At 65.8% G+C, this 115,343-nt stretch carries 96 protein-coding genes, 1 tRNA gene, 1 pseudogene and 1 riboswitch; of the genes and pseudogenes, 36 read left to right on the forward strand and 62 right to left on the reverse strand.

All coding sequences use genetic code 11. The features are described from left to right. From BUE39_RS17685 to BUE39_RS17710, 6 genes are all read left to right on the forward strand, one after another. A partial coding sequence (locus BUE39_RS17685; protein WP_073430024.1) for a hypothetical protein occupies positions 1–376 on the forward strand: 376 nt, incomplete at its 5' end. Next, positions 373–618, forward strand: a complete 246-nt coding sequence (locus tag BUE39_RS17690) for a hypothetical protein (protein ID WP_073430025.1) — start codon at positions 373–375, stop codon at positions 616–618. The genes BUE39_RS17685 and BUE39_RS17690, both read left to right, overlap by 4 nt. Beyond that, a complete protein-coding gene (locus BUE39_RS17695) occupies positions 608–922 on the forward strand; it encodes a hypothetical protein (RefSeq protein ID WP_073430026.1) in 315 nt (104 codons plus the stop codon). Before BUE39_RS17690 ends, BUE39_RS17695 begins: the two co-directional genes overlap by 11 nt. Beyond that, entirely contained in the window at positions 915–2,198 is a 1,284-nt protein-coding gene (locus BUE39_RS17700) for a ParB/RepB/Spo0J family partition protein (RefSeq protein ID WP_073430027.1), read from the forward strand. Before BUE39_RS17695 ends, BUE39_RS17700 begins: the two co-directional genes overlap by 8 nt. Further along, positions 2,195–2,647 (forward strand): hypothetical protein, encoded by a 453-nt coding sequence (locus tag BUE39_RS17705; RefSeq protein WP_084561431.1) that lies wholly within the window; start codon positions 2,195–2,197, stop codon positions 2,645–2,647. The genes BUE39_RS17700 and BUE39_RS17705 overlap by 4 nt, the downstream gene beginning before the upstream one ends. Before the next feature lie 24 nt (positions 2,648–2,671). Next, a complete protein-coding gene (locus tag BUE39_RS17710; RefSeq protein WP_073430028.1) occupies positions 2,672–2,938 on the forward strand; it encodes a pyocin activator PrtN family protein in 267 nt (88 codons plus the stop codon). On the opposite strand, the gene BUE39_RS17715 is transcribed toward BUE39_RS17710, so the two are convergent. Together BUE39_RS17715 and BUE39_RS17720 are read right to left on the reverse strand one after the other, a co-directional pair. Further along, the gene (locus tag BUE39_RS17715) at positions 2,917–4,011 is read right to left on the reverse strand and encodes a site-specific integrase (protein ID WP_073430029.1); all 1,095 of its coding nucleotides are present in this window, start codon (positions 4,009–4,011) and stop codon (positions 2,917–2,919) included. The genes BUE39_RS17710 and BUE39_RS17715 overlap by 22 nt on opposite strands. 164 nt (positions 4,012–4,175) lie before the next feature. Beyond that, the gene (locus BUE39_RS17720; protein ID WP_073430030.1) at positions 4,176–4,643 is read right to left on the reverse strand and encodes an Lrp/AsnC family transcriptional regulator; all 468 of its coding nucleotides are present in this window, start codon (positions 4,641–4,643) and stop codon (positions 4,176–4,178) included. A 137-nt stretch (positions 4,644–4,780) separates the two neighbouring features. On the opposite strand from BUE39_RS17720, the gene BUE39_RS17725 reads away from it, so the two are divergent. After that, positions 4,781–5,461 carry a cysteine dioxygenase family protein gene (locus BUE39_RS17725; RefSeq protein ID WP_073430107.1) on the forward strand — a complete coding sequence of 227 codons (681 nt, stop codon included), beginning with the start codon at positions 4,781–4,783 and terminating at the stop codon, positions 5,459–5,461. 51 nt (positions 5,462–5,512) lie between these two features. Here the strand turns inward: BUE39_RS17725 and BUE39_RS17730 are convergent, their stop codons facing one another. From BUE39_RS17730 to BUE39_RS17745, 4 genes are all read right to left on the reverse strand, one after another. Further along, on the reverse strand, positions 5,513–8,131 hold the full coding sequence (locus tag BUE39_RS17730; protein WP_073430031.1) for a mechanosensitive ion channel family protein: 2,619 nt from the start codon (positions 8,129–8,131) through the stop codon (positions 5,513–5,515). Positions 8,132–8,301: 170 nt separating this feature from the next. After that, complete coding sequence (locus BUE39_RS17735; protein WP_073430032.1) at positions 8,302–8,949, reverse strand: NAD(P)-dependent oxidoreductase; 648 nt, start codon at positions 8,947–8,949, stop codon at positions 8,302–8,304. A gap of 140 nt (positions 8,950–9,089) precedes the next feature. Beyond that, complete coding sequence (locus BUE39_RS17740; protein ID WP_073430033.1) at positions 9,090–9,545, reverse strand: Rrf2 family transcriptional regulator; 456 nt, start codon at positions 9,543–9,545, stop codon at positions 9,090–9,092. A 103-nt stretch (positions 9,546–9,648) separates the two neighbouring features. Continuing rightward, a complete protein-coding gene (locus tag BUE39_RS17745; RefSeq protein WP_073430108.1) occupies positions 9,649–10,125 on the reverse strand; it encodes a hypothetical protein in 477 nt (158 codons plus the stop codon). Between the two features lie 263 nt (positions 10,126–10,388). On the opposite strand from BUE39_RS17745, the gene BUE39_RS17750 reads away from it, so the two are divergent. Beyond that, positions 10,389–10,970, forward strand: coding sequence for a DJ-1/PfpI family protein (locus BUE39_RS17750; protein ID WP_073430034.1), 582 nt, complete (start codon positions 10,389–10,391; stop codon positions 10,968–10,970). 202 nt (positions 10,971–11,172) lie between these two features. After that, complete coding sequence (locus tag BUE39_RS17755) at positions 11,173–11,499, forward strand: hypothetical protein (RefSeq protein ID WP_073430035.1); 327 nt, start codon at positions 11,173–11,175, stop codon at positions 11,497–11,499. On the opposite strand, the gene BUE39_RS17760 is transcribed toward BUE39_RS17755, so the two are convergent. Beyond that, positions 11,500–13,257, reverse strand: coding sequence for a sensor histidine kinase (locus BUE39_RS17760; RefSeq protein WP_073430036.1), 1,758 nt, complete (start codon positions 13,255–13,257; stop codon positions 11,500–11,502). It lies immediately after the preceding gene. A gap of 407 nt (positions 13,258–13,664) precedes the next feature. Between BUE39_RS17760 and BUE39_RS17765 the strand changes: the two genes are divergently transcribed. Next, the gene (locus BUE39_RS17765; RefSeq protein WP_073430037.1) at positions 13,665–14,867 is read left to right on the forward strand and encodes an ammonium transporter; all 1,203 of its coding nucleotides are present in this window, start codon (positions 13,665–13,667) and stop codon (positions 14,865–14,867) included. 83 nt (positions 14,868–14,950) lie between these two features. Here the strand turns inward: BUE39_RS17765 and BUE39_RS17770 are convergent, their stop codons facing one another. Then, the gene (locus tag BUE39_RS17770; protein ID WP_073430038.1) at positions 14,951–15,298 is read right to left on the reverse strand and encodes a DUF190 domain-containing protein; all 348 of its coding nucleotides are present in this window, start codon (positions 15,296–15,298) and stop codon (positions 14,951–14,953) included. 167 nt (positions 15,299–15,465) lie between these two features. Beyond that, positions 15,466–15,527, forward strand: a riboswitch (Fluoride riboswitch). A gap of 78 nt (positions 15,528–15,605) precedes the next feature. On the opposite strand from BUE39_RS17770, the gene crcB reads away from it, so the two are divergent. Further along, complete coding sequence (gene crcB, locus BUE39_RS17775; protein WP_073430039.1) at positions 15,606–15,986, forward strand: fluoride efflux transporter CrcB; 381 nt, start codon at positions 15,606–15,608, stop codon at positions 15,984–15,986. Positions 15,987–16,006: 20 nt separating this feature from the next. Here crcB and BUE39_RS17780 read toward each other — a convergent pair whose 3' ends face one another. Genes BUE39_RS17780 through BUE39_RS17790 form a run of 3 tightly spaced genes read right to left on the reverse strand, consistent with a single transcriptional unit; the run spans position 16,007 to position 20,884 of the window. Next, positions 16,007–18,016 carry a protein-L-isoaspartate(D-aspartate) O-methyltransferase gene (locus BUE39_RS17780; protein ID WP_073430040.1) on the reverse strand — a complete coding sequence of 670 codons (2,010 nt, stop codon included), beginning with the start codon at positions 18,014–18,016 and terminating at the stop codon, positions 16,007–16,009. Positions 18,017–18,047: 31 nt separating this feature from the next. Continuing rightward, the gene (locus BUE39_RS17785; protein ID WP_073430041.1) at positions 18,048–19,358 is read right to left on the reverse strand and encodes an NAD(P)/FAD-dependent oxidoreductase; all 1,311 of its coding nucleotides are present in this window, start codon (positions 19,356–19,358) and stop codon (positions 18,048–18,050) included. A gap of 38 nt (positions 19,359–19,396) precedes the next feature. Next, a complete protein-coding gene (locus tag BUE39_RS17790; RefSeq protein WP_073430109.1) occupies positions 19,397–20,884 on the reverse strand; it encodes a homospermidine synthase in 1,488 nt (495 codons plus the stop codon). A gap of 292 nt (positions 20,885–21,176) precedes the next feature. Between BUE39_RS17790 and BUE39_RS17795 the strand changes: the two genes are divergently transcribed. The 4 genes from BUE39_RS17795 to BUE39_RS17810 all read left to right on the forward strand — a co-directional run bounded on the left by BUE39_RS17795 (position 21,177) and on the right by BUE39_RS17810 (position 24,261). Beyond that, positions 21,177–22,751, forward strand: coding sequence for a sensor domain-containing diguanylate cyclase (locus BUE39_RS17795; RefSeq protein ID WP_073430042.1), 1,575 nt, complete (start codon positions 21,177–21,179; stop codon positions 22,749–22,751). Positions 22,752–22,927: 176 nt separating this feature from the next. Further along, a complete protein-coding gene (locus BUE39_RS17800; protein ID WP_073430043.1) occupies positions 22,928–23,470 on the forward strand; it encodes a DUF488 domain-containing protein in 543 nt (180 codons plus the stop codon). 184 nt (positions 23,471–23,654) lie between these two features. After that, a tRNA-Lys gene (locus tag BUE39_RS17805) sits at positions 23,655–23,730 on the forward strand. Positions 23,731–23,943: 213 nt separating this feature from the next. Further along, positions 23,944–24,261 (forward strand): hypothetical protein, encoded by a 318-nt coding sequence (locus BUE39_RS17810; protein ID WP_073430110.1) that lies wholly within the window; start codon positions 23,944–23,946, stop codon positions 24,259–24,261. A gap of 16 nt (positions 24,262–24,277) precedes the next feature. Here the strand turns inward: BUE39_RS17810 and tssJ are convergent, their stop codons facing one another. Further along, positions 24,278–24,730, reverse strand: coding sequence for a type VI secretion system lipoprotein TssJ (gene tssJ, locus BUE39_RS17815; protein WP_374710293.1), 453 nt, complete (start codon positions 24,728–24,730; stop codon positions 24,278–24,280). Positions 24,731–25,224: 494 nt separating this feature from the next. On the opposite strand from tssJ, the gene BUE39_RS17820 reads away from it, so the two are divergent. The 4 genes from BUE39_RS17820 (at position 25,225) to BUE39_RS17835 (ending at position 34,317) form a co-directional block, all read left to right on the forward strand. After that, positions 25,225–26,061 carry an IclR family transcriptional regulator gene (locus BUE39_RS17820; RefSeq protein WP_073430045.1) on the forward strand — a complete coding sequence of 279 codons (837 nt, stop codon included), beginning with the start codon at positions 25,225–25,227 and terminating at the stop codon, positions 26,059–26,061. 379 nt (positions 26,062–26,440) lie between these two features. Further along, positions 26,441–27,841 carry an MdtA/MuxA family multidrug efflux RND transporter periplasmic adaptor subunit gene (locus BUE39_RS17825; protein ID WP_073430046.1) on the forward strand — a complete coding sequence of 467 codons (1,401 nt, stop codon included), beginning with the start codon at positions 26,441–26,443 and terminating at the stop codon, positions 27,839–27,841. Positions 27,842–27,864: 23 nt separating this feature from the next. Further along, positions 27,865–30,987, forward strand: coding sequence for an MdtB/MuxB family multidrug efflux RND transporter permease subunit (locus BUE39_RS17830; RefSeq protein ID WP_073430047.1), 3,123 nt, complete (start codon positions 27,865–27,867; stop codon positions 30,985–30,987). 3 nt (positions 30,988–30,990) lie between these two features. Next, positions 30,991–34,317: an efflux RND transporter permease subunit gene (locus tag BUE39_RS17835; RefSeq protein ID WP_073430048.1), complete on the forward strand. Its 3,327-nt coding sequence runs from the start codon at positions 30,991–30,993 to the stop codon at positions 34,315–34,317. A 25-nt stretch (positions 34,318–34,342) separates the two neighbouring features. On the opposite strand, the gene BUE39_RS17840 is transcribed toward BUE39_RS17835, so the two are convergent. Together BUE39_RS17840 and BUE39_RS17845 are read right to left on the reverse strand one after the other, a co-directional pair. After that, positions 34,343–34,903, reverse strand: a complete 561-nt coding sequence (locus BUE39_RS17840; protein ID WP_073430049.1) for a peroxiredoxin — start codon at positions 34,901–34,903, stop codon at positions 34,343–34,345. Positions 34,904–35,046: 143 nt separating this feature from the next. Beyond that, entirely contained in the window at positions 35,047–36,462 is a 1,416-nt protein-coding gene (locus BUE39_RS17845) for an EAL and HDOD domain-containing protein (RefSeq protein WP_073430050.1), read from the reverse strand. A 300-nt stretch (positions 36,463–36,762) separates the two neighbouring features. Here BUE39_RS17845 and BUE39_RS17850 point away from each other — a divergent pair, with 300 nt between their 5' ends. Beyond that, on the forward strand, positions 36,763–38,577 hold the full coding sequence (locus BUE39_RS17850) for a putative bifunctional diguanylate cyclase/phosphodiesterase (RefSeq protein ID WP_073430051.1): 1,815 nt from the start codon (positions 36,763–36,765) through the stop codon (positions 38,575–38,577). 91 nt (positions 38,578–38,668) lie between these two features. After that, positions 38,669–40,126: an HDOD domain-containing protein gene (locus BUE39_RS17855; protein ID WP_073430052.1), complete on the forward strand. Its 1,458-nt coding sequence runs from the start codon at positions 38,669–38,671 to the stop codon at positions 40,124–40,126. 124 nt (positions 40,127–40,250) lie between these two features. Here BUE39_RS17855 and BUE39_RS17860 read toward each other — a convergent pair whose 3' ends face one another. The 25 genes from BUE39_RS17860 to BUE39_RS17980 all read right to left on the reverse strand — a co-directional run bounded on the left by BUE39_RS17860 (position 40,251) and on the right by BUE39_RS17980 (position 69,986). Continuing rightward, positions 40,251–41,624, reverse strand: a complete 1,374-nt coding sequence (locus BUE39_RS17860; RefSeq protein ID WP_073430053.1) for an EAL and HDOD domain-containing protein — start codon at positions 41,622–41,624, stop codon at positions 40,251–40,253. A 397-nt stretch (positions 41,625–42,021) separates the two neighbouring features. After that, positions 42,022–42,822 (reverse strand): ABC transporter substrate-binding protein, encoded by an 801-nt coding sequence (locus BUE39_RS17865; protein WP_073430054.1) that lies wholly within the window; start codon positions 42,820–42,822, stop codon positions 42,022–42,024. A gap of 270 nt (positions 42,823–43,092) precedes the next feature. Continuing rightward, the gene (gene astE / locus BUE39_RS17870; protein WP_235004891.1) at positions 43,093–44,145 is read right to left on the reverse strand and encodes a succinylglutamate desuccinylase; all 1,053 of its coding nucleotides are present in this window, start codon (positions 44,143–44,145) and stop codon (positions 43,093–43,095) included. After that, positions 44,129–45,469, reverse strand: a complete 1,341-nt coding sequence (gene astB / locus BUE39_RS17875) for an N-succinylarginine dihydrolase (RefSeq protein ID WP_073430056.1) — start codon at positions 45,467–45,469, stop codon at positions 44,129–44,131. Before astB ends, astE begins: the two co-directional genes overlap by 17 nt. A gap of 9 nt (positions 45,470–45,478) precedes the next feature. Further along, on the reverse strand, positions 45,479–46,942 hold the full coding sequence (gene astD / locus BUE39_RS17880; RefSeq protein WP_073430111.1) for a succinylglutamate-semialdehyde dehydrogenase: 1,464 nt from the start codon (positions 46,940–46,942) through the stop codon (positions 45,479–45,481). Positions 46,943–46,944: 2 nt separating this feature from the next. Continuing rightward, positions 46,945–47,982: an arginine N-succinyltransferase gene (astA, locus tag BUE39_RS17885; RefSeq protein ID WP_073430057.1), complete on the reverse strand. Its 1,038-nt coding sequence runs from the start codon at positions 47,980–47,982 to the stop codon at positions 46,945–46,947. Further along, complete coding sequence (gene aruF / locus BUE39_RS17890; RefSeq protein ID WP_073430112.1) at positions 47,979–49,034, reverse strand: arginine/ornithine succinyltransferase subunit alpha; 1,056 nt, start codon at positions 49,032–49,034, stop codon at positions 47,979–47,981. Before aruF ends, astA begins: the two co-directional genes overlap by 4 nt. A 37-nt stretch (positions 49,035–49,071) precedes the next feature. Then, complete coding sequence (locus tag BUE39_RS17895; protein ID WP_073430058.1) at positions 49,072–50,307, reverse strand: aspartate aminotransferase family protein; 1,236 nt, start codon at positions 50,305–50,307, stop codon at positions 49,072–49,074. A gap of 212 nt (positions 50,308–50,519) precedes the next feature. Continuing rightward, positions 50,520–51,560: a GlxA family transcriptional regulator gene (locus BUE39_RS17900; protein ID WP_073430059.1), complete on the reverse strand. Its 1,041-nt coding sequence runs from the start codon at positions 51,558–51,560 to the stop codon at positions 50,520–50,522. Positions 51,561–51,592: 32 nt separating this feature from the next. Beyond that, on the reverse strand, positions 51,593–52,384 hold the full coding sequence (locus BUE39_RS17905) for an ABC transporter ATP-binding protein (RefSeq protein WP_073430113.1): 792 nt from the start codon (positions 52,382–52,384) through the stop codon (positions 51,593–51,595). Between the two features lie 79 nt (positions 52,385–52,463). Further along, a complete protein-coding gene (locus tag BUE39_RS17910) occupies positions 52,464–53,177 on the reverse strand; it encodes an ABC transporter permease (protein WP_073430060.1) in 714 nt (237 codons plus the stop codon). A 6-nt stretch (positions 53,178–53,183) separates the two neighbouring features. Beyond that, positions 53,184–53,873 (reverse strand): ABC transporter permease, encoded by a 690-nt coding sequence (locus BUE39_RS17915; protein WP_073430114.1) that lies wholly within the window; start codon positions 53,871–53,873, stop codon positions 53,184–53,186. A gap of 436 nt (positions 53,874–54,309) precedes the next feature. Continuing rightward, a complete protein-coding gene (locus tag BUE39_RS17920; protein WP_073430061.1) occupies positions 54,310–55,263 on the reverse strand; it encodes a patatin-like phospholipase family protein in 954 nt (317 codons plus the stop codon). A gap of 36 nt (positions 55,264–55,299) precedes the next feature. After that, positions 55,300–55,851 carry an outer membrane protein assembly factor BamE domain-containing protein gene (bamE, locus tag BUE39_RS17925; RefSeq protein WP_073430062.1) on the reverse strand — a complete coding sequence of 184 codons (552 nt, stop codon included), beginning with the start codon at positions 55,849–55,851 and terminating at the stop codon, positions 55,300–55,302. A 529-nt stretch (positions 55,852–56,380) separates the two neighbouring features. Continuing rightward, complete coding sequence (locus BUE39_RS17930; RefSeq protein WP_073430063.1) at positions 56,381–57,571, reverse strand: acyl-CoA dehydrogenase family protein; 1,191 nt, start codon at positions 57,569–57,571, stop codon at positions 56,381–56,383. 121 nt (positions 57,572–57,692) lie between these two features. Then, positions 57,693–58,586: an ABC transporter substrate-binding protein gene (locus BUE39_RS17935; protein WP_073430115.1), complete on the reverse strand. Its 894-nt coding sequence runs from the start codon at positions 58,584–58,586 to the stop codon at positions 57,693–57,695. Positions 58,587–58,971: 385 nt separating this feature from the next. Continuing rightward, the gene (locus BUE39_RS17940) at positions 58,972–60,579 is read right to left on the reverse strand and encodes a rhodanese-related sulfurtransferase (protein ID WP_073430064.1); all 1,608 of its coding nucleotides are present in this window, start codon (positions 60,577–60,579) and stop codon (positions 58,972–58,974) included. Next, a complete protein-coding gene (locus tag BUE39_RS17945; protein ID WP_073430065.1) occupies positions 60,576–61,184 on the reverse strand; it encodes a cysteine dioxygenase family protein in 609 nt (202 codons plus the stop codon). The genes BUE39_RS17940 and BUE39_RS17945 overlap by 4 nt, the downstream gene beginning before the upstream one ends. A gap of 46 nt (positions 61,185–61,230) precedes the next feature. Then, positions 61,231–62,304: an ABC transporter substrate-binding protein gene (locus tag BUE39_RS17950; RefSeq protein WP_073430066.1), complete on the reverse strand. Its 1,074-nt coding sequence runs from the start codon at positions 62,302–62,304 to the stop codon at positions 61,231–61,233. Positions 62,305–62,317: 13 nt separating this feature from the next. Then, on the reverse strand, positions 62,318–63,145 hold the full coding sequence (locus BUE39_RS17955; RefSeq protein WP_073430067.1) for a class II aldolase/adducin family protein: 828 nt from the start codon (positions 63,143–63,145) through the stop codon (positions 62,318–62,320). A gap of 11 nt (positions 63,146–63,156) precedes the next feature. Next, positions 63,157–64,236: an LLM class flavin-dependent oxidoreductase gene (locus tag BUE39_RS17960; RefSeq protein ID WP_073430068.1), complete on the reverse strand. Its 1,080-nt coding sequence runs from the start codon at positions 64,234–64,236 to the stop codon at positions 63,157–63,159. A 440-nt stretch (positions 64,237–64,676) separates the two neighbouring features. After that, on the reverse strand, positions 64,677–66,164 hold the full coding sequence (locus BUE39_RS17965; protein WP_073430069.1) for a tetratricopeptide repeat protein: 1,488 nt from the start codon (positions 66,162–66,164) through the stop codon (positions 64,677–64,679). A gap of 54 nt (positions 66,165–66,218) precedes the next feature. Continuing rightward, positions 66,219–67,319, reverse strand: a complete 1,101-nt coding sequence (gene aroC / locus BUE39_RS17970; RefSeq protein ID WP_073430070.1) for a chorismate synthase — start codon at positions 67,317–67,319, stop codon at positions 66,219–66,221. A gap of 124 nt (positions 67,320–67,443) precedes the next feature. Continuing rightward, a complete protein-coding gene (locus BUE39_RS17975) occupies positions 67,444–69,381 on the reverse strand; it encodes an MFS transporter (protein WP_073430071.1) in 1,938 nt (645 codons plus the stop codon). A 143-nt stretch (positions 69,382–69,524) separates the two neighbouring features. Continuing rightward, positions 69,525–69,986, reverse strand: coding sequence for a CBS domain-containing protein (locus tag BUE39_RS17980; protein ID WP_073430072.1), 462 nt, complete (start codon positions 69,984–69,986; stop codon positions 69,525–69,527). Between the two features lie 239 nt (positions 69,987–70,225). Here BUE39_RS17980 and BUE39_RS17985 point away from each other — a divergent pair, with 239 nt between their 5' ends. The 3 genes from BUE39_RS17985 (at position 70,226) to BUE39_RS17995 (ending at position 73,018) form a co-directional block, all read left to right on the forward strand. After that, on the forward strand, positions 70,226–71,656 hold the full coding sequence (locus tag BUE39_RS17985) for an O-acetylhomoserine aminocarboxypropyltransferase (protein ID WP_073430073.1): 1,431 nt from the start codon (positions 70,226–70,228) through the stop codon (positions 71,654–71,656). Further along, positions 71,653–72,486: an alpha/beta fold hydrolase gene (locus BUE39_RS17990; RefSeq protein ID WP_073430074.1), complete on the forward strand. Its 834-nt coding sequence runs from the start codon at positions 71,653–71,655 to the stop codon at positions 72,484–72,486. The genes BUE39_RS17985 and BUE39_RS17990 overlap by 4 nt, the downstream gene beginning before the upstream one ends. Positions 72,487–72,697: 211 nt before the next feature. Further along, complete coding sequence (locus BUE39_RS17995) at positions 72,698–73,018, forward strand: Mpo1-like protein (RefSeq protein WP_073430075.1); 321 nt, start codon at positions 72,698–72,700, stop codon at positions 73,016–73,018. 34 nt (positions 73,019–73,052) lie between these two features. Here BUE39_RS17995 and BUE39_RS18000 read toward each other — a convergent pair whose 3' ends face one another. After that, positions 73,053–74,366, reverse strand: coding sequence for a YihY family inner membrane protein (locus BUE39_RS18000; RefSeq protein ID WP_176035803.1), 1,314 nt, complete (start codon positions 74,364–74,366; stop codon positions 73,053–73,055). Between the two features lie 119 nt (positions 74,367–74,485). Here BUE39_RS18000 and wrbA point away from each other — a divergent pair, with 119 nt between their 5' ends. The 5 genes and pseudogenes from wrbA (at position 74,486) to BUE39_RS18025 (ending at position 79,164) form a co-directional block, all read left to right on the forward strand. Next, positions 74,486–75,088 (forward strand): NAD(P)H:quinone oxidoreductase, encoded by a 603-nt coding sequence (gene wrbA / locus BUE39_RS18005; RefSeq protein WP_073430076.1) that lies wholly within the window; start codon positions 74,486–74,488, stop codon positions 75,086–75,088. Between the two features lie 230 nt (positions 75,089–75,318). Then, positions 75,319–75,762 (forward strand): annotated as a pseudogene (locus BUE39_RS18010) (DUF2069 domain-containing protein); the annotation flags it as partial. A 307-nt stretch (positions 75,763–76,069) separates the two neighbouring features. Next, positions 76,070–77,488: an FAD-binding oxidoreductase gene (locus BUE39_RS18015; protein ID WP_073430077.1), complete on the forward strand. Its 1,419-nt coding sequence runs from the start codon at positions 76,070–76,072 to the stop codon at positions 77,486–77,488. Between the two features lie 74 nt (positions 77,489–77,562). Next, positions 77,563–78,369 (forward strand): metallophosphoesterase, encoded by an 807-nt coding sequence (locus tag BUE39_RS18020; RefSeq protein WP_073430078.1) that lies wholly within the window; start codon positions 77,563–77,565, stop codon positions 78,367–78,369. A 72-nt stretch (positions 78,370–78,441) separates the two neighbouring features. Further along, positions 78,442–79,164 carry an SOS response-associated peptidase gene (locus BUE39_RS18025; protein WP_073430079.1) on the forward strand — a complete coding sequence of 241 codons (723 nt, stop codon included), beginning with the start codon at positions 78,442–78,444 and terminating at the stop codon, positions 79,162–79,164. A gap of 74 nt (positions 79,165–79,238) precedes the next feature. Here BUE39_RS18025 and BUE39_RS35175 read toward each other — a convergent pair whose 3' ends face one another. After that, positions 79,239–79,397 (reverse strand): hypothetical protein, encoded by a 159-nt coding sequence (locus BUE39_RS35175; RefSeq protein WP_167363289.1) that lies wholly within the window; start codon positions 79,395–79,397, stop codon positions 79,239–79,241. A gap of 186 nt (positions 79,398–79,583) precedes the next feature. Next, positions 79,584–80,522 (reverse strand): LysR family transcriptional regulator, encoded by a 939-nt coding sequence (locus BUE39_RS18035; protein WP_073430081.1) that lies wholly within the window; start codon positions 80,520–80,522, stop codon positions 79,584–79,586. Positions 80,523–80,677: 155 nt separating this feature from the next. On the opposite strand from BUE39_RS18035, the gene BUE39_RS18040 reads away from it, so the two are divergent. The 4 genes from BUE39_RS18040 to BUE39_RS18055 are packed head-to-tail and all read left to right on the forward strand — an operon-like array spanning position 80,678 to position 85,748. Next, positions 80,678–82,462 (forward strand): efflux transporter outer membrane subunit, encoded by a 1,785-nt coding sequence (locus BUE39_RS18040; RefSeq protein ID WP_073430082.1) that lies wholly within the window; start codon positions 80,678–80,680, stop codon positions 82,460–82,462. Between the two features lie 8 nt (positions 82,463–82,470). After that, positions 82,471–84,684, forward strand: a complete 2,214-nt coding sequence (locus BUE39_RS18045; protein ID WP_073430083.1) for an FUSC family protein — start codon at positions 82,471–82,473, stop codon at positions 84,682–84,684. Then, positions 84,674–84,874 (forward strand): DUF1656 domain-containing protein, encoded by a 201-nt coding sequence (locus tag BUE39_RS18050; RefSeq protein WP_073430084.1) that lies wholly within the window; start codon positions 84,674–84,676, stop codon positions 84,872–84,874. Before BUE39_RS18045 ends, BUE39_RS18050 begins: the two co-directional genes overlap by 11 nt. A 13-nt stretch (positions 84,875–84,887) precedes the next feature. Then, positions 84,888–85,748: an efflux RND transporter periplasmic adaptor subunit gene (locus BUE39_RS18055; protein ID WP_073430085.1), complete on the forward strand. Its 861-nt coding sequence runs from the start codon at positions 84,888–84,890 to the stop codon at positions 85,746–85,748. Positions 85,749–85,789: 41 nt separating this feature from the next. Here the strand turns inward: BUE39_RS18055 and BUE39_RS18060 are convergent, their stop codons facing one another. Beyond that, positions 85,790–86,683 (reverse strand): LysR family transcriptional regulator ArgP, encoded by an 894-nt coding sequence (locus BUE39_RS18060; protein ID WP_073430086.1) that lies wholly within the window; start codon positions 86,681–86,683, stop codon positions 85,790–85,792. A gap of 97 nt (positions 86,684–86,780) precedes the next feature. Between BUE39_RS18060 and BUE39_RS18065 the strand changes: the two genes are divergently transcribed. Next, positions 86,781–87,407 carry a LysE/ArgO family amino acid transporter gene (locus BUE39_RS18065; protein ID WP_073430087.1) on the forward strand — a complete coding sequence of 209 codons (627 nt, stop codon included), beginning with the start codon at positions 86,781–86,783 and terminating at the stop codon, positions 87,405–87,407. Positions 87,408–87,446: 39 nt separating this feature from the next. On the opposite strand, the gene BUE39_RS18070 is transcribed toward BUE39_RS18065, so the two are convergent. From BUE39_RS18070 to wecB, 5 genes are all read right to left on the reverse strand, one after another. Further along, positions 87,447–88,361, reverse strand: a complete 915-nt coding sequence (locus BUE39_RS18070; protein WP_073430117.1) for an alpha-amylase family protein — start codon at positions 88,359–88,361, stop codon at positions 87,447–87,449. A 111-nt stretch (positions 88,362–88,472) separates the two neighbouring features. Then, a complete protein-coding gene (locus tag BUE39_RS33785) occupies positions 88,473–91,154 on the reverse strand; it encodes an NfrA family protein (protein ID WP_084561432.1) in 2,682 nt (893 codons plus the stop codon). 290 nt (positions 91,155–91,444) lie between these two features. Beyond that, complete coding sequence (locus tag BUE39_RS18085) at positions 91,445–93,637, reverse strand: glycosyl transferase family protein (RefSeq protein WP_073430088.1); 2,193 nt, start codon at positions 93,635–93,637, stop codon at positions 91,445–91,447. Continuing rightward, positions 93,634–95,817, reverse strand: a complete 2,184-nt coding sequence (locus BUE39_RS18090; protein WP_073430119.1) for a cellulose biosynthesis cyclic di-GMP-binding regulatory protein BcsB — start codon at positions 95,815–95,817, stop codon at positions 93,634–93,636. The genes BUE39_RS18085 and BUE39_RS18090 overlap by 4 nt, the downstream gene beginning before the upstream one ends. Before the next feature lie 365 nt (positions 95,818–96,182). Continuing rightward, on the reverse strand, positions 96,183–97,379 hold the full coding sequence (gene wecB / locus BUE39_RS18095) for a non-hydrolyzing UDP-N-acetylglucosamine 2-epimerase (protein ID WP_073430089.1): 1,197 nt from the start codon (positions 97,377–97,379) through the stop codon (positions 96,183–96,185). 270 nt (positions 97,380–97,649) lie between these two features. Here wecB and BUE39_RS18100 point away from each other — a divergent pair, with 270 nt between their 5' ends. Continuing rightward, complete coding sequence (locus BUE39_RS18100) at positions 97,650–97,811, forward strand: DUF1328 domain-containing protein (RefSeq protein WP_073430090.1); 162 nt, start codon at positions 97,650–97,652, stop codon at positions 97,809–97,811. Positions 97,812–98,063: 252 nt separating this feature from the next. Here the strand turns inward: BUE39_RS18100 and rfbC are convergent, their stop codons facing one another. Both rfbC and BUE39_RS18110 read right to left on the reverse strand, forming a co-directional pair. After that, on the reverse strand, positions 98,064–98,615 hold the full coding sequence (rfbC, locus tag BUE39_RS18105) for a dTDP-4-dehydrorhamnose 3,5-epimerase (protein ID WP_073430091.1): 552 nt from the start codon (positions 98,613–98,615) through the stop codon (positions 98,064–98,066). A gap of 129 nt (positions 98,616–98,744) precedes the next feature. After that, positions 98,745–99,731, reverse strand: coding sequence for a GlxA family transcriptional regulator (locus BUE39_RS18110; RefSeq protein WP_073430092.1), 987 nt, complete (start codon positions 99,729–99,731; stop codon positions 98,745–98,747). Between the two features lie 296 nt (positions 99,732–100,027). Between BUE39_RS18110 and BUE39_RS34255 the strand changes: the two genes are divergently transcribed. After that, complete coding sequence (locus tag BUE39_RS34255) at positions 100,028–100,327, forward strand: hypothetical protein (protein ID WP_143031945.1); 300 nt, start codon at positions 100,028–100,030, stop codon at positions 100,325–100,327. Between the two features lie 60 nt (positions 100,328–100,387). Here the strand turns inward: BUE39_RS34255 and BUE39_RS18115 are convergent, their stop codons facing one another. The 12 genes from BUE39_RS18115 to BUE39_RS18170 all read right to left on the reverse strand — a co-directional run bounded on the left by BUE39_RS18115 (position 100,388) and on the right by BUE39_RS18170 (position 115,260). Next, the gene (locus tag BUE39_RS18115; protein WP_073430093.1) at positions 100,388–103,594 is read right to left on the reverse strand and encodes a multidrug efflux RND transporter permease subunit; all 3,207 of its coding nucleotides are present in this window, start codon (positions 103,592–103,594) and stop codon (positions 100,388–100,390) included. Continuing rightward, positions 103,595–104,158 (reverse strand): GNAT family N-acetyltransferase, encoded by a 564-nt coding sequence (locus BUE39_RS18120; protein ID WP_073430094.1) that lies wholly within the window; start codon positions 104,156–104,158, stop codon positions 103,595–103,597. Positions 104,159–104,162: 4 nt separating this feature from the next. Next, a complete protein-coding gene (locus BUE39_RS18125; protein WP_073430095.1) occupies positions 104,163–104,753 on the reverse strand; it encodes a GNAT family N-acetyltransferase in 591 nt (196 codons plus the stop codon). 4 nt (positions 104,754–104,757) lie between these two features. Further along, the gene (locus BUE39_RS18130) at positions 104,758–106,119 is read right to left on the reverse strand and encodes a TldD/PmbA family protein (RefSeq protein ID WP_073430096.1); all 1,362 of its coding nucleotides are present in this window, start codon (positions 106,117–106,119) and stop codon (positions 104,758–104,760) included. Further along, positions 106,119–107,555 (reverse strand): TldD/PmbA family protein, encoded by a 1,437-nt coding sequence (locus BUE39_RS18135; RefSeq protein WP_073430097.1) that lies wholly within the window; start codon positions 107,553–107,555, stop codon positions 106,119–106,121. Before BUE39_RS18135 ends, BUE39_RS18130 begins: the two co-directional genes overlap by 1 nt. After that, complete coding sequence (locus BUE39_RS18140; RefSeq protein WP_073430098.1) at positions 107,548–109,209, reverse strand: ABC transporter ATP-binding protein; 1,662 nt, start codon at positions 109,207–109,209, stop codon at positions 107,548–107,550. Before BUE39_RS18140 ends, BUE39_RS18135 begins: the two co-directional genes overlap by 8 nt. Next, a complete protein-coding gene (locus BUE39_RS18145) occupies positions 109,206–110,321 on the reverse strand; it encodes an ABC transporter permease (protein WP_073430099.1) in 1,116 nt (371 codons plus the stop codon). Before BUE39_RS18145 ends, BUE39_RS18140 begins: the two co-directional genes overlap by 4 nt. Beyond that, entirely contained in the window at positions 110,275–111,327 is a 1,053-nt protein-coding gene (locus BUE39_RS18150; RefSeq protein ID WP_073430100.1) for a microcin C ABC transporter permease YejB, read from the reverse strand. Before BUE39_RS18150 ends, BUE39_RS18145 begins: the two co-directional genes overlap by 47 nt. Positions 111,328–111,343: 16 nt before the next feature. Then, a complete protein-coding gene (locus BUE39_RS18155; RefSeq protein WP_073430101.1) occupies positions 111,344–113,263 on the reverse strand; it encodes an extracellular solute-binding protein in 1,920 nt (639 codons plus the stop codon). 182 nt (positions 113,264–113,445) lie between these two features. Next, on the reverse strand, positions 113,446–114,120 hold the full coding sequence (locus tag BUE39_RS18160) for an energy transducer TonB (protein WP_235004893.1): 675 nt from the start codon (positions 114,118–114,120) through the stop codon (positions 113,446–113,448). 86 nt (positions 114,121–114,206) lie between these two features. Beyond that, positions 114,207–114,626: an ExbD/TolR family protein gene (locus BUE39_RS18165; protein ID WP_073430103.1), complete on the reverse strand. Its 420-nt coding sequence runs from the start codon at positions 114,624–114,626 to the stop codon at positions 114,207–114,209. Between the two features lie 22 nt (positions 114,627–114,648). Then, positions 114,649–115,260, reverse strand: a complete 612-nt coding sequence (locus tag BUE39_RS18170; RefSeq protein ID WP_073430104.1) for a MotA/TolQ/ExbB proton channel family protein — start codon at positions 115,258–115,260, stop codon at positions 114,649–114,651. Between the last annotated feature and the right edge of the window lie 83 nt (positions 115,261–115,343).

Below are 115,343 nucleotides of genomic sequence, written 5' to 3' on the forward strand. Positions count from 1 at the left end.
ACATGCCCGCCGTCTTGCTGAACTGAAGCGTGCCGAGAAACACATACGCGCAATCGAGCGCGATCTCACGCTGCTCGACGAAGCAAAGATCGGCTACGACGTCAGCGAGTATTCGATGCGCCTCCAGGATGTCAGCGATCCGACCGCAGGGGATCATCGCGCAAAGTGGGCACTGCATATCAGCGCCGGCGTGTTCTCGTCGAGTGGAGAGAGGTTGATAGCCGGTTTTATCGGCCTCGGATGGATCGTCGAATCAGGTAGAACCACTGCAAACTTCGGCTCTGTAGTGCTCCGTAGGCCGAAGACGCAAACGCGCATTCATTTGCACGGCGGCCCCGAATATGTTGGCAGCATCCTGCCAAAGGGGGGCGCGTGATCTTCGCCCTCCTCGTCGCCGCTACCACGTGCTGCACGGCGTGGTTTCTCACTGGCCCCGCACATCAACGCCATGTCGGCTGTCTGTTCGGTCTGGCCGACGCCATCCTCTGGCTCCTTGCCGGTGTATCCGCCGCCAAGCTCGCCATCGTCGGAATCGCCGCGTTCTGCGCGCTCTGCTTCGTCCGCCCATTCCTGCGCAGCTATCGCTACGCGCGAATCCGGAGACACTATGTCAAGTAATCTCTCCCCGATCTGCAAGGCGCTGATCGCGTTTTTCGCCGGCCAGCGTGACCCGCTCACGATCGACGACATTGAAGCGGCGTTGCCGCACGCCGACCGGCAGGCGCTCCGCCTGGAGCTGCACCTGCTGGTGTGCGCCACTGTTGTGCGGCAGGCCATCCGGCGGTCGGACGAACGCCTCGTGTACTGGCTCGCAGGCATTGCGATCGCTCCTTTCGACGGCACGCTGTTTCACTACGCGCCGGACGCGACCTTTGCCGACGTCGGCGGTATCCCGCCGAGGCGGGAGGTCAGCAATGGCTAACGCGCGCTCGTTACTGGAAGCCGAACCGATTGTCACCGGCAACACAAAGGCTGCGGTCAAGGCCGCCGGCGGTGGATCGTCGGATCTCTGGACGGTACCGCCCGATCAGATTCACTACGATCCGCGCGACAACGTTCGCCCGCTGGATCAGGACCGCGTGCGGCACCTCGCGGAACTGATGAAGGCGAATGGCTACGACCGCAAGAAACCGCTCGGATGTTTCGTGCGCAAGGTCGACGGTCAGGACAGGATCTTCGTGTATGAAGGCCAGCACCGATACCATGCCGCCCTGCTCGCCATCAAGGAAGGCGGGTTCGCGAAGGACAAGGAGATCGACCGGCTGCCGGTCGTGATCGATGAAGCGAAGTCGGTGAATCGCGTCAACCTGATTTACGCCGGCATCACGAACAACGACGGCGAGAAGCTGACGCCGCTGCAGCTTGCGGAAAAAGTCGTGGAACTGCTGGAGTTCGGCGAGCCCAACGCCACGATCGGCAAGCGGCTCAACATCACCGACCAGACTATCCGTGATGTCCTGCTGCTTGCGAACGCACCACTGACCCTGCAGGAACTGGTTCGCAACAAGATCGTTTCGTCGACACTGGCGATTGAAGAAATCCGGGCGCACGGCGGCGAGAAAGCCCTTGAGCGCCTTCGTACGGCGGCGGAGCAGGCGAAGGCCGGCGGCAAGGCCAGGGTGACCAGGAAGGCGCTAGCGAAGCGGGCCAGCAGCAGCATCGTCGCACCGCAGGCAAAGCAACTTTTGCAGGCGTTGCAGTCGGTGTTGCACGACCCTGTTTTCGGCAAGCTGTCGCCCGGCACGATCGCAAGCGTACATGCCGCGCTCACGCCGTACGCAGATCTGCTCGACGCCGTTCCCGCCCGCCGTCACAGGCATCCTGTGCACGTGCCGAACGAGAACGGCGTGTTCGTGAAGTGCGAGACGATCCGCGCGCCCATGACAAAGCGCACAGGGCTCTCGCCTGCGGAGATCCACCTTGCGCAGCCCGAGGAAGGCAGGTGGATTTACTCGACCACGTTACGCGTAGGCAATGGCACGACATCGGGCCTGCCTTCGATGCGAGATTTCACGTCGGCATACCCGACCCGCATGCAGGCCATCAGAGCCGCCGTTAGCGACTTCACGCGTGCGCTCGACCGGGCAGACAGGACGAAGGCGAGAGAGGCACCGGCGGTGCGCGCCTGGCTCGACAGGCTTTCAACGATGCCCGATCCCGACTGGACCGAGGACATGGTGACGGAGGTGGCTAAATGACGGCTCGTCCGGCCATTTCTACCCCACGTCCGCTGCCGCGAAAGCGGGAAGCGGCAGACAGACGCCCACGGCTTTCCCTCGCTGGTGCCGTCCCGGCGCAGGCATCGAACGACGACGTCAACAGCAGCGGGCTCACGCCCGCCAAGGCCATCCAGATAGACGAAGCGCCGCTTGCGCGGCGAAAGACTATCCAGAAGAAGGAAGGCGAGTCGGATACCCGACTCGCAACGATCGCGCGAATCGAAGCCCTGCGCCTCGAGATCCGAAAGCTGGTCGAAGTCATCGCGCTTGGCGCGGACATCGAACTGCTCGACCTCATGCGCGACGAGGTAGGCAGCTATAGCCGGCACAAAGCTGCGCAAGAGGCACGCACGTGGGCGGAACAAGCGCGTCTGTCCATTGAAACCGGGTTGATGCAGCTCGACCGAGCGATCAACCCGATGTCGTAGTAACGACCCGACATAGAGTGTCAAATGAATACTGTTTTTCTTTTGATGGCGCAGTTCGGCGCACGTGCGGTCATTCCGATTGACGAAGTCTGCCGCTCGTACTTCCCGCACCTTGAAGTGGACAAGTTGCTTCGAAAGATCACTTACGGAGAAATCAAGCTACCTCTCGTTCGGATCGAATCATCGCAAAAGAGCGCAAAGGGCGTCTACGTGCAGGACCTAGCCAACTACATCGACGAGCGCCGCGCGGCAGCAAAGAAGGAATGCGATCAGCTCGCCGGCATCGCGTAATCCTGCGATGGCGCGATCACGTCCAGCCACTTCCAGTTTTCGTACTTGTCGCCCACCTTGCGCACGTGCGTGTAACGCTTCAACGTATTCCAGCTGCGGTGGCCACTGACTGCGGCCACCCGCTGGATCGTCCATCCCATTTCCGACAACCTGCTCGCGCCCTCGTGCCGTAGATCATTCAGATGCAGGTCGTCAATCCCCAATAGCTGCACTGCATTCGTGAATGCGGTGCTCGCCGTAAGAGCGCGATACGGAAAGATACGATCGTCCACTCGCGGCTGCGCCTTGACGATCCGTAATGCTTCTGGCGTCAGATCCACCCAAGTGTCGTTTCCCACTTTTGTGTTTGGGTGTTTCAGGTCGCGGACCATAACGCGACATCCGTCCTCATCCAGGTCGCCCCAACGAAGCCGGCAGATTTCACTGATTCTTCGCAGCGAAAAAATCGTGAAGGCTGCCAGCGCCTGCATCGGAATACTGTCGGGCGTTCCGTCCCGCACCTTACCGAACTCGGCCATTAAGCGATCCATCTCATCTAGCGTTGGGCGACGTTCACGATGCTTTGATCGGCCAACAAGCCCCATTCTCGTCAGCGCGACGCGCGCGTCGGCGACCACCGAGGCATCGACCGGATAACCCCAGGCCGGCCGGGCCAAGGTGATCACGCTGGACAGGTGCGCGAGATAGTGGCCACGCGTCGATGGCGCGACCTCAACCGTTCGCATGTAGGCAACGATGTCGGCACTTTCGAGCTGCGCCGCCTTCACCTCGCCCAAGGTTGAGCCGGATATCTGGTTCAGGATCATTCTCTTGGTACGGTCTAACGGCTTGCCCAGTTCCGCGATGTATCGCTTGATCATTTCCTTGACTGGTGGATTCTCCTGCAGCGCGGCCTTCAAACCGTCGGCGTGTGACAGCGCGGCCTCGCGCTGCTTAATCCAGATCTGCGCCGCCTGCCGACGTTCAAACGTCTTGGTTTCCTGGTGCAAAACCTTGCCGCCCTTACGCACGCGAACTTGTGCCTTATATGAGGTGCTACCGTCCTTGTTCTCTCTTGGTGTAATTGTGCCCATCTGTGCTCACTTGCCTGTAGTGTGGTGCCACGCGAAAATGGCACCCATTTTGGAGCCTTGGCACCACAAAAACAAGAGGAAACGCGAGACCACCCGAGCAAACAAGAGGTATATCGATCGGCGTCAAAGCCACACCAGCAAAGGATCTCGCCGTCTACCAAGGGTTACACAGTGAAACGCACCGGCAGCGCCGTCGAATACTTGATCTGTTCCATCGCAAAACTTGAACTCACGTCGTACAGCGGCACGGCGGCGATTAGAAGCTTGTAGACGCGATCGTAGTCGTCGATGTCGGACACCACCACGCGCAGCAGGTAATCGGTTTCGCCGCTCATCCGGTACACCTCCACTACCTCCGGAATATCCTGAACCGCACGCGTGAAGCTCTGCGCCCACGCCTCGGTATGCTGGTTGGTGCGCACCGCGACGAACACGGTCGTGCCCACGCCCAGCTTGCGGGCATCGCAAAGCGCCACCTGCGCGCGAATCACGCCCGCCTCTTTCAAACGCTGCAGCCGTTTCCAGCAAGGCGTTTGCGACAGATTCACCCGCTGCGCCAACTCGGCGATCGGCATGGTTGCGTCCTGCTGCAGCAGTTCGAGCAGTTTCCGATCGATGATGTCCATTCCCATTCTGGCGCCTCTGTAGGAAATTATTCTACTTTTAATACTTCGAGGGGAATTATATGGAAACTCTTTCTCCGGGGAAATCGGTATAAATGTCGCTATTCGAAATAACCGACAAGCGGCAGCGCAGCCGCGCAACGATCATGAGCCAAAACCTTTCTTCGACGCCCCGCGATCGTTTCCAGGCCCACGGCGGACAATCGGCTGAAGCGGCCCGAACCGCCTCGGACGTTCAAGCCCGAATTCGAGCCGCCGCGCCGTTGCACGACCACGGCAGCGCGCCTCTCAAACAGTTATGCGACGCGCTCGACGCGATTTTCGAAGCCTGTTCGACATGTCCCGAGCCGTCGGATTCGGCGTTGTTCGCGCGCGGTATGCGTGTCACCCTCGCTGAAGCCGCGGCCACCCCCGACTTGCTGACGCCGGCACAACGCGAAGGCGCGGCGGAGAATTACCGTCGTCATCTGCTCGCCGCCGATCCGCATGGCCGCTATGCAATTGCCGCACTCGTGTGGCTGCCGCAACAGGCGAGCCCCGTGCACGCGCATCACACGTGGTGCGGCTACGCTGTGCTCGATGGCAGCTTGAACGAAACGATCTTCGAATGGAATGGCGCGCGGCAATGCGCGAGCGCCGCGCGGACGCAAGCGCGCAATCGCGGCGCGGTGTCGTTCGCACGCGGCGGACGCGGCGCCATTCATCGGCTGGGCAATGGCACTCTTGCGCCCGCCGTCTCATTGCATGTCTACGGCGTGGCGGGCGCGCGAATCGCCACGCATGTCAACGACATCGTGCGCGTGGCCGAGGCGCCGGCGCGCGTTTGAAAGCTCACGCCTTGCGTGCGCCGCGCAGGCAGCGGCGCACCACCAGCGCAATCAACTCTTGCCGCCCGCTTCTCCCGCGGTCGGAATCTGCGGTGGAATCGGCGCGGTCTGTCCGGTCGGCGGCGGCGCCGGACGCGGTTCGTGCGACACATCGCGCGCCACCGCGACCGCCGCATGCGCGGCCCGCACCGACGACGCCGTTTGAGCCTGCGCATGGGCATGGCCGTGCGCACCGGACCCAGGCAACGCGTCGTCCCCGAAAGGCTGACCTTCGCTATCCTTCGACGACGTGAACAAGCGCATCTGCGGCAGCGGAATCTCAATCCCGGCTTCGTCCATCTTGCGCTTGAGCCGCAGATTGAACGCGCGCGCCACGCTCCATTGCTGCAGCGGCCGGGTCTTGATCTGCCCTTTTACGACCATCCAGTTCGGATCGAAACGGTCCAGCCCCCACACCTCGATCGGCCCGAGCATCTCGCGCCGGTAACGGAAGTCCGCCATCAGATCGGCGCCGACTTCGCGGATCAGCTGCGTGATCTGATCGACGTCCGCGGAGAACGACACCCGCACTTCGAACACTGCGTAAGCAAAATCGCGCGACAGGTTCTTGACGATCTTGATCTGCGAGAACGGAATCGCGTGAATCGCGCCCTGGCCGTCGCGCAGGCGCACGGTGCGGATCGACAGGTGCTCGACGGTGCCCGCATGGCCGCCGTCCACGTCGATCCAGTCGCCCACGGAGATCGTGTCCTCGATGATGATGAACAGGCCCGTGATCAGGTCGGTCACGAGCGACTGCGCGCCGAAACCGATCGCGAGGCCGATCACGCCGGCGCCCGCCAGCAGCGGCGTCACGTTGATGCCGAGGTTCGCCGCGGTCACGATCCCGGCGATGGTCATGATCGAGACGAGCAGCACATTGCGCACGAGCGGCAACATCGTGCGCGCGCGCATGCTCGGCGCGCGCGACTTGTTGCGCGGACCGCCCGGATTGAGCGCCTCGGTGATCGCCGTGTCGACCAGGATCCAGAGCAGCCACGCAATGAACACGGTCGCGATGATCGCCGTCACCGCATGGGCGATACCGCGCGCCGCGACGTTTTCCTCGACCACGGCCGCGAGCGACACGCCCCACAAACGCGCCGCCAGTTCGAAGAAAAACAGCCAGATGAAGAGCGTGAGCAGCGTGCCGCAAAAGCGCAGCAGGCGCGTCAGATACGGCGAGCGGCGGCGGGCGCGCGCGCTGCGCGGACGCGTCATGCGCAGCACGATGGCCGACAGGAAGAACGCCAGCACCAGCAGCAGCGCCGTCACCACCGAAATCTGCAGCACGTTCTCACTGGTGCCCGAGCCGCCGAGCGTGGCGATCACCGAGGCGGTGGCGAGCACCAGCACGGGCACGTGCCACAGCGCGGCGAGGACCTCGAAGGCGTCGGTCGCCGCCTTGTGATCGTTGCGCTGCTCGTACGGCCGATTTCGAATCAGATGCGCGACCGGCCGGCGAAACGCGAGCGCGAAGTAGCCGGTGAGCACGGCGGCCGTCATGTTGGCCGCGGTCGAGATCAGCGCCGCGAGATTCGTTCCGAGTTGATGCGCGACGTCGTAATTGACGGCCGCATCGCCGAGCGCGCCGCATATGCCGATCACGAACAGCACACGCCGCGCATGATCGATCAGAAGACGCACCGCGATGCGCCGATGCCCCGAGCCGAACAGCGAAAACATGATCAAACAGATCGCCGAGAACACCGCCCCCGCCACGATCGCGTAGGCGACCACCATGCCGAGCGTTCGTCCGAGCGCATCGGGCATCGCGCGCACGAACAGCAGCGCCGCGACAAACGCGATGATCCACGGTCCGACGCGGCGCAGCGCGAAGATCAGCAACTCGCGCGTGGTGGGATTCGGATTCAGCCCCATGACGATGCCGAAGCGCCGGTACAGCCGGTGTTGTCCATAGATCAGCGCGCCGGCGCACGCGCCCCAGCCGGCGAGCATCGCGATCATCGAAAACAGCACGCGGCCGAAGCTCTCGCGCCCCTGGCCCGAGATGATCGTGAAGAGTTCGTTGCCGGCCGCGTTGAGGCGGCCGCCCCAATAGCGCACCGGCGTGCGGCCCTGATGCATGTCGGATTCGAACGACGCGATGCCCGACGCGATCGCGCCCAGCAGGCCGGCACTGGCCTGCGTCTGCGCCGGCACCGGTGGGCCGACGTTCTGCGAGACGTCGCGTAGCTTCTTGAGCTGGGCGACGAGCGCGGTGCGCTGCCGGTCGTTGTCGAGCGTGGCGATCACGCTGTCGAGCGAGCGCGCCAGTTCCGCCTGGCTCGCGGGCGACGGCGCGGACGCCGCCTGCGCCGCGGATGCGCCCGAAGCGGCGGACGCGGGCGTCGCGGTAGCGCTGTTGATCAGGCTCTGCAAGGCAGGGATGACCGGCGTGCTGCTGCCGGCGGCCTCGGCGTTGGCGGGCGTGCAGCCGGCGTAGAGGATCAGCGCGAGGAATACCCCGGCCACCCATGCGCCGAGCCACGCCGCGACGCGCGTGGGCGAGCTGGGGTGGACGTCGCCCCCGGCATGAGGAGAAGGAAGATGAAAGGTGGCGCGAGTCGCCGGTTGCCCGCCGTTGAACGGCGCAGCCTCGGACTCACGCCGCGAAGAGCGTGACTGCATGGCGATCCGTGAAAAAACGGGAGACGCCAGTGTAGCCGCACTTTTATCGGGCGCGACCGAACATGCGTAACGGAATGTTAGGGCGCTTGCGCTCGGCAGCGGGTGTGGGGATCGCCCTACCCACCGCGCCGCGGGCGCCTGCCTGCCAGGCTAGGCCGCGCCATTCAGGCTCAATAGGCGACTGTCGCGATCTGACGCACGAAGCGGCCCTGCTCCAGTTCGTCGACGAAGGCGATTGCGTAGTCTTCCGCCGAAATGCGGCTATTGCCTTCGGCGTCGGCCAGCAGCGCGCCCGTGCCGGTGCGGAATTGCCCGGTGCGCTCGCCCGGCGCGATCAGCGCGGCCGGCGCAAAGAAAGTCCAGTCGAGATCGGCGACGCCACGGTAGTAGTCAAATGCGTCGCGGTGCGCGAGCGCGACCGGCTTGTAAGCGACAGGGAAACCCTCGGTATCCACCAGTTGCTTGCCCGGCGCGACTTCGAGCGAACCCGCGCCGCCCACCACCACGAGGCGCTTCACGCCCGCCGCGCGCACGCCTTCGACCAGCGCGCGAGTCGCCGTGGCGAGCGCCGCCTCGTCACCTTGCGGCGGCGCGTAGGCGCTGGCGACGACGTCGTGCCCGCGCACCGCCGCACCGACACTCGCGGCGTCGAGCAGATCGGCTTGCGCCGCCTTCAGGTTCGCCACGTCGGCCGGCACCCGCGCCGGGTTGCGCGCCAGCGCCGTCACCTCGTGCCCGCGACGGGCCGCTTCCGCGGCGATCCGCGAACCGATCGTGCCGGTGGTGCCAAACAACGCGATCTTCAACTGTTTGCTCATTTCGATGCTCCTTCGATTAGCTTATATGTAACTATATTGATTACATATAAGACGGAAAAAAGAGGGGTGGGTACCCCTTGATTATCAGGCGCGCGCGCTGACTGACAAACACGCGCATTCCCGGACTGCTTGCTCACGCCTTATCGATGCGAACGCCGCTTGCGCTCCCTGACCCGCTCCGCGCGCACGACATCCGCCGTGGCATCGGCCAGCGTGCGGGCGCCGAGCGATGCTTCCATGGCCTGCTGCGCTTCGTCGATGATGCCGCTCAGCACGCCTTGGATATTACGGCCGACCATGCACGCGGGATTCGGCTCTTCCCGATGCAGCCCGAATAAACGTGGATCTTCCACCGCACGGTATATCTCGAGCAGGCTGATATTCCCGGGCGCCCGGGCGAGCAGCGCGCCGCCGCCCGCGCCAAGCTGGGAGGTGGTGAGGCCCGCCTCCGCCAGCATGCTCAGCAAACGCCGGATCAGTGCGGGATTGGTGTTCACGCTGCCCGCAATTATCTCCGACGAAAGCGGCACGCCCTGCTGCAACGACAGCAGCGCAAGCACGTGCACCGCAAATGCGAACCGGCTACTCGTATTCACAACACCCCTGCCCGGCGACCACAATATGTAATTATAGTAATTACATTTGACCGGGCCGTCAAACGTTCGCGCGCGCCGGGGGTCGAACGGACGGTCACGACGGTCACTTGTCCATCTGCTTTTGCGCGTCGCCGGAATCGCCCGCAGCGGACGAAGACGCCGCAGCGTTCGTCGATGAAGCGGTGCTCTGCGCGGACCACTGCTGCAGCTTGCGGCCCGCGGTCTCCAGGCTCTGCCCGGTCAGCGCGGCGGCCTTGCCGAGTTGCGCATTGGCCGCGCTCGCGGCGCCTTGCAGATTGGCCTGCGCGCCCGAAGCAAGCGCCTTGGGGTCGATAGTGACCGACGGCGCGGAGGCCGAATCGAGATTCTGCTGCGCGGCGGATTTGGTCGCGTCGACCTGCTGGCCGATGTAGCTAGCCGCCTGATCGAGCTTCTGACCGGCCGCTTGCGCGGCGTCGTTGAGTTTGCCGGCGACCTGCCCGGCGGACGCATCGTTTTTCTGGCAGGCCGTGAGGCCGCCGAACACGGCGAGAACCAGAACGACACGGTGCAACAAAGGCGAACGGATGGATGAAATCATGTTTGAGTGTGAGCCGCGCCAAGCGGCTTCCGCATGCGAAAACGCGCCAATGATACGCCGTCGCGTGGCGCTTTCGCCCAGCATCGGCCGATCGTCCGGATCGCGCCGCGAACGCGGGCGCATCTGCTGGCATTCCGCACCGTTCGAACCCGCTCATCGCGTGCGGCGTCGCGGTTCTGTCAAACGCGTTGGGGTAGACTGGCTTCGCTTGAATGAGCGTGACGAGCGCTTGGTGTGTTCCGTTGATCAACTGGAGGCATACGATGGCAGCAAAGAAGATTCTGTTCCTGACCGGCGACTTCGCCGAGGATTATGAAACGATGGTGCCGTTCCAGGCACTGCAGGCAGTCGGCCACGTGGTCGACGCGGTCTGCCCGAACAAGAAGGCGGGCGACCGGATCAAGACGGCGATCCATGATTTCGAGGGCGACCAGACTTATACGGAGAAGCCTGGTCATCAGTTCACGCTCAACGCGACCTTCGACGATGCCGATCCCCGCCAGTACGACGCGCTGGCAATCGCGGGCGGCCGGGCGCCGGAATATCTGCGGCTCGATCCCAAGGTAATCGAAATCGTGCGGCAGTTCGCCGAAGCGGGCAAACCGATCGCCGCGATCTGCCACGCCGCGCAACTGCTGGCCGCCGCCGACGTGATCCGCGGCAAACGAATTTCCGCCTACCCGGCGTGCGCGCCCGAAGTGAAACTGGCGGGCGGCGACTATGCCGACATTCCCGTCGACGCGGCGATCACCGACGCCAACTTCGTCACCGCGCCCGCATGGCCCGCGCATCCCGAGTGGCTGCGCCAGTTCCTCGTGCTGCTCGGCACCCGGATCGAACTCTGATCGAAGTCCAGTCGAAGTCCGATCGAGCCGGATGCCCCCCATCCGGCTTTGATCCGGCCATATTCCGGCTCCGGGCCAAGGCGAGCGCCATGCCCTCATGGCCTTGCGCATTCACCTAAACCGCGCACATTTTGAGAGTAATCCGATAGTTCGCAGCGAAACGGCTTTCTATAGTCAACGGTTGACTTTGGAGTGCCTTTCGATGGAACTGACTGACTGGATCGTCGTGCTCGTCGTCACGTTGATGGCGATCGCTTTTTTCTGCGGGCGCACGCCCGCCAACTGGTCGCGTGAAAACCGCGCGCGGCGTCTGGCCGGCGCGCGCATGCTGGTGCTAGCCGCATGCTCGCTGTGGGCGGCGCTGCTGCTCGCCGCACGTGGCCTGTTCGCGCTGGACGGCGTGCTCGGCTTGCATCCCGCGCCGCTCGAGGCATTGACCGGCGTCATGATCCTGATCGTCTGCGCCTGCTACTGGTTGATTCGCGGCAGCAAGCTGCTCAAACCGCGGCGGCTCTTTAACGCCTGCTGATCACCGGACACCGACGCCGGGTTCGGCATTGGGGGCATTCAGCGCCGCGCCGCCACCAGAACCTTGGCTGTCACGCTCATCCGAGCCCATGCGCGCCTCGCGCACATCACGCATCGCATCAACGCCGCCCGCCTCCAGCGGAACCCGCGGATCGGCAACCGCCTGCGCATTGCGCGGCCGGGCTTCGGGTAGCGACACATAGAACGTCGTGCCCTCCCCCTCTTTCGACTCCACCCAGACACGCCCGCCGTGCCGCTCCACCACGCGCCGCACGAGCGCGAGGCCGATGCCCTCGCCCGCCACCACATTGCCGTGCAGCCGCTGAAACGCATTGAATAGCCGGGGCAATGCGACCACCGGAATCCCCAGCCCGTTATCCCGCACGTAAAAGATCCGCAGCGAATGCACGCCGAGCGGCGGCGGCGTGGTCCCGATTTCGATCCTGCCCTCGCGGGCGGGATCCAGATAATTGACCGCATTGCCGATCAGATTCGCGAACACCTGCTCGAGCGCGGTGGCGTCGCCCCACACCGCCGGCAACTCGTCGACGCTGATCTGCGCGCCGCGCGCCCGGATCGAGCCTTGCATCGCATCGATCACGCGCCGCACGATATCGTGCACCTCGACCTTCTGCTGGCGGTACTCAACGCGGCCGACACGCGACAGCCGCAACAGCGCGTCGATGATATGCGATGCCCGCAGCACGGCCGTTTGCAGATAATGCAACGCCTCGCCGATGTCCTCGTCGACCACCCGTTCGATGCGCTCGCGCGTCCCGGCGCCAAGCGACGACTCGCGCACCGCGACGCGCAATTCGTCGCACGCGCGGATCAATTCCTTCGAAAAGCCCTGCAGATTCACGAGCGGCGCACGCAGATCGTGCGACACGCTGTAAATGAACATCTCGTTCTCCTGGGTCTGCTGCCGCAGGCTCTCGTTGATGCGCGCCAGTTCGGCGGCGCGGCGCGCGAGGTCGGCGTGGAAACGCGCCTGGATGCGCTCCGCCTCGAGCAGGCGCCGGCTGGTTTCATGCAAGGTCAGGTCGAGCCGGGCGATTTCATCGCTGCCTGCTGCGATCGGCGCCAGCGGCTCGTTGCCCGCGAGGCGCCCGGCGTTGTCGGAGAGAACGGCGAGCCGGCCGCGCACGCCGCGCGTGAACAGCCAGACGGCCAGCGCGACGAACAGCAGCGAGCCGAACACGGCGGCGCCCACCAGCATCTGCTGCCGTTCGCGCGCGGCATCGGCGGCGTTCAGGCGCTGCATGTCGAGGCGCCGTTCCTCGCTCTGGAATGCCACCACCTGCTGACGGAAGCGATCGAGCACATCGGATTGAGCGAGGTCGCGAAAGCGCTCCAGCACGTCGGGCCGCCGCCGCGAATGCAGCATGTCCTGCATGCGGTCGGACCACTGGCGATAGGCTTGCACCGATTGACGCAACTGAACCACGCGCGCGACTTGCCGGGGATTGTCCGCGACCAGTTCGGCAAGCTGGTCGATGCGGCGGTCGACGTCCATCCACAGTGCAAGCGGCGTCGCGAAACGGCTGTCGTTTTCCAGCACCGCACCGCGCAGCGCGACGGATTCGCCGAGCACCGGCTCGAGAATCGCGGTGGTCTGCCGCAGCACTTCCTGGCTATGGAGAGCCCAGCGCTCCGCTTGCGCCGAATCGGATTGCGCCTTGACCAGTCCGGACAGCAGCGCCAGTTCGAAAAGCGCCGGAATCGCGATCAGCAGCAGGCCTTTGGTGGTGAGTCTCATGCGTGCGCATCGGAAGTCGGGGGCCGGCAGATCATGCGCGGGGAGCGCACATTATGTCGACGTTTCCAGCGGAAAATAAAGGGGCGCGCCATTTATTGGGCGCAATCGGCCATGGCAACCTGCGCGCACATGTGTTGCGCATCGGGCGGCGGGTATTCGGCAGGCGAGCACTCGAAAATATCGGATGACGCACAATTTCGGAACATGACGCCCAAAATAGAACATGAATGCACCTGTATTGTGCTTAAAGTCGCACAAATCAAAGCCGTTCGTTCCGAGGTCCCGAAGTCGCGCAAGCGCTAGCCACCAATTCCGGTGCGCACCGCACCGAATAGACGCTTCACGCACAACATTGGCCCATTTCTTGCGTTCGTTGCCCGCTTTTTTGGCATACGCAGGAAACACCGATGGAAAGTCTTAAAACCGGCACCGACACCCTCTTTCTCTTATTGGGTGCGGCAATGGTGCTGGCCATGCATGCCGGGTTCGCGTTTCTGGAACTCGGTACCGTGCGCAAGAAAAATCAGGTCAACGCGCTGGTCAAGATTCTGGTGGATTTCTCCGTCTCGACAATCGCCTATTTCTTCATCGGCTACACGATCGCATACGGCACGCAGTTCTTCGGCAACGCTCAAACGCTGGCCGCGCATAACGGCTACGAGCTGGTGCGCTTCTTCTTCCTGCTGACCTTTGCCGCGGCGATTCCGGCGATCGTGTCGGGCGGCATCGCGGAGCGTTCCAAATTCAATCCGCAACTCTTCGCCACCTTCGTGCTGGTCGGCTTCATCTACCCGCTCTTCGAAGGGATCGTCTGGAACAACCGCTTCGGCATTCAGAACTGGCTGACCGGCGTGTTCGGCGTGCCGTTCCACGACTTCGCCGGCTCGGTGGTCGTCCACGCGTTCGGCGGCTGGGTCGCGCTGCCGGCCGTGCTGCTGCTGGGCGCGCGTCATGGCCGCTACCATCGCGACGGCGGCATTGCCGCGCATCCGCCGTCGAATATTCCGTTTCTCGCGCTGGGCGCCTGGGTGCTGGCGGTGGGCTGGTTCGGCTTCAACGTGATGAGCGCGCAGACCATCGACAAAATCAGCGGCCTCGTCGCCGTCAATTCGCTGATGGCGATGGTCGGCGGCACGCTGACGGCCTGGCTCGCGGGCCGCAACGATCCCGGCTTCACGTACAACGGCCCGCTCGCCGGGCTGGTCGCCGTGTGCGCCGGCTCCGATCTGATGCATCCGCTCGGCGCGCTGCTGACGGGCGGCATCGCGGGCGTGCTGTTCGTCTTTATGTTCACCTGTGTGCAGAATCGCTGGCGCATCGACGATGTGCTCGGCGTCTGGCCGTTGCACGGCTTGTGCGGCGCGTGGGGCGGCATTGCGGCGGGCATCTTCGGCTTGCCTGCGCTGGGCGGCATCGGCGGGGTGTCGTTCGGGGCGCAACTGGTGGGGACGTTGGGCGGCATCGCGGTGGCGGCGCTCGGCGGCACGCTCGTGTACGGCGCGATTCGCCTGACGGTGGGCCTGCGGCTCGACCAGGAGGACGAATACAACGGCGCGGACCTGTCGATCCACAGAATTTCGGCGACGCCGGAGCGCGAGAGCGTCGGCTGACGCGTTCGCCGCGCGGCAGCCTTCGACGGTTCAGTGGCGAGCAAGGCCCGAGGATGCGCCGGCGCTTGCCGCGCGAGCCGCTCCTAGCGGGACGATGAATCCACCGCGTCCGCGTTGCCGCCGACGATGCCGAATTCGATCGGACAACGCGTATAAAACACCGGCACGCTGCCTTGCCGCACGGCGGCGAGCAGCGTTTCGGCTTCCCCTTCGGTGACGGCGAAAATCACCTGCACCGGCTGATCCGCCAATTCGAAGAAACGCGCCGCGTGACGCGCGCCGGCGTGACCAATGCCTTCGGCGGCCGCCACGACGGTCGCGCCGCGAATGCCGGCCTGTTTGGCAACCGACAATAGCCATTCCACGACCGGCTCATGATCATGACGCCGGTTCTGCTCGGTATAAAACGTCAGCTGGTAGCCTTTCTTCATATCGGCCGTCCTTGTTGAAGCCTGGCGGGCCCGCACTCGACGTCGGCAGGCGCTGACTTCATTCTAGGTCACGCCCACGTGATGCCCGCAACGCTATCCAACGACCCGCGCGACTACCCCGCGCCGCCGCCCCGACCTGTCCCCACATGCGCTAGCCAGTGTTAGACTTGCGCGCTGGAAATGGCATTCTCCCTTAACCGCCGTGGCGGCTGATGATGCCTGCTTCGCCCGGGTGACCGCGGACGCGGCAGCGCGTCTCCCGCTCAGCCCGGTTTGTCGACCTTCCGGTTTTGCCAGGCCTCTTCCCATGTATTGGTCCATTCTCGCGGTCGCCGTCGGCGGCGCGCTCGGCTCGCTGTTCCGCTGGTTTCTCGGCATCCGCCTGAACGGCTTGTTCGTCAGCTTGCCGCTCGGCACGTTCGCCGCCAATGTGATCGCCGGCTACATCATCGGCGTGGCGGTCGCGGGCTTCGCGCGGGCGCCGCACATCGCGCCGGAATGGCGGCTCTTCGTCATCACCGGGATGATGGGCGGACTCTCGACCTTCTCCACTTTTTCAGCCGAAGTCGTGCAGCGCCTGCAGGATGGCCGGCTCGGCTGGGCCGCGGGCGAGATCGTGATTCACGTGGGCGCGTCGCTCGTCATGACCGTGCTTGGTATCGCCACGGTCTCGTTGCTGTCGCGCTGAGAACGCCGCGGCGTGCCCCGTCACACGCCGAATGGGAACGTATCGGGCGTGCCTTCGCGCATCGGCGTCGGAAGCGGTTCAACGGCGCTGGTGCGATCGACCCAGACATAAGCGTCGAACTGATCGGCGAGCGACGCTTGCGCATAGTGGCTATAACGCTCGGTGTCCGGCCGATAGATCACGCCGATGAAACGTTCCAGCAGCGGTTCGCTCAAGCGCGCCCGCAACGCGTCGTGCACACCGGGGCGCAGGTCCAGCAGAAAGCGCGGCTGCCCCGCGCGGTGCATCCAGTATTCATAGCTGTCATCCAGCGCCGGACGCACTTCCTTCACCTCCATCGGACCATCCCAGTCGCTTGCGGCGGCGACGGTGCCCGCGTGCGTGCCGAAGCCGATCAGCGCCGCCTCGTCGCCGAAGTACTCGCGGCATAACTGCCCGACGTTGATCTCTCGCGAGATGCGCCCCATCTCGGTCGCGCTGGCGTCGCCGATATGCGAGTTGTGCGCCCACACCACCGCGCGCGCGTGCGGGCCGCGCGCGTCGAGCGTATGGCGCAGCGTCTCGAACATATGCGTGTCGCGCAGGTTCCAACTGTGCGCGCCGCCGTAATACATGGCGCGGTAGTAGCGCTCGGCCGACGCGACGAGGCGCGCGTTCTGCGACGCGTCGAAGAAAGTCTCGCCGTCATGCTCCGCGTAGTCGAGCCGGTTTCTCAGCAGGTCCTGCAATTGAGCGACGACGTGTTGCTCGCATTGCGCATAGCCGCCCTCGAGCGCCGCGCGTCCGTACACGGCCGGGTCCTTCTGCCACGGACCGAAGCACCCATAGCGCTCGCGAGCAATGCGGGCCGCGGCGGGATCGACGGAGTCGAGATAGCGCAGCACCGCGTCGATCGACTCGGAGAGGCTATAGATATCGAGCCCATAAAGACGCGCCTGACGCTCCTGCGGCAGAGTGGCGTTATGGCCGCGCAGCCAGTCGGTGAACGCCTTCACGTCGGTGTTGCGCCACATCCACGTCGGGAAACGCCGGAACGGCGCTTCCCGACCGCTGGCGGGCGGCCGATTCCGCACGTGCCGGTCGAGCGCCGCCGCGTCGGGCCAATCGGCTTCCAGCGCGACGATCGAGAAGCCATGCTCCTCGATCAGCCGCCGCGTGATGGCCGCGCGCAAACGATAGAACTCGGCAGTGCCGTGGCTCGCCTCCCCGAGCAGGACCACGCGCCGCGCGGCGAAGCGGTCGGTGAAATACTCCAGTATCGCGGACTCGAAGTCCGTGAACGGCTCGGCGGCGGCGCGGATCGCCGCGGCCAGATCATCCGGCGCACGAGCGTGTTGCGTCGGACTGTCGGCGACGGCCGGCGGATCGAGCATCACGTCTTCGGCCGGCCAGCCGTCGTCGCCGATGAGCGGCACGAACATCACCGCGCCGAGCGTCCGTTCGTCGTAGTCGTGTTCCGTGCGGCGCACGACTTTCACGAGCCGCTGATGGTATCGCTCGTGACCCACGGGCATGATGAGCCGTCCGCCGAGCGCGAGTTGCTCGCGCCACGCCCGCGGCACGTGCGGACCGCCGGCGGACGCGAAGATCGCGTCATACGGCGCGCCTTCCGGCAAACCGTGCGTGCCGTCTCCGGTATGCACCGTGACGTTGTCGATGCCGAGGCGCGCGAGCGTTTCGCGCGCGGACTGCGCGAGCGCCGCGTGGCGCTCCACCGTGTCGACATGCGCGGCGATGGCGGCGGCGATGGCGGCGGCGTAACCCGATCCGGTGCCGATCTCCAGAACCCGGTCACCGGGGCGCAACTGCGCCGCCTCGATCATGCGCGCGACGATGTAGGGCTGCGAGATGGTCTGCTGCTCGGCGATCGGCAACGGTGTGTCGTCGTAAGCGAATTCGCGCAGATGCGCGGGCACGAACTCTTCTCGCGGCACGCGCCGCATCGCGGCCAGCACGTTCGGGTCGCCGATGGAGCGCCCGGCGATCTGACGCTCGACCATCAACTCGCGTGCCTCGGGCAAGTTGGTCATGGCTGCTCCTTGACGCTACGCCTCCCGCATTTCATAACAGGTCGCGAAGCTTGTAGTACCACATGCCGAGGACAAGGCCGGGTGCGCGCAGCATCGCGCCGCCCGGAAACCGACGATGGCGGATGCGGTTGAACACCTCGAACCGCGAGGTTTCTCCCGCGATGCTGTCGGCCATCAGTTTGCCGGCCATGCCCGCGAACACCAGGCCATGACCCGAGAAGCCTTGCACGTAGTAGATGTTGTTGCCGAGCCGCCCGAGGTCGGGCGCGCGGTTCATGGTGATGTCGACGAACCCGCCCCACGCGAATTCCACGCCGAGATCTCCTGTTTGCGGAAACACGTCGGTCATGCGCACGCGCATGCGCTCGACGAGATTGCGCGGCGCCTTGGCGCTATACGTTTCGCCCGCGCCGAACAGCAACCGATGGTCGGCGCTGAGCCTGAAGTAATCCAGGACGAGGTTATTGTCCGACGCCGCCGCCCGGCCCGGCATCAACGCATCGGCACGGGCCTGTCCCATCGGTTCGGTGGCGACCATATAGGTGCCGACCGGCATGATGCGGCCTCTCAGTTCGGGCGCCAGTTCGTCGCCGAACTCGCCCAGATAGACATTGCCGGCGAGCACCACGTAACGGCAGCGCACCTCTCCCTCGGCGGTCTTGACGACCGGCTCCCGCCCTCGCTCCAGCCGGAATGCGGCGGTGTTTTCGAATAGCCGCACGCCGGCGCGGCGCGCGGCGGCGGCCAGTCCGAGGCAGTACTTCAACGGATGCAAATGGCCCGAGCCGGCATCGTAGGCGCCCGAAACAAAGCGATCGCTATTCAGATGTCCGGCGATCTGCGCGCGATCGAGCCATTGCAGCGGGTAATCGTAGACACGCGCCATGTGCTCCACCCAACGGCGCAGCGCCTCCGACTTGCGCTTGCGCAACGCGAGCGTCAGGTAGCCCGAGATGTAGTCGCAATCGATGCCGTAGTCGCCGATGCGCTGCCTGAGCAGGCGCATGCCGTCGATCGACGCGTCCCACGCGGCCCGCGCCACTTCGCGCGGACACTGCTTTTCGATCGCATGCTCGCCTTCCGCGCCGAAGCCCACGAGCGCCTGGCCGCCGTTTCTTCCCGATGCGCCCCAGCCGATGCGATGGGCTTCGAGCAGCGCAACCGTGTAACCCATTCTGGCGAGTTCCAGCGCACAGGAGAGGCCCGCATAGCCCGCGCCGATCACACACACGTCCACCGCCATAGATTCCTGGAGCGGCGCGCAGAGCGGCGCGCGAACCACGCTCGCCTCGTAGTACGACTTCTCCAGAACGCCCAGCTCTTTTTGCAGTAATCCGGCCATCAAGGCGCCTCCTCGCGCGCTCGCAGTCAGGCAACCCGTCAGGCAACCCGTATGTTGAGGAACTGCCACGGGTCGCTATCGTCCCGTGGCTCTTCGTAGAGCCGCGAATGCTGCGTGAGCGGCGTCCATTTGTCGTAGACGCCGACGACCTCGCCAAGATACGGGCGCGCGACGCGCATGACGGTTTCATAGTCGATGTCGTCGGGCTCGATCACCCCCGCTCGAGGGTTGGACAGCGCCCACACGATGCCGCCGAGAATGCCGGCCACCACCTGAAGACTCGTCGCCGTGTTATGCGGCGCGATGCGGCGTGTTTCCTCGGTGCCGAGCTGCGAGCCGAACCAGTAAGCGCCGCGCTCGTTGCCCATCAGCAGAACGCCGAGTTCGTCGATGCCCTCGGTGATCTCCTCGCGCAAGATCCGCTCGCGTTCCTGCGGCACCCATCCGCGGCCGGCGAGTTCGTCGATTGAAAGCACCGCGTCGTCGCAAGGTCGATACGCGTAATGGACGGTCGGCCGATAGACGACCTCGCCGTTTTCCCTGAGCGTGAGATGGTCCGCGATCGAGATGGACTCGCCGTGCGTGATCAGAAAGCCGTGATACGGTCCGCCCAACGGCGTCCAGCTACGTACCCGGGTGGCGAGGCCCGGGCGCGTCAGATAGATTGCCGCGTCCGAGCCGAAGCCGTGCTGGCACGCGTCGGCGGGCCAATGCCGTTCGTGCGTGCCCCAGCCGAGTTCGGCCGGCTGCAAGCCTTCTTCGATGAAGGCCTGCACGGACCACGTGTTGACGAACTCATTCGGCGCTTTCCTCGCCGCCGCGATCTGTGTGTCGTGTTCGGCGATGTGGATCGCCCGGATGTCGAGCCGCTGCGCGAGCGTTGCCCAGTCCTCGAAACTCGCGAGCCGTCCCACCGGCATATTGCTGTCCGTCGCCATGTTGACCAGCGCCTGCTTGACGAGTGACGAGATCAGTCCGGGATTGGCGCCTTGCGTCAAAATGGCCGTGGGTCCGTCGCGCTTGTCGAGGCGGAATGCGAGCACGGCTTCTCGCAACGCATAGTTACTGCGGCGCGACGGCGGCCCCTTCTGGCTCGCGCCGCCTCCGCTCCATGGTTCGATCGAGGTATCGAGGTACAGTGCGCCGCATTCCCAGCAATACCGCACGAGCGCTTCGCTGGACACGTTCACGGAGAGATTCAGCAGAAAGTCGCCTTCGCCGACGAGCGGTTGAAGCACGGTCCCGTAGTTTTCCTCGGTCAGCGCCTCCTGCACGATCGCCACGCCGTACTCCTGCGCGATGGCGATGTCGTCGGTGGGCAGGCAGAGCACGGTCACCGCGCCGTACTCCTGCGCGATGGCGATGTCGTCGGTGGGCAGGCAGAGCACGGTCACCGCGCCGGGGTCCATGTCGATGTGCCGCAGCAGCAGCGGCAGCGACGAACTCGCGATACATCCGAAGCCCACGATCAGCATCCGGCCGTCGAGTCGCGCATGTTTCGTGTCGAAAGAAGAGGCGTTGTTCATGGCGCGTGGCAAACCGTTGAGCATGACACCCCGGTCGCAGCAATGCGCGTGCCGCCACGCGGACAGTGTCGCTATCCCACGCCGTCGCGAACCTCCGCTGACGGCCCGCGCGCGCTCGGATCGATAGCCGCGTCGGCAACATTTACATGGCTTGCATGCCGAACCATTCGGTGGCGGCACAGGCGGCAAAGGCGGTGTTTCCACTACTCAAGAAACGTCCTGCTCACGCCGTTAATGCAGACAGTAGCCGTCCATTGGAATAGGCCCGGAGACTCCATAGCACGGCCCCAGCATGCCAGCCGATACACCCTTTCTCAAATCCGTTCTCGCGACTCCGACGGCGGCCGATTGCCCCGTGACGACGGGCGTGCGCATCTCGCTGCTCTCGTCCATCTTCGCGGATCGGCGCTCGCTTTTCATGTCCGGCTTCGCCACCGCCTTCGTCGCGCTGGTCGCGTTCGCGCGCTTGCATGAGGCGTGGACGTTGGCCTGGCTCATCGGCGACGCGTGCGTTCTCGCCGCCCGGCTGACCATCGCTCAGGCGCTCGTCTCGCAGCGAGCTTCCGCGCTCGCGCATCTGCGCCGGCCGCTGACGTTCTACGTGCCGCTTTCGCTGCTGGCTTCCGCGTTCCTCGGCGGCGGCACGATGCTTTGCGTGATGTCGGGAGACGCGGCGCTCGCCTCGCTCGCCATCATGGTGACGGCCGGCATTCTCGGCGGCATCGCATCGAAAAACGCGGCCATACCGCGCCTTGCGATTTCGCAGATCTGTCTCGGCGCATTGCCGATCGGCATTGGCGCATTGCTCGCGCCATCGCGCGATTACTGGATTCTCGTACCGCCGCTTTTCATCTTCAGCACCGCGATGGCGTCGATTGTCCGGCGTCACTACTTTTCGCTCAGCGCATTGATGACCGCCGAGGAAAATCACGCGCAACTCGCCGCCCGCTTCGATGCCGCGCTCACGCACATGCCGCACGGCCTGTGCACCATCGACGAAGCGGGCAAAGTCATCATCGCCAACGGCCGCACAGCCGAACTGTTCGGCGCGAAGGGGGACGCGCTGCTGCTCAATGTGCCGTTTCCCGATTTCCTCTGGTACGTCGGCGTAAAAAAACTGGGCGAGCCGCGCGCACGACAATGGGTGGACGAATCGCGCGCGTGGCTGTCGGAAGGGCGCGGCCCGCTCGAACTCGATCTCGGCAATGGACGGAAGCTCGAGATGTCCCGCAACGTGGTGCCGGACGGCAGCGCCGTCATCATTATCGAAGACGTCACGGAGCGGCGGCGAGCCGAGGCGGAAATCCTGCATTGGGCCAGTCACGACCCGCTCACCGGCTTGTCCAACCGCCGCCGCCTGCGTGAGCAACTGGAGCAGATGTTGCTGCGGCAGACGAGCGGCGCCCATCGTGCGTCGGCGGTGATGTATCTGGATCTGGACGGCTTCAAGTGCATCAACGACAACCTCGGCCACCATGCCGGCGACGAAGTGCTGAAGGCCGTGGCGCATCGGCTCGAAAAAGGCTTGCGGCACGGCGAGACGGTGGCGCGGCTCGGCGGCGATGAATTTGCGATCGTCATCGAACGTACGACGCCCGCCGCGTGCGCCGCGCTTGCGCGGCGACTCATCGAGCAATTGTCGAGACCGTATCCGCTATCGTCCGGCGGAACGGTGACCATCGGCGCCAGCGTCGGCATCGCGCTCACCGTCGACGGCGAGACGCTCGAATCGCTGCTGGAGCGCGCCGATACCGGGCTGTATGAAGCCAAGGCCGCGGGGAAAGGCACCTTCCGTTTCGCCGCGGCGAGCAGCGTGGAAGCGCTCGACGAGAGCGCTCCCGGCGCGCCGTTGCGGATGCAGGAGTAGCGACGTCATGCCGCGATGCCGGCGGCGAGCGGAACGCGCGGATTTTCCGCGCGACGTTCGCGTGTCGCATGTCGCGTGAAAATCGTTGGCTCATGGAGCGGGCCCGGAGATTGCCGCCCACGCATAAGCTGCATGACAAGCCGCACTGACGCGGCTGGCTACGAGGAGCGAGGCGAATGGAACAGCTACCGTTCTTCACCATCGGTCATTCGACGCGGCCGCTGCCTGAATTCATCGCCCTGCTGGAAGCATCGCGGATTCAGACCTTGGCCGACGTGCGGAGCATTCCGCGTTCCCGCACGAATCCGCAGTTCAACCAGGACAGCTTGCCGCAGGCGCTCGCGCATGCCGGCATCGACTACGTGCACCTCGTCCGGCTCGGCGGCCGGCGCGGCCGCACGAAAGCGGAGGGCGCGTCGCCGAACGCTTACTGGACGCATCCGGCCTTTCGCAACTACGCGGATTACGCGATGAGCGAGGCGTTCCAGGCGGGTCTCGCGGAATTGCTCGAACTGGGGCATCGGCGACGCACGGCGATCATGTGTTCGGAAGCGGTCTGGTGGCGGTGCCATCGTCGCATCATCACCGATTACCTGTTGCTGCACGGCGAGACGGTCGAGCACATCATGGACGCGCGGCATACGAGCCCCGCGACGATGACGCCGGGAGCATCGCCGCAGCCGGGCTTGATACTGCATTATCCGCAGGCACCGGATTAGCGATCCGGGGACGTGTGTGTGGTCATGCGCCGCGCCGGCTTGAAATTTTCGTCACAGGGTTCTAACCTGGAATTCGCTCGGGCAGACGACTCGTGTCACGCGCCGAGCGCGTCGCGGCATCTCGGCATCGCGGCGCGTGATCGCGGCTGTCGATTGCCGTCACGCGGTTTGGCAACCGCTCTCCGGGCCGTTAGCTCAGCTGGTAGAGCAGCGGACTTTTAATCCGTTGGTCGGCGGTTCGAATCCGCCACGGCCTACCAAAGAAAGAGAATGAAAAACAACATTTAGCTCAACACTGGAAAGCCACTTACTTCACCGTGGGTAGCTTTACGGTGTGGCTGAATCTTGCCGAATCTTGCGGAATTCACGCTTGTGCGCATTAAGCGCGCGGCACGCTGATTGCTCAACCTCATGGTCAAGCAGACGGCGGTCGTCTGCGTCGACATTCCAGTTCAATCAAGGAGGAACGGATGATGAACAAGGCAACCAGCATATTGATCGCGACCGTCACCGCACTCGCGCTGTCGGGCGGCGCTTATGCACAGGCGGGCGGAGGCTCGAGCGGCGACGGTACGTCAGGCAGCACGGATGGCCCGGCGAACCAGGTGAACGGTGCAACGAGCGGCTACGGCACGCCAGGCGCCACCGGTTCGGACAGCGGGAACGTCGCCGGGTCGCCGAACTCGGGTTTGCCGAGTAGCACGAACAGCTCGAAGTCCGGCACCAGCGCGCCCAAGAGCAACAACACGCTGGCGACCCCGAGCACCAAGTCGCCGGCCGCCGGCCAATAACGCCGGAACACGGCATTCACCGCGCCGGCCGCTCGGCCGGTACGCCGGCGGAAGCAAGGAGTTCGTTCTCGACCAGATCAAACTTCAGCGGTGCGTCCGCGGAAAGGTGCTTTCTCTGCACGACGCGCCGCCACGTTCCATTCGCGTCCGGCTCACGATAAAACGCCACCACCGCCACGTACTGCGTGTCGCGCCGCATCGGCTGCGACACGCATGCGGCCGCGCCGGGGTTGACCACCGTCGCGATGCTCGCTTGCAGGTCCTCGGCGAGCACGGTCTGGTCGTCCTTCAGCAGATCGTCGTATGACGCGGCATCGAAGCGCTTGCGGTCCTTGAACTGGTACACCCTGACCGCGACCGAATACGGCCGGTTCGCGTCGTCGGGATTCAGAGCGGCGCCGAGGCTGACCGGAGAAGCCGGAGAACACAGCACCCTATCGACCGCGAGAATCCACCAAGCGACGCTCAATTCGCGTGGATGAATCACGCCAAAAAAAAGGCGTCACGTTTCCGTGACGCCTTAAAAAGTTCTAGCCATTCCGAGGGCCGTGCTAGAACCTGAGAGACGGCATTCGAAAGTTCGGCCGGCGAGGCTGCGCCCTGAACGGCGCGCAACACGTGGACTCGAGCACTTAGCTCAAGCGCCTAAGCGCGGACTGTTACCGTGGACTGTGGAAAGGCACTCGACCAGACACTACGCGGACCACGGTAGGTATCGGGAGATTTCAAACGCAAGGACCCGAACCCGTCTTTCGAAATGAGGTTCCATTTTTTATGGTTATGCTGACTAAGTCAAGCAAAATCTAAACACACGCGATCCGTTCCGGCAAAATGTTCCGATACAATAAATGTTCGGAGAAATAAGAACGCAATGCCCCAACATGGGGCTGTTCCAAGGCCTTGGCGGGTGAGTCGCCGGCGAGCCGGCGCGTAAAGAAACTGAAATATAGTTCCAAAAAAACCATGAACCGACCCACGTCCTCCCGAATCGCCGCCGACCAGGCCAAAGAAAAAGACGGTCCCGGCGAGGAAGTCACCGCGCTGGCACGCGGCCTCACCGTGCTGCGCTCCGTCGCCGCCGCCGACGCCCCGCTCAGCAATCGCGAACTGACCGAGATCACCGGAATTCCCAAGCCCACCGTCTCGCGCATCACCGCCACGCTGGTCAGCGCGGGCTTTCTGTTCCGCTTGCCCGACAGCGAGCGCTTCGTGCTGACGTCGTCGGTGCTGGAGTTGAGCAACGGCTTTCTGCGCAACTTCGACATTCGGGCGCGCGCGCGGCCGTTCCTGATCGAACTCGCCGAACGGACCGCGCTCTCGGTGCATCTGGCCGTGCGCGACCGTCTCGACATGGTGGTGATCGACGCGATCCGGCCGCGCTCGGCGGTGCTGGTGTCGCGCCTCGAGATCGGCTCGCGCATGAACCTGAGCCGCACCGCCATCGGCCGCGCCTATCTGGCGGCGCTCGCGGAGCCTGAGCGCGAAAAGCTGCTGATCGGCCTGCAAGCCGCGGAAGGCGACGACTGGGGTCACGTCGGCAGCCGGCTCGAAAGCGCATTGCAAGAAACCATCGAGCAAGGTTTCGCGATCGCCACCGGCGAGTGGCACGACGGCCTCAACGCCATCGCCTTGGGCTTCATCGGACCGTCGGGCGAACGCTATGCGGTCAACTGCGGCGGCTCCGCCGACCAGTGCCCGCGCGATTGGTTGATTTCGCGCGCGGCGCCGGCCCTGCTCGAATGCGTCTCCAGGATCGTTCTGGAAATCGGCGGCACGCCGGGGCGCCGACTCGACAACTGAGACGCCCAAGGGCTCGCCGGTCGGCGGCCATCGGCAACCAGACGTCCTGTAACCCTCGTAACCAAAAGAAAAATACACGGGTGGACTGTTACAGAGCCCGCGACGTAGGATCATGCATTCCCGTCGCGGACGCTCGCCCTGGCTCGTTGCCACTGCGTCGACATTGCATCGGCATTGTTTGATAGCGCACCGGGCGATCCGTCGTGATGCCACGTTGGGTTAGCATCTCTGTCCCGCGCCTCGGGTAGCATCGCGCTGAACACGCGCAGCGCCCGCACTGTCGAAACCGCCTGTTACGCCGCGCGAGCCGGGCCGCCGAACTGTCCCGGCGGCTTGTATGCGAGCGGCTCACATCAAAAGCCAGCCACCTGACGAACCGATGGACGAACAACAAAAGCATTCGGAAACCACACGCCCCGCCGCCCCGGCTTCGCCACCGTCCGCGAGCGGCGCGCCCGGCGCGGTAAAGCGCCACCGCGGCCGCAACCTCGCGCTGCTGGTCGCGGCGCTCGTCATTCTCGGGGTCGTGCTGTGGCGCTGGCATCCGTGGGGCGGCCCCGGCGGCGGCGCAAGCGGCGCTTCCAGTGCAAGCGGCGGGAGCGGCGTAAGCGGTGTAAGCGGCGGCCGCGCGGGCCGCGGCGGGCCCGGCGGCATGGCCAACATGCCGCAGCCCGTGCACGTCGCAACGGTGACGCAAGGCGAGATGCCGGTGGTCTTGACGGCGCTCGGCACGGTCACGCCGCTTGCCAGCGTCACGGTGCTGCCGCAGTTGAGCGGCGTGCTGCAAGACGTGTATTTCAAGGAAGGCCAGATGGTCAAGAAGGGCGACGTACTTGCCCAGATCGACCCGCGCCCCTACCAGATCTCGCTCGACAACGCGCAAGGCACGCTCGCGCGCGACGAGGCCTTGCTGCAAACCGCCCGGCTCGATCTGAAGCGCTATCAGACGCTGCTCGCGCAAGACTCGATCGCGAGCCAGCAGGTCGACACGCAGGCCTCGCTCGTGCGCCAATACGAGGGCACCGTGAAGTCCGACAAGGCGAACATCGACACCTACAAGCTCGACCTCGCCTACGCGCGCATCACCGCGCCGGTGTCGGGGCGCGTCGGCCTGCGCCAGGTCGATCCCGGCAATTACGTCACGCCGAGCCTGACCAACGGCATCGTCGTGATCACGCAGTTGCAGCCGATCAGCGTGATCTTCACCACCTCCGAAGACAACCTTCAGCAGATCCTCCAGCAAACGCAAACCGGCGCGAAGCTTTCGGTCACCGCCTACGACCGCAGCAACACCACCTCGCTCGAAGGCGGCACGCTCGAAACGCTGGACAACCAGATCGACACCACCACGGGCACGGTCAAGCTGCGCGCAGTGTTCCAGAACACGAAGAGCCTGCTGTTCCCGAATCAGTTCGTGAATACGCGTCTGCTCGTCAATACGATCAAGGACGCGGTGATCGTGCCGACGCCGGCCGTGCTCAACGGCTCGATGGGACAGTTCGTGTATGTCGTGAAGCCGGACAACACGGTGAGCGTGCGGCCCGTCAAGGTCGGCCCGGTGGACGGCGAGCGCACCAGCATCAAATCCGGTCTGCAAGTCGGCGAGCGCGTGGTGATCGACGGTTCCGACCGGCTCAAGGAAGGCGCGAAGATCACGATTCCAGCCGAAAAGCCGCGCGGCGCATCGGGCGCGCATGGCGCAAGCGGCGCGGCCTTCGCGTCGGGCGCATCCGGCGCACGCGCGCATCGCGGCAAACACGCGGCGCAAGCCTCGCAATAAAGTAAAGGCACGGCCATTACCGCATGAATCCATCCCGAGCCTTTATTCTGCGTCCTGTCGGCACCGCGCTTCTGATGGCGGCGATCATGCTGGTGGGTCTCGTCGCGCTGCGCTTCCTGCCGCTCTCCGCGCTGCCCGAGGTCGACTATCCGACCATCCAGGTGCAGACGTTCTATCCGGGCGCGAGCCCGGACGTGATGACCTCGTCGGTCACCGCGCCGCTCGAGCGGCAGTTCGGACAGATGCCGTCGCTGAACCAGATGTCGTCGCAAAGCTCGGCCGGCTCGTCGATCATCACGCTGCAGTTCAGCCTCGACCTGCCGCTCGACATCGCCGAGCAGGAAGTGCAGGCGGCGATCAACGCAGCCGGCAACCTGCTGCCCTCCGACCTGCCCGCGCCGCCGATCTACGCGAAGGTCAATCCGGCCGACGCGCCGATCCTCACGCTCGCGATCACGTCGAAAACGCTGCCGTTGACCCAGGTGCAGGACCTGGCCGACACGCGCCTCGCCCAGAAAATCTCGCAGGTGGCGGGCGTGGGTCTCGTGAGCCTGTCGGGCGGCCAGCGCCCCGCCGTGCGAATCCAGGCGAATCCGCGCGCGCTCGCCGCATACGGCCTGAATCTGGACGATCTGCGCACCACGATCTCGAACCTGAACGTCAACACGCCGAAGGGCAATTTCGACGGCCCCACGCGCAACTACACGATCAACGCAAACGACCAGTTGACCGACGCCGAGGCCTACAAAAGCGCGGTGATCGCGTACAAGAATGGCCGCGCGGTGATGCTGACCGACGTCGCCACCATCGTGCAAGGCCCCGAGAACACCAAGCTCGGCGCATGGGTCGACAACACGCCGGCGATCATCCTGAACGTGCAGCGCCAGCCGGGCGCAAACGTGATTCAGGTGGTGGACAGCATCAAGAAGCTGTTGCCGCAGTTGCAGCAGTCGCTGCCCGCCGCGCTCGAGGTGCGGATCGTCACCGACCGCACCACCACCATCCGCGCCTCGGTGCGCGACGTGCAGTTCGAACTGGCGATGTCGGTGGTGCTGGTAGTGCTGGTGATGTATCTGTTCCTTGCCAACGTCTATGCGACCATCATTCCGAGCTTGTCGGTGCCGCTGTCGCTGATCGGCACGCTCGCCGTGATGTACCTGTGCGGCTTCTCGCTTGATAACTTGTCGCTCATGGCCTTGACCATCGCGACGGGCTTCGTGGTCGACGACGCGATCGTGATGATCGAGAACATCGCGCGCTACGTGGAGCAAGGCGAATCGCCGTTGGAAGCGGCGCTGAAAGGCTCGAAACAGATCGGCTTCACGATCATCTCGCTGACGGTTTCCCTCATCGCCGTGCTGATTCCGCTGCTCTTCATGGGCGACGTGGTCGGCCGCCTGTTCCACGAATTCGCGATCACGCTCGCCGTGACCATCGTGATCTCGGCCATCGTGTCGCTCACGCTGGTGCCGATGATGTGCGCGAAGCTCCTGCGCCACTCGCCGCCGCCTGAGAGCCACCGCTTCGAAGCGCGGGCGCACCGCTTCATCGACTGGGTGATCGCCCGTTACGCGGTCGCGCTCACATGGGTGCTGAACCGGCAGCGCTCCACGCTGGTCGTCGCGATTCTCACGCTGGTGCTGACCGGCGTGCTGTACGTGTTCATTCCGAAGGGCTTCTTTCCCGTGCAGGACACCGGTGTGATCCAGGCGATCACGCAGGCGCCGCAGTCGGTGTCGTATGCGTCGATGGCCGAGCGCCAGCAGGAACTCGCCGCGCAGATTCTCAAGAACCCGGACGTGCAAAGCCTCACCTCGTTCATCGGCGTGGACGGCAGCAATATCACGCTGAACAGCGGCCGCATGCTGATCAACCTGAAGCCGCGCGACGACCGCGACAACACCGCGAGCGAGGTGATTCGCCAGTTGCAGCGGGACGTGGCGCATATTCCGGGCGCGTCGCTGTACATGCAGCCGGTGCAGGACCTGACCATCGACTCGACGGTCAGCCCGACGCAGTACCAGTTCATGCTGACCGATCCGAACATCGGCGAATTCACGACGTGGGTGCCGAAGCTCGTCGAGCGGTTGAGGCAGTCGCCGGAACTCGCCGACGTCGCCACCGACTTGCAGGACAACGGCCAGTCGGTCTACGTCGAAATCGACCGCGCCACCGCGTCGCGCTACGGCATCACGCCGGCCACCGTGGATAGCGCGCTGTACGACGCGTTCGGCCAGCGCATCGTCTCCACCATCTTCACGCAGTCGAACCAGTACCGCGTGATCCTGGAAGCGCAGCCGCAGATGCAGCACTACACCGAGTCGCTGAACTCGATCTATCTGCCCTCTTCGACGGCGACGGGCGGCCAGGTGCCGCTGTCGGCGATCGCGCGGTTCATCGAAAAGCCCGCGCCGCTGCTGGTCACGCACCTGAGCCAGTTCCCGGCCACCACCGTCTCGTTCAATCTCGCGCCGGGTTCGTCGCTCGGCGCGGCCGTGAAGGCGATCGAGCAGGCGCAGAAAGACATCGGCTTGCCGGCCTCGTTCCAGACGCGCTACCAGGGCGCGGCGCTGGCGTTCCAGGCGTCGCTGTCGAACGAACTGTTCCTGATCCTCGCCGCGATCGTCACGATGTATATCGTGCTCGGCGTGCTGTACGAGAGCTTCATTCACCCGATCACGATTCTGTCGACGCTGCCCTCGGCCGGCGTCGGCGCGCTGCTCGCGCTGCTGATCACCGGGCACGATCTGGACATCATCGGCATCATCGGTATCGTGCTGCTGATCGGCATCGTGAAGAAGAACGCGATCATGATGATCGACTTCGCGCTCTACGCCGAGCGCGAGGAAGGCAAGGCGCCGCGCGAGGCGATTTACCAGGCGTGCCTGCTGCGCTTCAGGCCGATTCTGATGACCACGCTCGCCGCGCTGCTCGGCGCGCTGCCGCTGATGCTCGGCACGGGCGCCGGTTCGGAGTTGCGCCGGCCACTCGGCATCGCGATCGCCGGCGGCCTGATCGTCAGCCAGTTGCTGACGCTGTTCACCACGCCGGTGATCTACCTCGGCTTCGACGCGCTCGCACGCCGCATGCGCGAGCGCTTCAATCGCGGCAAGCCTGTGCCGCCCGCCACCGACGCGGGAAGCTGACCGATGAACCTGTCGCGTCCGTTTATCTCGCGCCCGGTCGCCACCACGCTGCTCGCGATCGGCATCGCGCTGGCCGGTATTTTCGCGTTCACCCAACTGCCGGTCGCGCCGCTGCCGCAGGTCGATTTTCCGACCATTTCCGTGCAGGCCTCGCTGCCGGGCGCGAGTCCGAACACCGTCGCCACCAGCGTCGCGAGTCCGCTCGAACGGCATCTCGGCTCGATTGCCGACGTCACCGAAATGACCTCGATGAGTTCGGTCGGCTCGACGCGCATCACGATGCAGTTCGGCCTGAACCGCGACATCGACGGCGCCGCGCGCGACGTGCAGGCCGCGATCAACGCCGCGCGCGCCGACCTGCCCACGAGCCTGCGCAGCAACCCGACCTATCACAAGGTCAATCCGGCCGACGCGCCGATCATGATCCTCGCGCTCACGTCGAATACACTGACCGCCGGCCAGTTGTACGACTCCGCCGCCACGGTGCTGCAGCAGTCGCTCTCGCAGGTGGACGGCGTCGGCGAAGTGGACGTGAGCGGCTCGGCCAATCCGGCCGTGCGGGTCGAGCTGGAACCGCAGGCGCTGTTCCACTACGGCATCGGTCTCGAGGACGTGCGCGCGGCGCTCGCCGCGGCCAACGCGAACAGCCCGAAAGGCGCGATCGAGTTCGGCCCGAACCGCGTGCAGATCTACACCAACGACCAGGCGAGCAAGGCGTCGCAATATCGCGACCTCGTGATCGCCTATCGCAACGGCGCGGCCGTGAAGCTCTCCGACGTGGCCGAGGTGGTCGATTCCGTCGAGGATCTGCGCAACCTCGGCCTCTTCAACGGCAAGCGCTCCGTGCTGGTGATCCTGTACCGCCAGCCGGGCGCGAACATCATCGAGACCATCGACCGCGTCAAGGCGATGCTGCCGCAACTGCACGCGTCGCTGCCCGCCGATGTCGACATCACGCCGACCGCCGACCGCTCCACCACGATCCGCGCCTCGCTGAGGGACACCGAACTCACGCTGGTGATCGCGATGGCGCTGGTGGTGATGGTGGTGTTCCTGTTCCTGCGCAACTGGCGCGCCACGTTGATTCCGAGCGTGGCCGTGCCGATCTCGATCATCGGCACGTTCGGCGCGATGTACCTGCTCGGTTTCTCGATCGACAACCTCTCGCTGATGGCGTTGACGATCGCCACCGGCTTCGTGGTCGACGATGCGATCGTGGTGCTGGAGAACATCTCGCGCCATATCGAGAACGGCGTGCCGCGCATGAAGGCCGCGTTCCTCGGCGCGCGCGAAGTCGGCTTCACGGTGATGTCGATCAGCATTTCGCTCGTCGCCGTGTTCCTGCCCATTCTGCTGATGGGCGGCATCGTCGGGCGGCTCTTTCGCGAGTTCGCGCTGACGCTGTCGCTCGCGATCGGCGTGTCGCTGATCGTCTCGCTCACGCTCACGCCGATGATGTGTTCGCGCCTGTTGCGCGAGCCGCACGAGAAAAAGGAAGAAGGCCGCTTCGGCCGCTGGCTGGAACGCGGCTTCGCGTCGATGCTGCGCGGCTATGAGCGCACGCTCGGCTGGGCGCTGCTGCATCCGCGTTTGATCGTCACCGTTCTGCTGTTCACGATCGGCCTGAACATCTGGCTGTACATCATCGTGCCGAAGGGCTTCTTTCCGCAGCAGGACACCGGCCGGATGATCGGCGGCATTCAGGCCGATCAGAGCACCTCGTTCCAGGCCATGAAGGGCAAGTTCGCGCAGATGATGGAGATCGTCGGCAACAACCCGGCGGTGGACAGCGTGGTCGGTTTCACGGGCGGCCGGCAGACCAACGCCGGCTTCATGTACGTCTCGCTCAAACCGAAGAGCGAACGCAAGATTTCCGCCGACCAGGTGATCCAGCAACTGCGCGCGCCGCTCGGCGACGTGGCCGGCGCGCGCACCTTCCTGCAGGCAGTGCAGGACATTCGCGTGGGCGGGCGACAATCGAACGCGCAATACCAGTTCACGCTGCTGGCCGATTCCACGCCCGACCTGTACCTGTGGGGGCCGAAGCTCACCGAGGCGCTGCAGGCGCGCCGCGAACTGGCCGACGTGAATTCCGACCAGCAGCAAGGCGGCCTGGAGGCGATGGTGACGATCGACCGCGCCAGCGCGGCGCGGCTCGGCATCAAGCCGGCGCAGATCGACAACACCTTGTACGACGCGTTCGGCCAGCGCCAGGTGTCGACGATCTACAACCCGCTGAACCAGTACCACGTGGTGATGGAAGTCGCGCCGAAGTACTGGCAGAGCCCGGACATGCTGAAGCAGATCTACATCAGCACGTCGGGCGGCAGCGCGAGCGGCGCGCAGACCACGAACGCGCCGGCGGGCACGGTCACCACGCAGACCACCACTTCGTCGAGTACGAGCACGAGCACCAGCGCGTCGGCGGGCGGCACGGCGGGCACCACTGCATCGAGCGCGGCCACCATCGCCGCCGATTCCGCGCGCAACCAGGCGATCAATTCGATTGCGACGAGCGGCAAGTCGAGTGCTTCGTCGGGCGCGGCGGTGTCGACCTCGAAGGAAACGATGGTGCCGCTGTCGGCGATCGCGAGCTTCGGGCCGGGGAATACGCCGTTGTCGGTGAATCACCAGAGCCAGTTCGTGGCCTCGACGATTTCGTTCAATCTGCCGCCGGGCGTGTCCTTATCGACGGCGACTCAGGCGATCTACGAGACGATGGCGCAGATCGGCATGCCGGCCACGATCCACGGCAGCTTCCAGGGCACGGCGCAGGCGTTCCAGCAGTCGATGTCCGATCAGCCGATCCTGATTCTGGCCGCGCTGGCGGCGGTGTATATCGTGCTGGGGATGCTGTATGAAAGCTATATTCATCCGCTGACGATTCTGTCGACGTTGCCCTCGGCGGGCGTGGGCGCGTTGCTCGCCTTGCTGCTGTTCAAGACCGAGTTCAGCATCATCGCGCTCATTGGGGTGATCCTGCTGATTGGCATCGTGAAGAAGAACGCGATCATGATGGTGGACTTCGCGATCGAAGCATCGCGGCAAGGGCTGTCCTCGCGCGATGCGATTTTTCAGGCTTGTTTGCTGCGCTTCCGGCCGATCATGATGACCACCTTCGCCGCGCTCCTCGGTGCATTGCCGCTGGCGTTCGGGCGCGGCGAAGGGGCGGAGCTGCGGGCGCCGCTCGGCATTGCGATCGTGGGCGGCCTGATCGTCAGTCAGATGCTCACGCTCTATACCACGCCGGTGGTTTATCTCTACATGGATCGGGTTCGGGCGAGGTGGGAGGCGAGGAAGGCGCGGCGGGGGGGAACGGCGGCGACTTGATCAGTTCAGTCGCGGCGCGAAACCCCTACGGCCTATGCCCCGCCGCCCACTCCTTCACCGCTTTCAACGTGTTCTCGACGTGCTTCTCCGGCGAGAGGCTCGTGTACTCGTAGATGATCTTGCCGTCCGGCGCGATCACGTACGACACGCGGTTAGCCATCGACGCATGCATCGGCATGCCGGCGTCGTATGCGCCGATAACCTTCGAATCGGCGTCCGCCGCCACCGGAAATTTGCTGCGGCATTCGCTGACCGAAAACTTCGTCAACGTATCGATGTTGTCGTGCGACACGCCGATCACCGTCGCGCCATATTTCTTGTACTCGTCGACGGCTTCGGCAAACTCGTGCGCCTCGATCGTGCAGCCCTTGGTGAAAGCCGCCGGATAGAAGTACAGCACCACCGGCCCTTTCTTCAACTCGTCGGCGAGCGAATAGGTGTAGGTCTTGCCGCCGAGCGATGCCTGCGCGGTAAACGGCGGCGCGGCGTCGCCCGGCTTGAGCGTCGCCGAGGCCGTCAGCGAATGCATGGCGATTGCCACCGACATGGCGGCGGCCAGCGCCCCCGATATGAATTTTCTGTTCATCCGCAGTTCCTCCTGGCGTGAATGCACGCGGTTCGTCCAATGACTCGAAGGTCGTGGCGACCTCCCATGCCATTGGACCACGTATGAACAAGCGGCGTCGGAATCCGCCCTGAAGATGGGAACGCGAGCCGCCGCCCGCAACCTTAGGCGGCCGCCTCCTCGACATGCGCGCCAAACCACAGCGCCGCGCACAGATTCAGCTCGGCCAGCACGTCGGGCGTGAGCGCGGCGAAGCCGGGCGGCGCATCGGGGCCAGCCGCGATCGACGCCGCATCGGCGCCCTCGCCGGCCGCTTCCGCGACGCGCAGCAATGCGCCGAGCGTGCCGCTGCGCGAAACGATCGCCTCGCGAATCCGCGGCGCGAGGCCGAGTTTCTCCAGCACCGCAGCCGGCGTGCTGCCGACCACCACATGCACCAGCGAAAAAATGCCGGTCATGAAAGCCGCATCGGCGAATTCGTCGTCGGCCGGGCGCAGCCGGCTTGCGGCCAGTTCCATGAAGCGCGAGCGCGTGCCGGCCAGGTGCACCAGCGGATCGGCGCGCCACGGCAAATCGCCGCTGTCCGCGTAGAGCAGCAGTTGCGCCCAGCGCGCGATCTGCCGCGTGCCCGCAGCGATGATCGCCTCGCGCAGCGACGCAATATTGCGCCCGAGGCCGAACGCACTCGAATTGACGAGGCGCAGCAGTTGCACCACCACGCCGGGGTTCAGCTTGAGTTCGGCCTCCAGCTCGACGATGCCGGCATCGCGCGAAAGCAGTCCCAACAGACGCAGCAGGCCCGGCCGCAGCGAGCGGTTGCGCGGCGCGGTCAACACCTGCGGCCGCGCGAAGAAGTACCCCTGGAACAGATCGAAGCCGAGTTCGCGAGCAAGCATGAAGTCCTCGCGCGTCTCTATCTTCTCGGCGATCAGCGTCTTGCCGTAAGCGCGCACGGCCGCCGCCAACCCGGGCAGCGCGTCACGCGCGGTCAGCAGAAAATCGATCTTGACGATGTCCGCATACGGCAACGCCGCGAACAGTTCGTCCGACAGTTCGCTGACGTCGTCGAGCGCCACTTCGAAACCGGCGCGCCGCAATTCGGTCAGCCGCCGCGTCAGTTGCGGATCGAACTTCACGGTTTCGAGGATTTCGAGCACGAAGCGCTCGGGCGGCATCAGATGGACGATGTCGTTAAAGAGCAGCGCGCGGTCGATGTTGACGAAGCCGCGATGCCGCCCGAGCACGGCCGGCACACCGATCCCGCCGATGGTGCGCGCCACCACGTGCGCGGTGGCCTGGGCGTCGTTGCCGACTTCGGCATAGTTATGCGCGCCCGCTCGAAACAACAATTCGTAGCCATGCAGCGCGCCGTCGCGATCGAGAATCGGCTGGCGGCCCAGGTAGACGAACTGGCCCGCGGCATCGGCTCTACCATCGGCTCTACCATCGGCTCTACCATCGGCTCTACCATCGGCCCTAACATCGGCCCTAACATCGGCCCCGGCATCGGCGCCCGAGGCAGACGGATCGAGCACCCCGCTACGCCGGGAAATAGCCCTGACAATGTGACGTTCAGACATGGATCATCGGCGCAAGGGTTCGGAAAGGCCATGCAGCGGCGTCACAACCGGCACTGCATAACAGGTTTGCCGTATTAACGGACACCGGGCCGTCGCGCTTTAACCGAACAGGTCCGGAAGCACGGCCAGCGCGCACGACGGCTCCCTTACAGCATGTTTCTTGCATCAATCGCTAAAGATTTGCCGGCGCGGGTCGTTATCTTGTTCTGATGGGGCGGCCTGATACCTCTCGACCCGCCCGAGCACGGCGGACCGCGAGCCGCTCCGCCTGCAGACGAACACAGGTTGCCAGCGACAAACATGGAAGCGAACAGGATCACCGCGCCCCGCCGGGGCTCCTTGCGCACGGTCGTGGACCGGCTTCGGGCGTTCGGCCGGCGCGCGGACGTCAAGCCGCGGATGGCCAATAGCCGCGCCGCGCAATTGGAACAGGTGGTCGGCGCGGTCGATCTGCTCGCGCATGTCGACCGCGAACTGCGCTTCATCTACGTGTCCGACGCCAGCCTGCGCTTCATCGGCTACCACCGCGAGTATCTCGAGACCGTCACGCTGCACGAACTCGTCGCGCCCGCCGACGTGGCGCGCCTCGACGCCCTGCTCGCGCGCGCCGCCGCGTCGGGCAACGTCGAGAAGGCCACGCTCGGCCTCATCAAGTCGTTGACCTATCCGATCACGGTGGAGCTGCGCGTGGTGCGCAGCAATCACGACGGCATCGACGGCTACGCGATCGCCGGCTTCGACGTTTCCGCGTGGCGCGCCAGCGAGGAACGCCTGACCCAGGCGCTGCATCTGGACCGCCTCACCAATCTGGCGAATCAGCCGGCGCTGATCCCCGCCGTGCTCGACGCGCAACAGCAAGCCGACGCGCACGGCACGCCGGCCGCGCTGCTGCTGCTCGACATCGACGACTATCAACGCGTGAACCGCGCGCTCGGCTACGACGCCGGCGACGAAATGCTGCGCGACACCGCGCGGCGTCTGTTGAACATGACGAGCCCGAGCGAGACCGTCGCGCGCGTGGCAAGCGACGAGTTCGCGATCCTCGTCAAGCCCGCCGCCAGCCGCACCGACGCGGCCGCCGCCGCGGAAGCGCTGGCGCGGCGGCTGTTGACCGCGATCCAGCAGCCGTATGCGTTCAACGGCCAGCAGGTGCATCTGTCGGCGAGCATCGGCATCGCGCTCTATCCCGACGTGCGCCACGCCAACGACACCGCCGGCCACGACACCCATCTGCTGCGCTGGGCCGACCACGCGTTGCTGCAAGCCAAGGCGGCCGGCGGCAACACGCTCGCCTTCTACGTGCCGGACGACAACCCCGCCGACGCCGAGCGCCTGAAGCTCGAGGCCGATCTCTACGACGGCGTGCGCAACGGCGAGTTCTCGCTGCACTTCCAGCCGATCACGAGCAGCCGCACGCACGGCGTGGTCGGCGTGGAAGCGCTGATGCGCTGGTCGCATCCGGTGCATGGCCTCGTGCCGCCGTCGATGTTCATTCCGCTCGCGGAGTCGATCGGCCTGATCAACTTCCTCGGCAACTGGGTGTTGAAGGTCGCCTGCATGCAGTTGATCCAATGGGATGCGCAGGGCATCTCGCTGCAATACGTGGCCGTGAACGTGTCGCCGCAGCAGTTCCGCGACCCGCGTTTCAAGGACGCCGTGCGCGAGGCGATCGAGCTGACCGGCATCGATCCGCGCCGCCTCGTGTTCGAGATTACGGAAAGCCTGCTGATGCACGACCCCGCGCACGCCAAGGTGCTGCTCGAGGATCTGACCGCGATGGGCATCCGCTTTGCCGTCGACGATTTCGGCACCGGCTATTCGAGCCTGGCTTACCTGCAACGATTCCCCCTCGCCAAGCTCAAGATCGACCGGAGTTTCGTCGAGAATCTGCTAACCTCGCGAAACGATCAGGCCATCGTGAGCGCCGTCGTCGGCCTCGCGCAAACACTCGATCTCGAACTGGTGGCCGAGGGCGTCGAAACGGAAGCGCAGCGCGCGCTGCTCACCGAAATGGGATGTGACCACATACAGGGATGGCTCGTCTGCCAGGCGCTGCCTTCCGAGGAACTCGCGCAGCGTTTCGAGGCGCGCTCGCTTCACCTGCACACCGTCTAGCGATGCGGTCCCAGCGCTCACGCGGCGAAACAAGCCGGCTCATGGCCGGCGTGGCATTCATTGGAACAGGTATGGCTTCTGCGGGATTCACATGGTAAAGGCGGCAGTGCTCGACCGGCTCTGGACGCGAATGAGCGAGCGCGGCGATTTTCCGATGCTGTCGCAGTCGCTGCGCAGCACCATGGCGGCGATGAACAATGACGACCTCGACTTCACCGGCCTCGTCCAGGTGGTGTTATCGGACTTCGCGCTGACCCAGAAAGTGTTGCGGCTCGCCAATTCGGCGATGTACATGGCGTTCGGCGGCAACATCACCACCGTCTCGCGCGCGCTGATGGTGCTCGGCATGGACGCGGTCGGCCACCTCGTCGTCGGCCTGAAGATCGTCGATCACTTTCATCACAGCGCGCCGCGCCGCATCGACGCGAAACTCGAATTGAACCGCACGCTGCTCTCGGGTTGCGTCGCGCGCAAGCTGACCGAGCGCGGCGATCTGCGCGCCGGCGAGGAAGCCGTAGTCTGCACGCTGATGCGGCAGATAGGCAAGCTGCTGGTGGTGTTCTATCTCGACGCCGAGTGGGACCAGATCCGCCGGCATATCGACGACGGCGCGCTCGAGACCGACGCCTGCGTGCTGGTGCTCGGCGTCACGTTCGACGAGATCGGCGCCGAAGCCGCGGTGCGCTGGCGGCTGCCCGACATGATCCGCTCCGGCATGGGCGAGTTCGACCCGCAGGACACCGAGCAGCCGCGCCAGGTGCAATGGCTGCGCGCGATCACCAATTACTCCACGGCCGTCGCCGACGTGCTCACCCAGTCGGGCATGCCGGAGGAGGAGCGCGAGGCGCGCATCGGCGAACTGGCGCAGGAATATAGCCGCGTGCTGAACACCGATCCCGAAGTGCTGCTCGAGATGAGCGTGGCGCTGGCCCGCGAGGAAGGCGGCGACGGCGTGATGCGCGAGATCGTCGAATTGCGCGCCAACGCGGACGCGATCGCGCGCGAGGCGCTCAATCCCGAAGCGCGCATCGCGGCGGGCGTGGAGGATCTGCGCGGTCTGCCCACCGGCAGCCCGCTCGCGCCGGCGCTCGCGATGGCTTCGGAAACCGTGCTTGCCGGACTGGGTTTTGCGCGCACCGTGGTGTTCGTCAAGCACAGCAACGGCACCTTCAAGGCGCGGTTGGGTCTTGGTCCGAAGATCGACGCGGCACTGCCCCGGCTGACGTTCAACACCGCCTTCGAGCCCGACGTGTTTCATCTCGCGATTGCGAACTCGGTCGGCATTTTCATCGAGAACGCGCGAGATCCGAAGATGGTCGCGCGGCTGCCCGAGTGGTTCCGCCGCTCGTTCGACGACGCCCGTGCCTTCGTTCTGTTGCCGGTGGTCGACGAAACGGGGCAGACGGTGGCGCTGCTGTACGGCGACTGGTCGCATACTCAGGAGCCACGCAGAATCTCGCAGAAGGAAATGAGCGTGTTGAACGAACTGGCCAAGGAGTTAGGCCGTTTTTTTGGTCTGGGGCAGATGCGGGAAATGGAGACGATGTGAAGACGTGGCGTGATCGTTGATCGCGGCGCTTCGCTTGTTACCGGTTCTGCATTTGCCCGACGCCTCGCGTGCGGAGCGCGGCATGTTCCGCATGCCGCAGCCCTTCGGATACACGCCTCAAGCCTTAATCCTCGATCCGCTCCAACCCTTCCGCGCTGCGATCCGCCACCCCTGCCCACGCACCCGCCATCAAGCCCAACTGGGCGACCTCTTCCACCGTCAACGGCTGCAGGCGCGCGCACATGGCCTCGACGTCATCCCATGCGCCGCGCTCCAGCGCTTCGACCGCGGAGAGCAGCAAGCCCAACACGCCCTCGCGATGCAGAATCGCCGCCTGGATCGGCCGCGACAGCGTCAGCACATTGAGCGTGCTTTCGAGCGAGCCGCCGAACACCGCATCGACGAATGAAAACACGCCGGTGAGAAACGCCGCGTCGGCCTCGTCACGCCCCGCTTCGGGCAAGCGCTCGATCGCCAGTTCCATGAAGCGCGCCCGGGTCGCCGCGAGTTGCAGCAAGGGATCGTCCTCGAGCGCGACCTTGCGGCCGTCGGCGTAGAGCAGCAATTGCGTCCAGCGCGCGATGCGGTCGGTGCCCGTCGCGTTGATCGCTTCGCGCAGCGTCGTCACCTTATGGCCGACCGCGAGGCCGCTCGAATTCGCGAGCTTCATCAGATGCATCACGAGCACCGGATTCAGTTTCAACTCGGCTTCGAGCTGCGCGACGGTCGGATCGCCCGCCAGCAGTTGCAGCAGATTCAGCAACGCATGCCGCGGCGCGCTGACACGGCGCGTCAACGAGGTCTGCGCACGCGCGAAGAAATACCCCTGGAAACGGTCGAAGCCGAGCGCCAGCGCCGCCTCGAAACCGGCCTGCGTGTCCACGCCCGACGCGATCAATAATTTGCCCGCCGACTTGAGCACGCTCGCGAGCTTGGGCAACAGCGCGGCCGGCGCGCGTGTCACGTCGATCTTGACCACGTCCGCGTAAGGCAGCAGCCTGGCGAAGCTCTCGTTGGGCTGCGTCACTTCGTCGAGCACGAAGCGGTAGCGCCGGCCATGCAACTGCACGATGCGCTCGATCAGCGCCTCGTCGACTTCGATTGCGGGCGACAGTTCGAGCATGAAGCGCTCGGCGGGCAGCCGCTCGATTGCGTCGTCGAGCAGCAACTCGCGGCTTACATCCACGTAAGCCGGATGCCCGGTGAGCGCGCCGCGCACGTGGCCTTGCACGAGGCCGCGAACGATCGCGTTCGCCACCTGTTGCGCGGGACTCGGCGCGCGGCCCGGCAACGCGTCGGGCTCCGCCTGGGTGTTCGGGTTCGAAGCCGGCTCGTCGGCCGGGGCGTCGGGCCATGCCGGCGCGCGGACCTTGATCTCATAGCCGCACAGCATGCCGTCCCGATTCAGAATCGGTTGCCGCGCAAAGCTGGCGTTCAATTGCGTATCGTCCGTGGCGCCTGTGCGGCCCGGATTTTCGATTGCGATGGTGGTGCTCATTCCGATCCCCCGCTCAGCGCCACCCCGGCGCCTCCTGCTGTATTTTGGTTTTGCTGCATCGACAGCGTGCGGCCCAAGGTCTGAAGCCCAGAAGCCGTTTCGCCCGCGATGCGCCAGGCGATTCTATCTCACGTCGTTATCGGCGGACATGCCTGTGAAGCAATATCTGGAAATATTTGGCGAGCGGCCTCAACGATAACCGGCCAGCAATAGACAATGCTTGAAGGCGCGCGCGACTCCCTGCGAAACATCGATCTGAAGAGTGCATGGAGGGGGCCGCCGGCGCTCCGACTCGCGCCGTGGCCGGTATCGCTTCCGGGCTTTCAATATGCAAACGGCCGCTGTTCACGATCAGCGGCCGCTTGCATTTACTTCAAAAAGAAACCCTCACCAGGCATTACTTCAACACGACCTTCACATCGAAGTACTTCGCCGCGAAGCGGTCGATCGTGCCGTCCGCCTTCAGTTCCTTGAGCGCCTCGTTCAACGCGTTCTTCAGCGCCGTATCGCCCTTGCGGATGCCGAAGCCGACGCCCGCGCCGAGCAGTTTCTCATCCGTGACGACCGGGCCGGCGAACTCGAAGCCCGCGCCTTGCGGCTTCTTCAGAAAGCCCTTCGAGGCCGCTTCCGCGTCCTGGAACGCGGCGTCGAGCCGCCCGGAGGCGAGGTCGGCGTAGATCTGATCCTGCGTCTGATACGGCACGACGTCGACACCGGCGGGCGCCCAGCGCGCCTTTGCATACGCTTCCTGAATCGTGCCTTGCAGCACGCCGACGTGCTTGCCCTTGAGCGAGGCCGGCGTAGGCAGCAAAGCGCTGCCCTTCTTCGCGATCATCTGATTCGGAATCGAATAGATCGGATCGGTGAAGTCGACCGCCTGGCGGCGCTGATCCGTGATCGTCATGTCGGAGTTGATCGCATTGAACTTGCGCGCCTGCAACGCCGGAATCAGGCCGTCGAACGAATTCTCGACCCACACGCATTTCGCCTTGAGCTTCGCGCACACCGCGTTGCCGACGTCGATATCGAAACCTTGCAGTTCGCCCGACGGCGACTTCGATTCGAACGGCGCGTACGACGCCTCCACGCCGAAGCGCACTTCCTTGATGTCCGCCGCCGACGCGGTGCCTGCCGTTACCGTGACCGCCGACGCCGCGAACAGCGCGAGCGCAGCCATGTTTCGCCAATTCATCTTCATTACGGGTGTTCCTCTACGGTATTGAATAAGACGGAGCCGAATCCGGGCAAACATGATTGCCGCGCCAAAAAGGCGATTCAAACTCGCGCGGCCGGTGTGGTGCAACGCAACAGCCGCGAGGCGGCGATTGTACAGGCCGGGTTGCGTACGACTGACGGGGCCAGGCAAGCGCGAGCGTCGCGCGACGCCGGATCGATGCACGTCGAACGTGCAAATCCGTGTCGCGTTCACGCAAGGCGGAGAACATAAAACAACTGAAGCGACGCGCGGCTAGACGAGTTGCGACAGCGTCTCGCCGGTGATTTCGATCACCAGCAAACCGGCGCGCAAACCCGGCTTGACCGTGGCGTTCGGAAACACGATGCGCTCTTCATCGTGACGCACGGTGTAGCGATAGTCGCCGTCGCGCGCGAGCAGGGTGCCCTTCGCGAACGGCGTGAAGTTGGGCACGTCCTCGGCCAGCAGCAATTCGAACGCTTCACTGTGCTTGGTGAGTTGATCGATCACGGTGAACACGCGCGGCATCGCCGCCTGCGTGTTGCCGTTCGTCCCGGCGAGCAGATGACGCAGCGCTTCATCCGCGCCCGCGAACCGTGTCAGGTCGTTCTGGCCGAACGGCCGCACCTTGCCGAGTTCCAGCGTGCAAGCTTGTGCACGGCAAGTCTCAGCCGTGAAGTTCGAGAACGTGTTGGCCTTGGTGGTATGCAACAGCACCGCGCTGATGCGCGCCTCGCCGAGCCATGCGAACATCGCGCGCGAAAACGGCTTGCCGGTATGCGGCAACAACGCGAATTGCTCGAAGGCGGAGGCGCGAATCGCCGTATGCATGTCGACATGCCAACGCACGCCCGGCTTATCCGACGCGGCGGCGAAGAAGCGCATCGCCGCCTGTTCCAACGCGGCGGCACGCGACGCTTCGTGGCTGTGCGGCAGTTGTTCGTGCCGTCCGCTGAAGAGGCGGTTCAGATCGTCGTCGCGATAACGGCACGCGTCGCGCATGGCGTCGACGTTGCCGAGGATCACCATCAAGCGGCAGGTCAGCGCGGCATCGCCGTGCGCGATATCGCGCACGAGACGCGACAGCAGTTCGATCGGCGCGGTCTCGTCGCCGTGAATGCCGGCCGAGGCGAGCACGCTGCGCGTATCGCGCTCCTGCGCCGCGGGCTCGATGACGAGCACGCCATCGTCGAGCCACGACCAGCGCGCGCCGTGGGCACACGTACCCTGCGCCTCATGCGCGGCAGGCCGCGAACCCGCCAGCGTATAGGCGAGGAAATCGTCGAGCAGCGCGACCGGCATGCCGTGCTCAGCGCTGGAAGTCATACAGCGAGCCCAGCGCGAGAATCTGCGTCAGTTCGTCGAGCGCGGTGCGCGATTCGGCGAGCAATTGCGGATCGGTCAGATCGGCCGGCGCGAGGCGGTCGCGATAGTGCTTTTCGATCCACGAATCGAGCCGGCCGAACAGCTTGTCGTCGATCCACACGCCGCCGTTCACCGCCGCGCGCTCCGCGTCGTCGAGCACCACGCGCAGCCGCAGACACGCCGGGCCGCCGCCGTTCTTCATGCTCTCGCGCAAATCGAACACCAGCACGTCGTCGATCGGACCGGTGCGCGACGTCAAACCGTCGAGGTAGGCGGCAACGCGCTCGTTCTCACGGCACTCCTGCGGCACGACCAGCACCTGCTTGCCGTCGGGGCGCGTCAGCAACTGGCTGTTGAACAGATACGAGGTGACAGCGTCGGCCACGCTCACCTGCGCGTCGGGCACTTCGATCACGTTGAACTCGGCCTTCAGCCCCAGGAGCTTCGAGCGCAATTCGTCGTACACCGCCTTCTGTTCGACGAACGCGAGTTGATGACAGAACAGCGTGGTGCGATTGCCGACCGCGATCACGTCGTTATGAAACACGCCCGCGTCGATCACATCGGGGTTCTGCTGCGCATAGACGGTGGCCGCATCCGCGAGACTGTGGCGCTGCGCGACCGCGCGGCTCGCCTCGAAAGTCTGACGCGCGGGGAAGCGCTTCGGCTCCGGTCCACGGCGGTATTCGCTGCGGCCATAGACGAAGAATTCGACGCCACATGCGCCATATTCGGCGCAAAAGCGCGTGTGATTCGCCGCGCCTTCGTCGCCGAGCGCCGGCGTGCCGGGCAGCGCTTCGTGCACGGCGAAACGGCCGTCGTCGCTGAAAATCGCGCGCAACGTGCGGCGCGTGGATTCGTGTTCGATCGCGCGATGCAGCTTGCTGCACAGATTGGCCGGCGTGAAATGCACACGGCCGTCGTGCGTATCGGCGGACGGGCTCACGGTGGCCGCGTTCGCCGTCCACATCGCCGACGCGGAGCTTGCGGCAGCCAGCAACTCGGGGGCGTCTTTCGCCACGCGGGCGATGACCGTGGCGTCGTCGCCGGAAAAACCGAGCTCGCGCAACAGGCGCATCGACGGACGCTCCTGCGGCGGCAACACGCCCTGATGAAAGCCGAGGTCGGCCAGTTGCTTCATCTTGCGCAGGCCCTGCTTGGCCGCCGCCTTCGGATTCGCAATCGACTTCTCGTTGCTCTGCGACGCGACATTGCCGAACGAGAGCCCCGCATAGTTGTGGGTCGGGCCGACCAGGCCGTCGAAATTGGCTTCAGTGGCTTGCATCGTCGATCCTTAGAATTGAAGGCCCGGCGAGACGCTCGCGGGCATGTGCAGTTGCGCGCTTTCGACGGACGCCATCGGATACGCGCAGTAGTCGGCGGCGTAATACGCGCTCGGCCGGTGATTGCCCGAGCGCCCCGGACCGCCGAACGGCGCGCCGGAAGAAGCCCCGTTGGTCGGCCGGTTCCAGTTGACGATGCCCGCGCGGATGGTGCGCTGGAAATGCGTCCACAGCGCTTCGTCGTCGGCGAGCAGGCCCGCCGAGAGACCGAATTCGGTGTCGTTGGCCTTGTCGAGCGCCTCGTCGAAGTTGCCGTAACGGATGACTTGCGCGAGCGGGCCGAAATGTTCCTCGTCGGGCAGATTCTTCACGGCCGTTACGTCGAGAATCGCGGGCGTGACGAAGCCGAGCTGCGGATCGCGCTGCTCCATCTTCAGCCACGCTTGCGCGCCGTCGGCCAGCAAACGCTCTTGCGCGGCGACGAGCCGCGCAGCCGCGCGCGCCGAAATCACCGCGCCCATGAACGGCTGCGGGTCGGCGTCGTATTCACCGACGCTGATGCGCGACGTGACCTCGGTAAAGCGCGCCATGAAGCGGTCGCCGAACGCGTCGTTCGGCATGAAGATGCGGCGCGCGCACGTGCAACGCTGCCCCGCCGACAGAAACGCCGACTGGATCGTGTGATGCACGGCGGCGTCGAGATCGGCAACCGGCCCGATCACGAGCGGATTGTTGCCGCCCATCTCCAGCGCCAGCACGATCTCGGGCCGCCCGCCGAACTGCTTGTGCAGCAAGGTGCCGGTGTCCGAGCTGCCGGTGAAGAACAAACCGTCGATCTGCCGATGGTTCGCGAGCGCAATGCCGGTCTCTTTCTCGCCTTGCACCAGATTCAGCACGCCCGCGGGTAAGCCCGCGTCGCGCCAGATCTGCACGGTGACGGCGGCCACGCCCGGCGCGAGTTCCGACGGCTTGAACACGACCGCGTTGCCCGCGATCAGCGCCGGCACGATGTGCCCGTTCGGCAGGTGGCCCGGAAAGTTATACGGCCCGAACACCGCCACCACGCCATGCGGACGATGCCGCAATACCGCGGTGCCGTCCGCCATCGCCGAACGCTTTTCGCCGGTGCGTTCGTTATAGGCCTGAATCGAAATCTCGACTTTCGCCGCCATCGAAGCGGCTTCGGTGCGCGCTTCCCACAGCGGCTTGCCGGTCTCGCGGCCGATCGCCTCGGCCAGCGCCTCCTTGCGCTCGGTCACGAGCGCGGCGAAGCGGCGCACCACGCCGCAACGCTCGTCGAGGCTGAATGCGGACCACGCCGCAAACGCGCGGCGCGCGCTGCGTACCGCGCGATCGACGTCGTCCGCCGACGCGCTGTTGCCTTCCCACACCGTCGCGCCCGTACCGGGGTTGCGCGACGCGAATGCGGGTCCCGTGCCGGCGGCCCATTCGCCGTCGATGAAAAGCTCGCTCATGATCATCCCTGTTTATGTTTCAACGGCAGTACCCGCACCGGGTCGCCTGCCTTGACGTCGAGCGCCGCGGCCTCGGCGGCGCACAGACGGAACACGCCGTCTTGCGGCACGCCCGCCGCCGCGCCCACGCGAAAATCGCCCAGCGACGTATTCGATACCAGCGAACGCGGCGCATCCTGCGGCGCGCCCGCCGGCACGTCGGCGATCTCGACCGGCACCACCACGCTCTCGCGCACGGTGCGCAAGTCGGAGATGTGGCATTCGAGCACCGGGCCCGCGTCGAAGATATCGACGTGGTTTTCGTAGCGCAGCCCTTCCGATTCGAGCATGCGGCGCGCCGGAATCGTGTCGCTGTGCGTGAGGCCGACGCATTGCTGCGCTTCCTCCGGCAGCAGTTCCACGTACACCGGATAGCGCGGCATCAGTTCCGCGAGAAACGCCTTGCGGCCGTGCGAACTCAGGTAGTCCGCCGCGTTGAAATCGATCTGGTAGAAATGCGAGCCGACCGCGCGCCAGAACGGCGACGTGCCCTGCTCGTCGAAATGGCCGCGCAACTCCGCGCATAGACGCTGCGGAAAGCGTTCGCGAAACTGCGCGAGAAACATGAAGCGCGAGCGCGACAGCAAGCCGCCGACGCCGCTCGTGCGATAACGCGGGCTCAGGAACAGCGAGCACACTTCGGCGTAACCCGTGAGGTCGTGCGAGATGTTGAGCGCGCGCATGCGCGTCCAGATGCCGAGGTCCTGGCTCGCGTGCACCACGGTACTCACGCGATAGTTGTAGAACGGCTGCTGCAGACCCACCGCCGTTTCGATTCCGCAGACGCCGGCCACGTCGCCCGTATCGGTGTCTTCCATCACGAAGAAGTAGCCCGCCTCGTGCGGCGCGGCTTTGTCTTCCATCGTGCGGCGCGCGCGTTCGATGCGCGCGACAAGCGCCTCGCGATCCGGCTTGAACGTGGTGAGGCCCGGGCCGGTTTCCTGCGCGAGACGCATGAGCGCGTCCACATCGCCTCGTTGCACAACGCGAACGACGATCATCGTGCGTCTCCCGATTCTTGCTGATGCGGCTGGTGCAGCGGCACACAGCGCACGGTATCGCCCTCTTCGACGCCGAGCGCCGCGCGCGCCGCGTGAGACAACGACGCGCCGGCTTGCTTGTCCGCGGCGAGGTCGCCGAGTACGCAGCGAAATTCCCCGTCCGCGCCGTTGTGCGCGATCAGATACGTCGCGCCGTCGGGAGCGGCCGCGGCTTCATGGACCACGCGCGTTTCATTGCGCGCCACGCACGCACTGCGATCCACTTGCGCGGTCAGCACCGGGCCCGCATCGAAAATATCGACGTAGCGGTCCGTTTCGAAACCTTCTTCCAGGTGGATCTCGTAGGCGAGCAACGCCTTCGAGTCCGGTTCGCCGAGCACGCGTTGCGCCGCTTCCGGCAACAGCGGCACATAGATCGGATAGGTCGGCATCACTTCGGCGATGAACGTGCGGCTGCGGCCGCCCGATTCGATTTCGATGTCGGCGAAGTCGCGGCCGAAAAACTTGCGGCCCACGGCTTCCCAGAACGGCGAAACGCCCGCGTCGTCGGTGACGCCGAGCAGGAGCGAGAACACCTCGGACGTGAAGCGCTTGCGATTGGCGGCGATGTACATCATGCGCGCCCGCGACATCAGATGCGCGGCCGCGTCGCCGCGCAGCGACGGGTCGATGTAGTAGCCCGCGAGCCGGCTCTTGCCGGTCAGTTCATGCGACATGGTGAGCGCGTGAATCTTGCGGTTCACGTGCAATTCGCGCGACGCATGAATCAGCGCGTCGTTGCGAAACGCGTAGAACGGGTCCGAGTAACCGGCCGCGGCGACGATGCTCGCCGTGCCCATCAGCTTGCCGCTTGCCGAGTCTTCGAGCACGAACAGGTAGAACTCCTCGCCCGGAAAATCGACCTCCGCGCGAAACGAGTCTTCCGACAATGCGACGCGCGCTTCGAGCGCAGCCCGGTCGTGCGGCAGCGAATGCAGCACCGGTTGCGCGGTGCGCGCCATGTGTTCGAGCGCATCGAGATCGGCGAGGCGGCCGGGGCGTACGAAGAGCATCATCGTTCCTGTTGAATGTGACGCATGATGGCGTGGGTTATTTCAACGGCGCTTCGGCCTTCACGCCGACGATTTGCTCGATGGCCTTCGCGAGACGCGCGAAGCCTTCGTTCATGTCGTCGAGCGGCATGATCAGCGACGGCACGAAGCGCAGCACGTCCGGCCCCGCCATCAGCATGATCACGCCGTGCTGGCCCGCCGCGGTGACGAAGTCTTTCGCGCGGCCCCTGAACGCATCGGTCAATTCCGCGCCGATCAGAAGACCCTTGCCGCGCACCTCCTTGAACAAACCGAAGCGCTCGTTGAGTTTCGCGAGGTGAGCCTTCAGTGCATCGCTGCGCGCATGCACGCCTTCGAGCAGCCTGGGATCGCTGACCAGTTCGACCACCTTCTCGGCGATCGCCGAAGCCAGCGGATTGCCGCCATACGTCGTGCCGTGCACGCCGACCTTGAAATGCGCGGCCAGTTCGTTGGTGGTCAGCATCGCGCCGATCGGGAAACCGTTGCCGAGCGCCTTCGCGGTGGTGAGGATGTCGGGCGTGACGCCGGTTTCCTGGTACGCGTAGAAATAGCCGCTGCGGCCCACACCCGTTTGTACCTCGTCAAAAATCAGCAGTGCGCCGTGCTGATCGCAGGCCTCGCGCAGCGCCTTCAGGAACGCCGGATCGGCCGGGATCACGCCGCCCTCGCCCTGGATCGGCTCGACGATCACTGCGCAGGTTTTCGCGCCGATCGCTTTCCTCGCGGCTTCGATATCGTTGTACGGCAAATGGATGATGCCCTCGGGCACCGGGCCGAAGCCTTCCGAATACTTCGGCTGACCGCCGACGCTCACGGTGAAGAACGTGCGGCCATGAAAAGACTGCGTAAACGAGACGATTTCGAATTTATCCGCGCCGTGGCGCTCGAACGCGACGCGGCGCGCCAGCTTCAGCGCGGCTTCGTTCGCTTCGGCGCCCGAGTTGGCGAAGAACGCGCGGTCGGCGAACGTCAGATCTTCCAGACGCCTGGCAAGGCGCAGCACCGGCTCGTTGGTGTAGCCATTGCCGATGTGCCACAGCTTGCCGCCCTGCTCGTGCAGCACTTTCAGCAATTCGGGATGCGCATGACCGAGCGCGGTGACGGCGATGCCGCCGGCGAAGTCGATATAGTCGCGGCCTTGCGTATCCCAGACGCGCGAGCCGAGACCGCGATCCGGCACGAAGGGCGCGGGCGCAAACACCGGCACCATGACTTCGTCGAAGGTCTGTCGTGTCACAGTCAGGTCGTTCATGGCAAATCCTCGTTACAGGTGAGAGGTAATACCGTTAGTGTAGGAAACCGCAGGCGATACGTCTTGCGCATACGCGACGCTTTCTATGAGCTTCCACGCGCCGCACGCGATGCGTCACGCTCGATCGCGTCTTGCGCCGACTTATTGCGGCTCGTTGCGGCTCGTTGCGGCTCATTGCGGCTCATTGCGGCTTACTGCAACCCCATCGCGGCTTATTCCGGCCGCTCGATCAGCGCGCCCGCGCGCGGCTCGCTGGCCGCCACGCCGGTCGCGCCGGTCTGTTTGTCGATCCAGTTGCGACGATCCTCGCGCGGTGTGACACCAAAACGTTCGCGGTACGCATTCGAAAAGTGCGCCGCCGATGAAAACCCGCACGCGAGGCTGATCTGCACGACCGATTTGCTGGTGCGCTGCAATTGCGTGCGCGCTTTCGAAAGCCGCAGCCCCAGGTAGTATTTGGACGGCATCGAGCCGAGATACTGGCGAAACAGGCGCTCCAGTTGCCGCCGCGACACGCCGACGAGTCCCGCGATTTCGTCGGTGGTGAGCGGGTCTTCGATATTCGCTTCCATCAGCAGCAACGCGTCGTTCAAACGCGGATGGCGCTCGCCCGGCGCCGTCACGAACGGAATGCGCTGGCGCTCCTCGCCCGCGCGCAATACGCCGACGCCGAGCGTGTCCGCGATCCGGTCGGCCAGCTCGGGCCCATGATCGCGGCCGATCATCGCCAGCATGAAATCGACCGTGGCCTGGCCGCCCGCGCAGGTGGCGCGATCGCGGTCGATTTCGAAAATCTGTTGCGTGACGATCGAGCGTTCGAACTGCTCGGAGAACTGCTGATAGGTTTCCCAGTTGACGCTCACGCGATAGCCGGACAACTGCCCCGCCATCGCGAGCCACCAGACGCCGTGATGAATGCCGCTCACGAGCGGCGTGCGCTGCCCGACGCGCGACAGGCTCGCCAGAAACAGCCGGTAGTCGGCGAATTGCTGAAACCGTTCGCTGACGACGATCAGCCAGTCGCACGCAATCGCATCGCCGAACGCCGCATCGGCCGGCCAGTGCGCGCCGCCCGACAGCGGCACCGCGCGGCCGTCCCACGAACACACCTGGACGCGGTACAGCGCGCGGCCGTCGATTTCATTGGCGAGATTGAGCGCGTCGACAATCGGCCCGACGCCCGACATCGATACGGGCGGCAACGCGACGATTGCAACCTGCGTGGTGCGAGCCGGATTGGAGGGACGGGCCATCGCTCGATGAAACGCGCAGCGCGAGCCGCGCGTTACTTCAGGCTGCCGGAGAGGAACTGCTTGAGCCGTTCGCTGCGCGGCGTGGTGAGCACCTCGGCGGGCAGGCCCTCTTCCTCGGTGCGGCCTTGATGCAGGAACATCACATGATTCGACACGTTGCGCGCGAAGCCCATTTCATGCGTGACGACGATCATGGTGCGGCCTTCTTCCGCGAGCTTCTGCATGACCTTCAGCACTTCGCCGACCAGTTCGGGGTCGAGCGCGGAGGTGGGCTCGTCGAACAGCATCACGTCGGGGTTCATGGCGAGCGCGCGCGCAATCGCCACGCGCTGCTGCTGACCGCCCGACAGATGCGACGGATACTGCTTTTCCAGACGCGGCGCGAGACCGACCTTCTCGAGATATTCGCGCGCGCGATCTTCGGCCTCGCGACGCGGCAAACCGAGCACATGAATCGGCGCCTCGACGATGTTCTCGATCACGTTCATGTGCGCCCACAGGTTGAAGTGCTGGAACACCATTGCGAGCTTGGTGCGGATGCGTTGCAGTTGCTTGTGATCGGCCACTTCGAGATTGCCGTGGCGGTCGGCCTTGGTCTTGACCGTTTCGCCGTCGACGACGATCTGCCCGGCGTTCGGCCGCTCGAGAAAATTGATGCAGCGCAGGAAGGTGCTCTTGCCCGATCCGCTCGCGCCGATGATGCTGATCACGTCGCCCTTGTTCGCGTTCAGCGAGACGCCCTTGAGCACTTCGTTGTCGCCGTAGCGCTTGTGAATGTCCTGAACGGCGAGCTTGCAAGCTTCGGTTTGAGTCGTGTGGAGCAAGATGCTCTCCCTTGGAAAATACGGATCAATCTTGGTGACGGCGCGCATGCGTCGCGCCGCTCATGCGTACCCGGTTCGCTCAATGCGTGCGCACCGCCAGGTAACCCAGCCAGTGACGCTCGGCGCGGCGGAACAGCGCCACCAGCGCGAACGACACCACGAGGTAGATCAGCGCCGCGAGGCCGAACGCGTCGAACGACTGATAGGTGGCGGAATTCGCGTCGCGCGCCACCTTCAGGATGTCCGGCACCGTGGCCGTGAACGCGACCGTGGTGGCGTGCAGCATCAGGATCACTTCGTTACTGTACAACGGCAGTGCCCGGCGCAGCGCGGACGGTATCACAATGCGGCGGTACATCGTGAACCCGCTCATGCCGTAGGCGCGCGCCGCTTCCACCTCGCCATGCGAGGTCGAACGGATCGCGCCGGCGAAAATCTCGGTGGTGTACGCGCAGGTGTTCAGCGCGAAGGCGAGAATCGCGCAGTGAAAACCGCTGCGGAAAAACGCGTCGAGCAGTTGATGCGAGCGCACGAATTCGAGGCTGTACATGCCGGTGTAGATCAGCAGCAATTGCACGTACAGCGGCGTGCCGCGAAACACATAGGTGTAGAGGCGCACGGGCGTGGACAGCCAGCGCTTTTTCGACACCCGCGCCACCGCCAACGGTATCGCCAACACGAAGCCGATACCGACGGACGCCACCAGCAGCCACAGCGTGACCGCGAGGCCCGAGATGCGCTGACCGTCCCAGTACAGGAACGCGCGCCAGAATTGATTGAGGATATCGATCATGGTGGCTCAGAGCTCCGCGTGCCGCACGCCGATCGAATAGCGCTTTTCCAGCCAGATCAGCGCGAGATTCGATACCGTGGTGATCGCCAGATAGATCAGCGCGGCGACCAGGATGAAGAAGAACATGTTGAACGTGCTTTTGCCGGCGTCCTGCGCGGCCTTGACCACGTCCGCGAGACCGATGATCGACACGAGCGCCGTGGCCTTCACCAGCACCTGCCAGTTGTTGCCGATGCCGGGCAGCGCGAAACGCATCATCTGCGGAAACAGGATGCGCGTGAACACGCGCGCGCCGCTCATGCCATAGGCGCTGCCCGCCTCCAGTTGGCCGCGCGGCACCGCGAGAAACGCGCCGCGAAAGGTCTCGGTGAAATACGCGCCGTAGATGAAACCGAGCGTCAGCACGCCGGCCACGAACGGATCGATGTCGAACTGCGGCAGTTCGAGCGCGTCGGTGAGATTGTTGACCGCGATCTGGATGCTATAGAACAGCAGCAGCATCAGCACGAGGTCGGGCACCGAGCGGATCAGCGTCGTATAGCCGGTGGCGAGCGCCCGCAGCGGGCGGTTGAACGAGAGTTTCGCCGCCGCGCCCGCGAGGCCGAGCAGCACGGCGGCCGCCAGCGAGAGGACGGACAGCTCGATCGTCTGGATCGTGCCGGCGAGCAGCACCGGGCCAAAGCCGTAAAGGAACACGCGTGTCTCCATCCAGGTTCGTTGGGATGTCATGGACGACGCCGGCTTGCCTTGGCCGCTCGTCGTAGCATGCCGCGGAGTCTCGCAAGCGAAAATTAAATGCTCAAAGGCGGGCGCGCGGTTTGTTGCGGCGCATCAAGGCGGGCGTTGAGGACGCGGGAGGCTTGCAGCGCTTGGTGCTGCGGGCCGCGGGGATCGGCGGGCCCCCACGCGCCTCGCGCGCGCCGAGGCGATTTAGCAAGTTTCGGGTCGCTTTTTCGATAGATGGGAACGGTTGGATACAGCGCGGAGACTGGCCGAAAAATACCCGTATGGTTCGTAGATGAGTCGCGAAGCCCTTTCGTGACTCATCGATGAACGGCTTCTTGAGGTCGACTTCCCTGCGAACGGCCGACACGACACAACGCTCGCGACCCCGGGCGGTCCGAAAAAAAACCTACTCGAGCCCCAGCCGCGACCGGATCGCCGGCAGCATATGCTCCACGGCCGCGCGTCCCTCTTCGATCGCCGGCGCCGCGCGGTGAAAGTCGAAAATCCCCATGCCGCCCAGCCGCGGCTGAATCAGAATGTCGGCCGGTTCGCCCGCCAGGCGGCTGCGCGTGATCCGCACCTGCATGATGTCGATGCTCTGCGCGATCGAACTCAGCATGGACGGCACGCGCGCGCTCGGCGCGGGCGGCACGCGTACGTCGGTGGTGAAGCGCGCGTCGGCCGGCGCGAGCCAGCGCGGCCACGGCTTGCCGTTGCGGCGCAATGCGACCGGCGGCGGCGCATTCGGATCGATGGCGGGCGTGTCGACCACCGCGCCGCCGAAGTCCCGGCCGTTCAGAATGTCGTTGTTCAGATCGATGGCGATCACGCAGTCCGCCCGCATGCCGCGCGCCACCGAAACCGGCACCGGATTGCTCAGGCCGCCATCCACGAGCCAGACGCCGTTGTGCCACACCGGCGTGAAGATGCCCGGAATCGCAATCGACGCGCGCACCGCGTCCACCACGCTGCCGTCCTGCAACCAGCTTTCGCGGCCCGAATCGAGTTCGGTGGCGACCGCCGCGAACGGCATGTTCAACTGCGCGATCGAGCGGCCGGCGAATTTGTCGGCGAATAGTTGAATCACCTTGCGCCCGCCGAGCAAGCCGCCCGACAGGCGCAGATCGAGCAGCCGCACCACCGTCTGCCACGTGAGGCGCGACACCCACTCCTCGAGCCAGTCCAGGTCGCCGTTCGCGTAGACCGCGCCCACCAGCGCGCCGATCGACGTGCCGCACACCACGTCGGGCTTGATGCCCGCATCGTGCAGCGCGCGAATCGCGCCGATATGCGCCCAGCCGCGCGCGGCGCCGCCCCCCAATACCAGCCCGATGCGGCTGTACCGACGTCGACGTATCATGCTTGCCCCCGTCTTCTGTCCTGCGTCTTTTCTCGTCTATCGACCACGCATCACGTCCGAACGCGATGTGGTGTACACCTTCTGATACTGGTCGAAGTGCACGTTGAAAATGCCTTCTTCCGTCACGCCGCCCTCGCGCCACTTCCAGCTCCACACGGTTTCCGGCTTCAACGGAAACACCGCGACCTCGCCCGGCTTGCCGAGCAGGCGGCGCACTTCGTCCTCGCTCATGCCGATGCGGATCTTCGCGAAGTTGGCGGCGGTCAGCACCTGCGTGATCGCCTGCAATTTGCCGTCGCGGTCGATGTCGACCATGTAGGTGTTCAGCCCTTGCGGGCCACGTGGATATTCGAAGCGTTTTGAACCGTCGGTGTATGTGCGCTCGGTCTCCGGTTTACCCATTTGATCGCGAATCTGCGCCTCGGTCGTGACGCCCGGCGTCATGTTCTTGAGGAGGAGCGCGTCGGGTTTGACGGCGTTGAACAAGTCCTTGAGTTTTTGCACGGCGCGGTCGCTCTGTTGTTGGTCGCAGCCGCTCAGCGCGACGGATCCCGCCAGCATGGCGACGATAAGCAGTTTGAGGCTCACAGCGAGTTTCCTGTAGTGATGCGGGTCGGGCCACGCCCGTCCGCATCTCGTTGTGTAGTGTCTGCTACAGGATAACCGCGCAAGGAAAAAACCGCGAGCGAGAGCCGCGAGCCAGCGCGTGCAGTCGCGCGAGCCGGCTCGACATGAAAGAGGATGAAAGGCGGGATGAAAAGCGCGTGGCCTGAAAAGCAAAAAGGCGACGCTGTGCAAGCGTCGCCAGGTCGGTCGATACGGTCAACCGGAAGTGACAGCGGCCAGGTGGCCGCCTGAGACGAAGCACCGCGGACGACGCGCAGCGGTCAGGTTCCGGACGAAGCGGTGAGAGACCTTGGCCTCTGACCTTGCGCCATCGCCGGAATGAACGGACCGCTGCTGGTTTGGCCGCCCTGGTCCCTCGAAAAGCCTTCCAAGTGCAGCTAATCTAAACGGATTGGACACTTTAGACGAGAGCGCGTTTACACCGAATTGGCAGAGGATTTGCGTTCCGTGACAACCTCGGCCGCGCCGCGAGCGGCAACGCGCGCGTTCCTTATCCGCGCATGAAGGCGGCGAAGCCCGCGCGACCCGCGCCTTGCAGCACCGAATCGTTTTGCGGCGTGTGAATCCGCGCGCACAGCACGTCGCGGTAATGGCGTTCGAGCGGATTGTCGCGGCTCAAGCCCGGATTGCCGCTCGCCTCCACCGCCAGTTGCACAGCCTCGATCGACTGATTCGTCACCGTGTATTTGACCAGCGGCGCTTCGTCGAGCGTCATGTGCCGCGCGTGCGCGGCGGCGTCGAGCACGACGCGGTTGTTGAACAGCAGCGCGTCGATGCGGCCGAGCGTTTGCTCGAATGCGGGCAGGCTCGCGAGCGGCGCGCCGAGATTGCCAGGCTTGCGCTCGACGGCCCAGCGCGCGAACCAGTCGCGCGCGGCCCGCGCGACGCCGTCATAAACGGCCGGCAGCAGCACGCTCATCCACGCCAAACCCAGCGCATCCAACCCGGCGCCCGGCTCGCCTGGCGGATGGACATCCACTGCGTGCGCGGCGGGTACGGACACGCTGTCGAACACCAGTTCGTGACTGCCGGTCGCGCGCATGCCGAGATGGTTCCATTCGCTGCCGACGCGCACGCCGGGCGCATCGCGCGGCACGAGCCAGACGCCGACGCGCGGCGGCGTCTCGTCGCTGCGCGCCCACACCGCGAGCCAGGCGAGGCCGGGACTGCCGGTCGAATACAGCTTGCTGCCGTCGATGATCCAGCCGTCAGCGCCGCGCCTCGCGATCGTCGACGGCAAGCCGCCGCGCGCCGGCGTGCCGAGTTCGGGTTCGACGCGCAGCGAGTTGATCAGCGCGCCGTCGCGCACCGCTTCGCGCGCGACGCGTTCGCGCAGTTCGACCGGCCAATGCGGATTGCCCTGCAAGCGATGATGAAACAGATACTGCATCACCAGCACGAGCGCCGTGGACGGCTCGCCGCGCGCCACCGCGCGCACCACCTTCAACGCGTGCGGCAAGCTCGCGCCCGCGCCGCCGAGCGCAACGGGCACCGTCAGCGAGAGCAGATCGAATTCGTGCAGGCGCGCGAGGTTCGCATGCGGAAATTCGGCCGTGCGATCGTAGTGCGCGGCGCTCGCGGCGAACTCGCTCGCGAGTTGCGCGAGCAATGCGTCGAAGGCATCGCTGTCAAGCGGCGGATGACGGCGGGTCACTGCGGGATCGGCAAGCGGGGCATTCATGCGTGGGCTCTACAAGGTGATGACGGCGGCGGCAAAAGCATCGGAAAGTTCACGGCCTTCATGGCCTTCATGGCCTTCATGGCCTTCATGGCCTTCATGGCCTTCATGGCCTTCATGGCCTTCACGGCAAGGGAAAGCTGCGATCGAAGCTCGCGCGCACGTCCAGATGCGCGCGGATCACGTTGGCGGCTTCGTAGGTATCGGCGGTGCGCTGCTGCGCGGCGACCACGCTGTCGTCGATCGCCACGGGATGCACCTGGCCGCGTCGATAGACCGTTTTCAATACGTCCGTCGGCAAACCCGTGACGCGCGATTGCATCGCCGCGACTTCGTCGGGATGCGAGAGCGCCCAGCGCTGGCCGATCGCCACACGCTTTAGGAAGTCGGCGAGTTGCGCGCGCTTCTCCGCAATCGCGCGCTCGGTCGCCACCTGATAGCTGAGTCCTTCCGACAGGCCGACGCCGTTGGCGATGATGCGGTCGCGATCGCGCGCTTCGCCGAGCGCGGTGTACGGGTCCCACACGGACCACGCGTCCACGCTGCCGGACGCGAGCGCCGCCTTGGCGTCGGCGGGCGCGAGGAAGACGAAGGTGACGTCGGTCAGCGGCACGTTGGCTCTTTTCAATGCGGCAAGCGCGAGATAGTGGCCGATCGAGCCGCGCGTCGTCGCAATGCGTTTGCCCTTGAGGCTCGCGGCGTCGGTCAACGGCGAATGTTCGCGGACCACGATCGCCAGATCGAGCGGCGTCGAACGGGTGGCCGCGACCGCGCGCACTCGCGCGCCGGCGGCGAGCGCGAACACGAGCGGCGCGTCGCCGAGGCCGCCGACATCGACGGCGCCCGCGTTCAACGCTTCACCGAGCGGCTGCGCGGCGGGGAAATTGAACCACTCGATCTTGTACGGCAGGTCTTTCAGTTGACCGGAAGCTTCGAGAATGCCGCGCGTTTGCAACGACTGGTCGCCCACTTTGAGCACCGGCAGATCAGCCGCATGGGAAGGCGCCGCGCACAGCATCGCGCCGATCGCGAGCGTCGCGACGACGAATGGTTTGGCCAACAGGGATTGCGGGAATCGCGCAACGGATGAGAGCGAAAACGAAGAACGGGAAGTCGTCATAGCGGCGCTTACGTCATGGCATCGAGATGATGGGTCATTGACGATAAGGGACGCGTCCGCATAAGACAAACGCCTTATTCTTCTAAGCAAATACGCGGATTTTTATCGAACGGCGAGGCTCTACGTGAAGCGATTTCGCGCACGCGGCGCAGCGCGGGCGCGCGGCTTGAACCGCGCACCGTGCGTGCCCGCTTCGCCGCTTTCCCGCGCCCTGCCCCGCATCGCTCGCTTCACCCGCCCGGCTCGCGCGAGCATGCGCGAACGAACACCAACACGCGCCAAATCAGACCACATGAAAACCATGCGTGCCGTCGCGGCCGAGTTGCTCGACGAGGCCATACTCCCACTCCAGATAGGCGTTCATCGCTTCGCGCGCGTTATCGGTTCCCTCGTAAGGACGCCGGTAACGGTCGATACGCGGCGACGCCAGCCGCGTCTCACCGCTCTCGACCGGCAAGCCCGCCTCGATCCACGCGCTCGTGCCGCCGCTCAGCACCTGCACCGGTTTGCCGGTCGACGCCGCCAGTTCGGGCGCCGCGAAACGCGCGAGCAGGCTGCTGCCGCAGGTCACCACATAACGTCGCGCGTCGGGCAGCTTGTCGTGCAGGGCCGTCTCGAGCTGGCTGCGAATCACGAACCACGCGCCGGGAATGTGCCGCTTCACATAGTTCGCGCTGGTCGTGAAATCCAGCACGACGGTGCCGGGCGATTGCAGCAGCGTGACCAGTTCGGCCGGCGTGATTTCGTCGACGGCGGGCGGCGCGGGCGCATGGCGAGCCGCGGGCGGCGCCGCGCCTTTTTCGCTGAAGTCCGCGGCGGTCAAACCGTCCACCACGTAGACCTCGATGTTCATCTGCGCGAGCCACGACGCGGTCATGTTCGCGCGCACGCCGTCGCTGTCCGCGAGAATCACGCGCGCGCCGCGCACCGGCGCGACCATGTCGGTTTCCTGCACCAGCTGGCCGCCCGGCACACTGCGAAAGCCGGGCACGTGGCCCGCTTCGTACTCTTCCGGCGTGCGCACGTCGAAGCGATAGACGGTGCGCACCGCCTCGTCGGCCCAGCGGCGCGCTTCGTCACGCGACGTGCGGCCCACTCGCGCGCGCTCGGCCACCTCGCGCGCGGCGTCGGCGGCGGCCAGCCGAAGCGTGTCGTCGAGCACCGGATCGAAACGGCGCAAGCTGCCATGCGCGAGCGGCTGACCGGCAAGGGTCCAGCCGATCGTGCCGTTGCGCAGCGCCGCGACCGGATTCGGCACGCCCGCGTTGATCAGCGTCTGCGCGCCGATGATGCTGCGCGTCCGCCCCGCACAATTGACGATGATCCGCGTGGCCGGGTCCGGCGCGAGCTGCCGCGCGCGCAACGCCAGTTCGGCGCCCGGCACGCTGATGCTGCCGGGAATGTTCATGGTCTGGTACTCGTCGAAGCGGCGCGCGTCCAGCACCACCACGTCGGCTTCGCGATCGAGCAGCGCCTGCACCTCGGGCGCCGTCAGCGACGGCGTATGACGCTTGCTTTCCACCAGTTCGCCGAAGGCCTTGCTCGGCGCGTTGACGTCCTTGAACAACTCGCCGCCGGCGGCGCGCCAGCCTCGCAAACCGCCTTCGAGCAGCGTGACATCGGTATAACCCAACTCATCCAGACGGCGCGCGGCCCGCTCGGCGAGGCCCTCGCCGTCGTCCAGTACGACGATCGGCACGGCGAGGCGCGGCAAGCGCACGGGCGCATCCAGTTCGAGGCGCGACAGCGGCAGATTGGCGGCAAACAGCGGATGACCGCGTGCGTGCGGATCTTCCTCACGCACGTCGACGAGCGCGATTTCCTCGCGTTCGAACAGTGCGCGGCGCACGTCTTCGAATGACCGGGTACGGAACTCTTTAACGAAACTCATGGGATCACGGACTCCTTCGAAACATTCCAGATATTCGGCAGCACGTCGTTCGAGTAGCCGGAGACAAACGCCTTGCGGCCACCGCCGGCGGGATACACCGAGCGCGTCACCGCGCCAATGTTTCCACCGTACACGTGAATGCTGATCGACGTACGGTCACCAAAAGCGTTGCTCACGCGATGGATATCGCCGATGCGCGGCGACACCGCGTCCACCGTGCCGGCCGCGAGGCGTTTCGCCGCCCCCGTTTCCACCAGCGCGCCGTCCGCGGCGATGCGGTATGCCTGCGCAATTTCCGCGCCACGCAGCACGCCGATCAAACCCCATACGGTGTGATCGTGGACCGGCGTCGACTGCCCCGGCCCCCACACGAAACTGACGACCGAAAAACGCTGCCGCGCGTCCGCGTGCAACAGGTATTGCCGATAGCGCTCGGGATCGGGTTGCACGAACGCGTCGGGCAGCCAGTCGTCGTGTGCGATCAGTTCGCGCAGCGCGGCGCCGCCGGCTTCGAGCACATGCGCTTCGGGCGCCGCTTCGTCGACGAGCGACGCAATCCGGCCGACGAACGCGCGCAAGCGGTCGGGCCTCGAAATTCGGGTCATCGGTGGTTAGAAAGAATAGGTCAGAAGATAAGGCGCGGCGAACTATTCACGCACCGCGAGCGAGCGCCGCATTGAAAGTGTCGGTCCACATCGGTGCAACATCGACATGCCGCTCGATCACGGCGGCGCGCGCGAACGTGTCGGCCACCTGCTGTTCGCTCGCGATGTCCGCCGCCGTGACACCGGTGACGCGGCGCGCCTGGCTCTGGTTGCGGTACAACGAGAGGATCGCCGGTTCCGGCACGCGCAACTCGGCGGACAGGACTTTGGCATACGCGTCCTGATGCTGGGCGAACCACTGGCACGCACGCTGCAGCCGCACCAGCAGATCCGCGCACGCCGCCCGCCGCAGCGGATCGGCAAGCGCCGCCGGATGCCCGTAATACAGGTAGTTGCCGGACAGGTAGCCGTTGGCGTTTTTCAGCACGCGCGCGCCCGCTTGCGAGATCGCGAGCGGCACGTTGTAGCCGTAGATCGCCCAGGCGTCGAGCGAACCGGCGTTGAAGGCCGCGAAGCCGTCGCGCGGCGCGAGCGAGGCGGCCTGAATATCGTTGAACGACAGCCCCGCTTCCTCGAGCATGCGCAGCAGGTAGTAATGCGTGGTGGTCGCGCGCAGATAGCCGACGCGCTTGCCCTTGAGATCGGCGATCGAACGGATCGCCGAGCCTTTCGGCACCAGCACGACCTGGTTGTTGACGTCGTCCTTGTAGACGGCGATCACGCGGATCTGCGCGTTTTGCAGCCGCGCGAAAATCGGTGGAATCTCGCTGCCCGAGGCGATGTCGAGCGAGCCGCCGTTCATCGCCTCGATCATCGCGTTGCCGGACTGGAACTCGGACCAGTCGATCGTGTACGGCGTGTCGGCGAGGCCCGCGGTTTTCAGCAGCGTGGCGTCGCCGCCTTTGTAGGTCGCGACGCGCAAGCGGACCTGGCTCAGGTCGAGATGGGGATCGGTTTTGCCGTTTGGCTCGGCGTTCGTGGTGGCGTTTGTGGTGGCGTTTGCGGCGGAGGCCGCGTCGGAGATCAGGCCCGTGCTGGCGGTGAGCCACGGGGCGGCCGGCAACGCGGCCACGAGCCGGCGGCGCCGGAGCGACGCCGGCGAATCGGTAGATTGGGTCATCGTGGGGGAAGGTTCAGGTGAGGACGTCGGGCTCGGCTTCGACCAACCCTTCCAGCAGGCTCTGGAATGCGAATAGCGCGCCGCCCGCGCGGCCTACCTGCTCGTGCGTGAGCGTGGCGACGTCGTGCGCAATCGGCTGCGGCGTGCCGGCGGCTTCGGCAAGCAGTTGCGCGTGGCAGGCATTGTCGAGCGCGATGTACCACCAGGCCGCGGCCTCGACGCTCGGGCCCGCCGTGAGAATGCCGTGATTCTTCAGGATCACCGCGCGGCGTTGGCCGAGCGCCGCCGCGATGCGCGCGCCTTCGTCGGTATCGAGCACGACGCCGCGGAAGTCGTCGAACAACGCGTGGTCCTGATAGAACGCGCACGAGTCCTGGGTGAGCGGATCGAGCGTGCGGCCGAGCGTCGACCACGCCTTGCCGTACAGCGAATGCGTGTGCGCCGCCGCGATCACGTCGGGACGCGCTTCGTGAATCGCCGCGTGAATCGCGAAGGCCGCCTGATTCACCGGACCCTCGCCGACCACGATGTCCCCTTGCGCATTCACCAGCAGCAGATCGGACACGCGAATGCGGCTGAAATGCTTGCCGAACGGATTGACCCAGAAGTGATCGGGCCACTCGGGATCGCGCGCGGTGATATGCCCGGCGAGCCCCTGATCGAAGCCGTGGCGCGCGAACAGACGAAACGCGACCGCAAGCCGTTCCTGCCGGTAGCGGCGTTCGTCCGCGATGCTTTCGCGCGGCGGGACGTCGTCGAACCAGAACTTGCGCCGCGGCGCGTGTCGTTCGAGCGTGGACGAATCACGGGTGCGTCGCGGGGCTAGTGAGAGATCGGTCATCGCGCCTCCGTTCACGCCGCCACGCGCTCGACGCGCGCGATCCGCTCGCGGGTCGCCGGAATCAGTTCGCGGCCGTAGTCGATCGCGTCTTCGAGCGGATCGAAGCCGCGCACGAGGAAGGTCGAGACGCCGAGCGCGTAATACTCGGCGAGCGTCTCGGCGACCTGGTCCGGCGTGCCGACCAGCGCCGTCGAATTCGAGCGGCCGCCGATTTCCTTCGCAATGCCGGTCCAGAGGCGCTCGTCGACGCGGTCCGATTCACCGGATGCCGCGAGCAGCCGGCGCGCGCCCTCGCTCTGCGCCGGCCCGCCGACCCCGAGTCCTTGCGCCGCGCGCAGCCGTCGGGTCTCTTCGAGAATATGGTCCGCGCGCTCCCACGCGGCGGCTTCGGTGGCGGCGAGAATCGGCCGGAACGACACGGAGAAGCGCACGCTGCGGCCGTGTTTGGCGGCTTCGGCGCGCACGCGGGCGACTTGCTCCCGCACTTGCGCTTTCGATTCGCCCCACAGCGCGTAGACGTCCGCGTGACGGCCGGCGATTTCCAGCGCGGGCGCCGACGCGCCGCCGAAGTACACGGGGATGTGCGGCTGCTGCACCGGCTTCACTTCGGAGAAAGCCTGTTCGAAGCGGTAGTACTGGCCGTCGTGGTCGAAGGGTTCGGCTTCGGTCCAGACACGGCGCAGGATGTGCAGGTATTCGTCGGTGCGGGCATAGCGTTCGTCGTGCGAGAGGAAGTCGCCGTCGCGGCGTTGTTCGGCGTCGTCGCCACCGGAGATGATGTGCACGGCGAGGCGGCCGCCCGAGTAATGGTCGAGCGTTGCGAGCTGACGCGCGGCGAGCGTCGGCGCGACGAAGCCGGGGCGATGCGCGAGCATGAAATGCACCTTGCTCGTGACGCTGGCCGCGTGCGCGACGGTCAGGAGCGCGTCGGGGCTCGTCGAATGATGCGGCACCAGGATACGGTTGAAACCCGCGGCTTCGTGAGCACGGGCGAATTGCCCGACGTACTCGATGTCGATCGCCGGACCTTGCGGCGCGTGCGTTTCAGACACCTTGCGGGCCTGGATCATGCCGATGAATTCGATGGACACGATGGGGGTCTCCCGGAATGGATGGGTGTGCGCCCGGCATGGATAGGCTCGGCTGGGCGGCGGCGGTTCTTGTTCGACGCATTTGCTGTTTGCTCAGGGGAGTTAAGGTAGCAGCGCTGAATGCGCTTGTTAAATATTGATCGGCGATATGTTTATCGGGTTTGGGTGGAATGAGGCTTGGCGTTTCGGCCCTGCAGCGCGTGGTAGCTCGGCGGCCCGGATGTATTCCAGGCGGAGACAGCCAACTGGTTGTTGCGCGGGGCGATTTGTTTGCGAAGGTCGCAAAGCCCCGCAACCCGAGGCAGCGGAACGCCGAATGGATGGCGCGCGGAGCATGGCTGACCGCGGAAGTAGCCGTGCGCGCGAGGCACAGGCGATCGCGCTAAAAACCGAGCGCGAGATATTGAAGAGAAGAAGTCACGCGAGGCGCGGCTTGGCCGTCAGCCGCGCCCCAACCCATCAATCCGCTCCCTGACTTGCGCGATCACCGGCGCCCAGTCACCGACCCGCGGCTGTCGAAACAACGCCACCGAATCGTACCAGGCCGTGACCGGCGAGGCATCGCCCCAGAACCATGCGGATACGTGGTCGATCATCAGGCAGGTCGGCACGCCGAGCGCACCGGCCAGATGCGCGGGCCCGCTGTCGATCGTGACCACCAGATCCAGATTCGCCAGCAACGCCGCTACATCGTCGAATCCGGATCGAAAATGATGCGTCAGGTCGACGACTTCCAGCCCCTTGGCTCGCCACTGCGCGACCGTCTCGCCGCGTCCCGGCGACAACGCGAAATAGCTCACGCCCGGCACATTCAATAGCGCTTCGAATTGCCCGGCGGGCACTGAGCGCCGCATGTCGCGGATATGCTCGGGATTGCCGTTCCACACCAGCCCGACCGTGCGATTGCGCTTGTTACCGGCGACGCGCGCGTCGACATGGGCGTCGATCCGCTTGCGCCATGCCTGAACGAGCGACGGCTCGGCGCTCAGGTACGGCGCGCCCCATCCGGCAGCCTCGAAAACGCCGAGCCGCAGCGGCAGGCTCATCAGCCCGCAGTGGAAATCGGGCCGTGTTTCGAGGCTCGTTTCGAGCGGTAAATCGGCGGGCAATATCCGCTCGAACAAATGCCGCAACGGCCCGTCGTGACCGAAGATGACCCGGCCGCCTTCGCGTCTCGCCCGCTGCGCCAACAGCGGCAGAAAGCGCACCGCCCAAAGGCAGTCGCCATTGCCTTGTTCGCCATAGACAACCAGCGTCTTGCCGGCCAGCGATTCGCCCCGCCAATGCGCGCTGATTGCCGCGAGCGCATGCTGCGCGTTGTTGAGATCGTCGGCGAACGCGACGCGTGCTTCGTAATGCGCCCAGCCCTCGGCGAAACGCCCGGAACGAAGTTCGAGTTCCGAGAGGTCGAACAGCGCATGCGCGTTGTTCGGCGCGAGCACCAGCACGTGCCTGAGCAACGCCTCGGCTTCGGCAAAACGCGCCTGCTCCTTCACGCACAGCGCGAGCTTGTGTAGCGCCACCGGGTTGCCGGGCACGACGCGCACCGCTTCGCGCAGCAGCCGCTCGGCCGTGGCGAAGTCGTCGCGCTGCTGGATGGCCGCGGCGCGCCAGATCAGCGCGTCGGCGTTTTCGACGTTTTGCGAGAGCAGCAGTCCGGTGGCGGACTCGACCAGCGCCCAATCGCGCATGACGAACGCCGTCTGCGCAATCGTGTGAAGGAGCGTGGCTTCGTGGGAAGGATCGAGTCGATAGGCGCGCACCAGCGCGGCAAGCGCCTCGCGGTGGCCCGCTTTGTCACTGCCTGCGTGCTGCAGCAGCATCTGGCCCAACGCGAGCCACTCGGCGGCGCCCGCATTGGGCGCGGCGGCCCGCGCGCGCAAGTCCGCCAGTGGGCTACTGGGGGGCAGGGTATTCAGGTCGTTCATCGGGAAGGCGCCACGCCGCGTGGCATGAAGACGAAGCCGCGCGGGAAACGCCCGTTACGGCGCACTCGCCGCGATCTTCGGCGTGCTGACCGCGACATCGCCGCACTGCGCGCGGTGGCGCAGCGCGTGGTCGATCAGCACGAGCGCGAGCATCGATTCAGCGATCGGCGTGGCGCGAATGCCGACACACGGATCATGCCGCCCGAACGTTTCGACGATGGCCGGCTGCCCCGCCTTGTCGATCGAACGGCGCGGCGTGCGAATGCTCGACGTGGGCTTGATCGCGATCGACACCGTGATGTCCTGCCCGGTGGAAATGCCGCCGAGCACGCCGCCCGCGTGATTGCCGACGAAGCCCTCCGGCGTCAGTTCGTCGCCATGCACCGAACCGCGTTGCGCGACGCTGGCGAAGCCCGCGCCGATCTCGACGCCCTTGACGGCGTTGATGCCCATCATCGCGTGCGCGATGTCCGCGTCGAGACGGTCGAACAGCGGCTCGCCAAGGCCGACCGGCACGCCGGAAGCCACCACGTTGATGCGCGCGCCGATGGAGTCGCCCTCCTTGCGCAGCGCGTCCATGTACGCTTCCAATTGCGGCACGATCTCGGCGTTCGGCGCGAAGAACGGATTTTCACGCACTTGCGCCCAGTCGACGAAAGGCACGTCGATCTCGCCGAGCGCGGCCATGTAGCCGCGAATCTCGACGCCGAACTTCTCGCGCAGCCACTTCTTCGCGACCGCGCCCGCCGCCACCGTGGGCGCCGTCAGACGCGCCGACGAACGGCCGCCGCCGCGATAGTCGCGAATGCCGTATTTCTGCCAGTAGGTGTAGTCCGCATGACCTGGGCGGAACGTCTCGGCGATGTTGCCGTAGTCCTTGCTGCGCTGGTCCGTGTTGCGGATCAGCAGCGCGATCGGTGCGCCGGTGGTCTCACCTTCGAACACGCCGGACAGGATCTCGACCTTGTCTTCTTCCTGACGCTGCGTGACGTGGCGCGACGTGCCGGGTTTGCGGCGGTCGAGTTCGAGCTGGATGTCGGCTTCGTTGAGCGCCATGCCCGGCGGGCAGCCGTCGATCACGCAGCCGATAGCGGGACCGTGCGATTCGCCGAAGGTCGTGACAGTGAAAAGCGTACCGAGCGTGTTGCCGGACATGGGCGTCGTCCAAAAGAAATGCGGGGGAAGCGTTATTATGCCAGCCCGCATGGCGCGAGGGCGGGCCGCCCGCGTGCTTATGACTTGAGGACAAGCCGCGAGCCGCCGCGACGCCGGCGCGGCCTTACTTGCGCGCCCCACGCAATTCGGTGACGATCCGCTGCAGCATCTCCGGCGTCGCGAGCGCCGGATCGATCGGCTCGCCCACCGCCAGGGTCAGCCGGCTCATCACGCCCTTCTGTATCGGCCGCGGCCAGCGCGCATCGTCGGCGCGCGAAAACACGCTGCCCCACAGGCCGCGCAGCGCCATCGGTATCACCGGCGCGGGCGTGCGCCGGATGATTTCGGTCACGCCGTGGCGAAACGGATTCATTTCACCGGTTCTCGTGAGCTTGCCTTCCGGGAAAATACAGACCAGTTCGCCCTCGGCGAGCGCCTGCGCGCATCGCTCATAAGCTTGCGTGAGCAGCTGGGCGTCCTGATGCGCCGGCGCGATAGGAATCGCCTTCGCATGACGGAACACCCAGCCGGCGAACGGCGACCTGAAGATCTGATGGTCCATCACGAAACGGATCGGCCGCGGGCTCTCCGCCATGATCACGATCGCGTCGACAAAGCTCACGTGGTTGCACACCAGCACCGCGGCGCCTTCCTCGGGAATGCGCTCGGCATGCACGAGACGCATCCGGTAAAACGTATGCACGAGCACCCATGCGATGAAGCGCAGCAGAAACTCGGGCACCAGCGAATAGATGTAGGTCGCGACGACGATGTTCAGCAACGCCGTAACCAGAAAAATCGCCGGAATGCCGAAGCCCGCCGCGGTCAACGCCATCGCCATCAGCGCCGAGACGATCATGAACAACGAATTCAGAATATTGTTCGCGGCGATGATGCGCGCGCGGTGACTCGGCTGGCTGCGGCTCTGGATCAGCGCGTAGAGCGGCACGCTGTAGAACCCGCCGAACATGGCGAGCAGGAACAGGTCGGCCAGCACGCGCCAATGGGCGGGCCGCACGAGAAATTCGCCGACGGCGAGCAGATGTCCCGCGGGCGGCAGCGCGCGGCTCGCGAAAAACAGGTCGATTGCGAACACGCTCATGCCGATCGAGCCGAGCGGCACCAGGCCGATTTCGATGCGCCGCTTCGAGAGCTTTTCGCACAACAGCGAACCGATGCCGATGCCGATCGAGAACGTGCCGAGCAGCACCGTCACCACGTCCGGGTCGGCGGACAGCACGTTTTTCGCAAAGCTGAAAAACGACGACAGAAAAGTCGCGCCGACGAACCACAGCCACGATATGCCGAGCAGGCTCAGAAACACGGTGCGGTTTTCGCGCGCCAGCTTCAGGTTGCGCCACGTCTCGCTAACCGGATTCCAGTTGATGCGCAGGTCCGGCTGCGGCGCCGCCGTGACCGGCACGAAGCTCGACACGAAGCGCCCCGCCAGCGCAACCGCGACACAGGCGCAAGCCAGCACGATCGCGCCATGTTCGACGAACCCCGCGCCGGCGCCGCCGACGATCGTGCCGATCAAGATCGCGACGAACGTGCCCATCTCGACCATGCCGTTGCCGCCCACCAGTTCCGCCTTCGACAGATGCTGCGGCAGGTACGAGTATTTGACCGGTCCGAACACGGTCGAATGGACGCCCATCAGAAACGTGCATGCATACAGCAACGGTGCGTTATGCAGCAGAAAACCCGCGCCGCCGATCAGCATCACGACGATCTCGAAGCTCTTGACGAAGCGCGTGAGCATCGCCTTGTCGTACTTGTCGGCGATCTGGCCGGAGGTGGCGGACAGCAGCACGAACGGCAAGATGAAGATCGCCGAAATCAGAAACGCCGCCGTTTTCGGATCGACGCCGGAAAAGCGCGCCGCCTGATACGTGACGAGCGACGTGAAGCCGATCTTGAAGACGTTGTCGTTCATCGCGCCGAGGAACTGGGTCCAGAAAAAAGGCGCGAAGCGGCGCTGCCGCAGTAGCCGGAACTGCGATTCGTGCGCCTCGTGCGGGCGCGCGGCACGACGGCCGGCAGGTATCGGACGATCGCTCATGAAGGTCGGGGAACGGGTTGAACGAGCAACGAGAGGGAAAGAGACGCGGGCCCGGAGACAAAAAAAGCGCGCGCTTTCGCGCGCGCCTTGACTGCATTTTCGCGCTCACGGCAACGCCGAACGCCGCGGCGAGCCACCGGGCATCAACGCGCCGGCTGCTGCTCCTGTTGCTCTTCCGGCCAGTCGCGGATGTATGCCTTGAGCATGCGATTTTCGAAGCCCTGCTCTTCGACCACCGCCTTCGCGACGTCGTAGAACGAGATCACGCCCATCAGCGTGCGGGCTTCCATGACGGGCAGATAGCGCACGTGGTGCTCGAGCATCATGCGGCGCACTTCGTTGACGTCCGTTTCGGGCGTGCAGGTGAGCGGATGGTCGTCCATGACCTTACGGATCGTTGACGTGCCGACGCTGCCGCCATGCTTGCTCAGCGTGAGAATGATTTCACGGAAGGTGAGCATGCCGACCAGGTCGCCGTATTCCATCACGACGAGCGAGCCGATATCGTGCTCGGCCATGGTGTTGACTGCGTCGTGCAGCGTGGTATCCGGCGTAACCGTGAAAAGGGTGTTGCCCTTGACTTTAAGAATGTCGCTGACTCGCATGATCGTCTCCCGTGATACCCGCTAAGCTCGTAATGCATGAATGACTTTCGATCCTAGCGGAAAGGCCCATAAAAGGAAAGCGGCCCGCCCGCCAAGGCGCGGCGGGTGTTCTCCTGCCCGAACCCGCATGAGCGCTCGCGCGCGCATCGGGAAAACCGCGCTTGATGCGGTTCGTGCCGGTGATAGGATGGCCGCCACTTTCACCTTTCGCGAGGCCTTCCGTGGCCCCGCCGCCCAGGATGTCCGCCAACCGTTTCGATACGCTTGCGCTGCACGCCGGCGCCGCTCCCGACCCCGCCACCGGCGCGCGCGCCACACCCATTTACCAGACTACCTCCTTTTCGTTCCGCGATTCGGACCACGCCGCGGCGCTCTTCAATATGGAGCGCGCCGGCCATGTCTATTCGCGCATCTCCAACCCGACCGTGGCCGTGTTCGAGGAGCGCGTCGCCGCGCTGGAGAACGGCGCGGGCGCGATCGGCACGGCGAGCGGCCAGGCCGCGCTGCATCTGGCGATCGCCACGCTGATGGCCGCGGGCTCGCATATCGTCGCCTCCAGCGCGCTATACGGCGGCTCGCACAATCTGCTGCATTACACGTTGCGGCGCTTCGGCATCGAGACGACCTTCGTCAAACCCGGCGATCTCGACGCATGGCGCGCCGCGCTGCGCCCGAACACGCGCCTGCTGTTCGGCGAGACGCTCGGCAATCCCGGCCTCGACGTGCTCGACATCGCCGCGCTCGCGCAGATCGCGCACGAACACCGCGTGCCGCTGCTGGTCGACTCCACCTTCACCACGCCCTACCTGCTCAAACCGTTCGAGCACGGCGCCGACCTCGTTTATCACTCGGCCACCAAGTTTCTCGGCGGGCACGGCACGACGATCGGCGGCGTGCTGGTGGACGGCGGCACCTTCGACTTCGACGCCTCGGGGCGCTTCCCCGAATTCACCGAGCCCTACGAGGGCTTTCACGGCATGGTCTTCAGCGAGGAAAGCACCGTCGCGCCGTTCCTGCTGCGCGCGCGCCGCGAGGGTTTGCGCGACTTCGGCGCGTGCCTGCATCCGCAAGCCGCCTGGCAACTGCTGCAAGGCATCGAAACGCTGCCGCTGCGCATGGAACGGCACGTCGCCAACACGCGCCGGGTGGTCGAATTCCTCGCCGCTCACGCAGCGGTCGAAACGGTCGCCTATCCCGAACTGCCGACGCATCCCGACCATGCGCTCGCGAAGCGTCTGCTGCCGCGCGGCGCGGGCGCGGTGTTCAGCTTCAACTTGCGCGGCGACCGCGCCGCCGGACGCGCGTTCATCGAAGCGCTCTCGCTGTTCTCGCACCTCGCGAACGTGGGAGACGCGCGCTCGCTGGTGATCCACCCCGCATCGACCACGCACTTTCGCATGGATGCCGCCGCGCTCGCCGCGGCGGGGATCGCCGAAGGCACGATCCGCCTGTCGATCGGTCTCGAAGACCCCGACGATCTGATCGACGACCTCAAGCGCGCGCTGAAGGCCGCGCAGAAGGCGAGCGGGTCGGGCGCATCCGCAGGAGGCGCATCGGGCCCAGCGCATAGGGATGCCAAAACCGGCGCATCCGGCCAAGGCGCGATTGAAGCCAGGACCGATGCCTCCCCGTCCGCCCCTGCCGCCAAACCCCGCCCGGAGTCCGCATGATCCTCACCGTCCAAGGCAAACCGGCTTACGTGTACACCGGCGGCAAGCCGTTCGATGCGAGCCTGCCGAGCGCCGTGTTCATCCACGGCGCCGAGCACGACCATAGCGTCTGGGCGCTGCAAACGCGCTACTTCGCGCATCACGGCTTCGGCGTGCTGGCGGTGGACTTGCCGGGACATTGCCGCAGCGCCGGGCCCGCGTTGACCACCGTGACGGCGACGGCTGACTGGCTGGCCGCGCTGCTCGATGCCGCCGGCGTGCAACGCGCGTTCGTGGCCGGCCACAGCATGGGCTCGCTGATCGCGCTCGACTTCGCGGGCCGCTATCCTGAGCGCGCGACGCATCTCGCGCTACTCGCCACCGCCATGCCGATGGCCGTCTCCGACACGCTGCTCGAAGCCGCGCTGCATCGCGAGCCCGATGCCATCGCCATGGTCAACGAGTGGTCGCACTCGACGCTCGCGGCCAAGCCCTCCTGCCCCGGCCCCGGCTTCTGGTTGCACGGCATGAACCAGCGGCTGATGGAGCGCGTCGCGGCAACCGGCGAACCGCACCTGTTCCATACCGACTTCACGGCTTGCAATACCTACGCGGACGGCCTCGCCCGCGCCGCCCAAGTGCGTTGCGCGGTGCGCCTGATCGTCGGCCGGCGCGATGCGATGACCCCGCCGCGCGCCGCCAGGGCGCTCGCCGACGCGCTCGCGCAAAGAGGCGTGGCGATCGACACCGTGATGCTCGAAGCCGGCCATGCGCTGATGACCGAGCAGCCCGACGCCACGCTCGACGCCCTTTTCAGCTTCGCTTGCAGCCCGCCTCGCGTCGCCTCATAACGACCGGCAAACGAGAGCGGAGCCATCACGATAGCCGCGGCGAAACATGCGCGCCATCGGCCGAACGGCCAGGTTGCGCGCATGCGCCGATAGCCGCACAATGGATCGAGCCTGTCCTGTTTGCCGTGCGCTTTCGGGCATTCCGGCACGCGGCGAAGCCATTCGAAGCGACGGGCACGGAATCGGGAAGCATGGAAATTCGGAGGCCGTGATGGGTCATATCGCACACACCGATCACTTCGCGAGTTTCGCGGAGTTCTATCCGTTCTATCTGAGCGAGCATCGCAACACGGTTTCGCGGCGGCTGCATTTCGTGGGTTCGCTCGGCGTGATCGGCTGTCTCGCCATGGCGCTCGCCACCGGCCACTGGCTGTGGCTGCCGGTGGCCGTGGTCTGCGGATACGGCTTTGCCTGGGTCGGGCATTTCTTCTTCGAGAAGAACCGGCCGGCTACCTTCCGTCATCCGCTCTATAGCCTGATGGGCGACTGGGTGATGTTCAAGGACATCTGCGTCGGCAAGATCTCGCTGTAGTTTTCATGCCGCCGACGCATTGCCCGCCGGGCCGCTACGCCGCCTGATGCGGCATGGTCGAAGCGCCCTGCACGCTCTCCTGCGCACGCGCCGCGCGCGAGGCCGCGCGTGCGGCCAGCAAGGCCGCGAGCGTCACCTTCAGCTTGTCGTTTTGCAGCGCGGCCAGAAGCGTTGCGCCGTCCACCCGCGTGGAGTTGAGTTCAAGCTGATATTGGAGTTCGGCGCGGTCGATGATGAACAGGTCGAACAATCGCTCAACCGTGATCTGCGCCGGATTCGCCAGCAGAAGGAAATGCGGGCGCACGCCGTCTTCCTGCAATTGCGCGATCCATTCGATTTCCTCGAGCTTTTGCAGCAGGTTGATCGTGGTGTCCAGATCGCGGCGAAGCATTCGCGACAGGTCGGGCACGGTGTAGCCGCGCTCGCCGGCGTCGCGCGCCTCGGCGAGCCGCGCAAGCAGTTCGAGCGAATCGAACAGATTGCTGCCCTCGAACGTGGGCCGGTGAAACTGCCCGATGCGAATCGCCGGCAAGGCGGAGGCGATCATCGCGCCCGCCAGGGTGATGAACCAGCACAGGTACATCCACAGCAGAAACAGCGGCACCGCCGCGAATGCGCCGTACACGGCCGTGTAGGTGGGAATGCGGCGCACGTAGTAGCCGAAGCCGCGCTTGGCGAGTTCGAAGGCGATCGCGGCGGTCACGCCGCCGATCACCGCATCGCGCCATTCCACGCGGCAGTTCGGCAGATAGACGTAGAGAATCGTGAAGGCGAGCGCCGTCAACGGCAGCGCCGCGCCCGTGAGCGCCCATTCGATGACCGGCGTCATGCGCTGGGCCGCCGTGAAGGTCATGGATTGCGTGAACAGGTAGGAGGAAATCGACAGGCTCACGCCGATCAGGATCGGGCCGAGCGTGATGATCGCCCAGTAGACGAGTATGCGCTGCGCGATCGGCCGCGCCTTGCGCACACGCCAGATCACGTTGAACGCGGATTCGACGGTCATCATGGTCATCACCGCCGTGACGAACAGCACGATCATGCCGATCGTGGTCAGCCCCTTGGCCTTTGCGGCGAACTGGTTCAGATACTTGAAGATCTGACTGTTCAGTTGCGCGGGCATCAGGTGGTCGGCGAGAAAAAACTGCAGCGATTCCTGAAACGAGGCAAAGAGCGGAAACGCGGTGAACAGCGCGAACGCCACCGTGGCGAGCGGCACCAGCGCGAGCATGGTGGTGAACGTGAGGCTGCCGGCCACCTGCGGTATGCGGTCTTCGCCACTGCGCTTCGCGGCAAACTGCGCGAGCCGTTTGAGCGTGTCGAGATCGAAACGCACCCTGGACAACAAACCTGCCTCCTTGCTTCGTGAACCGGTGTTTCAGGAGAGGACGAAGACCTGGCCGAACGGCCATGCATGGCCTCTCCAGCGGACCCAGCCCCTATAATACCCGTTCACCGATGAGGCTTATGAAAGACATTCTCGTGCTCTATTACAGCCGTCACGGCGCCACGCGCGAGCTTGCGCTGGCGATCGCGCACGGCGTGGACAGCGTTCCCGGCATGCAGGCGCGCGTGCGCACGGTGCCGGCGGTGTCCACCGTCTGCGAGGCGTCGCAGCCGGACATTCCCGCCGAAGGTCCGCCCTACGTCGAACTGCGCGACCTGGAGGAATGCGCGGGTCTCGCGCTCGGCTCGCCCACCCGCTTCGGCAACATGGCCGCGTCGCTCAAATACTTTCTCGACGGCACCACGCCGCAGTGGCTCTCCGGTGCGCTCGCCGGCAAGCCGGCCTGCGTGTTCACGTCCACCGGCAGTTTGCACGGCGGCCAGGAATCCACGCTGCTCTCCATGATGCTGCCGCTTCTGCATCACGGCATGCTGATCGTCGGCATTCCGTACACCGAGAGCGCGCTCACCACCACGCAAAGCGGCGGCACGCCATACGGCGCGTCGCATTTCGCGCGCGCGGGCACCGCCGAACAAGGCATCTCCGCCGACGAGAAAACACTCGCCGTCGCGCTCGGCGCACGCGTCGCGCGCACGGCGGCTTGCATGAGCGAACGGCCGTGAACGAGCCGGATGCCGGAACGCAGCGGCGTGAACCCGGTACGCCCGATGCGCCCGATGCGCCCGCGGCCGTCGACGCTGTCGATGCGCGAACGGTCGCGAGCGCGCCGCTTGCACGGCCCACCGCCAACGAGCCGCCCATGCGCATCGCAGCCAATGCTCCGAACGCGAAACCGTCCGATCGCGACCACGATGCCGAAACGGTCGGCACCTCGGCCACGGACACCTCGCCCATGCCCGCAACCGCCGCGCACGTGCGGCAAGGCAATGCCGGGGCACGCGGCGCCACAACCGCCCTGCCCGTGCGGCAAAAAACCGCCGCCGCGCTCGGCGCTACCACCGCCTTGCTCGCGCTGATCGTACTGTGCGCCGCCTGGGAAGGGTGGCTCGCGCCGCTGCGCCCCGGCGGCTCGGCGCTGCTGCTCAAGGCCGTGCCGCTGCTGCTCGCGCTGCCGGGCGTGTGGCGGCGCCGGCTGTACACGCTGCAATGGGCGTCGATGCTGATCCTGCTGTACTTTGCCGAAGGCGTCGTCCGCGGCTGGAGCGAGCGCGGTTTGAGCGCGCGCCTCGGCTGGCTGGAAGCCGTACTCGCCGTCGTCTTTTTCGTCTGCGCGATCGCCCATGTCGCGCCGTTCAAGCGCGCGGCCAAGGTGGCCGCGAAGCTGGCCGGCCAGCAGGCCGCCGAAGTAGGCGGCGAAGTAGGCGGCGAAGCGGGTGGCGAAGTCGGCGGCGACATGGACAGCGAAGTGGCCGGCGAAGCGGGCGCCAAAGTGCGCGGCGAAGTCGACGGCAAAGCACGCGCCAAGGTGCACACCAAAGCCCAGGCGGCTGCCGAACCAGCCGCTGAACCGCCCGCCGAAGTAACCGCGAAGCCAGCCGCCGAACAAGTCACGGAACCATCCGCCACGCAGGCCAAAACCCTCACCTGACGAAAACCGCGCGCCACGCCTTGATTTCTTCGTCCGAACACACCGACCGACCCACATGACTCAAGCCGCTTTCCTCTCCGCCTGCCGCGACGCCATCGGCCCCACCCAGGTGCTCACCGATCCGCACGACACCGCGCCCTACCTCACCGACTGGCGCCGCCGCTACACCGGCGCGGCCTGTGCGGTGCTCTGCCCGGCCACGGCCGCCGAAGTCGCGGCGCTCGTCAAACTCGCCGGCGAACATCGCGTCGCGCTGGTGCCGCAAGGCGGCAACACCGGTCTCGCCGGCGGCGCCACGCCCGATGAAAGCGGCGCGCAGGCGGTCATCAGCTTGCGGCGTCTGAATCGCGTGCGCGACATCGATCCGCACAACAACACGATCACCGTCGAAGCCGGCGTCGTCCTCGCCGAAGTGCAAAGACATGCCGAGGAAGCCGGCCGCCTGTTCCCCTTGAGCCTCGCCGCCGAAGGCAGTTGCACGATCGGCGGCAATCTCGCCACCAACGCGGGCGGCACCGCCGTGCTGCGCTACGGCAACACGCGCGAGCTATGCCTCGGCCTGGAAGTGGTCACGCCGCAAGGCGAACTGTGGGACGGCCTGCGCGGACTGCGCAAGGACAACACCGGCTACGACTTGCGCGATCTGTTCATCGGCGCGGAGGGCACGCTCGGCATCATCACGGCGGCGGTGCTCAAGCTGCATCCGCAACCGGCCGCGCGCGTCACGGCGCTCGCCGGGCTGGCTTCGCCCGATGCGGCGCTCGACTTTCTCGCGCTCACGCAACGCGTCGCCGGGCCGCTTCTGACCGGCTTCGAACTGATGTCGGATTTCTGTCTGCGGCTGGTGGGCCGGCACTTCGAACAGATGCGCTATCCGTTTGCCGAATCGCACGCGCAAATCGTGCTGCTGGAATTGTCGGACAGCGAAAGCGAGGAACACGCCCGCGCGCTGTTCGAGCGTCTGATGGAAACGGCGCTCGAAGAAGGTCTCGTGCAAGACGCGGTGGTCGCCGAAAACCTCGCACAGTCGCGCGCTTTCTGGAATCTGCGCGAACACATTCCGCTCGCGCAAGCCGAGGAAGGTCTGAACATCAAGCACGACATCGCGGTGCCGATCTCGCGCATCGGCCGCTTCATCGAGGAAACCGACGCCGCGATCGCCCAGGCGGTGCCGGGCGCGCGCATGGTGACGTTCGGCCATCTCGGCGACGGCAACCTGCACTACAACGTGCAGGCGCCCGAAGGCGGCGACGCGATGGCGTTTCTCGACCAATACCAGAGCGCGATCAACCAGATCGTCTACGACAGCGTGCATCGGCATCGCGGCAGCATCAGCGCGGAACACGGGCTCGGCCAGTTGAAGATCGACGAAGCGATGCAGTACAAGCAGGACGTCGAGGTGCGGTTGATGCGCGCCGTCAAGCTCGCGCTCGATCCGCTGAACCTGATGAACCCCGGCAAGGTGCTACGCTAAGGTTTGAAGCCGCCGCGTTTCTGAACGCGTCGGAATGCGTCGTCTGAACGCTATAAATCGCAGGAGCCGTAGCCGTGAAGATTCGAGTGTTGTCCGATCTGCATCTGGAGAACGACGAGCCCGATCTGATCCCGCATGCGCAGGCGGATCTGATCGTGCTGGCGGGCGACATTCACAATCACGCGGCCGGTCCGCGCTGGGCCGCCCAGATCTTCGACGGCGCCGCGCCGGTGGTCTACGTGCCCGGCAATCACGAATACTACGACGGCGAATTCGGCGCGCTCGAAGCCGCCCTGTACGACGCGGCCGCGCAAGTCGACAACGTGCACGTGCTGAACAACGCCGCGCTGGTCGACCGCCAGGGCGGCTGGCGCATCCTCGGCACCACCTTGTGGACCGACTTCGAACTCTACGGCGCGGACCCCGACACGCTCGCCGGGTCGATCGACGCGTCGCGCCGGGTGATGCTCGACTTCCGCGGCCCGATCCAGATGAATTGGCCGCACGACCCCCACGACTCCCCGCGCGACTTCACGCCCGACGACTCGCTCGCGCTGCACCGCCGCGCGCGCGCCTGGCTCGAAAGCGAGCTTGCCAGGCCGTTCGCCGGCAAGACGATCGTCGTCACGCATCACGCGCCGCATCGGCTGAGTCTCGCCGAGCATTACGCGCAAGACCGCGCGTCGGCGGGCTTCGTCAATCATTTGCCGGAACTGGTGCGCTCGCCCGTCGCGTTGTGGATTCATGGGCACACGCACACGTCTTTCGATTACACCGTGAACGGCACACGCGTGGTCTGCAATCCGCGCGGCTACTTCGACCGGCGCAGCGGACAGTGGGAGAACCCACAGTTCGCATGGGATAAGGTCGTCGAGGTGTAGCGCCGCCGCACTCGCGGCACTACGCTGTTGAGATCGCCGTGCCGGCGAGGCGCTGGTCCGTGGAGGTCGCTCATGTGTGGTCGAATCAGCCAGTACCGCGATCCGCATCTGTACGCCCGGCATCTCGGCCTCGCCGATCCGCTGATGCTATTCGACGCCGCCGACCGCCGTCCCGGCTATAGCCTCGCGCCGGGCACGCATCCGCTCACGATCTACCCGGACCAGACGCTGCGCGCGATCCATTGGGGCTATTGCCCGGACTGGGCGCGCGAGCAGCATCTGCCGCAGACGATCAACGCGCGCGCCGCCACCGCGCCGAACGCGCGTTACTTCGAGCAACTGTGGAAAACCGGACGCGTGCTGGTGCCCGCGGACGGCTGGTTCGAATGGCACGCGGAAACGGCGCCCGAAAGCAGTGACAGCGCGGGCCCCGCCGCGGAGGTTGCCGCCATGGTCCGCCAGCCCTACTACGTCCACCTGAAGAGCGACGCGCCGATGTATCTGGCGGCATTGTCGAGCGTGCGCGGCACGGAACCGCAAACCGAAGGCATGGGACTGGTGATCGTGACGGCCAACGCCGACGCGGGTCTCGTCGACGTGCACGACCGGCGGCCGCTGGTATTCGGGCCCGAGGCGGCGCGCCGCTGGCTGGACCCCGCATTGCCGGCCGATGAACTCGAACATCTGACGCGCAGCGCCTGCCTCGCGGCCGGGCGGTTCCGCTGGCACCGGGTGGGTCCCGGCGTCGATCGCGTGCTCAACGACGAGCCGGGCCTGATCGAAGCGCTGGACTAAAAGCGGAAGGCGCACAGGCGCCGCTCAAGAAAAACACCTCTGCAGGCCCGCAATATCCAACGCGATAACGACGTTCAACGGTCGCGCCGTTGTCCCCGCGCATCGGGGCGCGCGATCTTGATCGGCACGAGTTGCGGCTGCTGTTCGCGCAGGCGGCGCAGCAAATCGCGCGATGCGGCGATTCCGATCAGTCCAAGCATGACGGCCACGCCGATCATCAGATGCGTATCCATGAATCCCTCGTCCTTCCAGTTGTTGCGATTTGCCGAGCGGCGGTGAATGGAGCGCGTGCGGCCGAAGCGGCAGCGCGTGAACCACACGTTAGCAAATCGACTTGAGCATGAAAGTAAGGAAATGTTGCGGCGCGGCGGTTGTGTAACAGCCTGTCACCGCGCGGCGCGCCACCCCGTCCGCCAGGCTCAGCCGCGCGCGAACTGGCGCAATTCCGCCTGATCGGCGGCCAGCGTGGCGGGCAGTTCGTCGCGCAGAAACTCCACCCACGTGCGGATTTTCGCGTCCAGGTACTGTCGCGACGGATACAGCGCATACAGATTCATTTCCTGCGACGTGTATTGCGGCAGCAACCACACGAACGCGCCGCTACGCAAACCGCTGATCGCCGAATAGATGGGAATCAGGCCGATGCCCATGCCATTACTCACCGCCACCGCCATCGCCTCGGCGACGTTCACCTGGAACGGGGTCGGCCCGAGTGTGATCGTTTCGTCGCCGTTCGGGCCGTCGAAGGTCCATTTGTCGGACGGAAACACCGGCGCCACCATTTGCAGGCAGGTGTGATGCGCGAGATCGGCGGGCGTCTGCGGCACGCCGTGCCGTTCCAGATAAGCGGGCGACGCGCAGGCGATGCTGAAGGCGCTGCCGAGACGCTGCGACACCAGTCCCGAATCGGGCAGGCTGGTGGCCAGCGTCAGCGAGACGTCGAAGCCCTCGTCGAGCAGATCAGGGATGCGCTGCGCCAGCGTCAGTTCGACGTGCACGTCCGGATAGCGCTGCTGATAGCGGCCGACCGCCGGCACCACGTAATGCTGGCCGAAACTCGTCATCGCGTGAATTTTCAGCTTGCCTGCGGGGCGGGCGTGGGCATCGCCCGCCTCGGCTTCGGCCTGATCCACATAGGCGAGGATCTGTTCGCAGCGCTGCAGGTAACGTTCGCCCGCCTCGGTCAGCGCGATGCGGCGCGTCGTGCGGTTCAACAGGCGCGTGCGCAGATGCGCTTCCAGATCGGACACCGCGCGTGACGCGTACGCCGTGGTCGTGTTCAGGTGCTGCGCGGCACCCGTAAAACTGCCCGCTTCGACGACGCGGACAAATACGCGCATGTTTTGAAGCGTATCCATGCCTTTCCTTGGTAATCCGGACCGATTGTTTCACGATTCGTAACGGCGATTATCTCAAATTCCGTAAAAATGCCTTGCACCGTTACGGGTTATTCCGCAATCGATCAAAAAATATAATGGCGCACAAGCTTCTATAGCCAATTTTTGGAGGAATCGTGCAGTCTCCGGTGCCAAAACGGATCGCCGCAACCGCTGTTCTTACGATCCTATTAACAATCGCGGGATGTGCAAGCACCGGAGGCATCGCGCCGCAGGCGAGCGGCATCGAGCCCGCCGCGCTCGACGCGGGCAACGCCATCCGGGCCGCCAATGCCGACGCGCAATGGCCGGCCGCCGACTGGTGGCGCGCCTTTAACGATCCGCAACTCGACGCGTGGATCGAGGCCGCGCAGGCCGGCAATCCGAGCCTCGCGGCCGCTCAGGCGCGCGTGCGCGAAGCGGCGTCGATGGCGGGCGTCGCCCGCGCGGCGCTGTCGCCGCAAGTCAACGGCAATCTGTCGATCCAGCGCCAGAAGTGGGCCGACAACCTGTACTACGGGCCGGGGCCGCTCGCCGGCGAGCAATCGTGGAACAACACGGGCACGCTGGAACTGTCGTATCACCTCGACCTGTGGGGCAAGGACAGCAACGCCGCCGAGCGCGCGCTCGACGCCGCCCACGCGAGCGCCGCCGACGCCCGCGCCGCGCAGCTCGAACTGCAAGGCAATGTGGTGCGCACGTACATCGAGATGTCGATGAACTACGCGCTGCTCGACATCGCCCAAGCGACCTTGCGGCAACAGCAGCAAATCGTCGACCTGGCGAACCGGCGCTTGAAAGGCGGCCTTGGCACGCAACTGGAAGTGAGCCAGGCCGAAACGCCGATGCCGGAGTACGAACGCCAGATCGACGCGCTCGAGGAAAAGATCGCGCTCGGCCGCAATCAGATGGCGGCGCTGGCCGGCAAGGGCCCCGGCGCGGGCGACTCGATCCAGCGCCCGGCGCTGTCGCTCGCCACGCCCGCCGGCCTGCCGAGCGCGTTGCCCGCCGATCTGATCGGCCATCGGCCGGACGTGGTCGCCGCGCGCTGGACGGTGGCGGCGCAGGCGCGCGGCATCGACGTCGCCAAGGCCGGCTTTTACCCCGACATCGACCTGCTGGCGTCGATCGGCGGTTATGCGGCGATGGGCCCGCTGTTCCAGTTCCTGAAGAGTCCGTCGCATAGCTGGACGGCCGGTCCCGCGCTGTCGCTGCCGATCCTCGACGGCGGGCGCCTGCGCTCGCAGCTCGGCGCGGCGTCGGCCGGATACGACGAGGCCGTCGAGCGCTATAACCAGGCGATCGTCGGCGCGTTGAAGGACATCTCCGACCAGGTGATCCGCATCCGCTCGCTCGCGACCCAGGCCGCTGACGCCGAGCGGTCGGTCGCGGCGGCGCGCAGGAACTACGACCTGTCGCGCGAAGGTTATCGGCGCGGCCTGACGGACTACCTGAACGTGCTGATCGCGCAAAACCAGTTGCTGCACGCCCAGGAAGGCGTCGCGAAGATTCAGGCCGAGCGCCTCGGCGCGCACGCGTCGCTCGTCACCGCGTTGGGCGGCGGGCTCGACGAGCCGGCCAACGGTCCGCAGGCGAATGAGACGCTGCCGGGGCATGGCAAGGGCAAGGGCCAGGCGAACAGCCAGGCGGCGGCGGGTTCGAACGCTGCGGCCGCGGTCACGCCGTCGCAAGCGGGTTCAACCGGCCGCACGAAAAACAACGCGCCCGCCACGCGTGATGCGGTCCACATGCGAAGCCTCGCTATCACGCCGAAGAAGCCGTCATCGGCCGCGGTCAACGCGCAACCCGTAAGCGCCGCGGCAGACACGCCGTCACCGGCCACGGCCAACGCGCAACCCATAAACGCCGCGGCAGCCACACGGCCGCGATCCGCCAACGCGGCTGCGCCCGCGGCCGAGTGAGGACCATCATGCCCCTCTCTCCGTCAACCGCGCCACGCCCGATGCCGTTCGCCCCGCTCCGCTCTGCCGCCGCCGACTGGGCGCGCACCGACGGCCTCACCTGGATCTATCTGTTCAAGGCGCTCGCCGCGTGCTTCCTCGCGCTCGGCATCGCGATGAAACTCGACCTGCCGCAGCCGCGCACCGCGATGACCACCGTGTTCATCGTGATGCAGCCGCAAAGCGGCATGGTGTTCGCCAAAAGCTTCTACCGGATTTGCGGCACGCTGGTCGGCCTCGTCGTGATGCTCGCGCTGCTCGGCCTGTTCGCGCAGCAACCGGAAATGTTCATCGTCTCGACCGCGATCTGGGTCGGCATCTGCACCGCGGGCGCGGCGCGCAACCGCAACTTCCGCTCGTATGGCTTCGTGCTGGCCGGCTACACCGCGGCGCTGATCGGCATCCCGGCCTCGCAGCATCCGGACGGCGCGTTTCTGAGCGCGCTCACGCGGGTCGCCGAAGTGGTGCTCGGCATCGTCTGCGCGGGCGCGGTGAGCGGCCTCGTGTTCCCGCAGTACGCCGGCTTGCAGATGCGCGGCACCGTGCGCGCGCGTTTCTCGGCCTTCGTCGAGTATGTGTCGGCGTCGCTCGCCGGCCGCAACGATCGCGCGCAAATCGAGGCGACCAACGCGCGCTTCGTCGCCGACATCGTCGGTTTCGAGGCGGCGCGCAGCGTGGCCGTGTTCGAGGGACCGGACTCGCGCATGCGCGGCGGCCGGCTCGCGCGGCTGAACAGCGAGTTCATGACGGCGTCGACGCGCTTTCACGCGCTGCATCAGTTGATGAACCGATTGCGCGATGCGGACACGAGCGGCGCGGCCGTCGCGATCGATGCGCTCGAACCGTACTTCAAGGAAATCGCGCCGCTGCTCGCGAAGTCCGGCGAGCCCGTGCTGAGCGCGGCCGATGCCGCTCACGCCGCCGCGCAACTCGAGGCCTACAAGGCCGAGTTGCCGAAACGCGTGCGAGCGACGCGCGCGCAGCTCGACGTGTACCCCGACGCGCCGCTGCTCGACTTCGACACCGGCGCGGAGCTGCTGTACCGCTTCATCGACGATCTGCATGCCTACGCGGCCACCTATGCGTCGCTCGCCGTCGACAGCCACGAGCGCGAGCGCTGGATCGAGCGTTACGAGCCCAAAACCAACGCGATCGCGGCGGGCGTGTCGGGCCTGCGCGCCGCCATCGTGATGCTGGTGCTCGGCGCGTTCTGGATCGCCACCGCCTGGCCGAGCGGCTCGACCTTGACGTTGAACGCGGCCGCCGTGTGCGCGCTGGCCTCGTCGTCGCCGGACCCGAAGCGCACCGTGTTCCAGATGGCCGGCGGCACGCTCGCCGCTGCGGTCATGGGCATGATCGCGGTGTACGGCGTGTTTCCGCATATCGACGGATTCCCGCTGCTGTGCGCCGCGCTTACGCCGTTCCTGCTGCTCGGCGTGTTCATGACGACGCGGCCGGCGCTGGCGGGCTACGGCGTCGGCTACTGCATCTTCTTCTGCTTCCTGGCCGGCCCGGACAACGTGATTCACTACGACCCGAGCGGCTTCATGAACGACGCGCTCGCGCTCGTGCTGTCGATGCTGGTGTCGTCGGTGGCGTTCGCCGTGTTGCTGCCGCCGTCGACGCCGTGGCTGCGCAACCGCCTGCTCGTCGATCTGCGCCGTCAAGTGGCGCTGGCGAGCCGCGCGAGCCTCGGTCGCGTGCGTTCGCGCTTCGAGAGCGGCGCGCGCGATCTGATGTTCCAGATCAACTCGCTCGCGCCGAACGAACCCGAACTCAAGCGCGACACGTTGCGCTGGCTCTTCTCGGTGCTGGAAGTCGGCAACGCAGTGATCGACCTGCGCCGCGAAGTGGCGGCGCTGCCCGCCGACGCGCGCTACGCCAGGTCGATGCCGTGGCGCGTCTCGCTGCGCGCGATGCGCGGCGCGCTGACCGCGCTGTTCGACGCGCCGCGCGCGGACCGTTTCGACCGCGCGCTCGCGGCGACCGCCGATGCGATCGCCGCCGTTCAGCAGACGCTGGCCGCCTTCACGCCGCCGCGTGAGGAGCGGCATCGGTTGCAGCGCATTTTGAGTCACCTGCATTTCATTCGTACCGCGCTGCTCGATCCGCAATCGCCGCTTGAAGCGTTGATGAGCGGAACTGCCGGCGCGTCGTCAGAAGGAGTTCGCCATGCCGCGTGATATCGCCGTTTTCGACGCCTACGTGCCGGCCATCGTGCTGCTGTTCATCGCGGGCGCGCTGCTCACCTGGATGCTGGATCGCGCGATCGCCTATACGGGCCTGTATCGCGTGGTGTGGCACCCGTCCCTGTTCCGGGCCAGCTTGCTCGTGTGTGTGTGCGGCGTGCTCGGTCTCGCCGTTTATCGTTGATCAGAGTCGAAACATGACCATCCGAAATATCGTGGGCTTCATCGCGACAGCCGTTATTTTTGTCGTCGCAATTTTGATTGGACGCGTGTTGTGGGTTCATTACATGGATGAACCCTGGACGCGCGACGGACGCGTGCGCGCCGAGATCGTCAACGTGGCGCCGGACGTCTCGGGCGCCGTGGTCGATCTGCCCGTGAAGGACAATCAACTGGTGAAGAAAGGCGATCTGTTGATGCAGATCGATCCGTCGCACTACCAGATCGCCGTGGAGCAGGCACAGGCCGCCGTGGCGGCACGCAAGGCCGAATTGCAGATGAAGCGCGACGACGCCCGCAGGCGCGCCGACATGGATGCGCTCGTCGTCTCGCGCGAGAGCCGCGAGAATGCGACGCATACGGCGTCCGCGGCCGAGGCTTCGTATCAGCAGGCGCTCGCCGCGCTCGATGCGGCTAGGCTGAATCTGGCGCGCACGCGGGTCGTCTCGCCGGTCGACGGTTACGTCACCAACCTGAACGTGTTCCGCGGGGACTATGCGACAGCGGGCATCGCCAAGCTGGCGATCGTCGATAGCCACTCGTTCTGGGTGTATGGCTACTTCGAGGAAACCAAGCTGCCGCGCGTGCGGGTCGGCGATAAAGCCGAGGTTCGGCTGATGAGCGGCGGCACGATTCAGGGGCACGTCGAGAGTATTTCGCGCGGCATTTATGATCGCGATAATCCGCAAAGCCGCGAGTTGCTGGCGGACGTGAATCCGACCTTCAACTGGGTACGCCTCGCGCAGCGCGTGCCGGTGCGCGTGAAGATCGACTCGGTGCCGGAGGGGATCGTGCTGGCGGCGGGGATTACCTGCACGGTTGTCGTTAAACCGGGCTAATGATTGTTCCCGCTTTTCCCCACGGTCGTTCCCGCGCGGCGTCAATCCAGACACTCCGCCGCCCGCTTGCGCAGCCCCGCGCCAAAATCGTCGAGCCAGCCGATCGACAGACGCCAGCTCTGCCAGTACAAATCCACGTCGATGTGCTTGCCGGGCGCCATCTCCACCAGTTCGCCGCTCGCCAGATGCGCGGCGATCATCCGTTCGGGGCACATGCCCCAGCCTAGCCCCGTCACGCACGCGCGCAAGAAACCGGCGACGTGCGGAATCCAGTGCAGCGGCGGATCGATTTCCGCGCGCGTGATGCGGCGCATGAAGCGCTTTTGCAACTGGTCCTTCGGATTGAAATCGATGCACGGTGCGCGCCGCAAACTCTCGCGCGTGACGCCGTCGGCAAAATGGCGCGCAAGAAAAACCGGCGAGCAGACCGCCAGATAGCGCATGCGCCCCAGACGCGTGGACCGGCAGCCCTGCACCGGCTCGGCTTGCGTGGTCACCGCGCCTTGCACGCTGCCGTCGCGAATCCGCTGCGCGGTGTGGTCCTGATCGTCGATCACGAGATCGAGCCGCATTTCCCGTTCGACGCAGAACTGCGCGACCGCGTCGATGAACCAGGTGCCGACGCTGTCGTCGTTGACCGCGACGCGCAACGCCGGCCACGGCTCCACCAGCGCGCCGGGCAGCGCCGGCAAGCGCCCCGTCAACTCCGCTTCGAGCAATTGCACGCGTTCGGTGTGGCGGCACAGCAGCGCGCCCGAGGTGGTCGCGACACACGGCTGGCCGCGCTTGACGAGCACGCTGCCGACCCGCTCCTCGAGCAGCTTGACGCGCTGTGAGACCGCCGACGGCGTCACGTTCAGTTCGCCGGCCGCACGCTCGAACGAACCGTGCCGCACCACGGCGGCCAGCGCGTCGAGCAACGCATAGTCGAGCATTAGCGTTCCTTAGTCTGCGTTAAGTAAATTAGCTTCTCTTATGGAAGCCGAAACCGCAGACTAGCCCCGTTCGCTTCACTCGTCTACTGGATCCATTATGAACTGGCTGTCTTTTTCTCACGGCGCCGCCCTGTGCGCATCGCTGATCGTCACGATCGGCGCGCAGAACGCCTTCGTCCTGCGCCAGGGCATCATGCGCTCGCATGTCGGCAAGATCGTGCTGCTGTGCGCGCTGTCGGATTGCATTCTGATCGGCGCGGGCGTGGGCGGCGCGTCGGTTCTGGTGGAGCGCTACCCGCTGTTCGTGCACACCATGCTGTACGTCGGGCTCGCTTATCTGGCGTGGTTCGGCATCAGTGCGCTGCGGCGCGCGGTGCGTCCCGGCCATGCGGTGCTGGATGCCGATGCAAACGGTGCGGCCTCCGGCGCACAGGCGCAGCGCGCCGTGCCGGTCATGCTGATGACGCTGGCTCTCACATGGCTCAATCCGCACGTCTATCTCGACACCTTCCTGCTGATCGGTACAGCCGGCGCGCGCGAACCGGCCGACGCGCGGATGGTCTTCGCCCTCGGCGCGATGGCGGTGAGCGGCGTCTGGTTCGTCGGCCTGGGTTACGGCGCGCGCGCGTTGGCGCCGCTGTTTCGCCGCGCAACGGCATGGCGCATTCTGGACGGCGCGATCGGCAGCATGGTGTTGCTGCTCGCGGTGACGCAGTTGCGCTAGGCGCGGGCACGGGTGCGGGTGCGCCCTCTCACTGCCCTGTTACTTCCGCGCTTCCTGCATGTCCAGCAATTCCCGCACGAGTTGCGCCGACACGTAATGCGGGCCATCGAACAGATAGGTCCGATAGCCGCGATACGCGAGCAGTTGTGGCGTCAATTCCTCGGCGCGCGCCGGACGAAACGCGCCGCCCCCGGCGGGACGAAAAGCCTCGGCGATGATCCGCACGCGATGCTTGCCGAGCCGCGCGGCCAGCGCATCCGCATAGCCGCGCGCGGCGGCCGGGCCGCGTGCATAAACACCGCAACCGTCCTGTAAAAACACGCCGACGTCGCGCGGCAGCCAGCCGTCGAGCCACGCGGCGAGCGCCGCTCCGCCGATGTTCGAGTTGTCGTAGACGCTGATCCACAGAGGCCGCGGCAGTTGATCGAGCAAGGGCGCGAGCGATGCGGCGTCTTGCCAGGTCGGATCGACTTCCACCGGAAAGTAATACCCGTCGATGCGAACCGGCGGCCGCGCCGCCGCCAGTTTCTTCGAGCGCTCGACCAGTTGCGCCGCTTGCGCGCGCGCCTGTTTCTCGTCGAAACGACCCGCGAGACCGACGATCACGTTGCGCGCCCACGGCTCGCCGGCGATCCGCGTCCAGTCCGGCAGACGGCGGGCCGTGCGCAACGCGGTGCCCTGCGGATTGCCGAGCGGCAGAAACGACGTGTCGTCCACGGCCGTCCACTGCACCAGCAGATCGGTCACGCCGAGGCGATCCCAATCGCCGCGCGGATCCACGTGGTCCTCGTCGAGCTGCCAGACGACGCCTTGCGCCAATGCGCCGGTGTCGCCGGATGCGGGCGTCGCGCAACCATGGACGAACGCCGCGCACGCGCTCGCCGCGAGCAGCGTGCGCCGCCGCGGCGATGCCGGTTCGCCGGCTTGCGTCTGAAGGCCGGGCGAATTACGCATCGAGTTGCCGCTGCCGTCTGGAATGAAAGCCACCATGTTCTCCGCGCCAGCCGCGCAGGGTCGAGACATCTGGATTATCCACGCACATCGCCGGCATTGAAGGCATTCGGCTCAATACGAGTAGATCATCCCGAAGAACACGCCGCGCGCGCGTTCGTCGCCAGCGATCTTCAGGCGGTACTGCACGGACAGATCGACATACGAACGCGGCGCGTCGTACTGGCTGTCGCGGAACCAGTAACGCGTCGAAATCCCCACGCCCGCGCCGAACGGAATGCTGTGATTGACGCTGGAATCGTAGTCGGCGCCGATCACCGCGTACGGGAACACCGTCCACTTCGGGCTGTAGCTGTCCATGCGGAAGGTGCGGCCCAGTTGCAGATTGGTGGTCGCGTAGACCGAGCCGGTGTTCAGATAGGCGCCCGTTTCGGCATAGAGTTTCGCGGTCCACCATGACGGCACGTCCACGCGGCGCTCGATGCCGAAGCCGCCCGAATACGCGAGCCGCGCGAGCCAGTCCGGGTTGACGCGCGAGCCGATCGGAATGATCCGTTCGAAGGCGACGATCGCGTCGATCTGCGAGAACGGCTTGGCGCGCGCGCCGACGGTGGCCTGCAAGGTCTCCACGCCGCTCGCGCCGCCGTTCTTCACGCCGAAGCTTTCGTAGCCGCGCGCGTACAGTTCGAGCATCCGCTCGCCGAGACTGCCGAACGGACGCCAGTACGCTTCCACGCCGGCTTGCCAGTTGTTCGAGGTGCCGGGCGTCGGCGACGACGCATAGCCCGGCTGCATGCCCGCGCCGCGATAATTGAGCGACGTATTGAAGCCCCAGTCGCGCGTCACTTCGGCGTGCGCGCTGCGCATGTCGTTCAGTTGCACGGGCGTCGGGGACGGCGTGTCGCCGGCGGGGCTCGCGCTCGCGTCGATCGCTTGCTCGAAGTAGCGCGCGGCCTCGCGATTGCGATGCGCGTGGAGCGCCGCATAACCCGCGTCGGCGTGGGCGGCGGCCGGCAGCGTGCCGGCCTCGTCGGCCATGCTGAAGCGCCGGTAGGCGACGCGGTTGTTGCCGGCGCGCTGCGCGATGTACGCGGCGCTCATGTCGGGCAGCGCGTCGAGCATGCCGGCCGCGAGCATCTGTTGGGCTTCGTGCGTCGCGCCGCGTTGATCGCCGGCCGCGCTCAGTGCGTTGATCAACTGCACGCGATGCTGCGGATCGTCGGGCGCGGCCTTCACCGCGTCGCGTGCGTGGGCTACCGCAGCGCTTTTGTCCTTTGCGGCGGCGGCCAACGTCGCGGCGCGCGCCGCCGCGAAGCCGGGATCGGCGGCGTAGACGTCGCAGCTCGCGCCGAACCGGTCGACGACGCAGTCGATCACCGGGCGACGGGCGGGGTCGAGGGAAAGTTGTGGGGGGTTTGGTGCGCTCGAAGCGTTCGATGCGTTCGATGCGTTCGATGCGTTCGATGCGTTCGATGCGTTCGATGCGTTCGATGCGTTCGATGCGTTCGGTGCGTTCGGTGCGTTCGGTGCGTTCGGTGCGTTCGAGGCATTCGGTGCGTTCGAGGCATTCGGTGCGTTCGGTGCGTTCGATCCATTCGACCCAACAAAGCCGCTCGCTGCGCGAGCACCGCCCGCCGCCTCGCCACCCGCGCCCACCCCACCCAACGCTTGCCGCGCCCGCTGGCGACGCAGCGCAATCGCCGCATCCGTGTCGTCACCGCCCGCCTTCAGCGGCGCGAGCAGATCGAGCGCGCGCCGCGGTTGCCCTTGCGCGATCCACACATCGGCGATGATCGCGCGCGCCACGCGCTGATCGCGCTGCGTGGCGCCAGTGAGATGCAATGCCTTGTCGAAGTCCGTCTCCGCCTCGACCGTCCTGCCTTGCGCGGCCAACGCGTGGCCGCGCAGCGTGAGCGGCATGATCGCCGTATCGTTGGCCGCGACCGCCGCGCTTGCCGCGGCCTGCGCACCCGGCAGATCGTTCGCGGCAAACAGCCCGTCGATCAGTTGCAGACGATAGCCGAGGTGGTCCGGCGCATAAGCGACGGCTTCGCGCGCGCGCGCCACGGCCTCCGCGTCGTCGCCCTGCTGTCGCGCCGCTTGCGACGCCGCGGACGGCCTCGGCGCAAGCCGGCTGCCGATAAAGCCGCGGCGCAAGCGCAACTCGTCGCTGTCGCCGAAGCGCTTGACGGCATCCTGATCGGCGTTCCACGCGTCGCTGTCCTGACCCGCCGCGCTCGCCGCGTCGATGAGAAGCAGGCGCAGCCGCAGCAGATCGGGGCGCAGCGCGATCGCCTGATTCGCATACTTGACGGTCCCCGCGAAGTCCTTCGCCGCATACGCTTTATAAGCCTGCTGCGCGGCGTTGAGCGCGGCCCCGCTCAACGCGTTCGGATCGCCCGGTTGCCGACGGGCCGGACGGGCGACCGCGCGCGTCGACACGTTGAGCGCGTCGATCTGCTTGCGGCGCGCCACCAGCGCCGGATCGCCGCCGAGCTGCGCGATGGCGTCGCCGAGCGAGCGGCTCGCCTCGCCATAACGGCGTTGCGCGGCCAGCGCGTTGGCGAGCAGCATCCGCAGCGATACGACGTCGGGCCGCTGACGAATCGCCTCGCGCGAGCGCGCGACGGCGCCCGCGTAGTCGCCGCGACCGTAGGCGTCGTACGCTTCCTGGGCGACGCGGTAAGCGGCGCCGGTCAACGGCAGCGTGTCCTGCCCGGATGCAGCCGGGCGCGGCGCGTTCGCCGCGCCTTGCGCGCAGACCGGGCCGCTCACGCACAAAGCGCCGGTCAGCATCGCGGCAGCGACGGCACGCAGGGTGAAGGCCGGAGCTTGAGCTTGAGCTTGAGCTTGAGCTTGAGCTTGAGCTTGAGCTTGAGCCGATGCCGGAGCCGGAACCGATACCGAAACCGGAGCCGATGCGCCATAAGCCGCCGCCAAGGACTCGCTCAAAGACCGACCCAAAGACCGGCTCAAAGACCGACCCAAAGAATCAGCCAAAGCCCCCGCCAAAACCACCGAACCTGAAGCCGAAAACGACGACGAAACCCGTGCCATCCCCGCACGCCGGTTGAAAAATGAATCGATCATTCGGAGGCCGCCAGAGCGCCCTGCAGGCGGCGCTGTTGCTGGATTACGTTGTCGAGCGCGTCGGGCGAGATCACGCCGCGCGCCACCATGTAGTCGCCGATCCGGCCGTGCCGGTCCGGGCGGTAGTCCTGCATCGCCGCTTCGAACGCCTCGCGGCGCACGTGGCCGTGCTCGATCAGCAGATCGCCGATCAACGGCACGCTGCGCGCCGGCACGGGCATGGCCGCGGACTCGCCCGCGGCGCCGCGTGCCGCCGCGCCCTCGCCTTCCGGCCAGCCGATCGCGACGCCGCGCAACAGACGCAGCCCCGCGGCGATCTCGCCTTCGCGGACGATCTCCTGCTGCACCGGCCCGCCCGCCAGCGCGCCCAATTCCGCGACCACCGGCTCCGCCAGCGGACTCGCGGTCAGCAAGATCGTGCGCCCGCCCGCCTCGTCGGCCTGCGGCAACACGCGATGCCGCACGATCGCCTCGAGCGGCAGCCGCGCGGCGTCCGCCTGAACGCGTTCGACGTCCAGCCGGCCACGCGGCAGATCGGACTGGAAGGCGATCGCTTCGGCGAGCGTTTCCTCGTCGAGCCAGCCCTTGGCCATCAGCACGCGGCCGAGCGGCGCCTCGCGCGCATGGCTTTCGCCGAGCGCCTGTTCGAGCTTGTCCGGGTCGATCGCCTGCCACGACAGCAGCAATTCGCCCAGGCGCTGGCGTCGATTATTGAAGCCCTCCGCGGACGGAAAGTCGTGCATGGTCTTGTCCCATGCGAGCCGCTTGCCCGTCACCAGATGCGTGATGAACATCTTCCATGCGCGCGAGACGGCCATGAAATTGACGAAGTTGCCCACCACCATGCGCGGCACCGACAGCACGCCATGCTCCCAGCCGTACAGCCGGGTCACGAAGTAGATCCGCTGCACGACGCGCAACACGAGCGCACAGCCGTTGGCCCACAACAAGCCTTGCAGCCAGGCCGAATCGGCGAACGGCGAAGCGATCAGTTCCGGCATCCAGCCGAGCAGACCCGCGCCGGCGAACAGCAGGAACTGCGCGACCAGCACATACGCGAGAATGCCGACGAAGGCCGTGACGATCCCCTTGCGGTCACGGAACAGCAGATAGCGATTGGTGAGCGAGCCGGTCCAGCCGGTCTGCTTCCACCCTTGCAAACCGATGCCGAGCGTCCAGCGCGCGCGTTGCCGGTAAGCGGTGCGGAACGTATCGGGAAAGAATTCGCGCACGCACAGCGGCATCGTCACGGTGATGTCGCGTTCCTTGCCGAAGCCGAACCACGCCTTGCGGCGCGTCGCGAACTGCACCGGAAAGCGCGCGAAAATCGACTGCATGCCCATCTTGCCCAGACGCGCGCCGACGTCGTAGTCCTCGGTCAGGCTCTCCGTGTTGAACGGCTGGTTGTCGGTCTCGGCGATCAGCCCGAGCAGCGCGCGCCGCGAAAAACAGGTGCCCACGCCCGCCGAGGGCACCGAGCCCACCAGGCTCTCGCGCACCACGAGATCTTTCGCGTGCCATTCGGCGAACTCGTCCATATAGGTGCCGGCCACGAGTTCGAACCAGTTGCGCTCGAGCGACGCCACCGGCAACTGGATCATGTCCTTGCGCGGCAGCAGGTAGTTGAAAAAGCGCAATTCCACCGGATGCAGCACGTCCTCGCTGTCGTGCAGCACCACGCCCGCGAACTCGATGCCGGCTTCCTTCTCGTACTTGAAGATCGCCTGGATTACCCAGTTCAGGCAGTCGGCCTTGCAGGTCGGACCGTCGTGCGGCACTTCCACGCGGCGCAATTGCTTGTAGCGGCGGCGCATGCGTTCCACTTCGGCGATGGTCTGCGGATCGTTCTGATAGGTGCCGACGAACACCACATAGTTGCGGTAATCCATCACCCGCACCATGTCCTCGATCATGGCCGCGACCACGTCGTACTCGTGCCACGCGGGCACCATGATCGCGATCGGCTGCTCGTCGCGCTGATACAACTGCGCGGCGGTGAGCGGCTTATAGGCGCGCTGCACCGTCAGGCGGCGATAAAGCAGCCGGGTCCAGTACCAGAGATCGATGAACAGATCGTCGAGACTCGACAGCAGGATGATGAACGCCACCGCCGCCGCGGCGTATTCGAGCCCGTGGTAGTAATGGGCGACCGCATAGCCGCCATACCATTCGATCAGCGCGAGGCTCACGACTTGTCCTGATGCCTGCGGCGCGCCACGTTGGCGATCAGCAGCAGGACGAGCAGCAACGCGACGAGCGCGGCCGGCACGCCCCAGCGCACCCAGCCCTGCATGAACCACGGACCGTGCACGTCGCTCGCGTCGACCACCTCGCCCGGATGGCGCGTGTCGAACTGGCGCAGCGTGCCGCTCGCGTCGACGATCGCGAGGTCGCCGCGCGAGAGCCGCAGCGAGGCCGGCAGGATCGCCGCCGTGTCGCCCACCGTGCGATACGCGATGCCCGACACGTTGCCCGACCTGACCGCCTCGATCACGCCGACGCGGTTCAGACCCGACACGTCGGCGAGCATCTTGCCGGACGCGTCGGTGAGCGACAGGCGGTCTTTCGACAGACGCGCGACGCTCTTCTCGTCGGCGAGCGCGACGTCGGCGGCGAGGAAGGCGCCCTTCGGGCTCACCGCCTCGCCCTCGCGCGCGACGGTGAAGCTCGCGCGCGTCGGCGCGATGCCGCTCGCGTTCGCAAGGCGCGCGACACGCGACAGCACCAGGGTCGCGTCGTCGAGATACGAGGCCGGCACGATCACGTTCGCCTCCGACGCGAAGCGCGCCACCATGCCGGTGAAGTCGTCGTCGACCTTGGCGGCGGCGAGCGTCAGATGACTGCTCGGCAACACCGCGACCGGATGGCTCAGGCCGCGCTGGCAGCCGGCTTCCGGCTGGCGCTGGAACACCACGCGCAGCAGGTTGTTCGGCGCGAGCGCGTAATGCGGCACGCGCGCCTCGATGCGCTGAGGCTTGCCGTCGGCGCTGAGCAGTTGCGAGCCGATCAGCACGTCGTTGAAATACACCGAGGCGGTCTGCGCGCTGTTGCCGGGCGTGGGCGACGCGGCCACGTCGAGCACCACCGTCGACGGCAGCTTGCCGTTGCCGGACGCGGCGCCGAGGTCGAAATTCGCGTCCCAGGTGGCGCGGCCTTGCACGTCGAGCGTGCGCGGCTGGCCGCCGAGCAGCGACAGCGCGATTTCATCGCCGTGCGAATTCGGCGCGGTGTCGATCTGATGGACCACGAGACGGCTCGCCACGTCGATCGGACGCCACGTGCGCGCGAGCAGCGCCACCGCGTCCTTGTCGCCGAGCACGATCGCGGTTTGTCCGCCGAGGTGCGCGACCCGCACTTCGCCCGGCGAGAGCGGCTTGGCAACGGCGTCGAGCGCGCGGGCACGCCATGCGTCGAATGCTTCGGCCGCGCCGGGGGCCGCGCTCGCCACCTGCTCGCGCAACGCGTCGAGCGTGCTCTTCAGCGTGCCGCGCAGCGCATCGTCGACGACGATCACGTCCGGCGCGAACGCCGCGCGCGGCGTGAGCGCGACCAGCGCGCCGGCTTCCGCCGCATTCGCCAGCTTGTGCGAGCCGCCCGCGGCCAGCGCGGCAAACGCCGGAATCGCGCGCAGCGGCGCGGGCACGTCGATGTCGCTCAAATCGACGGTGTCGCCCACGGCGGGCCAGGCGCGCGTCAGCGGCGCGCGGCCTTCGCGTTGCAGCAGCGCTTCGACGCGCCAGCCGGCATCGAACGCCGGCGCGCCCAGCGTGCGCGCGCCGAGCATCACGACCGGCTTCTGCGGCAATGCGCTCCACGCGCCGCGCAGATCGACGATCGCGTTCGGATCGTAGCGATAGGTCAGGCGCGAGGTCGGCGCGATGCGCCAGAGGTTGCCGATCGCGGTCTGGTCGGTGCACACGTCGTCGCTCAACACCGACGACCAGTCGAGCCCCACGCGCACGAAACCGCTCGGCCGCGCCGCGCCGTCCACGCCGAGGCTCGCCGAGGCGTCGCCCTGCTCCTGGGTCGGACTGCGCGACAGCACCGGCGAGCCGTCGAGCGACACCAGCAGGGTGGTACGCCCGCCGTTGCCGCGCAGATAGCCGCCGTCGATCTGCAACGACGCATCGCTCAAGGGCACGCCGGCCGGCACCGGCAGATACAGTTCCTGACGCGCGTCCGGCGCATGCAGCACGACCGGATCGCGCATGCCGAGATCGGCCAGCGATACGGTGCGTGTCGCGAGACGTCCGCTGCCGAGTTGCGCGAAACTGCCCGCGACGTCGGCCGGCTGTTGGGCGTGCGCGGCGGCGGCCAGCAACAGCAGCGCGGCGAGCGCGTTCGGGCGGGCGCGCGTGAAGCGGCGCATGGGCGTATCGGAGGTCACGTCGGAGATCACCTGGTTTTGTCTCTTGATTGGCGCGCAAGCGGCGAAACCGGATTGCGCGGCATGGATAGTCTGGAACTGGTCTGGAACGGTCGGCCCGGCGCTGCGCCAGTCTTTGCGTTGGATGTCCTCGCTCGCGGCGCTAGTGGGACGGCGAGCGAATCCCTGCAATAACGGCACCGCGGGGCGTTTCCTGAACCCCGCCGCGCATTCCGCGCGTATCTTTGCCTTCGCGAGATGCGCCGCGTTCGGCATATACGCCGGCAAATGCACATGCACACGCACAACGAACACCAACCGCCATTCTCGCGCCTCGCGCTCGGACAGCGGCGTCCCGCTTCTCTTCTCTACTGCACAACGCCAGGCAGCGGCACGCGCGGCACATAAGGCATTTCGCCGATGCCGCCGCTCGCGAATTCCTCGAACGGACGTCCGCTCAGCGCCGCGACGATCCGCTCGGAGGCATGGCCGTCGCCGTATGGGTTGACGCGATGCGCGAACTCGTCGCGCTCGCTCGCGTCTTCGAGCAAGCCCGTCACCGCGCGCACGATCGCCTCGCGCGCCGTGCCGACGAGGCGCACCGTACCCGCCGCCACCGCTTCCGGCCGCTCGGTCACGTCGCGCATCACGAGCACCGGCTTGCCGAGCGCGGGCGCTTCTTCCTGCACGCCGCCCGAGTCGGTCAGGATGATCGTGGCGCGCTGCATCAGGCGCACGAAGCCGAGGTAATCGAGCGGCTCGATCAGATGAACGTTGCGCGCGGCGCCCAGCGTTTCCTGCACGGGACCGCGCACGTTCGGATTCAGATGGACCGGATAGACGATCTGCACCGCATTGGTTCGGGCGAGATCGGCGAGCGCCGCGCAAATGTTGGCGAAGCCCGCGCCGAAGCTCTCGCGCCGATGGCCGGTGACCAGCAGCAACGGCAGCGCGCCGTCGAGGAACGGCAGGCGCGCGTCGAGTTCGGCGCGCAACGCCGGGTTCGCGGCGATACGCGCGGTGGTGAGATTGAGCGCGTCGATCACGGTATTGCCGGTTACGATCACCTTACCGTGCAGCGCTTCGTGCGCGATGTTCGCCTTCGAGCTCGCGGTGGGCGCGAACATCAGATCGCTCACGAGGTCGACCACGCGGCGATTCATCTCTTCGGGCCAGGGCTGCACGAGGTTGCCGGTGCGCAGCCCCGCCTCGACGTGGCCGATCGGAATGCGGCGATGAAACGAGGCAAGCGCCGCCGCCGACGCCGTGGTCGTGTCGCCGTGCACCAGCACGCGATCCGGCTTGACCGTGGCGAGCACCTCGTCGAGCGAGGCGATCAGACGCGACGCGAGGCCGTTGAGCGTCTGGTTGCCGGTCATGAGGGCGAGATTGTGATGCGGCACGATCTCGAACAGATCGAGCACCTGATCGAGCATCTGCTGATGTTGCCCGGTGACGCAGACCACCGATTCGAGGTCGGCGCTCGCTTCCAGTTGCTTGACGAGCGGCGCCATTTTGATGGCTTCCGGCCGCGTGCCGAAAATCGACAGAATTCGCGTTGGCATGGGTCCTCGTTCTTCTTGAACTCGGTGGATGGAGGGCGATGCACCAGGCGCGATGCATGGATACCGCAGGCGTACTGCGGAAGAATTCTATCGCGTATTTCCGCCGTTTCCGTGGCGGATTTTCACTGGATTCGCGAATCGCGCAGCGGGCCGTGGCACAGCCATTGCTGCTCTTCGTTCGCCGGCAAACAACCCGTCGAGGCACACGATGCCGAGGACGAGTCGCCGTTTTCAAGTCTCAATCCAGCACATCCACCGGTGGGAGGCCCCATGCTTCGATACGCTGCAATCTTCTTCGTGATCGCGATCATCGCCGCTGTATTCGGCTTTGGCGGCGTCGCCGCGGGCGCGGCGGAAATCGCGAAGGTTCTGTTCTTCATCTTCGTGGTGATCTTCCTCGTCACCTTGTTGATGGGCTTGATCCGACGCTGACCACCGCGTCGGCCGCGCGGGCGCGAAGCGCTTGCGCCGGCGCGGCTCGCGGCGGCCGCATTGCAATATTTGCCACACGGTCTTGCAATAGCTGCCGCCCGCGCCGGGTTTTACCGTTTCGCGCCCGCGATGCGAGCGGGAAATGGCGGTATTCCGATGAGTGCGGAGCGTGTGGAGTGGCGAGGAGTGCGAGCGCGGCGACGCTGAATCTCACGCCGCAGTACGGCTCGGGCCGCTGACCCGACGCCGGATTCAGGAGAAGTTTTCCGCTTCGTAAATGCGCCGCCCCGCGGCATCTTTCGCGCCGAGGATCGGCTCGAAATCGATCGGCCATTCGATGCCGATGTCGGGATCGCTCCACAGGATGCAGCGCTCCAGTTCCGGGAACCAGTATTCGGTGGTCTTCCACAGGCATTCGGCGACGTCGGAGAGCACCACGAAACCGTGTGCGAAGCCCGGCGGCACCCACACCTGCCGATAATTGGCCGCGCTCAGATACGTGCCGGACCATTTGCCGAAGTTCGGCGAATTGAGCCGCACGTCCACCGCGACATCGAACACTTCGCCGATCACCACGCGCACGAGGCGGCCTTGCGGACGCTGCACCTGATAGTGCAAGCCGCGCAGCACGCCGTGCACCGCGCGCGAATGACGGTCCTGCACGAAGTTGAAATCAGGCGCGACGTCCTCGATAAACTCGTCCGCGCTGAAGCTCTCGAAGCAGAAGCCGAATTCGTCGCAAAACACCTCGGGCTCGATGAGCTTGACCTCGGGCAACGCCGTCGACATTACGTTGTTGCCCATTGCCACTGTGCTCGTAAGAAGCCTGCCCGGCGAACAATGCGGCCCCGGGGGGGCCGCGTGCAAACAGTCATGAAGCAGTCAGGAAGCGCGCCGCCGACGCGGCGCCTGCCTCGCGAATTACACCTTGGTCTACACCTCGGTCGCCACGCGGCTGCGCGCCCGATACTCGGTGGGCGAGAGCGCCATGCGCTTGCGAAAGATCTTCGCGAGACGATCGCCGTTGCCCGTGCCGCTGCGGCGCGCGATTTTATCGACCGGCAATTCGGTTTCCGTCAGGAAGTTGCAAGCAATGCGCAGCCGCACCTGCAGCAGATAGTCCGAGGGTGTGACGTGCATTTCGTGCTTGAAGCGCCGCAGGAAATTGCGCTCGCTCATCGCCGCCACCTGCGCGGCGTCGGCAACAGACACCTGACGGTCGCAGTTCGCCTCCATCCAGCGCGCGGCCGCACGAATTTTTTCGGCCACGCTGAGCGTGCCGCCTTCCGCCTGCAGCGGCACCCATGTCGCCGCCATGCCGGGCATCACGCGGTCGGCGACCCGGCGGGCCAACTCCGCGCCGAGATCGCGCTTGATGAACATCAGCGCGCTGCGGGCGCACTCGTCGCGATCGCTGGACGCGGCCTCGGCCGCGACGCCGCCCAGATAGCGGGCCGCTTGCAGCGCGTCGTGGTCGGTGGGGCCGGCGGCTTCCAGCACGAGCCGGCCCTCGCCGATCGTTTCGATCGCGCGGGTGCGCATTTGCACCGAGCGCAGCCAGCCCAGCAAGCGCTCGTCGCGCGCCGCCGCATGTGCGCCGTAGCCGCCCGCGATGAACAGCACGTCGAAGCCGCTGCCGTAGCGCGTGTCGATCCGGTCGGTCCAGATTCGCGCCAACGAGGAACTGGCGACGCTGCCGCCTTCCATCGACAGAAACTGCACGTCGTAGGGCGGTTCTTCGCCGGCATGCGAGTCCGCCAGTTCGTTGGCGGTCTGGAACATCTCGACGACGGTGCCCGGCCCGAGCAGCCAGAAACCGTCGAACAGCAACACGCCGATTCGCCGCGCCACACTCCGCAAATTCGGAGCCGGCGTATGTAACCAGGTAACCCTCGCAGTATCAAGGTGCATATGCGGCATGATGTTTCCTCAAACTGTCGTTCGTTGTGGACCCATTGCTCCGCCGCCGGCTTATACGTCCAAATGAATTAGACGGCTTAAACCGCGGGCAAAGCCGATTAGCGGATTATGCGTGATGTTAGCGGAACGAATGGCTATAGTAAAACTTAAAATCAAATCACCATCGGCAAACGCAATGTATGAAGAAAACCTTGATCCGGCGTTTGATATAGCCGGCCGGGGCTGATGGCGCGACAGCGGCCGTTGGTCTTGCGTTGGTTTCGGACAACACCCGGAGAGCCGCATGGCGCCTGGCTTTGCGCCATCGTCCGGGCGGCTTGCACGACGCCGAAGCACGTGAGGCGCGACAGTGCCGGCTCACCGGGCCCATCGAAAAGTGTTTCACATCTGAACTCCGGAATCCGGCGATTAATAGCGATTCAATCCGGCGCTTATTCGCAAATCAGGAATTTATCGGCATTATCATCGCCCTCGCTCCGCTTATTACCGAATCACCGGAATCGGGCATATTCGGAAATATTTTCAGAGCGATCAAAAACGTTTCTAAAATGAAACATCCGGCGTTTTCAAGTCTGATTAATCGGCGGCGCAAATAAGGTCAGACGAAAATCCGGGCGCGGCGGTGATCGACAAAACCCTGCGCCCGCATGCCGCCGTCACGTCATGCGCGATTCGTCGAGCGCCGCGCCTTCCGCCGCCGCGTGGCGTGCGCGCCGCTCGCCGCGCTTGCGGCGCAGTTGCGCGAGACGCTGCCGGCCGTGCGTCAGCGAGGCGACCGCATGAAACGCGAGCGGCGCGAACACCAGCCCGAACAGCGTGGCGGCCAGCACGCCGCCGAACACGCCGGTGCCGATCGAGCGGCGGCTCTCGGCGCCCGCGCCGCTCGACACGACCAGCGGCACGACGCCGAGCAGAAACGCCGCCGAGGTCATCACGATCGGACGGAAACGCGCGCCGGCGGCGTCCGTCACGGCACGCGCCAACGGCACGCCGCGCCGATGCAGATCGCGGGCGAACTGCACGATCAGGATCGCGTTTTTCGCCGCGAGGCCGATCACGGTGATCATGCCGACCTTGAAGTACACGTCGTTGGGCAGGCCGCGCAGCAGCACCGCGGCGACGGCGCCGATCACGCCGAGCGGCACGACCATCAGCACCGCGAGCGGGATCGTCCAGCTTTCGTAGAGCGCGGCCAGCGCCATGAACACCGCCAGCAGCGACAAGCCGATCAGCAACGGCGTGAGCCGCGCGGCCACGGTTTCCTCGCGGGCCGCGTCGACCCAGTCGTAGCCGATGCCGACCGGCAACGCGGCGGCGAGCCGCTCCATCTCCGCCATCGCGGCGCCGGAACTGTAGCCGGACGCGGCGTGGCCGCTCACGTCGAGCGACGGATAACCGTTAAAGCGCGTCAGCATCACCGGACCGATGGTCCATCGGCGCGCCGCGATCGCCGAGAGCGGCACCATGCCGCCCGTCGCGTTGGGCACGGCGAGCGCCAGCAGATCGTCGTCGCTCATGCGCGCGGCGGCGTCGGCGGCGATCATCACGCGGCGCATCCGGCCGCCTGCCGGGAAGTCGTCGATATAAGTTGAGCCGAAGGTGCTGCCCAGCACCTCGGCGATGCGGTCGAACGACACGCCGAGCGCATACGCCTTCGCGCGGTCGACGACGAGTTCCACACGCGGCGCGTCCGGCAGCGCCTCCGAGTGCACCGAGGCCAGCACGGGACTCGCCCTGGCCTGCGCGAACAGTTGCTCGCGCGCGGCCTTCAGCGCGTCGAGCCCGACTCCGCCGCGATCTTCCAGGCGGAAAACGAAACCGTCCGAATGCCCGAGGCCCGGCACCGAAGGCGGCAGTTGCGCCTGCACATCGCCATCCATGATCTTGTCGAACTTTTCGTTGAGGCTGTCGCGCAGCGCGAGCGCGCCGGTGCCGCGCCTGTCCCAGTCCTTCAGTTCGACGAAGGCCATCGCCACGTTCTGCCCGCTGCCGGAGAAGCTCCAGCCGATCACGCTCGTGACGTTCGCGATGCCCGGCTCGCCGTGCAGGATGTTTTCCATGCGCTGCACGACGGCCAGCGTGCGTGCCTGCGTCGCGCCCGCGGGCAACTGCACCAACACCTGTAGCTGGCCTTGATCCTCGCTCGGCAGGAAACCGCCCGGCATCCGCGCATAAAGCACGCCGCAGACGCCGACCAGCACGACGTAAATCGCGAGCATCGGTCCGATACGGCGCAGCGTGCGCGCGGTGAGGCCGCGATAGGCGTTCGCGGCGCGATCGAAGCCCGCCGTGAAGCGGCTCGCCGCGCGCGCGGCCAGGCCCGCCACACCACGCCGCGCGTCGCGCTGACGAACCGCTTGCCGCTGCGGCTTCAGCAGATTCGCGCACAACGCGGGCGTCAGCGACAACGCCATGAACGACGACACCAGCATCGACGCGATCATCGCCACCGCGAACTGCCGGTAAATGCCGCCGACGCCGCCCGGAAAGAACGCCATCGGCACGAACACCGCCGTCAACACCGCGGTCACGCCGACAATCGCGCCGCCGATCTGCGACATGGCTTTGCGCGTGGCCTCGCGCGGCGGCAGGTGCTCTTCCTCCATCACGCGATGCACGCTCTCGACCACCACGATCGCGTCGTCGACGAGAATGCCGATCGCGAGCACGAGGCCGAACATCGTGAACACGTTGATCGACAGGCCGCACGCGTACATCGCGAGAAACGCGCCCATCAGCGTGACCGGAATCACCACGGTCGGCACGAGCGTGTAGCGCAGATCGCGCAGGAACAGCCACATCACGAAGAACACCAGCGCCACGGCTTGCGCGAGCGTGACGAGCACTTCATGAATCGCGATCTGCACGAAATGCGCGTTGTCGAAAGGGATTTCGACGGCGACGCCGGGCGGCAAGCCTTTGGATAGTTCGGCAAGACGCGCGCGAATCGCGTTCGACGTTTCGAGCGCGTTGCCGCGCGGCCCGAGTTGAATGCCGACCGTTGCCGCGGCCTTGCCGTTCAGCCGCGACCAGAACGCGTAGTTGTCGCGCCCGAGTTCGACCCGCGCGATGTCGCGCAGGCGCACCGCCGAGCCGTCGGGCCGCGCCTTGATGACGATCTGGCCGAATTCGGCCGGCGAGATCAGTTGCCCTTTCACGCTCACCGAGGCCGTCAATTGCTGGCCCGGCACGAACGGCGCGTCGCCCAGCGTGCCCGCCGTCACGGCCGCGTTTTGCGCGGCGATCGCGGCGTTGACTTCGGCGGCGCCGAGGCCGTACTCGCGCAGCTTCATCGGATCGAGCCAGATGCGCAGCGCTTCGTCGGCGTCCCAGAGTTGCGCGGAGCCCACGCCCGGCGCGCGCTTGAGTTCGCGCAACACATAGCGGCTCAGATAGTCGCTCAGTTGCACGGAGTCGCGCGTGCCGTCCGTGGAGGTGAGCGCGACCAGCATCAGGAACGTGTTGGCCGACTTGAACACGGTGATGCCCTGCTGCACGACCTGCTGCGGCAAACGCGGCTCGACCTGCTTGAGGCGGTTCTGGATGTCGACGAGCGCGAGGTCGGGATTGGTGCCGGGCGCGAAGGTCGCGTCGATTTCGAGCTCGCCGAGGTTGTCGCTGGTTGTCTGGTAGTACAGCATGTTGTCGGCGCCATCGAGGCTTTCCTCGATGATGCTGCCGACGTTGGCGTCCACCACTTCGGTCGACGCGCCCGGATACGTCGCGGCAATGACGATGCGCGGCGGCGCAAGACGCGGATACTGCGCGACCGGCAGCAGCGGAACGGCCAGCGCGCCCGCCACGACGATGGCGAGCGCGACGATCCACGCGAAGACCGGGCGGTCGATGAAGAAGAAAGGCACTTAGCGGTCCGGGGTGGGCGGCTCGAAGCGCGGGGCGTCGACGAGGCGAGCCATATGCAGCGCGTCGGCCAACACTCCGTCGCGCAGGGCATAGGCGCGCGAGCGGCCTTCTTCGACAAAGCCGAACTTGCGATACAGCGCGATCGCCGGTGCGTTGTCGACGAACACCCTCAGTTCGATGCGCCGCAATCCGAACGAGCCGTCGGCGGCTTCCGTCAGCGCCCGCAGCAGCGCGGTGCCGACGCCGCGCCCGTGGAACGCATCGTGCACGACGAGACCCAGTTCAGCGCTGTGCGCTCGGCTCGGCCTGTAAATGTGGAGTCCCGCTTGCCCGACCATGCGGCCGTCCAGCCACGCGCCGACATTCAGCGTGTCTTTCAGCCGGCGCTCGTGCCAGGCGCGCAGGTTTTCAGCGCTGCGATAGCCGATGGTCAAAGTGCCGCGCCGCACCTCGGGTTGACTCATGACCTCGGCAAATTCGTCGATATCGGACGGTTCGAGCGCTCGCACCGTGATGCGGTTCTCCACCGCTGCATGAGTGGCTTGCAACGTTTCTTCTTGCATGGCTTTATTCCGCTGCGATGGGGGTCGCCGATTGCGTCGCCCTGTGCATCGACATCAGCGGCGCGGCGTCGCGCAACCGCGCCATGAAATAGCAGTCGATCAGCACGCCGCGGCGCAACACCGCGCCGCGCTGCCGCGCCTCGATCTCGAAGCCGAACTTGCGGTACAGCGCGAGCGCCGCGTGGTTGTCGGCGAATACGTGCAACTCGACGCGGCGCAGGCCGAGCCAGTTGTCAGCCAGATCGAGCAGTTCAGTCATCAGCGCATTGCCGATGCCGCGCCGATGCCATGCGTCGTGCACGCCGATGCCGATCGAACCGGCATGCGAGCGGCGTCCCTTCAAAGGCGTCAATTCCGCTTCACCAACCAGCGTGTCGCCGATGATCGCCGCGATCGCGATCTCCGTGGGCTCCAGTTTTTCGAGGTACTCGCGGGTACTGGCGAGCGTTCGAAATGGCGCGTGCGGATTGCCGTTGACCACCGCCGGCAACTGCTGCATGGCGTGGAACTGCTCGGCGTCGGCGGGGCGCAGTGCGCGCAGCGTCAAGCCCTCGGGTGTGCTCTCGGGTTTTTCTGTTTCGAGGTGTTGATCCATACGCTCACAACGTCAATTCAAACGATCTCACCAGAATGCCGGGCAATTGCATGCCGCCCGTGGCGCGCTCGCCCCAGGTCGAATCGCTCAACAGCAATTCCGCTTGCGCGCCGAGTTGTTCGAGTTCGCTGCCGAGCAAACGGTACAGGCTGTCGTCGAAGCGCATCGCCTCGAGCGGCGCGACGATCTCACCGTCCTCCACCCAGAACGTCGCGAAGCGCGTCATGCCGGTGAGGCGGCAATTCATCCGGTCGGAGAAATTCACGTACCACAGGTTGCCGATATAAAGACCGGTGCCGAGTTTCGCCAGCACGTCGTCTTCGGGCAGATCGCCGCCTTGCATCGAGAGCGCCGCCGGCGACTCGCTCGCCAAGGCGCCGTTCGGCGTCAAACCGTATTCGCGCGCGCTGCGTGCGTTGGTCAGGCATTCGGCGCTGCGGCCGGCCTCGATCAACGGCACGGTGTCGCGCAGATAGCCGTCGTCGTTGAAACCGGGTGTGATGCCGAGCGTCAGATCCTCGCTGATCGTCACGCGCGGGTCGAGCGCGATTTCTCCCACATGCAGCTTGTACAACTCGCTGCGCGAGCTTGCCTGGGCGCGCGCGGAGAAGCCGCTCCATGCAGCCGTGCCGAGCAATTCCGCGAGCGCCGCGGGCGCCAGATACGCGCGGTAACGCCCCGGCGGCAAGGCGCGCGGCGTGCGCGCGAGCACGCCGAGACGGCTTGCCGCCTGTTCGAGCTTGTGCGCGAACACGGCATCGCTCCAGTCGTCGCCGGCGTAAGCGGTCTTGATCGCGCGGCCGCTCGGATCGTAGAGCGACCAGCTGAAATTGAAGTTGTCCACTTCGTACCAGCCACGGCTGCCGCTCGTGGATGCGAAGCCGCGCACGATGGTGCCGCCCGCATAGAAGCCCACGAAATCGAGCCCCCGCGCGCATTCGGCAACCGTGCGCAACAAGCCGTCCGGGTCCGGCAGCTTGCCGGAGCGCTGCGTGCTTCGCTGCCATGCCGATGTGTCGAACAGCAGATGCGGATCGTCCGCCGCGCCGCGCAAGCCTTCGCGCAAGGCGGCGAGCGCCGCGCTGATTTCGTCGAGATCCTGTTGCGGATCGCCGCATACGGTCAGCGTCGAATAAGCCTGGCGCGCGCCGTCGATCAGGCGCAAGGTCAGCTTGCCTTGCGACACGCTGCCCGTCTGCCGCACCTTGCCGCCATTGAAGCGGATGAAGTCCGACTGTTCTCCCGCGAACGAACTGAGCGTGGTTTCCGCGCCTTGCCGCAGGCGCTCGATCGCATCGGCGAGCAAGGTGAAGTGCCACTGCCAATCCACCGACGTGGCGGCACGCGAGGACATGAACTGGCTCATCAGGCGCCTCCGAACACGTCGACGTTGCTGAACACGCAAGCCGGCGACGCATGGCCCACGCGAATGATCTGCGCGGGTTCGCCCTTGCCGCACATCGACGTGCCGTACACCTCGCGCGTGGCCGCATTGCCTACCGCGCTCAGGCTGCGCCAGAAATTCGCCGAGATGCCGCGATAGTTCGGCTGCTTCACCACTTGCGTGAGCTTGCCGTTCTCGATCAACTGGCCGAATTCGCAGCCGAACTGGAATTTGTTGCGATGGTCGTCGATCGACCAGGACGTGTTCGTGCGCATCAGAATGCCGTGCTCGATGTTGCCGATCATCTCGTCCAGCGAACTCGCGCCGGGCTCGATGTTGAGATTCGCCATCCGGTCGATCGGCGGCCGGTTCCAGTTCGACGCGCGCGAATTGGCGACGCCCGGCATGCGCGCGCGTTGTTGCGACAGCGCGCCGCCGAGCGGACGTTCGAGCACGCCGTTGCGGATCAGATACTGCTTGTGCGCCTCGCTGCCGTCGTCGTCGAATGCGTAGGACGCGGCTTCCTCGCGCAGTTCGGGATCGAACGTGACGTTCAGCAATTCCGAGCCATAGCGATACGAGCCGAACATCTCCTGCTTCACGAAGCTCCAGCCCGCGAAGTTGCGCTCGTCGCCGAGAATCCGGTCGAGTTCGAGCGGATGCCCGATCGACTCGTGAATCTGCAACATCATCTGATCGGGCATCAGCAGCAGATCGCGCTGGCCCGAAGGACAATTCGGCGCGGCCAGCAATTGCAGCGCCTCGCTGGCGACGCGCACACCCGCGCCGTCGAAGCCGAAGCGCGCCAGCACTTCCACGCCGCCCTGCGCGAGCGTGCCGTAGTTGCCGCCGAGCGTGCGCACCTGGGTATCGCCGTTCGCGTGCGCGGCCACGCTCAGTTGCGGCATCAGGAAGCGGAACTGCTGGTCGATGCGCACGCCGTCGCCGGTCATGTATAGCTGGTCGGTATGGATGATCTGCACGGACGCCACGCGCTCGACGATCCGTGCATCGAGATTCGCGCTCGCGCATTCGGCGCCCAAACGGTCGAGCCATTCGGCGCGGCCCGGCAGCGCACGTTGCGCGTTCGGCGACAGGTAGTGCCCGCTCGCCGTGGGCCGCGCCACCTCGCGATGATCGATCAGCGACACCGCCGCGCTCGCCTCGGCGCGCGCGGTGGCGATGTCGAGCGCGGCTTGCAAGCCGGCCGCCGAGAGATTCGCGGTGGCCGCATAGCCCGCTCCCGCGCCCACCCACGCGATCAGCATCGCGCCGCGGTCGCGCACCGAGCGCAGCGGCTGCGCGACGTCGTTGCGAATCTCGTGGTCGTCGATCTGTTCGTCGACAATGCGCAGCGACCAGAAGGCCGCGCGGCTCTTCAGCGTGCGGGCGGCTTGCGCCCAACGTTCGTCAATCATTGGCGGTTTCCGTATGAGTCGCCATCACGCCCGGCTGCGCGACGGTCAGCGAGGACGCCAGCAAAGACCGCGTATAAGGATGCGACGGCGCGTGCAGTACGTCGAGCGTGTCGCCGGCTTCGACAATGCGCCCCGACTTCATCACGATCACGCGATGCGCCATGGCTCGCATCACGGCGAGATCGTGCGTGATGAACAAAAAGCTTAGCTTGTACTTTTTCTGCAGATTTGTCAGCAGGTTCAGCACCTGTTTCTGGATCGATACGTCGAGCGCGCTGGTCGGTTCATCGAGCACGATGAGTTCGGGCTGCACCGCGAGCGCGCGCGCGATCGCAATGCGCTGACGCTGCCCGCCGGAGAATTCATGCGGATAGCGCAGCATCGCGTCGGCGGGCATACCCACCTCTTCCAGCAAGCTGCCCACGCGGGCGCGCCGCGCCTTCGGGTTCACTTCGGGACGATGCACGGCAAGCCCTTCGCCGATGATCTGCTCCACCGTCATGCGGGGCGACAGCGAGCCGAACGGGTCCTGAAACACGACCTGCATGCGCGCATAGAGCGCCCGGCGGGACGTCGCGGTCTTGAGCGTCGACAACGGCATGCCGTCGATATGAACGTGGCCCGCCGCCGGCTGCTGGAGGCCGAGCACCGCGGCGGCCAGCGTCGATTTGCCGGACCCCGATTCGCCGACGATGCCGAGCGTCTCGCCGCGCCGCACGCTCAGATCGACTTCATGCACCGCGCGAAATGTCGAGCGCCTGAACATCGAACGCCAGCCTTTCGCGGACGTGCTGTAGTCGACGGCGAGCCCCTGCACTTCGAGCAGGCGCCGCGCGCCGGCTTCGACCGGTTCGATTGCGCGTTGCGGCTCGCTGTCGAGCAGGCGTTTCGTGTACGGATGCCGCGGATCGGCGAACAGCGCTTCGGTCGTATTGGTTTCGACCAGCACGCCTTTCTCCATCACCGCGACGCGCTGCGCGAAACGCTTCACCAAATTCAGATCGTGCGTGATCAGCAGTACGGCCATGCCGCGGTCGGCGGCTTCCTGTTCCTGCAATGCGAGCAACAGATCGACGATTTGCTGGCGCACGGTGACGTCGAGCGCGGTGGTGGGCTCGTCGGCGAGCAGCAAACGCGGACGGCACGCGAGCGCCATCGCGATCATCGCGCGCTGCCGCTGGCCGCCCGACAGTTGATGCGGAAAACTGTCGATGCGCCGTTCCGGCTCGGGAATGCCCGTGCGCCTGAGCAACTCGATGCCGCGCTCGCGCGCCGCGTTCGGCCGCAAGCCTTCGTGCAGGCGCAGACTTTCGGCGATCTGCTTGCCGATCGTGAAGAGCGGATTGAGCGCCGTCATCGGCTCCTGAAACACCATCGCCACATCAGCGCCGCGAATGCCGCGCATCTGCTGCTCGGTTTTTTGCAGCAGATCGTCGCCGTCGAGCAAGATGCGGCCGCTCAATTCGGCTTGCTCCACGAGACGCAAGATGGATAACGCGGTCACGCTCTTGCCCGAACCCGATTCGCCGACCAGGGCCACGCGCTCGCCGCGCGCGATCGAAAGGCTCAATTCATGCACCGCGATCGTGTCGCCGAAACGCACGGAGAAGCGGTCGACTTCCAGCAAGGGGCGGCTCGGCACTGCATCGCTCATCGCGGACCTCCGCCGAACGCCGAACCGCGCGAGCGCGTGTCGAGCGCATTGCGCAACGCGTCGCCCATGAAGGTCAATAGCAGCAGCGTGATCACCAGCGCGGCGAACGCCGACATCGAGATCCACCACGCGTCCAGATTGTTCTTGCCTTCCTGCAGCAACTCGCCGAGGCTCGGCGTCGGCGGCGGCACGCCCAGGCCGAGAAAGTCGAGGCTCGTCAGCGAGAGAATCGCCGCGCTCATGCGAAACGGCAGAAAGGTGATCACCGGCGTGAGACTGTTCGGCAATACATGACGCCACATGATCTGCCAGTTGCCGAGGCCCATCGTGCGCGCCGCCTTCACGTAATCGAGCGAGCGGTTGCGCAGGAATTCGGCGCGCACGTAGTCCGACAGCACGAGCCAGCCGAACAACGAAAGCAGGATGAACAGCAGCCATAACGTCGGCTCGAAGATCGACGCGAAGATGATCAGCAGGTACAGGTCGGGCATCGAACTCCAGATTTCGATCAGACGCTGGCCGATCAGATCGGTGCGTCCGCCGTAAAAACCCTGCACGGCGCCCGCCGTCACGCCGATCACCACGCCCGAGACGGTCAACGCCAGCGCCATCAATACCGACAAGCGGAAGCCATACAGCAAACGGGCGAGCACATCGCGGCCGTACTGATCGGTGCCGAGCCAGTTGCTCGACGTGGGCGGCGCCGGATACGGATGCGCGGCGAAATAGTCGATGGTGTCGTAGTGAAAATGATTCGGCGGATAGATCGCGAAGTTGCCGTTCGATTCGAGCCGCGAACGGATATACGGATCGAGGTAATTTGCGCGCGCCGGAAAATCGCCGCCGAACAGGGTCTCCGAATAGTCCTTCACGATCGGAAAATAGTAGTGGCCGTCGTAGCGCACGACGAGCGGGCGATCGTTGGACAGCACCTCGCCAAGCAGGCTGACGACGAACAGCGACGCGAAGATCACGAGGCTCCAGTAGCCCAGGCGCTGCCGCCTGAAGCGCAGCCACGTGCGCCGCCACGGCGACGGCGATGCCGCGTGCGCCGCGCCGGAGGCGTCAGCGGTCCAGGCGGTTGAATTGGATGCGGGGGTCGACGAGGACATAGCAGACGTCAGCAATGAGTTTGGTGATGAGGGCGATCAGCGTGAACAGAAACAGCGAACCGAGCACCACGGGGTAATCGCGGCGAATCACCGAGTCGTAGGAGAGTTGGCCCATGCCGTCGAGCGAGAACAGTGTTTCGATCAGCAGATTGCCGTTCAGGAACGCGCCGACGAAAGCCGCCGGCAAGCCGGTCAGCAACGGAATCGCGGCGTTGCGCAGCACGTGTTTCCACAGCACGTCGCGCTGCGGCGCGCCCTTCGCGCGCGCGGTCAGCACATACTGCCGGCCGATCTCTTCCAGAAAAGTGTTCTTGGTCAGAATCGTGACGATCGCGAAGTTGCCGACCACCGAGGCCGTGACCGGCATCACGATGTGCCACAGATAATCCAGCGCCTTGCCCAACGCGCTCAACTCGCCGAAGTTATCCGACGTGAGGCCGCGCATCGGAAACACCTGCCAGAACGTGCCGCCGCCGAACAGCATCAACAGCAGGACGCCCAGCACGAAGCCCGGAATCGCGTAACCGGCCAGCACCAGCACGCTCGTCACGGTATCGAAGCGCGAGCCGTTGCGCACCGCCTTGGCGATCCCCAACGGCACCGAGATCAGATACGTGAGCAGCACGGTCCACAGGCCGAGCGTGACCGAGACCGGCAGCTTCGAGCGAATCACCTGCCATACGCTGTCGTGCTGATAGTAGGACTGGCCGAGGTCGAACGTCGCGTAGTGCCTGAGCATCAGCAGATAGCGTTCGAGCGGCGGCTTGTCGAAACCGAACTGTTTCTTGATCTGCTCGATCTGCTGCGGATCGACGCCCTGGCTGCCGTGATAACCGCCGCCGCCCGCCCCGGCCTCTCCGCCACGGCCAGTGCCGTGGCGGAGTTGCGTCATCACCTGTTCGACCGGCCCACCCGGCACGAACTGCGTGACGACGAAGGTCAGCGTGACCACGCCGAGCAGCGTGGGCACCATCAACAGCAATCGTCTGAGAATGTAGGCAAGCATGCTGTTCCTCTGTCGCTCAATGCGCCGCGGCGGTTTGGGTCTGCGCCGGGGTCTGCGCCGCTCGCGGCTTCGCGTACCAGTAGCTGATCACCCAATCCTCGTACTGGTAGGTCGCCGGCACGATCTTCGGAAAGCCCATCGTGGCCTTGTAGCCGATGCGCGCACCCGGCGCGTAGTACTCGGGCACGAGGTAATACGAGTTGATGAGCACGCGATCGAGCGCGCGAGTCGCCGCTTGCAGGTCTTCGATCGTGGTGGCGGCAAGCGCGGCGCGAATCAGCGCGTCGACCGCCTTCGAGCGGATGCCCGGATAGTTTTCCGAACCGATCTGCGAAGCCGCCGCGCTGCCGAAGCGGCGTTGCAGCTCCGCGCCCGGAATCGTCACCGGCGGATAGATGAAGGTGGTCATGTCGTATTGGAAATTGTCGAGGCGCTTCTGGTACAACGCGCTGTCGATCTCGCGCATGTGCGCCTCGATGCCGAGCACGCCGAGCGCCTGCATGTACGGCAGGATCAGGCGATCCATGCCGGGCTGATCGTCCATGATCTCGATGGTCATCGGCGTGCCCTTCGCATCGCGCAGCGCGCCGTCGCGGTAGTGCCAGCCCGCTTGCGCAAGCAGGTCGCGCGCGACACGCAGATTGCCGCGCAATGAATTCGGCGCGATGGTGTCGGGCTGCTTCGTCATCGGCCCGAATACCTCGGGCGGCACGCTGTCGCGATACGGTTCGAGCAGCGCGAGTTCCTTGGGTCCGGGCAGGCCGGTCGCGCCGAACGGGCTCGCGTCGAAATAGCTATGCGTGCGCCGGTATTGACCACGGAACATCATGCGGTTCATCCAGTCGTAATCGAAGGCCATGCTCAGCGCGCGGCGCACGCGCACGTCCTGGAACATCGGCTTGCGCAGATTGATCAGCAAGCCCTGCATCTGCGCGGGGCCGTCGGCGAATTCGCCCTTTTTCAGCATGCCGTTCGTGAAGTTCTTGCCGACGTACTTGCGGGCCCACTGCGTCGCGCTGTATTCGACGACCACGTCGGCGTCGCCGGCCTTGAAGGCTTCGAGTTGCGTGTAGTGATCGCGGTACAGCTTGAACGTGATGCTCGCGAAACGGTACATGCCGCGCCGCGACGGCAGATTCGCGGCCCAATAGTTCGGATTGCGGCGGTAGGTGATCTGCTTGTCGTTCTTGCGCGACTCGATCAGATACGGGCCGCTCGCGATCGGCGCCTCCGAGGCGATCTGATCGAACGGCGGGCGCGTGCCGTCGGCGCGCATGCCCCACTTGCGCGAGAAGATCGGCAAGTCGCCGGCAATCAGCGGCGCCGAGCGTTCCGCATGTTTGAAGTCGAAGCGGACGGTGGCGTTGTCCACCACGACCGCGCGTTTGATCACCGCGAACTCCGCGTTGAACATCGGCGAAGCCTGCGGACTCGTCAACGTATCGAACGAATATTTGATGTCCGCCGCGGTAATCGGGTCGCCGTTCGAAAAGCGCGCGGCCGGGTTGATGTGGAAGGTCGCCGAACCCAGGTCGGCGGCGACTTCCACGTCGTCCGCGATCAGCGGGTACTCGGAGGCCAACTCGTCCCAACTGCGCTGCATCAGCGTGTCGAACATCAGGCGCCGGATGTCGGGAGCCGGCGCGCCGCGCACCAGAAACGGATTCAGCGAATCGTAGGTTTGCAGCTCGTCGTAGTTCTGGAAGCTGAGCGTGCCGTCGGCGGGCGCGCTGGGATCGGCGTAGTCGAAGTGCGTGAAATCGGCCGGGTATTTGGGCTCGTCGTATTGAGCGATCGACGGCCTCGCCTGCGCGGGCGCCGCGCTCAAAGCCAGGCTCACGGCTAGCGCCATCGTCCATGCCGCGCTCAGGCTCAGCAGTGGCGCGCGCGTGAGCGGGGGCACGGCGCGCGGCCAGCGAAACTTCACAAGTCTCATCTTCGGAATGCGTGTGGATGCGTGTGATTGCGTGTGGATAGACGCCGGCTCGCGGGCCGGCCTGGCATGTCACGCACTACGTCGCGCGATACGTGACGCACTACGTCGAACCGGCGCGAGGACGGCTTGCGGCCGTCGCTCGCGTTCCCTTCGCCGACGCGCGTTGCCGCCGCGCGCCGTGCTTACTCGTCGTCGCTCGCGGCGGTCTTGAACGAGAACGCCACTTCACCGACGTAAGCCTCCGCGTTCTTCTCGCATCGATACGACTTCGCCGCGCTGATGACCGCCTCGTTGAACACCGAGGTGGGCGGCGTGACGCGCATGATCTTCACGTCGTTCACGCTGCCGTCCGGGCTGATCGACAGATGCGCGATCACGGTCGCCGAGATGCCCTCCTGCAACGCGCGGCGCGGAATCTGCGGCTGCACGGCCTGACAATGGCCGCGGCCGTCGACCACCCCATGCAGCGCGGGCGGCGCCGCGGGCACGGGCGGCGCGGCCGCGGCCGTGGCCGGTCCGGGCGCGGCGTTCGCCGTCGCGAGAGCGGGCGCATTCGCGTTCGGATTGGCAGCCGGCGCGATGTTGGCGGGCTTCGGCGTGGGCGACGGCATCGCCGGCGGCGGCTTGGGCGTCGGCAGCGGCTTGGGCTGCACCTGCTTCGGCACGGGCTTGACCGGCGTGGGCGCGGGCGGCGGCTCGAGCTTCTTCACTTCCGGCGGCGGCGGCGGCGGCGCCATCTCCACCTGCATCACCTTGCGCGCGGGCGGCGGCTCCTGTCTGAAGCTCACCTGCGAAAGTCCGGCGACGATCAGCAGCTCGACCACCAGCGCCACTCCCACGGCCGTCTTCATGGACATGCGGCCATGCTGCGCCGGCGTGGACTCTGCCCAGAGTGCGCCGTTCAGGCGACTTCGCGGGTCTTTCATGTCGAGTACCGGAGAGCTCATGTCGTCGGATTGGTCGCCAGTGCTACCGAGCTGATGCCCGCCGCGCGCACCAGGTCCATGACCTTGACGATGTTCTTGTAGCTCGTGCCTTCGTCGCCGGCGATCGCCACGTCGACCTTCTTCGCATCGTGGACGAGCCCTTCGAGATGCGCGGTCAATTCGGTCGGCGTGACGGGCTTCGCGTCCAGATAAATCTCGTCGCTTTTGGTGACGCCGATCGACACCTTCACCGTCTGCTGCAACTGCTCGGCCGTGCTCGATTGCGGCAGATCGAGCTTGATGCCGGCGCCCTGGATCATCTTCAGCGTGGCGAGCATGAAGAACACCAGCAGGAACATCATGATGTCGATCATCGGGATGATCTCGATGCGCGCCTTCTCTTCCGCGCCCAGGTAATGGCTGCGATGGTTACGCATGATCCTTCTCCTTGACGGTTCTTCAGGCGGCGAAGCGCGACACGAGCAGCGACTTGATCAGGTCGAACTGATTGACCGTCATGCGGATGCGCTTGTTGAAGTAGTTCAGGAAGATCACGCAGATGATCGCGATGGTGAGCCCACAGGCGGTGGCCGTCAGCGCGTGGCCGATGCCGCCCGTCACGCCGTTCGGGTTCGAGGTGCCGCTCGCGCCCAGCACGTTGAACGACTCGACCATGCCGATGATCGTGCCGAGCAGGCCGAGCAGCGGGCCGAGCGTCACGGCCGTATCGAGAATCCACAGATTGCGGTCGAGGCGCGGCATCTGGAACATGATGGTTTCCTCCAGTTCGCGCTCCACCACCGCTTCCGGTTTGCCCTGCACCTTCAGCGCGCTCTTGACGAGTTCGCCCTGCACGGTTTGCTTATAGTGTTCGGCGACCTTGCGCGCGTCGCCCAGATTGGCCGGCTCGACCATTTTCAGATCATGTTCGAGCGTCTTGCCCGCCTTGACCGCTCGCGAGAAGAACATGAAGCGCTCGACGATGATCGAGATGCCCAGCAGGAAGATAAAGGCCAGCAAGGGAATCAGGCCCATCGATTGAACTGAATAGTTGATAAGGGTATTGAGCACGGGGAACTCCCTATTACGTGTCGAACAAAGGCAAGCCGCTCCGGTCTCGATGACGGAGCCGGAGCGGCCGACTGACTAAACGG

Source organism: Paraburkholderia terricola (assembly GCF_900142195.1).
GTDB lineage: Bacteria > Pseudomonadota > Gammaproteobacteria > Burkholderiales > Burkholderiaceae > Paraburkholderia > Paraburkholderia terricola.

Bases quoted from the DNA above. Each gene is read 5' to 3' on its own strand.
- BUE39_RS17695 (WP_073430026.1), top strand. From the start codon at position 608: ATGTCAAGTAATCTCTCCCCGATCTGCAAGGCGCTGATCGCGTTTTTC.
- BUE39_RS17700 (WP_073430027.1), top strand. From the start codon at position 915: ATGGCTAACGCGCGCTCGTTACTGGAAGCCGAACCGATTGTCACCGGC.
- BUE39_RS17705 (WP_084561431.1), top strand. From the start codon at position 2,195: ATGACGGCTCGTCCGGCCATTTCTACCCCACGTCCGCTGCCGCGAAAG.
- BUE39_RS17710 (WP_073430028.1), top strand. From the start codon at position 2,672: ATGAATACTGTTTTTCTTTTGATGGCGCAGTTCGGCGCACGTGCGGTC.
- BUE39_RS17715 (WP_073430029.1), bottom strand. From the start codon at position 4,011: ATGGGCACAATTACACCAAGAGAGAACAAGGACGGTAGCACCTCATAT.
- BUE39_RS17720 (WP_073430030.1), bottom strand. From the start codon at position 4,643: ATGGGAATGGACATCATCGATCGGAAACTGCTCGAACTGCTGCAGCAG.
- BUE39_RS17725 (WP_073430107.1), top strand. From the start codon at position 4,781: ATGAGCCAAAACCTTTCTTCGACGCCCCGCGATCGTTTCCAGGCCCAC.
- BUE39_RS17730 (WP_073430031.1), bottom strand. From the start codon at position 8,131: ATGCAGTCACGCTCTTCGCGGCGTGAGTCCGAGGCTGCGCCGTTCAAC.
- BUE39_RS17735 (WP_073430032.1), bottom strand. From the start codon at position 8,949: ATGAGCAAACAGTTGAAGATCGCGTTGTTTGGCACCACCGGCACGATC.
- BUE39_RS17745 (WP_073430108.1), bottom strand. From the start codon at position 10,125: ATGATTTCATCCATCCGTTCGCCTTTGTTGCACCGTGTCGTTCTGGTT.
- BUE39_RS17750 (WP_073430034.1), top strand. From the start codon at position 10,389: ATGGCAGCAAAGAAGATTCTGTTCCTGACCGGCGACTTCGCCGAGGAT.
- BUE39_RS17755 (WP_073430035.1), top strand. From the start codon at position 11,173: ATGGAACTGACTGACTGGATCGTCGTGCTCGTCGTCACGTTGATGGCG.
- BUE39_RS17760 (WP_073430036.1), bottom strand. From the start codon at position 13,257: ATGAGACTCACCACCAAAGGCCTGCTGCTGATCGCGATTCCGGCGCTT.
- BUE39_RS17765 (WP_073430037.1), top strand. From the start codon at position 13,665: ATGGAAAGTCTTAAAACCGGCACCGACACCCTCTTTCTCTTATTGGGT.
- BUE39_RS17770 (WP_073430038.1), bottom strand. From the start codon at position 15,298: ATGAAGAAAGGCTACCAGCTGACGTTTTATACCGAGCAGAACCGGCGT.
- crcB (WP_073430039.1), top strand. From the start codon at position 15,606: ATGTATTGGTCCATTCTCGCGGTCGCCGTCGGCGGCGCGCTCGGCTCG.
- BUE39_RS17780 (WP_073430040.1), bottom strand. From the start codon at position 18,016: ATGACCAACTTGCCCGAGGCACGCGAGTTGATGGTCGAGCGTCAGATC.
- BUE39_RS17785 (WP_073430041.1), bottom strand. From the start codon at position 19,358: ATGGCCGGATTACTGCAAAAAGAGCTGGGCGTTCTGGAGAAGTCGTAC.
- BUE39_RS17790 (WP_073430109.1), bottom strand. From the start codon at position 20,884: ATGAACAACGCCTCTTCTTTCGACACGAAACATGCGCGACTCGACGGC.
- BUE39_RS17795 (WP_073430042.1), top strand. From the start codon at position 21,177: ATGCCAGCCGATACACCCTTTCTCAAATCCGTTCTCGCGACTCCGACG.
- BUE39_RS17800 (WP_073430043.1), top strand. From the start codon at position 22,928: ATGGAACAGCTACCGTTCTTCACCATCGGTCATTCGACGCGGCCGCTG.
- BUE39_RS17810 (WP_073430110.1), top strand. From the start codon at position 23,944: ATGAACAAGGCAACCAGCATATTGATCGCGACCGTCACCGCACTCGCG.
- BUE39_RS17820 (WP_073430045.1), top strand. From the start codon at position 25,225: ATGAACCGACCCACGTCCTCCCGAATCGCCGCCGACCAGGCCAAAGAA.
- BUE39_RS17825 (WP_073430046.1), top strand. From the start codon at position 26,441: ATGGACGAACAACAAAAGCATTCGGAAACCACACGCCCCGCCGCCCCG.
- BUE39_RS17830 (WP_073430047.1), top strand. From the start codon at position 27,865: ATGAATCCATCCCGAGCCTTTATTCTGCGTCCTGTCGGCACCGCGCTT.
- BUE39_RS17835 (WP_073430048.1), top strand. From the start codon at position 30,991: ATGAACCTGTCGCGTCCGTTTATCTCGCGCCCGGTCGCCACCACGCTG.
- BUE39_RS17840 (WP_073430049.1), bottom strand. From the start codon at position 34,903: ATGAACAGAAAATTCATATCGGGGGCGCTGGCCGCCGCCATGTCGGTG.
- BUE39_RS17845 (WP_073430050.1), bottom strand. From the start codon at position 36,462: ATGTCTGAACGTCACATTGTCAGGGCTATTTCCCGGCGTAGCGGGGTG.
- BUE39_RS17850 (WP_073430051.1), top strand. From the start codon at position 36,763: ATGGAAGCGAACAGGATCACCGCGCCCCGCCGGGGCTCCTTGCGCACG.
- BUE39_RS17855 (WP_073430052.1), top strand. From the start codon at position 38,669: ATGGTAAAGGCGGCAGTGCTCGACCGGCTCTGGACGCGAATGAGCGAG.
- BUE39_RS17860 (WP_073430053.1), bottom strand. From the start codon at position 41,624: ATGAGCACCACCATCGCAATCGAAAATCCGGGCCGCACAGGCGCCACG.
- BUE39_RS17865 (WP_073430054.1), bottom strand. From the start codon at position 42,822: ATGAAGATGAATTGGCGAAACATGGCTGCGCTCGCGCTGTTCGCGGCG.
- astE (WP_235004891.1), bottom strand. From the start codon at position 44,145: ATGACTTCCAGCGCTGAGCACGGCATGCCGGTCGCGCTGCTCGACGAT.
- astB (WP_073430056.1), bottom strand. From the start codon at position 45,469: ATGCAAGCCACTGAAGCCAATTTCGACGGCCTGGTCGGCCCGACCCAC.
- astD (WP_073430111.1), bottom strand. From the start codon at position 46,942: ATGAGCGAGCTTTTCATCGACGGCGAATGGGCCGCCGGCACGGGACCC.
- astA (WP_073430057.1), bottom strand. From the start codon at position 47,982: ATGATCGTCGTTCGCGTTGTGCAACGAGGCGATGTGGACGCGCTCATG.
- aruF (WP_073430112.1), bottom strand. From the start codon at position 49,034: ATGCTCTTCGTACGCCCCGGCCGCCTCGCCGATCTCGATGCGCTCGAA.
- BUE39_RS17895 (WP_073430058.1), bottom strand. From the start codon at position 50,307: ATGAACGACCTGACTGTGACACGACAGACCTTCGACGAAGTCATGGTG.
- BUE39_RS17900 (WP_073430059.1), bottom strand. From the start codon at position 51,560: ATGGCCCGTCCCTCCAATCCGGCTCGCACCACGCAGGTTGCAATCGTC.
- BUE39_RS17910 (WP_073430060.1), bottom strand. From the start codon at position 53,177: ATGATCGATATCCTCAATCAATTCTGGCGCGCGTTCCTGTACTGGGAC.
- BUE39_RS17920 (WP_073430061.1), bottom strand. From the start codon at position 55,263: ATGATACGTCGACGTCGGTACAGCCGCATCGGGCTGGTATTGGGGGGC.
- BUE39_RS17930 (WP_073430063.1), bottom strand. From the start codon at position 57,571: ATGAATGCCCCGCTTGCCGATCCCGCAGTGACCCGCCGTCATCCGCCG.
- BUE39_RS17935 (WP_073430115.1), bottom strand. From the start codon at position 58,586: ATGCTGTGCGCGGCGCCTTCCCATGCGGCTGATCTGCCGGTGCTCAAA.
- BUE39_RS17940 (WP_073430064.1), bottom strand. From the start codon at position 60,579: ATGAGTTTCGTTAAAGAGTTCCGTACCCGGTCATTCGAAGACGTGCGC.
- BUE39_RS17945 (WP_073430065.1), bottom strand. From the start codon at position 61,184: ATGACCCGAATTTCGAGGCCCGACCGCTTGCGCGCGTTCGTCGGCCGG.
- BUE39_RS17950 (WP_073430066.1), bottom strand. From the start codon at position 62,304: ATGACCCAATCTACCGATTCGCCGGCGTCGCTCCGGCGCCGCCGGCTC.
- BUE39_RS17955 (WP_073430067.1), bottom strand. From the start codon at position 63,145: ATGACCGATCTCTCACTAGCCCCGCGACGCACCCGTGATTCGTCCACG.
- BUE39_RS17965 (WP_073430069.1), bottom strand. From the start codon at position 66,164: ATGAACGACCTGAATACCCTGCCCCCCAGTAGCCCACTGGCGGACTTG.
- aroC (WP_073430070.1), bottom strand. From the start codon at position 67,319: ATGTCCGGCAACACGCTCGGTACGCTTTTCACTGTCACGACCTTCGGC.
- BUE39_RS17975 (WP_073430071.1), bottom strand. From the start codon at position 69,381: ATGAGCGATCGTCCGATACCTGCCGGCCGTCGTGCCGCGCGCCCGCAC.
- BUE39_RS17980 (WP_073430072.1), bottom strand. From the start codon at position 69,986: ATGCGAGTCAGCGACATTCTTAAAGTCAAGGGCAACACCCTTTTCACG.
- BUE39_RS17985 (WP_073430073.1), top strand. From the start codon at position 70,226: ATGTCCGCCAACCGTTTCGATACGCTTGCGCTGCACGCCGGCGCCGCT.
- BUE39_RS17990 (WP_073430074.1), top strand. From the start codon at position 71,653: ATGATCCTCACCGTCCAAGGCAAACCGGCTTACGTGTACACCGGCGGC.
- BUE39_RS17995 (WP_073430075.1), top strand. From the start codon at position 72,698: ATGGGTCATATCGCACACACCGATCACTTCGCGAGTTTCGCGGAGTTC.
- wrbA (WP_073430076.1), top strand. From the start codon at position 74,486: ATGAAAGACATTCTCGTGCTCTATTACAGCCGTCACGGCGCCACGCGC.
- BUE39_RS18015 (WP_073430077.1), top strand. From the start codon at position 76,070: ATGACTCAAGCCGCTTTCCTCTCCGCCTGCCGCGACGCCATCGGCCCC.
- BUE39_RS18025 (WP_073430079.1), top strand. From the start codon at position 78,442: ATGTGTGGTCGAATCAGCCAGTACCGCGATCCGCATCTGTACGCCCGG.
- BUE39_RS35175 (WP_167363289.1), bottom strand. From the start codon at position 79,397: ATGGATACGCATCTGATGATCGGCGTGGCCGTCATGCTTGGACTGATC.
- BUE39_RS18035 (WP_073430081.1), bottom strand. From the start codon at position 80,522: ATGGATACGCTTCAAAACATGCGCGTATTTGTCCGCGTCGTCGAAGCG.
- BUE39_RS18045 (WP_073430083.1), top strand. From the start codon at position 82,471: ATGCCCCTCTCTCCGTCAACCGCGCCACGCCCGATGCCGTTCGCCCCG.
- BUE39_RS18050 (WP_073430084.1), top strand. From the start codon at position 84,674: ATGCCGCGTGATATCGCCGTTTTCGACGCCTACGTGCCGGCCATCGTG.
- BUE39_RS18055 (WP_073430085.1), top strand. From the start codon at position 84,888: ATGACCATCCGAAATATCGTGGGCTTCATCGCGACAGCCGTTATTTTT.
- BUE39_RS18060 (WP_073430086.1), bottom strand. From the start codon at position 86,683: ATGCTCGACTATGCGTTGCTCGACGCGCTGGCCGCCGTGGTGCGGCAC.
- BUE39_RS18065 (WP_073430087.1), top strand. From the start codon at position 86,781: ATGAACTGGCTGTCTTTTTCTCACGGCGCCGCCCTGTGCGCATCGCTG.
- BUE39_RS18070 (WP_073430117.1), bottom strand. From the start codon at position 88,361: ATGCGTAATTCGCCCGGCCTTCAGACGCAAGCCGGCGAACCGGCATCG.
- BUE39_RS33785 (WP_084561432.1), bottom strand. From the start codon at position 91,154: ATGCTGACCGGCGCTTTGTGCGTGAGCGGCCCGGTCTGCGCGCAAGGC.
- BUE39_RS18090 (WP_073430119.1), bottom strand. From the start codon at position 95,817: ATGCGCCGCTTCACGCGCGCCCGCCCGAACGCGCTCGCCGCGCTGCTG.
- wecB (WP_073430089.1), bottom strand. From the start codon at position 97,379: ATGCCAACGCGAATTCTGTCGATTTTCGGCACGCGGCCGGAAGCCATC.
- BUE39_RS18100 (WP_073430090.1), top strand. From the start codon at position 97,650: ATGCTTCGATACGCTGCAATCTTCTTCGTGATCGCGATCATCGCCGCT.
- rfbC (WP_073430091.1), bottom strand. From the start codon at position 98,615: ATGGGCAACAACGTAATGTCGACGGCGTTGCCCGAGGTCAAGCTCATC.
- BUE39_RS18110 (WP_073430092.1), bottom strand. From the start codon at position 99,731: ATGCCGCATATGCACCTTGATACTGCGAGGGTTACCTGGTTACATACG.
- BUE39_RS18120 (WP_073430094.1), bottom strand. From the start codon at position 104,158: ATGCAAGAAGAAACGTTGCAAGCCACTCATGCAGCGGTGGAGAACCGC.
- BUE39_RS18125 (WP_073430095.1), bottom strand. From the start codon at position 104,753: ATGGATCAACACCTCGAAACAGAAAAACCCGAGAGCACACCCGAGGGC.
- BUE39_RS18130 (WP_073430096.1), bottom strand. From the start codon at position 106,119: ATGAGCCAGTTCATGTCCTCGCGTGCCGCCACGTCGGTGGATTGGCAG.
- BUE39_RS18135 (WP_073430097.1), bottom strand. From the start codon at position 107,555: ATGATTGACGAACGTTGGGCGCAAGCCGCCCGCACGCTGAAGAGCCGC.
- BUE39_RS18140 (WP_073430098.1), bottom strand. From the start codon at position 109,209: ATGAGCGATGCAGTGCCGAGCCGCCCCTTGCTGGAAGTCGACCGCTTC.
- BUE39_RS18145 (WP_073430099.1), bottom strand. From the start codon at position 110,321: ATGTCCTCGTCGACCCCCGCATCCAATTCAACCGCCTGGACCGCTGAC.
- BUE39_RS18150 (WP_073430100.1), bottom strand. From the start codon at position 111,327: ATGCTTGCCTACATTCTCAGACGATTGCTGTTGATGGTGCCCACGCTG.
- BUE39_RS18155 (WP_073430101.1), bottom strand. From the start codon at position 113,263: ATGAGACTTGTGAAGTTTCGCTGGCCGCGCGCCGTGCCCCCGCTCACG.
- BUE39_RS18160 (WP_235004893.1), bottom strand. From the start codon at position 114,120: ATGTCCATGAAGACGGCCGTGGGAGTGGCGCTGGTGGTCGAGCTGCTG.
- BUE39_RS18165 (WP_073430103.1), bottom strand. From the start codon at position 114,626: ATGCGTAACCATCGCAGCCATTACCTGGGCGCGGAAGAGAAGGCGCGC.